Below are 115343 nucleotides of genomic sequence, written 5' to 3'. Positions count from 1 at the left end.
TCAGCTGAACAGCAAAAAGAGGACATCTTGTCTAAAGAGATAGAAGAGCTGGAAGAAATGTTCTCGGAATTATCAGACCGGTATCAATTATTTTTGCAAAAGGAAGAAAATATCAGTCTCCCCCTTGAAATAGAGCATCCGTCAGGTGACATCATGAAAACCGCAGCGGCCGATATGATCCTCCATGTTGTGAACCACGGAACGTATCATCGCGGGAATATAACAGCCATGCTCAGACAGATGGGGTATGCTTCTGTGCCGACGGATTACGGTATTTATTTATATATAAACAAAAAGTAAACAAGACAGCCAACGCGGCTGTCTTGTGATATCAGTAAAAAAGCCAAATCATATGAGTGATTTGGCTTTTTCGTTTGCTATGCCATGTTCTGCAGCCGTTCTAAACTGTTTTTCCAATTCGCTTCAAGCGCTGTAAAAGCAGCGGCGGCATCTTGCTGTTCTAATGCGTGAATGATATCAGAATGTTCATTATATGATCTGTTTAAAGCGCCGTTTTCACTGAAATAGCGGATTTCCATTCTCTGAATTTTGACTTTCAGGCTTACTAGCAATTTGTGAAGTTCGGCGTTGTCCGCAAGCAGAATGATGCGATGGTGAAATGCATTGTCCGCTTCCAGGATGGCCAGTTTATCGCCGTCTTTCATCATTTGAAGAAGATTTTCATTCAGCTGTTTCAATTCCTGAATCACGGCATCGTCCACATGCGGGAGAGCTTGCTGCAATGCGAGTTTTTCAAGCGTCCAGACGATGGAATACAAGTTTTCCGCTTCTTTTAACTCAATCGGAGCGACAAGCGTCCATCTGTTCGCTTTTGTTATCACCAAGCCGTCATCTTCCAGCCGCAATAAGGCTTCCCGTATCGGGGTGCGGCTGATTCCCAATGTTTCCGACAAATCCTTGTCCTTTAACTTTGTTTCCGGTTTGAGCTTGCCCGTTATGATCCAGTTTCTGAGTGTGCGATACACTTCGTCCCGCATGATGGTTCTTTTCAGCACAGGTTCTTTGTTTTGATTATCCAATGGAACACCTCATGAATCGTAGTATACATATTTGCATTTTACCACAGTCCGGGCGCTGGTTAGAAATGAAGAGGGACGTCTAAGAATGAATCGAACCGAGATGCTTCATCTCAATATGCTGAAAGTCAGCGGAGCCGCCTTCAGAAAAGAGCGTGATTCCCTGATCTTCGTGTTTTGGGAACACTTCATTTGTCAAAACGGTTTTTCCGTCGTCTGCAAATACTTCAATACTTGTTTTGTCTACGAGAATTTTCAGATGGACGCGCCCTTTGTTTCCGTCAAATGGGGCTTTGCTTTCGGCGTATGCGCCGGTTTTATCAGGCTGGCCTGTAAACGATCTGTTCACATAGGCGTAGCCGCCTTCTGCTGAAATACCGACATCAATATGCCGACTTTGGTCTGCCGATTCTCTGAGTCTGACGCCTGCATTTTTGATATCTGACCAAGCGATATCCATATCAAGCTGATATGTATCACCTTTGATCGGCAGTGTCTCTGAACCGTTCACCTGTTTGTGTTCTATGCTGTCAGTTGAAGAGGTTAATTGGTTCAATGCTTCAACCGGCTCTGACACAAGGCTGTATGTTCCGCCGTCTTGCTGCTGAAGGCGGATTTCACGGACGATAGAATCCGTGCCGTTAAAGCCGTTTTTTAGTGTCGGTGTTTCATTCGGATAATCCCAATTGTTCATCCATGCCAGTGCATAGCGTTTTGTCAGCGGATCTTCGCTATTACCGTCCTCAAATGTGACGCCGCCGTACCAGTCAAAGCCGTAATCGAGCCATTGCGGTTCTTCTTGATCGGCGGTAAATTCCTTCCCGTCAAAGTTTCCGGTCCAATACGCGTACGTATTCGGTTTGCCTGCGGGTTTGCCGTTTGCGCTTACGCCTAGAACCCACTTGGCTGTTCCGTCATCTCCACGCATCATATAAAGGTCGGGGCATTCGACGAGACCGATCTGCTGAGTGATAAAACCGCCCGTGTATGTCCAATTTTTCAAATCGGGTGATTCATAAAAACCGATTTTTTCGCCTTCGGCCATGGCCATCACCCATTTGTCATCCTGTTCATCCCAGATCACTTTCGGGTCCCGGAAATCCTTAGTTCCCGGGTTTTTCATCACGGGCTGATCACTATAGGAAGTAAACGTTTTTCCTTTATCCGTGCTGTACCATAAATATTGTTCCTGGGCTTTTGTTTTGGCTGTCGGCTGCGTTGTGACGGCGACCAGCGCGTTTTTGCCGAAGCCCGCCGTGTTGTGCTTGTCAATGACGACAGAACCGGACCATATATCGCCGTTTTCGTTGGTGTATTTCGGAATAGCCGTGCCTTCGTCCGTCCAGTGCACCAAGTCCTCTGATACGGCGTGCCGCCATTCTGTGCCGTTGCCGTTCGGGTAATCCCGATTATAAAGATAGTAGTAATGATATTTCCCCTCGAAAAAAATGGGCTTTTGAGGGTCGTTTTTCCATTTGTCCGGGGTCGTAAAATGATACGCCGCCCGGTAATTCTTCTTATGCTCCGTGTTTGTGTCAGAGGAATTGTGGGTTTTGTTCGGCAGTAAGCCGACAAACAGGAACGCACCCAAAAAGATCAATATTACAATGGGCCATTTTCGTACCATGATTGAATTCACCATCTTGTTGAGAAATAAAAGAAAATGCCAATGAAGTATCGGCATTTTCTTTTTGTTGTTATTAGTTGTTAACCGTAAGCTGTCCTTGTTCAAGGATGCTGTTTTTGACAACGGATGTTTTCTTGTTTTTGATGTTCAATAAGAAGCTTGGCGCAAATGTTGCCTTTTTATCCTCAAAGAAGCCTCTGTTTGTCATGTAGCTTGTGATCACGACATTGTTGCCTTTGGCTTGCGGCACTGCGAAGTGAGAGTAAGTGAACGTCACATCGTTAGGATCAAGACCCATTTGCAGTACAAGACCAGTTTTGTTCAGCGGCTTGTAAGGACCTGTTAAAGAGTTTGATACATAACCAAGCATGTAAATATCGTTTGAGTTAATACCGTCGATCGTCATTTTTGAACCGCGTGAATCAGTGAACAGGTACCATTTGCCGTTCATTTTGAAAACATTCGCGCGCTCGATTTCGTCAGTTACCGTGTTTGAAGTGATCAGCGGCTTCATGACTTTTTTCAATGTGTAGTCATCGTTTAATTCTACGATACCGAGGGCGCCGTTCGCTAATTCAGCATCGCGTTTTTTAGCACTTTGCTGAAGCTTCTGACTTTCTTTACGGAAGAAGTTTGTGCTGCCGCCGTAGTACGCTTTGTTAAATAAAGATTCTTCGCCTTGGTATCCGTTATCTGTTCCCGTGTTGGCTTCGAATACAAGGTATTTATGGCCTTTATCTTCAACGTAGTGAGGGTCTCTCAGCGTGTGGTTGTCGCCGGATGTATAGTTCCCTTCATCGATAAACTGCTGAACGTTCTGGTATGTTTTTCCGTCGCCGTCAAAAATCGTTTTATGATCTTCCACTCCGTTGATCTTGAGCGTGTCATCAGATTTTGACACATTTACCTGCGCCGTTGTCAGGCTTTGTTTACCGTAATGTGTACCGGAAAAGTCAGTGTAGAATAAACGGATTTTTCCGTCAGATGTAAAGGTTGCAGAACCGGACCATTCTTGTGTCTGTTCTTTCAGGATTTCATCGTTGGCGTCGAACTTATCGCTGTCTTTAAAGACACGGCCCGCGTTTTTCCAGCTGTCGATCGAGTTGTCGCCGACTTTTTGATAAAACATGTAGATGGATGTGTCATCAGCGTCTTTCGGGCTTCCCGCTAAAGCAAACACGACGTGATAGCCGTTGTATTCAGCTACTGTTCCGTCAGCGTTTTGGAGCGGCCAGCTGTCCCACACATCCAGTCCTTTCGCGGACTCGATATTTTTAATTGTTGATTGGTCGAATTGAGGCACTTGGTATTTTTCACTTTGCTGCTGTTTAGGGATCTGCAGCATATCATGGCGTGTGATATGAGAGACGCCGTACGTTTCTTTGTAAGGTTTTTGGGTATTTTCTTTCGCGAAGGCTTGAGTCGCTCCCCCTGCCAGAAGTGCAGTCGTAAAAGTTAGAACTGTGGCTTGTTTTGCAAATTTTTTGATGTTCATGTTCATGTCTCCTTTTGTATGTACCTTTTTTTGCGATCTGCCGATTCGATCCTCCTGCATCCATGGATGGCAGGTTTGTTACAGAAAAAAGACCTAAAATATGTAAGGGGTGACGCCAAAGAATACACTTTGCCCTTAACACATTTTAGGTCTTGCCTGCTTTATCAGTAACAATCCTGCATGATTTACTTGTCGACATCATTCTATTAGAGTCTGATTCTATTGACAACTGGTCTATTTTCCTCTTTTGGATGATAGTAAAATGAAAAAAGACCTTTTAATTTATGGGTAATTGAGACTAAGGTGTGCTCCGAGCCTAGGAAAAAACCTCTCTAAAAAAGAGAGGCTATTTTTTCTTGATAGATAATAAAGCGATGGTGGCTAAAATCAGCAAAGTACCCAGCCATTCTGATATTCCGAAGGGAACATGCAGCCAGATAACAGCTAAAAAAGCTGCCGACAGCGGCTCCGCACAGGCGAGCAGGCTGGTTTCAGAGGCACTCAGATATTTCAGGCTTTCCAAGTAGCAATAAAAAGCGATGAGCGTTCCGAAAATGATGATAAACACAATCGCGGCATATGCCGGCAAGGACCACTCGCCTTCAAATTTCCAGGGCGGGCGGATCAAGCTGAGGGCGGCTCCGCCGATCAGCATGCCCCATCCGACAATAATGGCCGATCCCCATTTCTTCAGCAGACGATGCGGCTGAAGGGTGTAAAACGCCAGTGCAAACGCCGAACTGATGCCCCAAAAGACAGCCAGACCGGATATGGACAGGCTTCCGACATTCCCGTGCGTGACCAAAATGAATGTGCCGGCAACCGCCAATAAGACGGCGAGAAGCTCTTTTGCTGAAGGCATTCTCTTTGCGCGAATCGCTAAAAAGCATGTAATGATCGCTGGCCCTAAATACTGAAGAACGGTAGCAGCGGCCGCGTTTCCGTACTCAATTGCCGCGAAGTAGGTGTATTGAACGCCTAACATTCCAAAAACCCCGAATAAAAGAAGGGGAATTCTGTCCCGTCTGTCTTTCCAAACAGCCCATATCCGTCCTTTTTCTTTGCGGTACGCGATGCCGAGCAGAAGCGCCCCTGACACCAGAAGGCGCACTGAAGTCAGCCATTCTGTATTAAAATGGCGGTGCTGGAACAGATACTGGGCAACCGTTCCCGAGCCCCCCCATAAGATAGCTCCTGTCAGCACAAGCCAAATGCCTGTTGTTCGTGAATAAGAAAGAGCAGCGTGTTTTTCCAGGATAGACCCCCCCGATTCTGATGTTGTGATATTGACTTACAATAATTAGGAAAACGAACGCCTTTCATGTGATATATTATATATTGTATATCAAATCCCGTCAAAATGATTTTCGGAGAAAGCGCTTACGAAACGGCCGTCTGATGAATGAGCAATAAAAAAACACCCCGGCGGGTTTCCGGGGTGTTTTGGTTATTCTGCAATCGCGTCTGTTAAAACAGGGACGACTTGTTTCTTTCTGGATACGACGCCTTTTAAAAGAGCCGTGTTGTTTTCTAAAGTCACGTTGAATGCTTTTTCCACTTTTGACGCTTGATCACCGATGGCAAGCGCAAGGGAATCGTTTTCCAGAATATCCGTAATCACGAGAAGGAACAGGTCAAGGTTCTTCTCAGCAATTACTTTTGAAAGGGCCGCTTCTAATTCCGGCTGCCGCTTTTTCACATCTTCAATATCAACTGTGTTGACTTGGGCGATTTCGACTTTTTTGCTGCCGAGCGTGAACTCTTTCGCATCAAGAGAAATCAGTTCTTCCACCGTTTTTTTGCTTAAGTCGGCGCCCGCTTTCAGCATGTTTAAGCCGTACTCTTCCGCATCTACGCCGGCAATTTCAGCAAGCTCTTTTGCCGCTGCGATATCTTGCTCCGTGCAAGTCGGAGATTTAAATAACAGAGAGTCGGAAATGATTGCTGACAGCATGAGGCCCGCAATTTCTTTCTCGATTTTCACGTTATTTTCTTTGTACATTTTGTTTAAAATTGTAGCCGTACAGCCGACCGGCTCAGCACGGTAGTAAAGGGGTTCCGCTGTTTCGAAGTTGGCGATACGGTGGTGGTCGATAACTTCAAGAACCTGAACGTCTTCGATATCCTTGATGCTTTGCTGGCGTTCATTGTGGTCAACAAGGATGACGCCGTTTACTTCGTTTGCGGCTGTTTCCACCAAACGCGGGCTTTCCTGCTTGAAATAATCAAGCGCGTATTGTGTTTCGCCGTTGACTTGTCCGAGGCGGACGGGCTCAGCATTGAAGCCGAGTTTATTTTTTAGATCAGCGTAGGCAATGGCAGAGCAAATGGTATCTGTGTCTGGGTTTTGATGTCCGAAAATAAGAATTTTTTCCATAATAACTCCTTGTCCTTTTTTGTAGTGTAAACAATCTTTTTATAGTTTAACACGTCTTGAGGAGGGTGTAATCTTCAAAACCTTAAAAATTGATGTGAAAAAGAAGCATTTTTGTTGAGAGTTGGGGAGGGTTGCGAGTAAAATACTGGGTAAGTCAGATGCTAATCAGCATATAGTATCAAAAAAGGTACTATGGAGGATGAAAAATGAACATATATCCGAATAAAGAAGGTTGTCCGGTTGAACTGACGCTTTCCGTTATCGGCGGAAAGTGGAAGGGTATTTTGTTTTATCATATGATCGGCGGAAAAAAGCGGTTTAATGAGTTTCGGCGCATTTGTCCCAGCATTACGCAGCGTATGCTGACGCTTCAGCTTCGCGAGCTCGAGGCGGACGGCATCGTGCATCGCGAGGTATATCAGCAGGTGCCTCCAAAGGTGGAGTATTCACTCACCGAATTCGGCAGGTCGCTGGAACCGATCGTTTTGCAAATGAAGAAATGGGGAGATGCCAACCGGGAGTTTCTCGAGGCATACCGCGAAAAAACGTCTCCTCAAGATCAATCCGCTCAAAAATAAGAAGCAGCAAAGGATTAAATTCCTTGCTGCTTTTTTTTTATTTCATCGCGATGGCCTTTCTGGCGTTGCGCACGTCATTCTTCAGCAATTCGCTCAGGTTGTAAGCCGGATATTGACCGCGTTCTTCCATATACTCAAAGACCATTTGGTGCCACTTGATGGCTGCGTTTAAGTGCTTGACGAAGACATGTCTTAATTGAGGTGTGGCCGTCTCTGTAATGGCTCCGGCGTAATTGCGGACAGACGTTTTGGCCATGATCAGCAGGCCGCCGCTGTAAAAGGAAGAATCAGCGCGCTCTTCTGTTTCATCCTCACGAAAAGCGGGAGCTTCAGGGAAGAAAGGAAGCAGTTCACGCAGATTTTGTTCGAGCGAATGGATGGAAAATCTGTAAAGCTGTTTTAATCTGGCATCGCTTACGTCCCGCTCTGTTCTTTTTAATTTCACAAGTCCGTTTGCCTGGAAAGCTACTAACTCATGCAGTTCTAACGTTTCATGCCATGCTAATGTTCTCCGCTCAGTCATGGTGTAAGAATCTCCTTTATCCTTCATTTTCACTTTCAGCATATGCCCCGGTCCCGATGTTGTTCCTGATGTTTTGAAGTTTCCAGAAAGGGAAACTCAATGTAAAGGAAATACGAAATAGAGGTGAAACTATATGTGGGACATGATAAAGAACTTCTTCCTTTTCAGCAGCGGGGTTTTGCAGGCGACCACTCTCTTACTTATCGTTATCGTCTTGTTATATGTACGAAAAACCAAAAAGAAAAACAGAGATACTTCTGGTTTCATGGATGATCAGGATCACTGATACAACGGGCATTCTTTCACTGGGATGTCCGTTTGTCTGTTTTCATGTTTCACATGGAACATTGCGGCTGTCCGCGCTCATTTTACTTGCGATTTCGACTTATGTTAAAATATATACGTGTATTTTGGAGAGTTTATGGAAAATTCAGGTCTTGAAAGAGACATTGCGGCGTCAAAAGAGCAGTCGTCTAAGCTGCTCTTTTCTATTCGTATGTTCGAATGATACAAGGTTTGAGGTGAGTAAGTGAAAAATACAAGGGCTCTATTAGAAGGCGCCATTTTGATCAGTATTTTTGCAATCATTTCCCTTTTGGTCGTGTACCTCCCTTTACTGGGGGCAATTCTTCTCTTTGCTTTGCCGTTGCCGATCATTCTTTACACCATTCGGCACGGTCTGAAGCCCGGGGTATGGATGGGGCTTGCCAGCCTTCCTGTCAGCTTTATTGTAGGTTCGTTTACCGGGCTTACAGGCGCTTTTACGGCAGCCTGTACGGGAATCGCCATGGGATATTATTTTAAAAAGAAACAGCCCGGCTATGCGGTTGCTGCCGGCGCTATGGCGTATGTGCTGTGCGGCGTCGTTTTTTTTGTGATCAGTATCGTGTTTCTTAATATGAATGTGGTTGATACCGCCATGTCCCAGCTTCGGGAGTCGCTGTCTTTAGCAGAAACCATGTCAAAACAGCTCGGTTACGGAGACCAGTTCGGGAAGCAGATCAAGCTGATGGAAAGTCAGCTGAGCACGGTTCAATATCTTTTTCCGACAGTGCTCGTATTGACCGGCATCGTTTTTTCTTTCCTCAGTTATGCTATGGCAAGGCCGCTTTTACGGCGATTTTCCCCTGATCTTCCGAAGATGAAGCCTTTTAGAGAGCTCAAACTCCCGCAAAGCGTTGTCATTCTGTATTTTATTGTGACAGTATTAGGGTTTCTGCCTTTAGAAAAAGGGCATATGCTGTATTCGGTTTCATTGAATGGAGGATTTATTCTCAGCTTGCTGATTTGTATTCAAGGATTAGCGTTTATTTTTTTCTATTGCCATGAGATGGAGATGCCGAAAGCCGTGCCTGTATCAGCGATTGTGCTGGGTGTGCTTTTTCCGCTCATCATGTCCGTGTATCTCCTCTTAGGCATCATTGACATAGGCTTTAACATAAGAAATAAGGTGACGCGAAATTGAGTGTGACTTACAGGTGGGGAGTTGATAGAAATGCCTAGTTTTTATGAAAAACCGTTGTTTCGGTATCCCATCTATGCATTGATTGCATTGTCAATCATCATAATCCTCATCAGCATTTACTTTAACTGGCTGATAGGAGCCATCGGCGTTGTGCTGCTCGCCGTGATCTTGTTTTTCATTAAGCGTGCGGATTCTCTGATCAGAAAAGAAATTGACGATTATATTTCCACGTTATCGTATAGATTGAAAAAAGTAGGCGAAGAGGCATTAATGGAAATGCCTATCGGGATTATGCTGTTTAATGATCAATATTACATTGAGTGGGCGAATCCGTTTTTGTCTTCCTGTTTTAATGAAAGCACGCTCGTCGGACGCTCGCTGTATGACACATGCGAGGCCGTCGTGCCGCTGATCAAGCAGGAGGTCGATTCGGAAACGATCACCTTGAATGAGCGGAAGTTTAAAGTAGTGATTAAAAGAGATGAGCGCCTGCTTTATTTCTTTGATGTGACAGAACAGATTCAGATTGAAAAGCAGTACGAAAATGAGAGAACCGTGCTGGCATATATCTTCTTAGATAACTATGATGACGTCACACAGGGGCTGGACGACCAAACGAGAAGCACGATGAACAGCCAGGTTACCTCATTATTAAATGCGTGGGCGCAGGAGTACGGCATTTTCCTGAAACGGACGTCCTCGGAGCGGTTTATCGCGGTGTTAAATGAACACATTTTAACGGAGCTTGAAAACGCGAAATTTTCGATTTTGGATGAAATCCGAGAAAAAACATCCGTTCACACTGTATCTTTGACCCTCAGCATCGGGATCGGCGCATCGGTTTCTTCCTTGAAGGAGCTTGGAGATCTGGCGCAGTCCAGCCTCGATTTGGCTCTCGGCCGCGGAGGCGACCAAGTGGCGATCAAAATGCCGAACGGCAAGGTGAAATTTTACGGCGGCAAAACAAATCCGATGGAGAAGCGCACAAGGGTGCGCGCCCGGGTGATTTCTCACGCGCTCAAGGAGATTGTCTCAGAAAGCAGCAATGTCATTATCATGGGGCACAAATTTCCTGATATGGACGCGGTCGGAGCCGCAATCGGAATATTGAAGGTGGCGCAGGCCAACGGCAAAGAAGGCTACATCGTCATTGATCCGAACCAGATCGGATCAAGCGTTCAGCGCCTGATTGAAGAAATTAAAAAATATGAAGAGCTGTGGTCGCGGTTCATCACGCCGGAAGAGGCGATGGAAATTTCAAATGATGACACGCTGCTTGTCGTCGTTGATACACATAAACCGTCCCTTGTGATGGAAGAGCGTCTCGTGAACAAAATCGAGCACATCGTTGTGATTGACCACCACCGCAGAGGCGAGGAATTTATTAAAGACCCGCTGCTCGTTTATATGGAGCCATACGCTTCATCCACCGCAGAACTCGTGACGGAGCTGCTTGAATATCAGCCGAAGCGGCTCAAAATCAATATGATTGAAGCGACGGCCCTGTTAGCTGGTATAATAGTGGATACGAAGAGCTTTTCCCTTCGCACGGGCTCGCGGACGTTCGACGCCGCTTCTTATTTGAGAGCGAAAGGCGCAGATACGGTTCTGGTGCAGAAAGTTCTCAAAGAATCCGTCGGTTCTTATATCAAGCGGGCGAAACTGATCCAGCATACGTCTCTTTATAAAGAACATATCGCGATTGCTTCTCTTCCTGAGAACGAAGAGGAGTACTTTGACCAGGTGCTGATTGCGCAGGCGGCTGATTCCCTCTTATCGATGAGTGAAGTGGAAGCTTCATTTGCGGTAGCCAGACGGGATGAGCATACGGTGTGCATCAGTGCGAGATCGCTGGGCGAGGTCAATGTGCAGATTATTATGGAGGCGCTGGATGGCGGAGGGCATTTAACCAATGCGGCAACCCAGTTATCGGGCATTTCTGTCTCAGAAGCGCTCGTCCGGCTGAAGGAAGCCATTGATGAATATTTTGAGGGAGGCGTTCAGAGATGAAGGTTATTTTCTTACAAGATGTAAAAGGTAAAGGAAAAAAAGGCGAAATGAAAAACGTAGCAGACGGTTATGCACATAACTTTCTCATTAAAAAAGGCCTCGCTGTCGAAGCAAATGCGACAAACATCAGCGCATTGAAAGGACAGAAAGAAAAAGAGAAAAAAGAAGCGATTGCCGAGCTTGAAAGAGCGAAAGATTTGAAAGAAACGCTTGAACAGCTGACTGTTGAGCTGAGTGCCAAATCCGGTGAAGGCGGCCGTCTATTCGGATCTGTCACAAGTAAACAGATTGCAGAAGCGCTGCAAAAAACGCATAAGATTAAAGTGGATAAACGGAAACTGGAGCTCCAAGACGGTATCCGCACACTGGGATATACAAACGTTCCTGTAAAGCTGCACCCTGAAGTTCAGGCTGTGCTAAAGGTTCACGTAAAAGAAGAAGCGTAATACACAATGAAAAACCCGCCGATCCGGCGGGTTTTTTTCATGTCAGCAGACGTCGCAGCGCAAGAAAATGATGAGATTGTTTCATTTCCGATCGTTACGGATTGAATATTATATTACATCATGACGAAGGATGTGTCGGTATGAAACGATTTTTTTCTGAAACATATTTTAATTATCCGGAGAATAAAAAAGCGCTGAAACACTATCCGCTGATCGGAGACGGAAAAGATGGGGAGGTCTATCGCTTAACACACAACAAATGCGTAAAATATTTTTTTAAAAAAGAGACATGTAAGAAGGAATTGGAAGCTTTAGAGCTCGGATATGGTTCACCGGTGATCCCGAAACTGTATGAATACGGAGATCATTATATTGTGATGGAATACGTCAAAGGCACCTCCCTTGCGCGCCATATCAAAAAAGAAAAATCCCTGTCCGTCAAACTGACAGCTGATATTTTAAACATGCTGGATGAATTAAAAGATATCGGTTTTGCCAGATGGGATGCCGAAATCAGGCATATTCTGATCAACGAACAAGGTGAACTTAAAGTGATCGACCATAAAAGAGCCTTTTCGACCGTTACCCGAGTTCCCGTAAAACTATTAAAAGGACTGGACAAATACGGCTTGGCGGATGAGTTTTTGAACACCATAAAAAAATTAAATCCGTCACGCTACCGGGAATGGCGAAGGGAATTGTAAGTTTCTGAAAATCCGCATATGTAAGTTTCCTTTTTTTAGGGTCGTCATATGATATTTGTAACATTTGTTTGGTGGAGTGTGGAAAAAATGGGAGAATATATTATGGTTATCGGCGCTCATCCCGACGATGAACTATTGGGATCAGCGGGCACCATAAAACGGCTGATCAATGAAGGATATAAAGTGATTTCCATTATTACAGCATTAGGAAGAAAAGAAGAAGCTCATCATATTAAACAATTGGGCGAACGCGCGAATCAAGAGCTAGGAATTGAGAAAGTCATCTTTTTGGAGCATACGAATTTAGAGCTGGAATGTATCCCTCTTCATAAGCTTGTCAAAGAATTAGAACAGCTCATTCGCGTCTATCAGCCTGAAAAAATCTTTACACATCATTACGGCGATGTCAATATGGACCACCAGAGAACGTTCCAAGCAGTTTTAACAGCCGCCAGACCGCTTCCGAATCAAAAGCCTATCGAACTGCTTACGTTTGAAACGCTATCTTCAAGCGAGTGGGAGAGGAATACGGCTGATAAACTCTTCAAGCCTAATTACTTCGTTAATATCACAGACACAATGGATGCCAAACTCGCGGCGCTTCACCACTATGACGTAGAAATGAGGGATTACCCTCATCCCCGTTCATATGAAGGCGTTACACATTTAGGAAGAGTCAGAGGGATGACGGCGGGTGTGGAATACGCTGAAGCTTTTGAAGTCGTGCGGAGGATCTGGAAATGATCAAGACATTTTCCGTCCCGTATCCGTATATGATTCAGACGCTTGACCGCTATTACGGGGTCAAAGCGCACCCGCAAAAAAAGACGGCAGTAAAGACTCAGATGAAACATGCACATCATATTCCGCGATTATACGGAAAAAAACAGAAGTTATCCATTTTGATTGCCACGTTTTGGGACTACCCGCACACGGGCGGTTTATCAAACTATATTAAAACGCTTAGTGAAGGACTGAAAAAAAGAGGTCATAAGGTGGATGTCATATCCCCCAATCAGTTTCCTTCCGCACAGGTAAAAGAATTGCGGGCGGATGTTGTTCCGAAATTAAAAGATTTCTTTAGTGACAGATACGGGGATTACAGTGATCATATTTTGAAGAATAATCGGCTGATGTTTATATACGAGCAAATGCTTCAAAAGATTCATTTGGAAAAATATGATGTGTTTCATGCTCAAGATTTATTTACAGCCAACATATTAGGCAGGTTCAATCAAATCTATAAGAAACCTTTATTTTTCACACCGCATGGCATGTTTACTTTCAACAGACTTAAATTTCACATCTTTAAAAAAGGATCGGTAGAAGAGTTTTATTATAAAAAACTAGAGATGAAAGCCATTGAATACGCAGATCGCCTGATTATTATCAGCGATACGTTCCGCAGCCCGCTCATGAAGCTCGGAGCCGAACAGGAAGACATGGCAACGGTGATCACAGGAATCGATTACGATGCAAAAACAGGCGGGAAAAGAAAAACCCCGATACCGAAAAATAAGATCATCATCGCGTGTATTGCAAGATTAGGCCCGAGAAAAGGTCACAAATATTTACTGGACGCACTTTCAAGAATTCCGTCTGATCTACTTGAACATGTTGAAGTGCTGATCGCGGGCGACGGAGAGATGAGGAGCGCCTTAGAGGAACAGGCTCGAAAACTGAATCTATCTATGGTCTCCTTTTTAGGAAAAAGAGATGATGTTCCCGCTATTTTGAATATGACGGATATATTCGTATTGCCGACCATTAATGATAGTCTGCCTATTTCGATTATTGAAGCGATGTTCAGCGGCTCGGCTATCATCGCGACCGATTGCGGGGGTATTCCGGATCTGATCCGCCATAACAAAACGGGACTTATTGTCGAACCGGGAAATGCAAAGGTTCTTGCCCGGGCTTTAGCGTTTTTTATCTCTAACAAATCTGCGCGGGAGAAGGCTGCTTCAAACGCAAAGGCCTACGCGGAGAAATATTTAAGCAGTGAGACGATGATAAAAAATATCGAATCGATTTATCAAAATACCAACAGCTCGGAGGGAGATCATGAAACATGAACATGCAGCCGTTGTACTTGATTTCAGTGCAAACGGGATTGGGATCATTCGCAGTCTTGCCCGAAGAGGAATCGATGTTTACGCGTTTGACACGGAGGGACCTTATCGTATCGGAAAATCAAGATTGGCAGATTGCGGGATATGTCCCAGCCCTTTAACAGAAGAGGAAGAACTGCTGACATTTCTGACTGATTTCGGGAAGCGATTCCAAGCAAAGCCGGTTCTGTACGCAGGATCTGATGATTATGCGGGATTTATATCTAAATTCCGCGAGACATTAGCCGGTTTTTTTTTATTTTTGCTCCCGAGCCACTCTCTGTTAGAAACGGTCTTAGATAAAAGCAAAGCATATGAATTAGCGGTCAAGCATCACATCCCCTGCCCGAAAACCTTTTTTCCGAACAACCAGGATGAGCTGGAAGAAGCCATCGCCAATATTGACTTCCCGTGTATTTTAAAACCGGTGGCCGGCCATGAATACAGAAAAAAAGTAAACAAAAAAGCAATTGTAATGAAGGATGCCGCACAATTGCGCAAGGAGTTCAGCTCCTACAGAGAAAATGGAGAACTGCTCGTGCAGGAGATCATCCCCGGAGACAACCAGTGTTTTTATAAAGTCGCCACTTTTTATGATGACCAAATGAAATTAATGGGCCTATTCTCTCTGCAAAAGAACCATCAATTCCCTGCTGATTTTGGCGCGGGGGCCCACGTCGTCAGCAAACGGCTTCCTGATTTAATCGAGAAAACCCTGCCGTTTTTTGAAGCGATTCAGCTGAAGGGAGTAGGCATGGCGGAATTTAAAAAGGATCCCCGGGACAATGTTTACAAGTTTATCGAAATTAATCCGCGCTTTTGGCTCAGCCATAGCCTGACAGAACCGGCAGGCGTTCATTTCGTTTACATGTACTATCTGTATTTGACCGGGCAGCATGTGAAGCCCCAGCTCGAACAAAAAGACGGAATCAACTGGATTTATGAGGTGCGTTATTTCTTAACGTTTTTGAAGAAACGAAAAAGAGGAGAAATGACGTTCCGGGATTTTTGGAAAGGGTGTAAAGGAAAAAAAGAGTACGCTCTTTTTGCTTGGAATGACCCGATGCCATTTATCAGAAACACTTGGTCTCATCTCAAAAACAGCTGGAAACGGAAGCGGAAGGAAGATCGGCATGTATGAAAAGGAGATTTTGTATGGCGCATTTCAAAAACTGAGAATTGACGAAAAACTGTCGTATTCGTTCGGTGAAAGGGCTGCGGTGAATCCGGATGACATCACATGCCTGAAATCGACGGACAGAAGCGCCATTTATAAACTGTTTGTAAAGAAAAAATCCGGCACTGTTCCGCTGATATTGAAGGTATATAAATCTTCCCGTGAAAAAAATAAGGTCGAGATTAATATATACGGGAAAGCCCGTTCTGTTTTAGGGGATTTGCTGCCGGATATCTATCTTATAGAAGAAAGTGACCATGAAACGTGGATATTTATGGAGTTTGTCAGCCAGATCAGGGGACAGCTTACATTTCACCCGAAGCATTTCAAGTATATTATTCCGTCTGTCGCAGAACTGCACAGCCGCACCTTTGAAAACAAGAATATTTCTGACGGTAAATGGCGGTCGTGGCTGCCGGTATACAAATCGGAAACCATGAGAAAAGGGCGTAAAAAGCAGATCAAAAAGACAGCGGAATTATTGGATAGAGCGCTTAAAGATGAGCGCACAAAAGATATCGTGAAGCCTCATTATCGGCAAATCACAAACTTGCTTGAGCAGGAGGAGCCGGATTTTTTCCCTGAATTGATACAAAACGGCTCAGCCATCACACACGGTGATCTTCATATGCAGAATATCTGCACCCACGATGCGTCCGGACATGAACCGTGGGATATTCAATTCATCGATTGGGAATCCGCAAAATACGCGCCGGTTTGGTTTGATATGACGGTGCTGGTTGAAATTCTGCTTGGTTTCAGAAAAGATTGGAGCCGGCACGCAGAAGATATTCGAACGTATTGCGTAAAAGTGTATACGAAAGAAATGAAAAAGCGGGGTATTCATTTTCAGACCCCTCCTATGACGCTTTATAAAATGGCTTATTTGCAGAGAACACTTGAGAAAGGGCTTCATACCCAATTGCGGAGAATCTTCGACAATCGGGGAGGAGAACTGCTGCCGTATCATGTTGACAAAGTGTCAAAATGGGGACGGGAATTAGGATTATAAGTTTGAGAGAGGGGGAGCGGATGTGAAAGAAGAGATCGGCAAGCCGAACGGTCTGGTGCCTCTTGCCTTATTGCGCGTCATGGATCAATTTTACGGGATCGAACATCAAAGTGAGCCAGAGATGCTGTATTCGTTCTGTGCGGAAGGAAAAAGCTCCCCCAAACGAAAAAAGCCATTGCGTATTCTGTACGCAACCTTTCTCCGTTACCCGAATGTCGGAGGGTTGGCGAGTTATATCACATCAATTAAGACGGGTTTTGAGCGCATCGGTCATCAGGCGGATGTCATCTCGCCGCTCCAAATGCCGCCATCTTTTTTTCAGGAAGATATCCCGCGGGCCGCTGACGAGATCAGAGCGTTTCTTGTTGGCAGATACGGCGCCGCAAACGAAAAGTTTGTGAAGAATCTCAGCTATTTATATGTCTTTCAAAGATTTTTGAAGGAGAAAGACTTAGAACAATATGACCTGTTTCACGCGCAGGATTTATTTGCGGTATTTTTGCTGGGATACCTTAATCAAACGTATCAGCGTCCTCTTTTTTTCACGCCGCACGGACATTTTACGAAAAGCCGGATGAAGTTTCATAAAATCCAAAAGGGTTCAATAGAAGAGGCATATTTCAGTGAAATAGAAAGGCAGGGTATTCGGGCTTCGGATAAAATCATTACAATCAGCGACTCCTTTCACGAGCCCTTGCTGGAGTACGGAGCGAAGGAGGCTCAGCTGACGACTGTTCATACCGGCATTGACATTCAGGATGCCCCTGAGTCAAAACGTGCTGAAAAGCTCGTGATTGCGTGCGTTTCCCGTCTGACCGAGCGAAAAGGACATGATGTGATGCTGGACGCTCTCGCCCGCATCCGGCACCATTTATCCGGAGTTGATATATGGATCATCGGAGACGGAAACATGAGAGGGTTTCTGGAGGAAAAGAAACGGAAACTGGGCCTCACAAATGTGTTTTTCTTCGGAAAACGACGTGATGTGCCGGCGCTTTTGGCTGAATCATCTATATTTGTCCTGCCGACATTGAATGATAATTTCCCTATAGCGATCATCGAAGCGATGTTCTCAGGTCAAGCCATTGTCGCAACTGACTGCGGAGGAATCCCTGAGATGATCCGGCATGAGGACACAGGGCTTATCTGTCAGCCCGGCAACAGCCGCGAACTTGCTGATGCTCTCGTAATGCTGATTACGGATCAGTCTCTCAGGGAACGGCTTGGAAAAGAAGCGCGCTCCTATGCCGGCCGGCATCTGCGTCAGGAACTGATGGTTTCGAAAATAGAAAGTATTTATCAATCATTTTTCTGAATGATACCGGCGCCGCATGGCAGGTGCTTCAAGAGCAAAATAAAGAGGCCGGTGTTTAACTATCCAGCCTCTTTCCGAACTATTTTTTCATCTCATACAGAGTCTGCTGACTTTGTCCGCCCGGGCCGCCTGTCATTCCTTGCCGGGCTGAGCTTGTTTTTCCGGTGCTGTATTGGTCAGCTGAGATTTTTGTGCCGTTCTTTTTAATCCATGAGACAAGCTTCGTGTTGCCTGAACTGTTTCCGGATAATAAGAAATACTTCACTTTTCCATCATCAACAAGTTTTTTCAGCTGTGAGACGGTTAAAATCGGATCGGTTCCGTTAAAGCCTCCGAGTGCCATGACTGATTCATTCGTATGGATGATATAAGGCGCCGCAGTCACCGTGGTGAGCGTTGCAAACAGATATTCCTCACCTGTCTGATGCTTTTTCAAATAAGACAGCAGGCCTGTATCCACTTCAGAGGTGAACATATTGCCGCCGTTTGAGCTTTTCAGCTGCGGGCCGGATTCGGGTATGACGCTGTTTCCGCCGTAAAGGATCGGCGTGGCTGACCAGTACAGCGGCGTGAGCATCAACACACACATGGTGATCACGGTCAGTTGTCTGCCGAACGGCTTGTATTTCATCACAATGAGGGCAATGACAGTGCCGAGCCCCAACAGTCCGAGGATGTACATCCAAGCGCTGCCGATCTGGTTTGTATACCCGCTTACGATGAAGGCCTGAAAACCGGCGGTGAGAAAGACACCCGCAGGCAGCAGCCAGCCCGTCCAGCCTTTATCATGCTTGTATAAATCATATAAGGCCCGCCAGCCGATTCCGGAAAGGGCTGCGATCGGAGGCGCCAGCATGATTAAGTAGTACGGATGGAAAAAGCTTGCGATGCTGAAGAAACCGGCGGCAGGCACAAGCCATACTGTCCAAAACATCGTTTCTTTCATTTCCTCCGCTTTTTCCCGGCGGTTTCTGTACCAGCTGATGACGGCGCCGAACAAACCGGTGAGCGCAAAAGGCAGCATCCAGCTGATTTGCCCCGATAATTCAGATTGGAAAAGCCTGAGCGCACCCGGGGTTCCGTTGCCGTACATGTTCATACTCATGCTTTTTCCGCCGCCGGGGCCTTGTGAGCCGCCGTTTTGTGCCGGAGGAGTTCCGCTTCCTTGCGGTAAGGCCGCGTTCTGTCCGGATGGCTGCCGGGGCATTTGAACCTGCCCGTTTTTTCCCTGAGGAGCGCTGCCGCCCATTGCCGGGCTGTTCGTTCCCGGAGGCTGCATGCCCATCCCTTCCTGCATCACGCTTTTTCCGCCGGTCATGCTGCCGTGAGAAAGGCCCGTCGTCTGCCCGAGCAGCCGTTCTGTCCCGTTATATCCGAATGCCAGCTCCAGCACGGAGTTTGTCTGGCTGCTGCCGACATAGGGGCGGCTTGATGCGGAAATGGAATCAACGGCTGCCGCCCATGAGACGGAGAGCGCCAGGAGAACGGCTGAAGAAGCGAGAAGTGAGATCAGTTTTTTCTTAATGGATGTGTGTGATGCAATGAGATAAAAAAGCAGAAAAGCCGGAAGCACGATGTAGGCCTGCATCATTTTCATATTAAAGGCAAGACCGACAAGTGCGAATGCGGATAAGAGCCAAATGATTTTGCCGCGTTTCACCGCGCGCATCAAACACCAGGAACCGAGAAGCAGTGTAAAGACGAGCATGCTGTCGAGATTATTCGTCCGGCTGACGGCCGCCGCAATCGGCGTCAGCGCCATGACAAAAGCGGCGATTCTGGCCGCGCCCGTGCCGAACGAAGGCTTTATCATGAAATACAGCAGCAGAACGGAACCGAGCCCCGCCAAAGCCTGAGGAAGAATCACGCTCCATGTATGTACGCCGAAGACCAAAGCGAAAATCGTTTGAATCCATAAAGCGACAGGCGGTTTGTCTACCGTGACAAAGCCGGACGGGTCAAAGGATGCGTAGAAGAAGTTGTGAAAGCTTTGCGTCATGCTTTTGACGGCAGCCAAATAATACTGGTTGGCGGCATCATCCTGCCAAATGCCGTACATATTCAAAGCCGCCGCTGCTGATAAAATACCGATAAGAACGATGTCCAGTCGTTTTGTTTTCAATGGTTTCACCTCTTTTGTGACCCCATTGTAAAAAATAAATATGAAAAAGTTATGAATAAACGATAACGATTCAAAGAATGTTTTACCAAAATTTTCTTCACGAAAAAAAGAGGCGGAAAGCCATCGCTTCCGCCTCCCGCACATATATATGAGAGAGCAGCCTTTATTTGTGATCGTTCTCTTTTTGGATTTCAGCTAATTTGGCAAGCAGAATGTGCTGAGGCATGTGCATGATTCTCTCAAGCGGCATATTCAGTGATTCTGCGAGTTTTTGCGCCGTTTCGGCGGAAATTTGCAGCGGTTTCATGTGATCACTCCTTCCGTTTCTTTATTGTACTAAAATCAGAAATCGATCGTAAGAGGATATGACAAAGGAATGGAGGTTTGAAAAGCGGGGCTTTATAACAGAATGGGGGAGGTTTTTTATGCAATCGCCATTGATGTTATTACAGCTGAAGCTGGCTGATTATCAGAAAAAAGCCGCAGAACTGCGGACAATTGATGAATTTATCATACTGAAACAGACATTGCAGGACATGATGAAAGTATTCGCCGCCTGTGAAGAATGGGAGCTGTATCAAAAAACGGCCGATCTCATGGCGCAGACGGTGCTGCACATCCGTTTCATCGAATAAGAAAAGCCCTCGCTCGGGCGAAGGCTTTTCTTAAAAGGACCGTTCTTCTTCAATGTTTTTTTGCTGATCATAAATGACAAGCTTAGACGGGCTGTTCTCTTTAGCCGTCTGCTCCGCTTTCTCGATCGCCGCGTCCTTCGATGTATAAAGAGCCGTCGGCGCCACATTTTCCACCTTCACAAACCATCCGTCCGCATCAACACTGGGTGTTACTGCATATGTTTTCATCCTTCTTACCTCCTGGTTTCGATTTATTTATCAGTTTCCCGGCATTCAGAATGGCGAAACACGCAGCCGCTGTTTAACAAATACAGGGAAAGCGATATTTTTCTATTCTTTTTCTTGAGAAATGGTAAAATGGAGTTTGGATATTTTTTAAGGAGAGGACGGTGCTTAGCATGACAGACCTTCTGAATGATCGGCTGCCGCCGCAAAACATAGAAGCTGAGCAGGCCGTGTTAGGTGCTGTTTTTTTACAGCCGTCTGCGTTAACACTGGCTTCTGAAGTGTTGATTCCGGATGATTTCTACAGAATGTCACATCAAAAAATTTACAATGCCATGCTCGTGCTCGGAGACCGCGGTGAACCGGTTGATTTGGTCACGGTAACGTCAGAGCTTGCGAATACCGATTTGTTAGAAGAGGTGGGAGGCGTCTCTTACCTGACGGACATCGCGAATTCCGTTCCGACAGCGGCTAATATAGAATATTATGCGAAAATCGTTGAGGAAAAATCCATTCTCCGCCGTTTAATCAGAACGGCGACCTCGATCGCTCAAGACGGGTATACGCGCGAGGATGAAGTTGAAGATTTATTAAGCGATGCGGAAAAAACGATTATGGAGGTCGCGCAGCGAAAAAATTCGGGCGCCTTCCAAAATATTAAAGACGTGCTTGTGCAAACATACGACAACATTGAGCAGCTTCACAACCGGAAAGGCGATATTACCGGGATTCCGACCGGTTTTATCGAGCTTGACCGGATGACAGCGGGGTTTCAGCGGAATGATTTGATTATTGTCGCGGCCCGTCCGTCTGTGGGGAAAACAGCGTTCGCCTTAAATATTGCGCAAAACGTGGCCACCAAAACGGATGAGAGCGTCGCGATATTCAGTCTTGAGATGGGTGCCGAGCAGCTTGTCATGCGTATGCTCTGCGCCGAAGGGAATATTAACGCCCAAAATCTCAGAACGGGAAATCTGACGGAAGAAGATTGGGGCAAGCTGACGATGGCGATGGGAAGCCTGTCAAACAGCGGTATCTTTATAGATGACACCCCCGGCATCCGCGTCAGCGAAATCCGTTCAAAATGCCGCCGGCTGAAGCAGGAAAACGGATTGGGCATGATTTTAATTGACTACTTGCAGCTCATTCAGGGAAGCGGCCGTTCAAGCGACAACCGCCAGCAAGAGGTATCGGAAATTTCACGGGCGCTAAAAGCGCTGGCACGGGAGCTTGAAGTCCCGGTCATCGCCCTGTCTCAGCTCTCCCGGGGTGTTGAGCAGCGGCAGGATAAACGTCCGATGATGTCAGATATCCGTGAGTCGGGAAGTATTGAGCAGGATGCCGACATCGTCGCCTTCCTGTATCGTGATGATTACTATGATAAAGAATCCGAAAACAAAAACATCATCGAAATCATTATCGCCAAACAGCGTAACGGCCCGGTGGGCACCGTCTCACTGGCTTTTGTGAAAGAATACAATAAGTTCGTAAACCTGGAACGGCGCTTTGATGACGGCGGTGTTCCGGCAGGTGCGTAAAGCCTCAAGCAATGTCTTGAGGCTTTTTTTCATCCGAAAGAATGAGAGAATGCCGTCCGTTCGGCAGACGAAATAAAGAAAGCGCTTTTATATAATGACATTAAGGGAGGAATGATGATGACAATGGAATTTCCGCAATTTCAAGCGGCACAAATCCGGATTGCCCGGCCGACCGGACAGCTCAAAGAAATCATCAGGTTTTATGAAGAGGGCCTCGGACTGAAGAGGATCGGCAGCTTTTCCGGACATGAGGGCTACAGCGGTGTCATGTTCGGCCTGCCCCATACGCAATACCACTTAGAATTCACCGAAGAAACCGGTTCGTCTCAGCCGGCACCCGTTCCGCACGGCGACAGCCTGCTTGTCTTTTACATCCCTGATCAGCAGGAGGTCATTCGCATCAGCACGAAATTAAAGCAGATGGGATATGAGGAGAAAGCACCCGAAAATCCGTACTGGGGAGAAAAAGGCGTGACCATCGAAGATCCTGACGGCTGGCGGGTCGTCCTGATGAATACAAGCGGCATATAAATGGCTGTCCGAAGAACCCTGATTACGGGTTCTTTTTCTTGTTAAAGCATGAAAGTTTCGGGAGTAATAGATAGCAAATGAAATAGAAAACGCTTTTAATCATGTTTAAGGCGAACAAATATAGATTGATAAGATTTAAATGTTCGGATTTACGATTGACTTTCTGTTTCGGCACTGATACACTTAATTTGTTTGAATGAGATATCGTTTTGAAAGGTTAACGGAGGTGCACGGATATATGTCTTCAGTAGTCGTAGTAGGTACGCAGTGGGGCGATGAAGGAAAAGGTAAAATTACAGATTTCCTATCAGAAAATGCAGAAGTGATCGCACGTTATCAAGGCGGAAACAATGCAGGACATACCATCAAGTTTGATGGAGTCACGTACAAGCTTCATTTAATCCCATCAGGAATTTTTTATAAAGATAAAGCGTGTGTCATCGGGAACGGAATGGTTGTTGATCCGAAAGCGCTCGTAACGGAGCTTGCGTATCTTCATGAGCGCAATGTGAGCACGGATAACTTGAGAATTAGCAACAGAGCCCACGTCATTCTTCCATACCATCTGAAACTGGATGAAGTAGAGGAAGAACGCAAAGGGGCCAACAAGATCGGCACAACGAAAAAAGGCATCGGACCTGCTTATATGGACAAAGCGGCGCGGATCGGCATCCGGATCGCAGACCTGCTAGATCGTGACGTGTTTGCAGAAAAGCTTGAACGGAACCTTGAAGAGAAAAACCGTCTGCTTGAAAAAATGTATGAAACGGAAGGCTTCAAAATTGAAGATATTCTGGATGAGTATTATGAATACGGCCAGCAGATTAAAAAGTATGTATGCGATACATCCGTCGTCTTAAATGACGCGCTGGATGAAGGCCGCCGCGTTTTATTTGAAGGCGCTCAAGGGGTTATGCTTGATATCGACCAAGGGACATACCCGTTTGTCACTTCATCCAACCCGGTCGCCGGAGGGGTGACGATCGGTTCAGGCGTAGGCCCGACAAAAATCCAGCACGTCGTCGGTGTATCTAAAGCGTACACAACCCGTGTCGGTGACGGTCCTTTCCCGACTGAGCTGAAAGATGAAATCGGAGATCAAATCCGTGAAGTCGGACGCGAATACGGCACAACGACAGGCCGTCCGCGCCGTGTCGGCTGGTTTGACAGCGTTGTTGTCCGCCATGCCCGCCGCGTCAGCGGAATCACAGATCTTTCTCTGAACTCAATCGATGTGCTGACTGGCATTGAAACATTGAAAATCTGTGTCGCTTACCGCTACAAAGGTGAAGTGATTGAAGAATTCCCGGCAAGTCTGAAAGCTCTCGCAGAGTGTGAACCGGTATATGAAGAAATGCCTGGCTGGACGGAAGATATCACAGGCGCAAAAACATTAAGCGATCTTCCTGAAAATGCGCGCCATTATCTGGAACGCGTGTCTCAGCTGACAGGTATTCCGCTTTCTATTTTCTCTGTCGGTCCCGACCGTTCACAAACGAACGTCATCCGCAGTGTATACCGCGCTAACTAAGAATTTGCAGCAAACAAGCCTCCGGTCACGGAGGCTTGTTTTTTTATGTAGGAAAAAAATAATAGATTTTTTTCAAAAAAGTAGTTGCCACTTTCGAATGTTCTATGATATTATAAATCTCGTTGTTACGGAACAGCTTCAATAGAGTACTGCAAGAAAGCTTTTGTCTGAATGCTCTATGATACATAATCCGACACATCAAGAGCCATTAGCTCAGTTGGTAGAGCATCTGACTTTTAATCAGAGGGTCGAAGGTTCGAGTCCTTCATGGCTCACCACTTTTTATGGCCCGTTGGTCAAGCGGTTAAGACACCGCCCTTTCACGGCGGTAACACGGGTTCGAATCCCGTACGGGTCATTGATTTACTTTAGCGTTATTGCTAACTCCTTATTTGTCCTCGGAGGGCCGCCACGATACGGCTCTCCGGACAAATTACTGTAAGGTCCGGTAGTTCAGTTGGTTAGAATGCCTGCCTGTCACGCAGGAGGTCGCGGGTTCGAGTCCCGTCCGGACCGCCATTTTACTTTACTTTATAGTATAGAAAAGAAACATCTGGCTCGGTAGCTCAGTTGGTAGAGCAACGGACTGAAAATCCGTGTGTCGGCGGTTCGATTCCGTCCCGAGCCACTTACCCAAACGCATCTGCAATAGTAGGTGCGTTTTTTCTTTTGTTATAAAAAAAGGGAGAGCCGGCTTTTCAGCCGGCCCAGAAGAAGACGTCAAACACTAGACGGCGTTTTTTTTCGTGAGGTTTCAAAAAAATATTATTTTTTAAAAGAAAATAAAAAACATGACAAAAGGATGGCAGTTCAATACGTTTTTGCGCTGTTCTCTTTAATTTTTTTATCTTTTGACCTGAAACCGTTATAATAGACGGGGAACGTTTTTCATGATCCGAATTGTGATCATCATGAAACATCAATAGATGAAATGAAGTCATTCTGGCAGGAGGAAAATCAAGATGATGGATAAGAAAATCCTTGTAGTCGATGATGAAAAACCGATTGCAGATATATTAGAGTTTAATTTAAGAAAAGAAGGCTATGACGTGCATTGTGCGTACGACGGAAACGAAGCCGTGGAAATGGTGGAGGAGCTTCAGCCTGATTTAATTCTTTTAGATATTATGCTTCCGAATAAAGACGGAGTTGAAGTGTGCCGGGAAGTCCGGAAAAAATATGATATGCCGATTATTATGCTGACGGCAAAAGACTCGGAGATTGACAAGGTCATCGGGCTTGAAATCGGAGCGGATGACTATGTCACGAAGCCTTTCAGCACGCGTGAGCTTCTGGCCCGCGTCAAAGCGAACCTGCGCCGCCAGCTTACGGTTGCGCCGGCTGAGGAAGAATCAGCTTCTAATGACATTCATATCGGTTCTCTCGTGATCTTCCCTGACGCTTATGTCGTATCAAAAAGAGAAGAAACGATCGAGCTGACTCATCGTGAGTTTGAATTGCTTCATTACTTAGCCAAACATATCGGACAGGTTATGACGCGTGAGCATCTGCTGCAGACTGTGTGGGGCTATGACTATTTCGGTGACGTGAGAACGGTGGATGTAACAGTACGCCGCCTTCGCGAGAAAATCGAGGATAATCCGAGCCATCCGAACTGGATCGTCACAAGACGGGGTGTCGGTTATTACTTGAGAAATCCTGAACAGGACTAACCGGCGATGAATAAGGTTGGTTTTTTTCGGTCGATTCAGTTTAAGATCACGCTGATCTATGTGCTTCTCATTATCATCGCCATGCAGATTATCGGCGTGTACTTTGTGAAACAGGTGGAGAATTCTCTTCTCAAGTCCTATGAATTATCGTTAAATCAGCGGATTGACAATCTTTCCTATTATATTGAGCAGGAATATAAAGGAGACAATGACAGCACCGTCATTAAAGATGACGTCAAACGGATTTTAAATGATTTTACGAAAAATAATGAAATACGGGAGATTACATTTGTTGATAAAAGCTATGAGGTCGTCGGTTCTTCGAGGCCTTATGGCGAGGAAATAGCGGGGAAACAGACGACTGACCCGATTTTTAAACGGATTTTCTCAACAAAACAGGCCTATTCAAAAAAATATTATGATCCTAAAAGCAAAAACAGAGTGCTGATTTCAGCGAAACCTGTCGTCACAGAGAATCAGGAAGTTGTCGGCGCGATATATGTCGTGGCCAGTATGGAAGATACCTTTAACCAGATGAAAACCGTCAACTCGATTCTTGCTTCAGGAACAGGCTTAGCCCTTGTTCTGACGGCTCTTCTCGGTATTTTTCTCGCCCGCACCATTACCCATCCGCTGTCAGATATGCGTAAGCAGGCGATGGAACTGGCAAAAGGGAATTTCTCCAGAAAGGTGCGGAAATACGGGCATGATGAAATCGGTCAGCTCGCAACGACGTTCAACCATCTGACGAGAGAACTTGAAGATGCCCAAGCCATGACGGAAGGGGAGAGAAGAAAGCTTTCTTCCGTTATCGCGTATATGACGGACGGTGTCATCGCAACGAATCGCAACGGGGCTATTATTCTTTTAAACAGCCCTGCGCTTGAGCTGCTGAATGTTTCACGTGAAACGGCTTTAGAGATGCCGATTACGTCTTTATTGGGCATAAAAGAGAACTTTACATTTGAGGATTTAGTAGAACAGCAGGATTCAATGCTGCTGGAGATCGAACGTGACGATGAAACGACTGTACTGCGGGTGAATTTTTCCGTTATTCAGAGAGAGCACGGAAAAATCGACGGTTTAATCGCGGTTCTTTATGATGTCACCGAACAGGAAAAACTCGATCGGGAGCGCAGAGAGTTCGTTGCCAACGTGTCTCATGAGCTGCGGACACCGCTGACGACCATGCGAAGCTATTTAGAGGCGCTTGCAGAAGGCGCGTGGGAAAACAAAGATATCGCTCCGCGTTTCTTAATGGTGACCCAAAATGAGACTGAGCGCATGATCAGATTGGTGAACGACCTGCTTCAGCTTTCTAAATTCGACAGCAAAGATTATCAGTTTAATCGGGAGTGGATTCATATGATCCGCTTTATGTCACTGATTATCGATCGTTTTGAAATGACGAAAGAACAGCATGTCGAATTTATCCGCGAGCTTCCGGACAGAAATCTGTACGTGGAGATTGATCAGGATAAAGTGACGCAGGTTCTCGATAATATCATTTCTAACGCACTGAAATACTCACCGGAAGGCGGACATGTCACTTTCTCAGTCGATGTGAATGAGAAAGAAGAGCTGCTTTATATCAGCGTAAAAGATGAAGGTATCGGCATTCCGAAAAAAGATGTGGAAAAAGTCTTTGACCGTTTCTACAGAGTGGATAAAGCGCGCACAAGAAAACTCGGCGGCACCGGACTCGGCCTTGCGATTGCAAAAGAGATGGTTCAGGCGCACGGCGGAGACATTTGGGCCGACAGTGTAGAAGGCAAAGGAACGAAGATTACATTTACTCTTCCATATAAAGAAGAGCAAGAGGATGATTGGGATGAGGCGTGAAAATATAAAAACAGTCATACTGTCAGTGCTGGTCGTCATTAGTCTTGTTTTAACATGGGGAATTTGGACATTCCAGCCCAATTTTTCAGAAGGCACGGCCTCAACCAAATCGACTGTCCGGGAAAAGCATAAAATTGACAAAACGAGCCAAAAAGTGTCGCAAACGGTAAAACCCCGGGATATGTTTATTCATACAAACGGCTCTCATTACAAAGTGAATGATGAGACGCTCTTTAATGACCTGTGGGCGGATTTGCCGCAATGGGAAGTAAAAGGGATGAAGGATATTTCCGATCAATACGACAAGCTCGGTTTTAAAAATTGGCTTTACGGCAGAAACGGCAATTCGGCAAAGCTCGATCTGCAATTCAATGACACCATTCCGATTGATTTCTTCCAAACGATGTTTAAATGGTCGAATCCGTCAATGGAATACAGCTCATTTGACCATATTGTCATTCCGTTTAATGAGAATAAGACGAATAAGAAGATTTACATGGTCTCATACAGCAAGCAGCTGATTTTGGAAGTGACTGTGGAATCGGCGAATTACCGCAATCTGATGAATGAGCTGTACAGCAAAAAGTCGAGTATGCCGTTATACCACCTCTATTCGGTCGGAAAAAGCAAAGAATTTCTCATGCCGAATGCGCGATTTAATATGAAGGAAAAAGAATTTATCACTGAAACCATTAAGACGAACCTGTTTAAGCAGACGCTTTTTAATGATCCGAGCACGGTCAGAGAAGACCCGAATTACAATCGGAATGTGCTGACTGACGGAATCAGCCGTCTGGAAATCAATTCGACACAGCGGCAGATTCAATTCCAGCATCGGAACCTGGCACAAAGCGCTTCTTATCAAACAGGCGAGCTGATTAAGAAAAGTTATAAATATTTAGAGGATACGGGAAGCTGGACGGATCATTATCAATTTTTCAATGTGAGTGATAACCAGCAGCTGAGTTTCTACATGTTTAAAGATCAAATGCCCGTGATCAACAGCACGTCTAAGCCTTTCGGCTCCGGACCTGTTTTGACCCTGCAATGGGCCAATGACGAGGTTCTCAGCTACAAGCGGCCGAACTATGTTCTCGGACCGAATCCGATTAAAACAAAAGACGTAAAAATGATGAACGGCAATGAGGTTGTGTCTCTGCTGGAGCAGCAGGATAAATACGACGTGAATAAAATCGACCAGATCTTCCTGTCCTATCAAATGGTTTCTTCATCAACGAATGATCTCGTTGAACTGGAACCCGTCTGGAGTATGAAAATCAACGGGAAGATCGTCCCGATTACGAAAGATCTGCTGGGGAAGGAGGAGGACGATAATGGAGTGGAATAAGACAAAAACGATCTTCATCATTGCCTTCCTCATCCTCGATATTTTTCTCGGCTATCAGTTTTTTGAAAAACGCTCGAGCAGTGAATACGAAGTGATTAAAAATTCAAACGTGGAAAAAGACATGGAAATGGATCATATCACATTCGGCAACCTGTCTTCTGATTCCGCGACGGGCTACCGGCTGACGGCGGGCCAAAAGGTATTTACCGCCGAAGATATTGATGCTTTGAAAGATCAAAAGCCTTTAATGGAGATGCCGGCGGATGATCACAAGGTTACGACGCTGAAAATGAAATTTACCGATCCGGTCGGTTTATCGAAGCAAAAAACGCAGGAGGATGCGGAATCGCTCGTCAGCTCTAAAGTAACCGGCGGTGAAAAATATAAACTGTGGAAAGTCGACAAGGATAAAAAACAAATCATTTTTTACCAGATGTATGACGGCCAGTTTATTTATCAGGATTTTGACTCGTCCACGGATGCGATCGGACAGGTGATTCTGCATCTGAACGATAAAAACGAGGTCGTATCTTACGAGCAGACCATGCTGGAGTCATTCAAGCGAATCCAGACGGAGAGCCTGATTCCTGAGCTGGATGCGGTCGAATTATTGTATTCTCAAAATTACTTAAAAGCGAATTGCGCCGTTAAAAGCGTTAAGTTCGGCTATATTGCCCAATATCCGCTGACAAGTACGCAGGTGCTGGCGCCGGTATGGAGAATTACAATTGAAGATAAGTCAAAAGGGACGAAGAAAAAGACACTGCAAACGTACACTGTGAACGCATTGGAAAGCACAGTCATTGATAACAATCAAAATAAATAATGGAGTGAGACACAATGGGCTTGCAATTTAGCGTGCTTGCGAGCGGGAGTACCGGAAACGCGTTTTATCTGGAGACAGAGGAGCACTCTTTTCTGGTGGATGCCGGCCTGAGCGGTAAAGCGATGGACGGGCTGATGGAGAGAATCGGCCGCAAGATAGACGACGTCGACGGCATCTTTGTCACTCACGAGCACAGCGACCATATTAAAGGGCTCGGCGTCATTGCGAGAAAGTACGGTCTTCCCGTCTACGCGAATGAAAAGACGTGGAAAGCGATGGAGAATCAGATCGGCAAGCTGGATACCGGACAAAAGTTTTTGTTCCCGATGGAAAGCGTGAAATCCTTCGGCGGGCTTGATGTTGAGTCATTCGGCGTCTCTCATGACGCGGCTGAGCCGATGTTTTATGTTTTCCACTACCAAGGCAGAAAGCTCGCGCTGATGACGGACACCGGGTATGTGAGCGACAGAATGAAAGGCATTATCCGTTCGGCCAATGTGTTTGTGTTTGAAAGCAACCATGATGTCGGCATGCTGCAAATGGGCAGATACCCTTGGAGCATTAAGCGGCGGATTTTAAGCGATGTCGGCCACGTCTCGAATGAAGACGCGGCCCTCGCCATGACTGATGTCATCGGCGACGGCACATCGCGCATCTATTTGGCGCATCTGAGCCAGGACAATAATATGAAGGAACTGGCGAGAATGTCCGTGCAGCAGACATTGGCTGCGAAAGGATTTGTCGCCGGGGAAACGTTTCAGTTATTTGATACCGATCCGAAAATCCCGACGCCGCTGTGCGCCGTGTAATTTTTCCAAATGAATCATGATTATTAATCCGCGATCTGACCCACACTATAAGCAAATCGAGTACTCTTGAAAGGATTTGAGATAGGGTGGATTATAATCGCGATGATGAACAGTACGCCTCCGAACAGCCCCGCCGCAGCAAGAGAGGGTACTTTCTATCAAGTCTGATCGGCGTCATCGTCGGGGCCGCGCTCATGGCTTTCCTGCTGCCGTACTGGACAGGCGGAGACCATGGAGAAAGCAGCAAAAGCACCAGCCAGCGTCTCGGCAGCGAACAGGTGAAAACAGTCAACGTAAATGTCAACGATGCTGTCACGAATATGGTCAGCCGTGTATCAGATTCGGTAGTCGGTGTTCTCAATATCCAAAAGACCGATATTTGGGGAGAGGGCGGCGAAGCGGGAAGCGGGTCGGGCGTCATTTACAAAAAGAACGGAAACACTTCTTATATCGTAACCAATCACCATGTCATTGCAGGTGCGACTGAAATTGAGATCAGCCTGAAGGATGGCTCACGCGTGCCTGCTGAGCTGATCGGGAGCGACCGTCTGATGGATCTTGCCGTGCTGAAGGTGAAGTCTGATAAAATCAAATCGGCCGCCCAGTTCGGCAATTCTGATCAGGTCAAAGTCGGAGAACCGGTCATTGCGATCGGAAATCCGCTCGGGCTTGAATTTGCGGGATCAGTGACACAGGGGATCATTTCAGGCACGGAAAGGGCAGTGCCCGTTGACTCAAACGGCGACGGACAGCCGGATTGGAATGCGGAAGTGCTGCAGACCGACGCCGCGATTAATCCCGGCAACAGCGGAGGCGCTTTGATGAATATATCGGGCAAGGTGGTCGGCATCAATTCAATGAAGATCGCTGAATCCGCCGTTGAAGGCATCGGCCTGTCCATCCCGTCAAAGCTTGTCATTCCCGTTATTCAGGATTTAGAAAAATACGGAGAAGTCAGACGGCCTTTCCTCGGTATTGAGATGAAATCCTTAACGGATATTGCGAGCTACCATTGGAGCCAGACGCTGAAACTTCCGAAAGGCATTAAAACCGGGGCGGTCATTATGGGTGTCGACGCGTTTTCACCGGCCGGAAAAGCGGGTTTGAAAAAGCTCGACGTGATCACCGGGTTCGACGGACATAAGGTCAATGACGTTGTGGATCTCCGTGAGCGCCTGTATCGCAAAAAGATCGGCGACCGTGTGAACATCACGTTCTACCGTTCGGGAAAGAAAAAAACAGCGGAAGTCAAACTGACAGAAGCGGATCGATTACAGAAATAAAAAAACAGCCCGGACATCCGGGCTGTTTTTTATTGATTTATTTGTTAATATTATACTATTATGAAAACGGGGAGGTGAAACACATGAAAACGGCTGATGTGATCATCGTATTGAATGAAATTGAAGGTGAATGTGAAGGAAGAATTATTTTAGAATGCAGAATTTAAGAACATGAAACATGTCATATCAAACGTCCTTTTTCAGGGCGCTTTTTTTATGCCTTTTTTCAGAAGCCATAAAAAAGAACTGAACGTGGGTCACAACACGTTCAGTTAAAAATGGGTATATTTAGAAAAAGGTAGACATGAACTTAGAACTTTGTGATTGAAACAGACTGGTGCTGCTGAATTGAAGCGGCAGATGAAACTGCCGGCAGCTTATTTTTTGTTATTTACAGATGGCTCCGTTTTGAGCGTTTACTTTCACCGTTTGTTCCGTATGGTTTTGGGCAGTGATTTTCACGATGTACTTGTAGACGCCGTTTTCTTTCTTCATTTCAGACGATTTAACAGCGCCTTTGCAATGGCTGAGCGCGATGGAATGCGCTTTTTTAGAAGCGATCATCACTTGTTTTTTCTGCACTTCTTCTTTCAGGACTTTTCCGCTTTTGCCGTCCATGTGGAGCGTATGAAGCTTGCCGTCCTGGCCGAATATGCTGACAACATAGACTGATACGCCGTTTTCTTTTTTCATTTGAGCGGATTTCACAGCGCCTTTGCAATGGCTGAGTGCGAACGATTCCGCTTTTGCACGGGTCATGTGTTGCTGGTTATTCTTTATATCATGTTTGACGATTTTGCTGTTTTTACAATTGATATGGAATGTGTGAAGCTTCCCGTCTTGTCCTGACACCTGAACCACGTAAACCATAGCGTTATGTTCGGTCTTCAGCTCAGAAGACTTCACTGTTCCTTTGCAATTCTTCACGGCGATTTTTTCAGCGCCGGATTTTGAGATGAATTGCTGTTTCTTTTCAATTTGGTGTTTCACGACTTTTCCGCTGGAGCTGTTGACATTGACGGTGTGCTGCTTTCCTTTTACGTCAAGGACGTTGACAACATATACGTAAGCGCCGTTGACTTTTTTCATTTGCGCTGATTGAACGGCGCCTTTGCAGCTGCAGTTTTTCAATGCGGTCTCTTTCGCTTTAGAGATAGAAACGGAAGCCTGCTGTTTCGTTTCCACTTTCGTCTGCGCTGCGTCATCCTTATGAATGACAGCCGCATGCGCTGAAGTTAAAGAACTGATTGAAAGTATGGTCCCCAGTGCAGCTCCTGATAAAACTTTTGTAATTCCCATCATATATTCCTCCTTAAACATTTCATTGTTGGCTTCCCAACTAAGGCTTATTGTAAAGACCCAAACTGAAAACAACATGAATCTAAGCTGAAAACTTCCTGAATTCAGCGGATTTTCAGCTTAGATTCAGTTTTGTTTCAGATAAAAGCGAATAATAGAAGGGGAAGCGAAAAAAATAAACACAGGCTGATACATCTAAGGAGAGACTGCATCATGGATAAGTTGAAAGGCATCAAGGTGCTGATTGTAGACGACGAGCCCGCCATCATTGATTTTTTAACGATGGGGCTTGTCAATGAAGGGTTTGAAGTGATGTCCGCGGCAGACGGGATGTCGGCGATGAATCTTGTGAAAACATTTCAGCCTCATATTGCCGTTTTGGACGTGATGATGCCGGGAATGGATGGGCTTGAGCTGTCAAGGATGCTTAAGAAAACAAGCAATACCGCCATCATCATGCTGACCGCGAAGGATGAAGTAGAGTTTCGCGTAAAGGCGCTGATTGAAGGCGCTGATGATTACATGATCAAACCGTTCAGCTTTGAGGAGCTGCTTGCCAGAATTTACGCAAGAATCCGCAACCAGTTTCCGCATCTTTTCGATGAGGTGGTGCTCGGCCCCTTCCGAATCGATGACCGGAGCAGAGAGATTTTTTACAATGAACAGCCTTTGAAGCTGTCCGCCACCGAATATGAACTGCTGAAATGTTTAGTGCTCCGCCACGGAACGGTTCTCAGCAAAACGAGGATTCTCGATCAGGTATGGGGCTATGATTTTTACGGGGAAGACAATATCGTCGAGGTGTACATCCGTTCTTTGCGCGAAAAGCTGAAGGACAAAGAACACAAGGTGATTCGCACGGTTCGGGGCGCCGGGTACAGGGTGGATCTGGCATGAAACGGCTGTACAGAACCCTGCGATTCCAGCTCCTGTTCAGGTCACTGGCGATTTTGGCCTTGCTGTTATGTTTCATCGGCGGCACTCAGTACATGTTTATGACACGGACGATGTATGAAAATCAGGCGATCAGCATTCAGAGTTATATCAATTCAATGGATCAAAGCGTATGGAGGTCAATCAAAACCCTTGCCCGTTCCGAAACATCGGCTCATCCGAATTTGATTTACCCAGGGGTGACGGTTGCTTTTATCAATCAATCATACAAGATGTCTGTTTTATCAGAAGACCCGCACGCGGGGGCCGCTCCTTCTTTCCCGAAAAAAGTGTATCAGGATGCGCTGACAGATACAATGGCGCTTCACTATCAGGTGGCTCACAATAAGGCGGGTGAGGAAATCATCGTCGTGTTTCAGGCGATTTCCGTTGACGGCAGGCAGGCGGGAGTTGTGCAGATGAGCACGCTGACCCAGCCTCTGAATGATTCGCTTTTCCGCCAGATCAGCATTTTCGCGGTGCTTTCCTTTGCGGCTTTGGTCATCGGACTGTTTGTTTTCTTGCCGGTGATCCGGCTCACACTCAAGCCGCTGTCCCGCATTGTGCGTATGATGGGTGACATTAATGCCGGCAGTCTCGATAAACGGCTGCCGATCGATAGGAAGCAGGCCGAAATTGAGTCATTGGGCATCTCCATCAATCAGATGCTGGAACGGATTGAAACCTCTTTTCAGGCGGAAAAAGAAGCGAAAGAACGAATCCGGCAGTTTGTATCAGATGCATCACATGAGCTGAGAACGCCGCTTACCTCCATTCACGGCTTTATCGAAATTTTAATGCGCGGAGCGGCGGAGAAGCCGGAGCAGAAAGAAAAAGCGCTTCAAAGCATGTACGCGGAATCCGCCAGGGCAAATAAGCTGATAGAGGATCTTCTGTTTCTCGCGAAGATTGACCGGGTGCCGAGCTTTGAAATGAAAAAAGGCGCATTGGGAGACGTCATTTTGGAAATGGAGGCTCAGCTGAAGCTGCTCGCGAGAAACCGGAAGCTCGAGTTCTTTGTCGATCAAAAGATAGAATCCGTTTTTGACAAAGACAAAATGAAGCAGGTCATTCTCAATCTATTTTACAATGCGGTGCAGCATACGGATGAAGACACGGGTGTCATCACCGTCTCCCTGCAGAAAGACGGAGGAATCATGCTTATGATTGCGGATAACGGAACGGGAATCGCTCCGGAGCATGTGCCTCATTTGTTTGACCGGTTTTACAGGGCGGAAACCTCCCGATCCCGTCAATCCGGCGGCGCGGGGCTGGGTCTTGCCATTACAAAAACCATTATCGACAGCCATAACGGAACAATTGAAGTGAAAAGTGAGCAGGGAAAAGGCTCCGTGTTCATCATCCGGCTGCCGGGATAAACCGGGAAGCAGGAAGAAATATCACAATTTATATATAAATTCTAAATTTTCAAAAAATAACTTGTCCTTTTCCAATATTGATGATAATATCTAGTTATTGGTAAAGGGGGTGTGTACTGATGAAGATTGAAGAACTTGATCTTGATACAGAAACAGCAAGCTTGGTGCATCGCTGCTAGTAAAGCCGTGACTCCCCTCATTGGGGAGTTATTATCTTTCAGGGGGTATGTCATGATGTCAACTGACTGTAAGCGCTGGAAGTTTAAAGACAGCGTGCAGGTGCTGACCTACACGGCGCATATTATCATTCAATATCGAAAGGCGATTAAGCTTGCGCATACGAGTGAGATCAAAGAGGCGGTTGAACGGCTGATCACCGGCTGTGAAAAACAAGAGCTTTCTGATCTTCTGGGAGAGGAAGCGGGAAACCAGTTTTTCGATGCGTTAATGAAATTGGATGCTTTAATAGAGCCATGGCAAAACGGCCGTGAAGGCCGCATCACTGAAAAGCAGCTGTACCATTTTGAGAAATACAACCAAAACCCCAATCTGATCCAAAACAGATTAGACGGCAGCAGGGCAGCGATCGTGGGTCTGGGGGGCGTCGGAACGATCATTCTTCAAAACCTTCTGGCGGCGGGCATGCAGCATTTTATTCTCATTGATTTCGATGCCGTATCAGTACATAACCTGAACAGACAATTCGTCTATAATAAATCTTCTGTAGGCAAATTAAAGATCTCAGAATGCAGAGATTATATTGCGGGTATCAATCCCCATGCGGACGCAGCACTTTACCATCAGGAAATTACACAGCCGCAGGACCTGCGTGTGTTAGATCCGTATGAAATTGATATCGTCATAAATGCCGCTGACAAACCCCATAACATTTCTGAATGGGTTTACCGGTATTGTAAGGAGCGGAATATCGCGTTTATGACCGGGGGTGTCGGCAGCTTCAGCGGCCAATGGGGGCCTCTGCTCACGCCTGAATCCTATCAATCCGGCGTCACTTATGAAAAAAACATGCCGGCCGGACTTCTGAACTGTTACCCCGATGAACCGATCAAAGGTTCCTTAGGAGCGACAAACGGTATTATATCCTCGTTTATGTCTCATGACATTATCACATACCTTGCAGGCGGAAGCCCGAAATCCCTGAATACCCGCATCGGCCTGGACTTTGACGGCCTTCATATTACAGAAACGAAGCTTTCTCAAAAGGAAAGCGCTTTATGAAGACGATGCATCGTACGGCGAGAAAACCGGGCGACCCTCTGAAAATAGAAATCGACACAAGCCCGATACGCTTGAACCCATTAGATACGCAGGATTACACAAGCAAGATGATTTGCAGCATTATGTATGAAAGCCTGCAGGACGGCTATAACTGCCGGATCATCCGCAAAGATCCCCGCACCTGTCAGGTGGACATTCACCCGGACTATTTAGGTGACGCCGAGGGTGTGGTTCAAACGATCATCTATCATCTGACAAAAGAAAACCAAAGTCCCCATCTCGGCAGTTTCCTGAACATAAAACAGGCCGTTCCGTATGTAAAAGGCCTCGTCTCATCCGATCAGCTCGGGGTGAACGTAACGGGCGAAAAACGCTTTGAAGTCACCTTGGACGAGCCGTCTGATGAAATAGAATCCGTTTTGCAGAGCAGCTTTCTGATTCCGGGGACCGCCGGGGGCGATGTGCCGGAAAACGGCCCGTACCGATTCAAGCGAACGTTTGAAAAGGGGCTGGAATTTGAGCGGAATCCGCAATATAAAATGACGCCCGCGGATCACCGCACGGTTCAGACCATCCAATTTATTTTGAATGATGATCTGGAAAAAAGCATCGGGCTGTACGAAGCGAATCAAACGGACGTGACCTGCCACACCCAGTTTCATCATTCAAACATGAGGTATCGGCAATATGCTGATTTTAAAGAAAATCATTTGCCGATGTTATTTACCTTCAAGGTAAAGGACGACATGCTGAGAACTTTCATTCAGCATTATTTTGATAAACAAAAGCTGGCCGGGGATTTGGGGCATATCATCACACCGACTGATTCACTAATCGGTATATGGGAAAGCGGGAGGACACCGCAGAAAGATCCGCCCCTTTTGACAAAAGAAGAACCGATCCGAATCGTTTATGCCGATTATTATCCCAACGGAGAGATCATTGAAAGGCTGGCTGATCTGTTTCGGCGGGCCGGAGCGGACGTATCCGTCTCCCGCGTCAGTCATTTCAATGATTATTACCATATGGATAAAAGCGGGTTTGATATTGAGCTCCATTTGTTCCTGCCGGCTTACATGCATGAGCTGAGCTATATCAAATATTTCATCCGCGACATCAGCGATCCGGAGAAGAAAAAAACGATCATTGATGCCATAGGATCTGAAAAAAAGAAGGAACTTTTTGGGTTATTCGAGAATACAACTCATTATTGCCCAATTTGTTTTGGGAAAAGTCTGTATCTGCAAGATCCATGTATAGAGGGTTTTAGTGTAAAGACTGACGGGCTCCTTTCTGTTCATGATGTTAAATGCAGATAGCTGGAAAGGGGTATTCATTTGCGGAATCGAAATTTGCTTTACTTCTCCGGTTTTTTCGGAAACTTCTTTTTTGAACGGGGAATTTGGATTTTATATTTAACAAGCATGAATTATTCATTGTTTCTTGTGGGCATCCTGCAATCGGTCCTGAATTTGGCGATGTTTCTGGCGGAAGTGCCGAGCGGCGTCATCTCGGACAGAATCGGGAGAAAAAAATCGCTCTTGCTCGGCCATTTTATGGTCATTATCTATTTGGTGATGTTCCTGAGCTTCCATAACTTCATCGCCCTCTTCATCGCCCATATTATATACGGTATCGGGCTGACGTTTATATCAGGAACGGATCACGCCTTTTTGTTTGATTCACTGAAAGAACAAGGGAAAGAAAAGTGGTACGGCAAATCCATCGGAAATTATAACGGACTTGTCATACTCGGTCTTGCGATTGCCATGGGCATCGGCGGCTACTTGCAGGAAATATCATGGTCGTATGTGTTTATCGCCGGGATTGTCACTCAGCTGATTGCGATGGCGGTCATTACACAGCTGACGGAAATCAAATTTGAAAACAGTGAACACGAAACGCAGACGGTCGGTGACATCTTAAAAGAAGTCAAAGATTTCTTCAGGCTGAACAAAGCCTTTAAATATCTGGTGCTGTCACTCTCCGTTTTCTTTGCGATTACATCGGTTTTTTATATGTACGGACAAGATTTGTTAAGTCAGGAAGGGCTGTCCGTGCGCAATATATCCATTATTTTTGCGGGACTGTCCATCTTGCAGGCGCTGTGCTCCATCTTTTCTTCCAAGCCGGCGGAAAAATTCACGCCGAGGCGCGTGCTTCTGCTGACATTCTGCATCATCGGGGCGGCCTATCTGTTTATACCTTCGGGCAGTCTGTACGTGACGATTGCAGCTTTTGTCGTCATTAACGCGCTCTATGATGTGATAGAACCCGTATCCAGTCAGGTGGTGAATAATGAGATTCCGTCCAGAACGAGAGCAACGCTGCTGTCCATTATCAGTTTGATGACCTCGCTCTTCATGTTCATTGCCTTTCCGTTTATCGGATTCTTAACGGACTATTTTGATTCAGCTTTGCTGCTGACCGCAATCGGGGTATTATCCATCTTATTGTCGCTGTTTATGATGCTCAGCTTTTACAAACTGAAAGCGAGCGTCGCCATCCAGAATAAAGTCGAGCTTTGAACCAGAATGACAAAGGGATGATGTGAGTTGCTGAATATTCATAATCTTACGGTAAACCTAGCGGGAGATACGATTTTCAAACAAGTTTCTTTCTTCATCAATGAAGGAGAGAAAGTGCTTGTGGCCGGGCCGAACGGTTCCGGCAAAAGCACGCTGTTCAGGGTGCTTTCCGGAGAGCTTGAGGCAGATGAAGGAACGATTGCGATCAACAAAGGGGCGAAGGTCGGTTTGCTGAAGCAGATCGCTGATCCCCATGAGGATCTGACGTTGTATCAATATCTGGAAAAATCGTTTGAAGCTCTCGCGGCGATCCAGAAGGAAATGAAGGCCATTGAGCTGAAGCTTTCGGAACCGATGAGTGATGACGAGCTGACTGCTTTATTGGAAAAGTACAGTCAATACACGGAAACATTTGAGCGGAACAACGGCTACCAGATGCATGCGATGATTGATGAAGTATGCAATGGGCTCAGCCTCAGCGAATTAAAGGATCAGCCGTTTTCAAAGCTGAGCGGCGGCGAAAAGACAAAAGCCGGCCTTGCTGAAATTTTAATCCGCAACGACGACGTTATACTGCTGGACGAGCCGACCAACCATTTGGACGTCCATGCGATTGAGTGGCTTGAAGGGTTTATTAAAAAATCGAACAAAACCATTCTGTTTACGACCCACGATAAAACGTTTGCCGATCAAACGGCGATGAAGGTGCTCGAGATTGACGATACCGAGGTGAAGATTTGGCCTTACGGATTCAGCGAATACTTGAAAAAGCGGGAAGAATTCATCATCGCCCAGTTTGAGAAATATGAAGAACAGCAGAGAAAAATACAGAAGATGAAGGAATCCATCGCCCAGCTGAGAGATTGGGCCAACCGCTCGAATCCGCCGTCTGTCGGCCTGCACAGACGCGCGAATAATATGGAAAAGGCGCTGAAAAGGATTGAGCTGATCAATAAGCCGGTCCGGACGGAGCAAAAATTAAAAAACGCATTTCAGGAAGCGGGCGCCGGTTCAAAAGATATTGTGTTCATTGAAAACGGAAAGGTGACCAACGGATCTTCCCTTTTATATCAAAATGTGAACCTGCGCATAAAGCATAAAGACAGAATCGGCATCGTCGGCAGAAACGGCGTCGGCAAAACAACGCTGATCCGCTGCATCATCGGGGAAAGAGAACTGTCGGACGGCACCATTAAAGTGGGGGAAAATCTTAAGATAGGCTACATTGATCAAAAGAGCCACGTCGGAGATTCGAGTCAGACGATTCTGCAATTCTTTAAAGAAAATCTGCTGACTGAAGAGGGCATGGCCCGGAATATGCTGGCCAAGTACGGATTTTACGGGTCGTCGGTCTTTAAAAAACTTTCCGTCCTGTCGGGCGGTGAAAGAATCAGGCTGAAGCTGTCCATCTTAATGGAAAAAAAGCTGAATGTCCTGATCCTGGATGAGCCGACCAACCACTTGGATATTGAATCTCAGGAAATTCTCGAAAACAGCCTGATGCAGTTTCAAGGCACCATCATCTGCGTTTCTCACGACAGAAACCTGCTGGAGAAGTTCAACAAGATTTTCTGGCTTGAGAATCAAAACGTCACCATCTTTTCAGGTCCATACAGTTACGCCAAACAAAAAAAACGGCAGATTGCCGAATAAAAGGGGAATGGATATGACCATTGACAGACTGACAATCAATGAGTTATCGTACGATCTTTTTGTAAGCGAGTATGCTGATAAGAAACCTTTTATTTTGACGGGGGCAATGGATCACTGGGAATGCAGGCCGTGGACGCTTGAATACATTGATGAACACTATGGAGACAGAATGGTCACCATCCGGAAATCAGATATCGAAGGGGTCAAAACGTTTAAACAAGTAAAGCTTTCCAACTATATCGAGTACATTGATCAGAATGATGACAAATGGTACTGTGACTGGAATTTTACGCAGCTGAACCAAAATGACTTAGACCTTGTCTATTCCGCACCCGAGTATTTTACAAAAGACACATTGAGAGCGGATGAAGAAACGGGACGGGACTGGAAATGGTTCTTTCTCGGTTCTAAGCAGACAGGCACGCCGCTGCATCAGGATTTTAACAACACGCACGCGTGGAACGGCGTCATCTTCGGGGAGAAGGAATGGATCTTCTATCATCCGGACGACTCTCCGTATTTGTACGAAGGAAATATCAATGTCTTTGATGAAAAAGACATTGAGCAAAAACCGCTGGTGCAAAAGGCGTCTCCGATCCGCTTCAGACAAAAGGCGGGAGAAATCATTTACGCGCCGCGCCATTGGTGGCATCAAGTCGAGAATACGGAACATACATTGGCAGTGAGTGAGAACTTTTGGTTTACCGGAGAGCGGCTTGCCAATCAGATATAAACGAAAGGCTGAGGAGCATCTCAGCCTTTTTTTGTATGGATTCATTTCATCCGGTCCAGACCGAATTTTTTCAGGCGGTATTGCAGGCTCTGTCTGCTGATTCCGAGCTCGTTTGCCGTTTTGGATATGTTATTGCCGTGTTTTCTCAGGGTTTTTTCGATCATGTATTTTTCGAAGTTTTCCATTTTGTCTTTTAAATCGGTGCCGGGCTGGGTGCTTGCGGCGGCTTTGCTTTCCGTGTCAGCGGGTTTGATTTTCATCCGGTATTGGTAAGGCAGGTGGGCTGCCGTAATCGTCGTTTCATCCGTCATAAAGTTCATGGCGCCTTCAATCATATGTTCAAGCTCGCGAATGTTGCCCGGCCAGTCATATTCCAGGAAGAATCGCTGCACATCGTCACTGATCGAATCGACATGCATTTGAAACAGGTGGTTGTTTTTCTGGATAAACACTTCGGCCAGAGGCAGAATGTCTTCCTTGCGCTCCCGGAGCGGGGGAATGATCAGCGTGACAACGCTTAAGCGGTAGTATAAATCTTTGCGCAGCCGCTCTTCTGAAATGGCGGTGATCGGGTCTTCATTCATCGTGGCGATGATGCGGACGTCAATCGGTTTGTCCTGAGCTGATCCGATGCGCCTGATTTTCTTTTCCTGAAGGGCGCGGAGCAGTTTTGCCTGCAGGCTGAGATTGAGAGAGTTGATCTCATCGAGGAGCAGGGTGCCTCCCTGTGCCTGCTCAAATAAACCGGGCTGGTCGATGGCTCCGGTAAAGGCGCCTTTTTTCGTGCCGAATAAAATACTTTCGACCAGACTGTCCGGCAGGGCGGCGCAGTTTTGTGAGATGAACGGGGCGCCTGAGCGCTGGCTGCCGTTGTGAATGCTTTGGGCGAACAGTTCCTTGCCCGTTCCCGTCTCGCCGGCCAAAAGCACCGATGATGATGTGCGGGTTGCCCGTTTCGCGTTTTCGATGACTTCCCGAATAACCGGGCTGTTGCCGAGAATACTGTCAAACGTGTAGCTGTTCTGTTCTTTCCTGTGCATGTTCTCCCTGATCAGCCGTTCGAGCTTGGTGACGTCCTTGGCGATTTCTACGGCGCCCTTGATTTCGCCGTTTTGCACAATCGGGAAGGTGTGGTTGATCGTCGTGATTTCCTGGCCTTTGTTATTGAAATAGCTTTGCTTCACGTTTTTAATCGTTTTGCCTTCTTGAAGGGCCTGAACGAGCGTGCTGTCCTGCTGATTGGAAAACATAAATACATCAGTCAGGTTTTTATGCAGGACGTCCCGTTCATCCATATCTTCAATCTGCATCATTTTCTTATTGTAAATGACGGTGCTGCCCTTCTCGTCCACCACATGCAGCCCGACATCAATCTCTTCCAGAATGCTTTGTAACACGAGTGTGTAAAATTCGCTGGTTGTGTGCAGTTCAATTCCCCCTCTCAATCGTCTTAACATTCATTATTTTAAAATAAATCGAACGGAAAACGCAAAAAAATGTTGCGCTTGAACGATATTTAAAAATAAATGGAAATTTAGTTAATAAAACCATTGACTTTTTTAGGAAAATGGTTGATATTTAGATATATACTTAAATATCTAAATCATGTACGTATGAGAGGGGGAAAGTTTTTGAATAAAGCTTTTAAAGCACTGGCCGATCCTACAAGGAGAAGAATTTTGGACTTATTAAAGAAACAAGACATGACAGCTGGTGAAATTGCGGAACACTTCGACATGTCAAAACCCAGTATTTCTCATCACCTTACCATATTGAAAAATACTGATTTGGTTCACGATGAGAGGAAAGGCCAATTTATTATGTATTCATTAAATGCCACTGTATTACAGGATCTTATAGGCTGGTTCTTTTCTCTGACTGATTCAGAACATGATAATAAGAAAGGCGGGGAATCATGAAAAAATATTTCTTTTCAGCAGGAATCATAGTTTTAACTGTTTTCACATGGGCTTTCACATATTCATCTTTACCGGACAATTTGGCGACACACTGGGGATTAAACGGAAGCGCAAATGATTACACTTCTAAATTTAATGCAATGGTGATGCTTATTGGCATCATGATTATTCAATATATTTTAATGGTTATCATCCCTAAGATTGATCCTAAAAATAACTACAAAACATTTATCCGGCCATATATGGCTATATTTAATACATTGTTTGCGGTTCTGTTTGTCATTAATCTGATGACCATCTTGACCGGCCTGGGATATGATCTCCCTATATCTTATTTAGGAAACTTTATAGTGGGAGTCATTTTCATGGTGTTTGGAAACTTTATTCAGAAAGTTAAGCCTAATTACTTTTTAGGGATAAGAACGCCTTGGACGCTGAGCAGTGAAAGAGTTTGGAAGGATACACACAGGGTTAGTTCGAAAATTTTTGTCTTAGCGGGCATACTCATGATGCTTGCAGCTTTTTTGCCGCCGGTGTATAGAGTGTCAGTCATTTTCATTGCGGCAATCGGCTGTATTATATTATCTTTACTATATTCTTACATTGTATATCAGAGACAATTGAATAAATAACTGTTGAGTAGGAGCAATCTAATTGGATTGCTCCTATTTTGTCAGCGGAAAACGCAAAAAAATTTTGCGCTTGGCTGAAGTTTGCACGCAAACTGCCGGAAAATTTTGCGGGAAAAGAAAGAATGCTGGCGAAACATCCCGTTTTTTCGGATTGGCACGGAACTTGCTTTATAAAAAGGGAAAGCAAGATCTAATGTTGAATGATTACAAAACAAGGGGGAATCAGATTATGTCAGCTTTCACAAAATCTCAAGAAATTATCAGCCAAACTTCACATTACGGCGCGAACAACTATCATCCTCTGCCGATTGTTATTTCCGAGGCGCAGGGTGTTTGGGTAAAAGACCCTGAAGGTAATCAATATATGGATATGCTGAGTGCTTATTCTGCGGTGAACCAGGGGCACAGACATCCGAAGATCATTCAGGCGCTGAAGGATCAGGCGGATAAAATCACTCTGACGTCACGCGCGTTCCATAATGATCAGCTCGGTCCGTTTTATGAGAAAACAGCCAAGCTGACCGGAAAAGATATGATTCTGCCGATGAATACGGGGGCGGAAGCCGTTGAATCCGCTGTCAAAGCGGCGAGACGCTGGGCATATGAGGTCAAAGGAGTAGCGGATAACCAGGCGGAAATCATTGCGTGTATCGGCAACTTCCACGGCAGAACGATGCTTGCGGTATCCCTTTCTTCAGAAGATGAGTATAAACGCGGTTTCGGACCTATGCTTCCGGGTATAAAATTAATTCCATACGGAGACGCAGAAGCGCTGCGCCGGGCGATCACCCCGAACACAGCCGCTTTCTTATTCGAACCGATTCAGGGAGAAGCGGGCATCGTCATTCCGCCGGAAGGATTTTTACAAGAAGCGGCAGCCATTTGTAAGGAAGAAAATGTACTTCTGATCGCTGATGAAATTCAGACGGGACTCGGCCGCACAGGGAAAACATTCGCGGTTGACTGGGAAAATATCGTACCGGATATGTTCATCTTAGGCAAAGCGCTCGGCGGGGGCGTCTTCCCGATTTCGTGCATTGCGGCGAACCGTGACATTCTCGGCGTGTTTAACCCGGGTTCCCACGGCTCGACATTCGGCGGAAACCCGCTCGCTTGCGCAGTATCGCTCGCATCTCTTGAAGTCCTTGAGGAAGAAGGGCTGGCAGAGCGTTCCCTTCAGCTTGGCCGTTATTTTAAAGAAGAGCTTGAGAAAATTGATAACCCGATCATAAAAGACGTGCGCGGTCGCGGCCTGTTTATCGGCGTTGAACTGACAGAAGCGGCCCGCCCTTATTGTGAAAAGCTGAAAGGCGAAGGGCTTTTATGCAAAGAAACACATGATACCGTGATCCGTTTTGCACCGCCGTTAATGATTTCCAAGGAAGACTTGGACTGGGCGATCCAAAAGATCACAAACGTGCTTCAAAACGCGTAAAAGCTTGATGCGGCAATGCTTTCCCTCGGCTTGTATGGAATTTACAAATAAAAAATTCAGCACACTCTATTTGCGCGGCGACAGTATTTTAGTATAATGTATCTTTATGTACGAAAATGAATTTCATATAACATTCATATACAAATAGAGGCTCTTTGGACAGCAAATCGGTTTCAAAGCACCGGCTTGGTTCCAATACAAGTTGCTGAAGGGGTGCAGAATAGTGAATACAAATCAAAAAGAGAATCAGCTTCAGCGCACAATGAAATCACGCCATTTGTTTATGATTTCATTAGGCGGAGTGATCGGCACCGGGTTTTTCCTGAGTACCGGATTTACAATTAACCAGGCGGGACCGCTGGGCGCGGTTCTGTCTTATCTGGTCGGCGGTTTTATTATGTTTTTGACAATGCTCTGCTTAGGCGAGCTAGCGGTTGCCCTTCCCGTATCAGGGTCGTTTCAGACGTACGCAACCAAATTCATCAGCCCCGCTTTCGGTTTCGCATTCGGCTGGCTGTACTGGCTCGGCTGGGCGGTGACATGCGCCATTGAGTTTTTATCTGCGGGACAATTGATGCTCCGCTGGTTTCCGCATGTTCCCGTATGGGTGTGGTGCCTCGTGTTTGTCGGACTGATGTTTCTTTTGAACGCCATTACCACAAAAGCGTTCGCTGAGTCGGAATTTTGGTTTTCCGGCATTAAAATTGTAGTCATTCTGCTGTTTATTATTTTGGGCGGCGCCGCCATGTTCGGCCTGATTGACATGAAACACGGCGAGCAGGCTCCTTTCTTCTCCCATTTTTATGAGGATGGATTGTTTCCGAACGGCATTAAGGCTATGCTTATTACGATGATTACCGTAAACTTCGCGTTCCAGGGAACGGAGCTGATCGGGGTTGCCGCGGGAGAAAGTGAAAATCCCGAGAAAACGATTCCGCGCTCTATCCGGCAGACGGTATGGAGAACGCTTGTCTTTTTCGTTCTCTCCATCATCGTCATTGCCGGCATGATTCCGTGGAAGCAGGCGGGAGTGGTCGAAAGCCCGTTTGTCGTGGTATTTGAACAAATCGGTATTCCATATGCCGCCGATATTATGAACTTTGTTATCTTAATTGCGCTGCTCTCAGTGGCCAACTCAGGCCTGTTTGCATCGACGCGTATCTTATATGCCATGGCGAACGAAGGACAAGCCTTTAAATCGCTCGGCAAAACAAATAAACGCGGGGTGCCGATGAACGCTCTGATCGTGACGCTGGCCGTCGCCTGCCTGTCACTGCTGTCTAAAGTAGCAGCGCCGGAAACCGTTTATATGTTTCTCTTATCATTAGCCGGACTAAGCGCGCAGGTCGGCTGGATTACGATTTCCCTGTCACAGCTGATGTTCAGACGGAAATACATCCGCGAAGGCGGCAAAGTGGAAGACCTGAAGTTTAAAACACCGCTGTACCCGGTGCTGCCTATTATCGGGCTGACGTTAAACACGGTTGTTCTGATCAGCCTCGCATTTGATTCAGAACAGCGGCTCGCCCTTTATTGCGGCATTCCGTTCATGGCGGTGTGCGTTATCGTCTATCATCTGTATGTAAAAAAGCATAAGCAGTCAGAAAAACAGATAGAGCTTTAAATCTTTTCGTGTCCAAGTCATCTTTGAGAAACCCGCACAGGACAACATACAACATGTTGAGGTGGAAAAACGGATGAACAAGAATATCTCAGTTATTGGAATGCCGATGGATTTAGGACAAGCACGACGCGGAGTGGACATGGGCCCGAGCGCCATCCGCTACGCGCATCTCATTGAACGGTTATCTGACATGGGGTATGCGGTGGAAGACTTAGGCGACATCCCCGTCAATCGTGAAAAACTCAAAAATGATGAAGAGCTGAAAAATCTGAACTCTGTGCTCTCGGGGAACGAGCAGCTCGCCCAAAAGGTGGACAGCGTCATTGAGAATGAGCGGTTCCCTCTCGTCTTGGGCGGCGATCACAGCATCGCGATCGGAACGCTGACAGGAACGGCAAAGCACTATAAACAGCTCGGCGTCATCTGGTACGACGCGCACGGCGACTTAAACACCCTGGAAACGTCGCCGTCAGGCAATATTCACGGAATGCCGCTGGCCGTCAGCCTCGGCGTCGGGCACGACACATTGGTGAACCTGGGCGGGTATGCCCCGAAAATCAAGCCGGAGAACGTCGTCATCATCGGCGCGAGATCGCTTGATGAAGGCGAGCGTGAATACATTAAGGAAACAGGCATGAAGGTCTATACGATGCATGAGATTGACCGCCTCGGCATGACAAAGGTCATTGAAGAAACCATTGACTACTTGTCAGACTGTGACGGCGTTCACCTCAGCCTTGACCTCGACGGCCTTGATCCGAGCGACGCACCCGGCGTAGGCACGCCTGTCGTCGGCGGCATCAGCTACCGTGAAAGCCACTTGGCAATGGAAATGCTGTATGATGCCGACATCATCACTTCAGCTGAATTTGTCGAAGTCAACCCGATCCTCGATCACAAAAACAAAACCGGCAAAACAGCGGTCGAGCTGGTAGAATCTTTGTTGGGAAAAAAACTATTATAAAATATGCGCCTCCGCACTTGCGGGGGTTTTTTTGTTGCCACGAGGAAACTAGCGGGCTGTCACCCTCTTTTTAGACCTGTAAATATGATATATTTATTACACAAAATGGGAAAGGGAGGTGTCCTGACAGATGGCTGAAGTGATGGCCCACGAAACAGTTGCGAAAAAAATCAGTGACTGGTATGAGGAAATCAAAAAGCACAACACCGAATCGGCTGAGGCGTTAAGAGAACAACTGCTTACGGATCTGCAAAATATGACACAAAATCAAACGGTGCTCCTTTATTTTAATTTAATTGATTCCCGCTATAAGCTTTTAATGGAAGAGTATGAGAAAACAGACGGCATTTTAAAAACGATCCAGCTGAACGCCGATAAAGAAAAAACAGACCAGATGATTCAATACTATTATTATTTCTTTTCCGGAATGCACGAGTTTTACCGTAAACGGTTTATGAACGCCATTAATTTTTACCGGATTGCTGAAAGCAGGCTCCGGCACATACCGAATGAGATTGAAAGAGCCGAGTTTAATTATCAAGTGGCGATTGCCTACTATGAAATCCGCCAAAACTACTTTGCGATGAACCACGCGGAAAAAGCGTTGGAGATCTACAAAGCCAATGAAATGTACGCGGTCAGAGAAGCACAGTGTTTAATGGTGATCGGCTGTAACAGAATGGACTTGTTTCACTACCAGAAAGCCGAAGAGCTCCTGCAGACGGCGGTTCATCAAGCCGCCAAAGCGGGCGATCCGCATATTGAGGCGCTCGCCCACTTTAACGCAGGCATTTGCTATGAAAGACAGGAAAAGCTTGAGGAGGCGCGGGTCGAGTTTGAAACGGCTCTCGATCAAAAGGAGCATTTGCAATCAGCATATTCGGTGCGGAGTCTGTACATGCTGGCCAGAGTGTTATTGAAACAGGAACAGATGGATGAGGGCCGGTTTTGGCTGCATAAAGCGCTGAATGCCGCTGAAGAAAAAAACGAGCCCGTATACACCCAAAAGCTGCGCATCTTACAGCATGTCTTTATTGACCAGAGTGAAGAATCGCTTGAATCAGCTTTCGCCGAGTTAAGAAGGAAAGAGCTGTGGAGTGACGTTTCCGATTTGTCGTATCAAGCCGCGGCGCATTTTAAAAAACAGGAGAATTACAAACTGGCGGCGAAGTATTTTCAGGAATCAATTGATGCCAATGACCAAATTTTGAGATTAACGGAGGGGATTCGTAATGAAAACATGTAAATTCATTGTACTCTCAGCAGCCTTGGCAAGTCTCATTTCGATTGGATTATTTGCGCAAACTGGTTCAACGGCACAAGCCGACCAAATCATAAAACCGGCGGAAAACGGAGCCTTCGGATAATACTGCATGATACCGCTTTCAGTCCGTGTTTTGTAAGGAGTGATTCAATGGCTATCACGCTGCAGCCGATGACAGGACAAGAATTTCAGTCCTATCTCGCCCATTCAACCAAGCATTACGCTGAAGAAAAGGTAAAAGCGGGAACATGGCTGCCTGACGAAGCGCCGGAATTAGCGGAGCTGGCGTTTGAAGACCTGCTTCCTGACGGCTTGGAGACGGCCGATCACTATTTATGGACGCTGACATTGGACGGAAAGGAAAATGCCGGCTGGCTGTGGCTTCACGCCGATCCGGACCACCCGCAGCAGGACGCATTTATTTATGATTTCGGCCTTCATCCGCCTTTCCGCGGCAAAGGCTATGCAAAAGAGGCACTCGCAAGGCTGGAGGACAAAGCCAAAGACCTGGGTGTCCGCAAGATTTCTCTCCATGTGTTCGCTCATAACGAAACGGCGCGGAAGCTGTATGAGAAGACGGGATTTCTGGAGACGGATGTCATCATGAGCAAAAAGCTGTCGTGAAAAGGGGCCCGCACGCTGGGCCTCTTTTGTTATTCATCTAACAATGTCATCATGTGTTCCGGATAACGCTCGCCGGCCGCGGTGCCGATCGGAAACATCTCATCCAAACGCGCCTTCACATCCTCGGGAAGCACAATGTCGAGAGCGGCGAGGTTCTCTTCCAAGTAGTGTTTCTTTTTTGTGCCCGGAATCGGAATGAGGTCATCGCCGTTTGCGAGAACCCATGCGAGCGCAAGCTGAGGCGCGGTGATATTCATTTCCCGGGCAATGGCGGTAAGTTTTTGGACTAGCCCTATATTCACCGCCAAATTGTCTCCCTGGAATCTCGGCGTTCTTCTTCTGTAATCATCGGCATCCAGCTGATCGGTCGACGTCATCTTTCCGGAAAGAAAACCTCTGCCGAGCGGACTGTAAGGCACAAAAGAGATGCCGAGCTCACGGCAGGCGGGCAGCACATGCTCCTCCGCTTCCCTGCTCCATAAAGAATATTCCGATTGAAGCGCGGCAATCGGATGAATGCGGACGGCGCGCCTGATCGTTTCTGCGGAAGCCTCTGACAATCCGATATACCTCACCTTTCCTTCGTCTATCAGCTCCTTCATGGCGCCGACAGTTTCTTCAATCGGCACCCGCGGATCAACCCGGTGCAGATAGTAAAGGTCGATATAATCCGTCCCGAGACGTTTCAGACTGGCGTCACACGCTTTTTTCACATAATCGGGCCGGCCGTTGATTTCGATAAACTCACCCTTTTCGCTTCGGACATAACCGAATTTCGTCGCGAGGCACAGCTCCTTTCTGAATGGGGCGAGCGCTCTGCCGACAAGTTCTTCATTCGCACCCAATCCATATTGATCAGCCGTATCAAACAAATTCACACCGAGATGAACGGCATGATGCAGTGTGGAAATCGAATCTTCCTCACTCTGGCTGCCATAGTATTCCGACATGCCCATGCACCCTAACCCCATTGCGGAAACCCGCATCGAACCGATCGTTCTGTCCTTCATATGTCCTCCCCCTTTCTTGTATGATAACCGGATTTCCTTATATTTGAAAATGTTTTATGCATAAGATTTACATATTGTTATAAAATTTTTAAAAATCCGTAAATTGTATATTTTTTTATCGCAATTCCGTCATATAATACAAATGTGGAAAAATTATACTCAAAGAAAAGAGGCGAAGTCATGATGTGTAAAAAGCTGTTCAAAGCCGTCCTCCCGTTTGCCCTGTCATTCACCATGGTTCTGTCGTTCTCCGGTATGAATGTAAAAGCGAAAGAAACAGAAACAGCCCGCTACGCAAAAGAAATCGCAGAGCTTCAGCAGGGCACGACTCCCCAAGACGTTCTCCAATCCGCCAAAGAGCTTGCCAAACAGAAGCACGTTTCAACAGAAGCAATTCTCAAGCAGTTTCATCAAGAAATCACGGCAGACAAGGTGCAAGGAAATGTAATCGCTTCCAAAGAAGGGATCTCTGCGATGGGCGGATCGTCAGGAACCAAAAAACTTCCGAAAAGCACAAAAGGCAATATTTATTACACGAACTCATACACGGCTTATTACAACCACGGGCATGTCGGCATGTATTCATCCGCTGATAAAATTGTCGAATCCGTGCCGGGAGACGGCGTCCGCCAGATTGCTTATAACGGCAGAGAAGTCGAAGACAATTCAATCGTCCAGACCGTAAAAGTCACCGACGCCCAAAAACAAGCCGCCGCTGACTGGGCTGTATCAAGAGTCGGTGATGAGTACTCCTTCAACTTCGTCAATAACAGAAATACGGGCCATGAAGGCGCCAAAAACTGCTCAAAACTGCTGTGGTCGGCATTCCTCTTAAAAGCCGGGATTGATATCGACTCTAACGGCGGCTTAGGCGTATACCCGCGCGACATCACAAGCTCGTCCTACACAACCACGATTCTGACCATTCACTAAGGAGAACAACGTGAAAAAAATCATCTGGATACCCTTAGTAATCATCGCCGCCGCAGCGGTCTTATGCTTCTTCTATTTCCGCACGGAAGATCCTGCGGAGGTTGCGAGAGACACATTAAATGACCCTGATTTTCTGAAAGATAAAGAGACGCTGCTGTATTTCTCCACTGCGGCTGACCAAGACACGTTCGGCGGCGGAAAAAGCTACGCCCTCTTCGCCGATGAAAAAGGACGGCTTTCTTCTTATCACATGAAGGGGCTTGAGCTCGGATCGGCCAAAGTGCATGACGGCAGCGTGCTGCTGGAGGACAAAAAAGGAATCTACACCGTTCAGGGCGGCCTTCACACGTATAAAAGAGCGTACCAGCATACGGGAGACAGCGCGGGATATATCGAACGGGCGAAAGGCTTTTACACGCTGTATAATTCGGGCTACGACAAGAGCGGCGGCAGCTATCGCTCAGAGCTGTACCGCCAGATTGACGGCAAGTGGAAGCAAGACGTCATCCCGCACTATATCCGCGCTTCAGGCTTTTTTAAAGATCATCTTTTCGCACTCACGCCGACAGATGACGAAAAAGGCTATCACATCCAAGACATTCAGGCTGATAAAGAAAAGCTCCATACAACATCAATCGCGACGTGGACGTATAAAGAAGGCACGTCTGTCGAATCCCAGCTCGCCGCGGACGACAGCGCCGTCTGCTTTGTCACCAGAGGGGAAAAAGCAGATCACATCTATCAAATGGTGAAAGTCATGAAAAACAGCGGCGCCATCAAAACGTATGACATCGCCGCTTATAAAAATGACGAACAGACGATCTATGACTCCATGCCGTTCAGCTTCAAAAAAAGCTTTTTCATGGAGCGGCGCAGCTTCTATTTCGTTGACGGCTTCGGAAACGTGTACCGTATCAACTCTGAGACCGGAAAAAGCAAAAAAGCCTTCACCCTCCCCGCATCACGAATGAAAGCCGACTTCAAAGAGCTGACGCATCAAAACGGAAAGCTGTATCTGTTTACGTACAGCTACAAAAAGCCCGCCAAAATCGAATCCTTCGACCTGAAAACGGGCAAAAAACTGAACGGCCTGACCATCCCGGGTCTGAAAGACATCGTGACACCGAAAAGCCATCTCAAGCTGTATGATGTGCAGGTGATGGGCGGGTTTTGAGAAGGAAAAGCAGTCATCATAATGAAAACACAAACTTTGGATTATATAAACAAAAAAACCTTTTATTGGTTTACTTGTACTCGTTTGAGGATATAGAGTAGTAGACTGAATAAAAGGAGGATATATAGTGAAAAAACGTTTCAAATGGTTTGTGGGAGTAGTTATTTTTGTTTTTATGTTCAGTTTTTCAGGTGTGACAGAAGCTATTAGTACAAAGAAAATAAAAGATGAAATCACATGCCCTGTCTGTGATAAAACGATTAAGTCTGAAGGAAGTAAAAAAGACAGACAAAAAGCTTTGGATATCGTCAAAGACAGAGATGATTTGGATATGGATAAAACAGAAGTCTTTGTGACTGTTTTAAATAATAAAGATCATAAGATTGCATTGGTTCATTATGAAGATCAGCAAAATCATTCATTTGCGCAGAGGTATATTAATTTAAACACTGAGCAAATCGTTTTATCAGTAGAGGGTATAGGAAAATGGGACAAAGAAAAAAAGGAAGGAAACTTCAAATTAAGAGTTGGAGATAAGGAAATTATTAATGAAGATTTTAATCAAGATGGTTTAAAAGGCAAGGGGAATAATGCTTTATTGAACTCTGTCAAAAAAGCATCTCCGGCAAAATCAAAATTGGAGTCCTGTAACGATTTAGTCACAAAAATGCTGGGGCTGGGATCCAGTATTGCTTGTGCAGGTGCTTGTATGGCTGTCGGAGGTGCTGTCGGCGCAGTAGTGTGCTCGCCCTTATGTTTAGCAATTGAAAATGGAGTTGGCGAAGCAGGTGCTAAAGAAATTTGTGAACAATTCTTTGGTTGAAATATGCAGATTTGAAAAGAGCTTGCCGCTTTTGGTAAGCTTTTTATAATGAAACGTTACTGCAAGAAAGAAGGTGTTCATTTGAAATCATTCAGTATCTTCTTATTGTTGTCCGTCATTTGTATAACCATTGTTTTTGTCATAATGAATATGTTGATTGGATACCCTGATATGAGCAACGGGGCATTGATTATGATTGTATATATCGTTGTGACCCTCATGATAAGGCTATATAACAAGAGAAAAGCCCACCGAACATAGAGATAGAGGAATTTAGGAGGGAGCCGATGAAGAAAAAGCTTGCCGCGTTTTTAAATGACGGAAAGATGGACTGGATAGATGTATGCCGTACGCTGCTGGCGTGTCTATTAGGAATTCTGTTCGTCCTTCGCTTAGAAAAAAGAGAAAACACGTAAAGAGCCGGATGCTGAAAACACCGGCTCTTTTTGCGCGTGATTTGCCGAATTGTGGATAAAACTCAGCCCGAAGCACTACTAACATGTGTATAAATAGGTTATATTGAAAAGAGAACAATTGCCGCGCGCAAAAGAAAATCGGAGGATGTAACAATGAAAACCGCTTATTATTCTTGTGAAGAACATATCGAAACCGTGCTGGACATGTACATAGATGATCATGAGCTTCCGCCCGAAATCAGAAAAATCGAACATACTAACAGTTTATCCACAGCCTGTGAATTATGTGGGGACACTGCAACATATCTAGTAGGGAACGAATGATCCTACACAAAATACAGAAAAGATATCCACAATTGTGGACAATATATATGAATAACTTGTTTCTAAAGTGGGGATGACCTGTGAATATCAATATTGTGACCATCGGAAAACTAAAAGAAAAATACCTCAAGCAAGGCATTGAAGAATACAAAAAACGACTCTCAGCCTACGCAAAAATCGACATCATTGAACTCCCGGACGAAAAAGCGCCGGAAAACCTGAGCGACCAAGACATGAAAATCGTCAAAGACAAAGAAGGCGATCGCATCCTGGCCAAAATCAGCCCGGACACCCACGTCATCGCCCTCGCCATCGAAGGAAAAATGAAAACATCCGAAGAACTGGCCGATACAATAGATAAGCTGGCGACTTATGGAAAAAGCAAAATCACCTTCGTCATCGGCGGCTCACTCGGCCTAAGCGACGCCGTCATGAAACGCGCAGACGACAAGCTGTCATTCTCGAAGATGACATTTCCTCATCAGCTCATGCGGCTGATTTTAGTGGAGCAGATTTACCGGGCTTTTCGGATTAATCGTGGGGAGCCTTATCATAAGTAGACAATTTAAGTTGAAAATATAATGTGAAGGTACATTAACTAGCTTAGTGTTTAGATTTTTTTAATATGAAGTTATTTGCAAATAATTGCATTTAATGTATCGACCCCGTAATAAATGTTATTAAAAAAGAATTGGTTTAATATGGACTCTAAACGAAATTAGAAAACAAAAGTTTAAGTTGTAAAGAGCTTAAATAAAATTTTTTGCAGAGATTACCAAAAAATATTTTTTGTAAGGAGAAAAATTATGGAATTAAGCTTAGGATCAACTGATTTTCTAAAAGTTTTTAAGCTCCTAGATACCCATGATTTTAGTAATACCGGAAGTAAAGTGAACTTATTTTTATGTCCCATAAATGCCAATAAATTCGATTATAATAGGATCATTAATGAATTAATAGAACCTGTAGCAGATTTTGCTATATCAAGAAAAGTGAAAAAATCATATTCTAATAGACCTATGACTCTTTCCAAAGTAGCTCGTGAGAAGTTTGTTGAGTATAAAAAAAATACAGGCGAACTAGGAGAGTTTTTATTATATTGCTTTTTAGAAGGTCATTTAAAAGCTCCAAAAATTTTTTCAAAGCTGGAAATGAAAACTTCAACAAGTATGTATGTAAATGGTTCAGATGGTGTGCATTTTTTAAAAACTCCTGATAACAACTATCAATTAGTATTTGGTGAATCAAAGACTATAAAAGAACTAAATACAGCTATGTCGGAAGCTTTTAAATCAATATATCAATTTATTAATGAGATTAATGATAAGGGTAATAAAAAAAGTGGGATTAACTTCGAAAAAAGGCTTATAAGTGATAATTTAGATCACGAAAGCTGGACAAAAGAGGAGAAAGAATTTTTAACAAAGTTAATTTATCCAACTAATGATGGGGAATTTTATGTAGATGATGCCTTTGGTATTTTCGTTGGTTTTCAAATAACTCTTACAGATGAACTGAAAAAAATGAGTAGTCCTGATTATAGAAAAACTATTGAAGAAGAAGTTAAATCACAAGTCAAAAAAGAATTAAAGCATATAGATACTTTAATAAAAAAATATGAATTATATGGATACTCTTTATATATATATGCCATACCATTTACTGAACTAGATAGAAGTCGAAAAGAAATAATGAAAGGAATAACAATATGAGTTTTCTTAAGGAACTTGCTAGCAAAGCTCTTAAAGATCCCTATTTAGAATCATTAATATACAAAATAGAAAAAATGTATGGCTATAAGCTTGTTGGGTACTCAGAAAAAGAAAATTTGAATAAAAAAGAGTACAATGACTTACTAAGATTTGCTGATATACTTTGTAGATCAGACGAGACAGAAGCCCGTAACCTTTCTTATAAGATTATCAGTTTATTGTACAATTTTTATAATGAAGATCAATTTTTTAAAATGCAAGCTGCAACTGTAATGGTTAAACTAGGTAATTTTCCTTCACTTCAACTTGCAGTTAATAATGAAAAAATACTCCTAGATGAAGTGAAAATAGAATCCATAATTAAAGAAACTTATCAAAAGGCCCCAAATTCAAAATATGTATTCTCAGATGCTCAATATAAGGTTTTTGAAGAATTGAAAGATAGTAATCACTTTAGTTTTTCTGGACCTACCTCTTTCGGAAAATCATTTATAATTGAATCGTTTATAAAATATCTTATAAGAGAAAGAAATGCATCAGATAATATTGTTATTCTTGTACCTACAAGAGCATTAATAAATCAAGTTAAATTTAAGCTTATAAAAGAGATATCTGAGCAAAAATATAAAATATTGTCTCAGCCTACTGTACCTACACTCTATAAAAATAAAGGAAATAAGTATATTTTTGTATTTACTCCTGAAAGGTTAATTTCATATTTATCAAATGATAATCCCGCAATCAATCATATATTTGTAGATGAGGCACAAAAACTAATATCTGAAAATGATTCAAGAGCTCCTCTATTTTATCATGCTTTAATGTTGGCTAAAAGAAAAAGTGTAAATCTTTATTTCGCTTCACCTAACATCATAAATAGCGAAATATTTTTACGATTATTTGGTAACAGCACAGATGAAACTCTAAGTATTACAGAAAATTCAGTATCACAAAATAGATTCTTTATAGATTGTATAGAAAAAAAAGCATTAATGTTTTCTGAAAATGGTAAGGAAATTGAAATTACATATAACGGCTATTCTAGTGAAGAACATACTAATTTGAGAAATGCCATTAAAATTATAGGAAGAGATGTTCAAAATATAATATATTGTAATACCATTGATGACACTATTAATTATGCTTTACAATTTGCAAAGAGTTCGAACTTTAAAAATGATCCCCATTTAGAATCATTGATAGAATTGGTGCAAAAAACTATGCATGAAGAATATTATTTAGTCGATTGTCTAAAAAAAGGAATAGCTTTTCATTTTGGAGGGCTACCACAAAGAATCAGAGAAAAGATTGAATTATTATTCCGTGATAAAGTTATAGATAATATTTTTTGCACATCCACTCTATTAGAAGGTGTTAATTTACCAGCAAAGAATATTTTTATTTTAAGCAATGCTATTGGTCTCAAACCATTTTCTGATATAGATTTTTGGAATTTAGCAGGTCGTGCTGGAAGACTAACTAAAGATTTAAGTGGTAATATTATTTGTCTAAGGTTAATTAAGAAAAAAAACAGATGGGATAAACCTAAGAAGAACTTAATGGTAGTAAAAAATAAAAAAGTAAGTAAGGTTGAATCTATTGTAATGACAGATAAAGGAAGGTTCTATACAAACATAGGAAGGTCAATGGAGGGAAAACCATTTACTAGAAAAAGTGTATCAGATAGTGAGAAAAAGATGCTTGATTCTTATGGAAATATATTAGCTTATCACAGTTTGTCTCAAACGGATTCAATTTTAAGGAGTAAATTTATTAAAAATAATAAAGAAGGGACATTAATTCTGAATAAAATTGATGCTAACAACACTGTTCCAAAGGAAATTTTAGCACAAAGTATGAATATTAAACTAAAATATCAAAATGATATTTTAGCCATCGGAAATTTTCTGTCAGAAATTCCCGAGGAAGTAAACTACCGTAACTGCTTAGAAATTCTAAATCAACTTTATAACTATTATAATTGGGAATATGAGGAGTCTGGAGGAAGGAAGCCTTTAGCTAAAAATAAAAATATCCTAACATATTATGCTGTTTTAATGAACTCTTGGATAAATTCAAAACCTTTAAATTTAATCATTAGAGACGCAATAAATTATCTAATTTCCAATGAAAAAGAAATATTTTTAACAAATAACTTGTCTGTACCTTTCAATCCAAAAAATAGATTTCATATTAACAAAATTGTAAATGATGTTACTTCTGATATAGAGAATATATTGCGCTTTAAAGTGAAAAATTATATGTCGAATTATATTTTGCTAGTCGATTTTTTAAATAAGAATGAAGGGGTGAAAAAAAGTGTTAACTGGTCAGATTTTTTAGAGTATGGAACAGATGATTATATAATAATAGAATTACAAAACATAGGCTTTCCTAGGCACCTAGCAACATTCCTCAAAAAAAATTATATTGAGTTCTTTGATATAGAAGATAGTACTATAACTGATTTTTCTGAAGAAGATCTGAAAAACAATTTTGATAAAGAAAGATATTATGAAGAATATATGGAATTAAAAGAGATTCTTGACTGGTAATTTTCTAACAACATCACTTTTATAGAAAAAATTAAGGCGTTTCTTAAGCGTCATATTTCCAATCCTTGTTTTGCTATTGGCCTTAGAAATCTTAACTATTCCTTTAAATACTATAAGATCAAGAATACGTTTCTTGGTCTTGCTTTTTTCATGTGTCAGCTCTACGTCTATTTTTGTACTTCTTGTTTGTTCTTTGCCATTGATCCATCTGATAATATGGGATTTGATGAATGTCCCTCGATCTCGTGGAATCCTTTCTATGAGTCAGGCAATTCTTCATAATCTCATTCCGTTCTCCCATTTGGTTAACGATTCCTTCTGCTCCTGAAATCTTTAAACGCTTTATGATCATTATTAATCTCGTCCATCTAATCCATAGTAGATTAATTGGAAATTTATATTTTATCATAATTTCTCTTGGGGAGTAGTTACGGATAAGAAGTCATTGCAAGGAGTTGTTTCAGTTGTGGAGAGTATTACTAATAGTGTTTAAAAAGTTCCTGGCTCTCATCGCAGGCTCCGGCTAAGTCGTGCAATGGCTTCCATTCACGAATTGTTTCGGTATGAGTGCCATATGTTTTCTCAACTCTTTCATTCAAGCGCCACAGTTCACTTTCTGAATGTGTTTAGTTTTGTCTTCTTTTGAGTCCCATTTTCCAGCCATGAAAAAACCAAGCCAAACAGTTATTTTTATTTCATCTGTCTATCTTGAGGGGAGCATATCATCTTCTCTGAACCCCAAATATTCCTCACTTCATATACCGGTGTTCCCGCAAATTCTCCAAAACCGCAACTTCCTGCAGCAATTCCTCTCCCACATTCGTTTCCTTTCCTTCACTTTCTTCCGCTCAAGCTCTTTGTCCACTAATCGTTTCACCATTAAGACGTGGGAGCCTGGTGCTCAGCACTTCGGCCTTGGAGTCAAAGTGTTTATAGGAGACGAACTGCATGCCGTAGGAGTTGTATATCAGCCTGAAGCGGGCGATGCTTGTTGTGGATTGACAGGCTTTGGAGAAGCCGCCGTCAATGACGATCATTTTTCCGTTTGCCTTGATCGGATTTTCTCCTTTGCTTTCTTTTAATTGACTACATTTCTCCGCTAGCCAAAACTTCACCTCACGTTTCTTAAAGCGCCTTTACTGCAACGAGTCCTCAATAATGTATCACTTTACAATTTTACCTAACCCCAAAAAGAAGCTGTCATTCAAGAATCCCCCTCTGAACAACAGCTTCTTTCGCTTTTTCCCTACGACAGTATAAATCCCTTTGCGTCACGGAAACCTAGTGGAAAAGGTTTCTGAAAGGAGGGGGCGTATGATGAAAAGTGAAAAAATTCAAAACAAAACATCTTTGGTTTGGAAGATGGCGATTGCCTCTGCTGTTTCGTGGGAAGCGGCAAAACTAGTTGGCTCTGATCACCCCTATTTAGCGCCTCTTTCTGTTATCTTATGTTTGCAGCCAACGATAGATCAGTCAATTCGCTTTTCTTTTCATCGTATTGCGGGAACTGCGATTGGGATCATGCTAACGTCCTATCTTGTCAGTCACTTGCCAATGAATGGCTGGATGCTGGGGCTGTTCCTATTAGGCGGTACTTACATTGCGAAGTGGTTACGAATAGATGTAACGGTTCTACATCAGGTAGCGCTCACCATTTTGTTGGTCTTTACGTTTGAACGAAACGCTAAAGATTATGCATTCGACCGAATCATCGATACGGTGATCGGCGTCATCATTGCCATACTGGTTCACATGTTCCTTTTTCCGCCGGACTACACAAAAAAGGCAGCGGACTCTTTTCAAACATTGGCTCGTCAGCTTTCCGGCACACTTTCAGACCTTTCCAAATGGGTGCAATCAGAGTGGGGACAAGGAAAAGGAAACCTCATGGCGTATAGAATGAACCATCTTCTGCAGGAGCTGCATACGGCAAAAGAGATGCTGCAAACAGCCTCTGACAGCTTAAAATTCAACCCCGTCAGAAAAAAACATAAAAACATCATTTCAAGCTATCAAATAGAGATGCAAAAGTTGAACGCCGGATTTGAGTATCTATCAAATATAGTGAAAACGTTAAAAGATTGGGAAAAAGAAGGAGCTTTATCTTCAAGTGACAAAAGGGAGCTGGGGAATGATTTACAAGTGTTAAGTGAATACTTTGCGGGTTTTAAAGGCATACAGCAGGGTGAAACAGACAATTGGAAACAGAAGGAACAGATCATGTTGTTGGAATCTCTCCGCTCCGACATGCTGTCGCACCCGCCGCCCGGTCATAAGGTCTATAAAGACTCTTTTTTTTTAGAAACGAAAAAATTGCTGAAGCGTTTGTAATGTTTTCTGGAAAAAAAGAATATGGATTTACAGATGCAGATATGATCAGGTAAAACGGGGGACATGAAATGGATGATATACACCGGATTTTGGATGTCATCGCCACTTCTAAAAAAGCTAAGGTACTGGCTACCATTATTAAAACAGAGGGGTCCGCTTATAAGAAAGAAGGGGCCTCCATGCTGATTTTAGGGGATAAAACAAGAGTTGGAATGTTATCCGCCGGCTGTCTGGAAGAAGACCTCGTTGAACGGTCAGAACAGGTCTGGGCTGCAGGAGAGCCGTTGATTGTCCGCTTTGATATGAGCGCGGAAGACGATTTATCCTGGGGACAGGGCGTTGGCTGTAATGGTGTTTTGACGGTTTTACTTGAGCCTGTAAAAGGGGAATTGGAACGAAATCTGATGACAGTCAAGACATGCTTAGATGAAAAAAAGTCTGTGACCCGAATGAAACGATTCACTAAAACGTTAGAGCCAAAGGAAGATCTGTACATAGTGGAAGATGGCGAAGTGTTTGGAACCGGGGATGTTATGGAACAAGGCCGTATTCAAAAACTGAGACAGACGGAAAAGGGAATCAAGAGGGATGAACATACCTCTGATTTATTTTTTATCCATCAGATGGTGCCAAAACCTTGTTTATATGTATTCGGAGCAGGGGAAGATGCGAAGCCGTTAGTTTCGTTGGCAGCTGGCACTGGCTTTCATGTGACGGTGATTGACTGGCGTCCCGCTTTATGTCATCACGGCCATTTTCCTGAAGCCGGCCATTTGATAACGGGAGCGCCGGAAGAAGTCATGGAAGGCCTGAGCATGACAAAAAGGGATTTTGTTGTCATTATGACGCACAGCTTTCAAAAAGATCAGATCATTTTACATACATTAAAAAATGAGAATGTGTTTTATAAAGGTGTATTAGGCCCTAGAAGGCGCACCGAGCGGCTATTAGGCGGAGCTGAGATTCCGGAGGATATTCATTCCCCTATCGGACTTCCCATCGGGGCACAGGGCCCTGAAGAGATTGCTGTAAGTATTGTTGGCGAGATGATTAAAGAAATGCGAAAGCAAAGGTCTCGCTTATGAAAACAGCAGCCATTTACCTGGCAGCCGGTACAAGCAGACGCATGGGGACGGATAAGCGAAGTTTGTTTCTCAATGGAGTTTCCCTTGGAAGTATGGCTCTTAAAAATGCCTTGTTATCTGAATTAGATCATATTTTCGTTATAACGGGAAAGGGAGATCCACTGCATTGGCTTTCGGATGTTTTCTTTTTAAATCCTTTATCAAATAAGTGGAGTCAGGCAGAATGTGAGCAAGCGGATAAGGGCCAAGGCCATTCTATACAATGCGGTTTACAAAAAGCGGCAGAGTATGAGGCTGACGCCGTTATCATTCTCCTTGCAGATCAGCCGTTTGTCACCTCAGATATTATCAATACGTTAATTGATTCCTATCAAAAGGAGCGCCGCTATTTATTTATCGCCGCTGAAAATCATCATCTTCCTATGCCCCCCATTTTATTCTCAAATCAATGTTTTCCGGTATTGCATCAGTTAAAGGGAGATCAGGGCGCCCGGCATGTGATCCGTGAAAGTATGATCAATACGGGAAAAATGATCAGCTTTCAAGACCCTTTGCTTTTTTATGACGTCGATACAGTTGAAGATTATACGCTGCTGCTGAATAAATTCGGGGAGTGAATGAGTTGGAGTATATCGGGAAGAGTGTCATTCGAAAAGAGGCCCTTGAAAAAGTGACGGGTAAAGCGAAATATACGGATGATTTTCAAGAAACAGGCACATTACACGCAAAAATGCTGGTCAGTCCATATGCTCATGCCGATATTGTGTCTATGGACTTTTCAGAGGCTTGGAAGATTCCCGGCGTGAGAGCGATATTGGGTGATGAACCTTTTCCGCTTGCAGGTGAAGAAATTAAAGACAGATCGCCGATTGCTTATAAAAGGGTCAGATACCATGGTGAGCCGGTTGCTGTTGTTGTAGCGGAAAATCCGATTACAGCTAAAAAGGCAGCGGATGCCATCAAAGTATCCTATAAACCTCTTCCCGTCGTCAATTCCCCCCGTGAGGCCTTTCAAAAGGATGCGCCGCTCGTCCATGAACATGCGGACCGCTATGAGAAGACAAAAGGTGTATTCCCGGTTCCGAAGACCAATATCGCAAACGTGGATAAGGTTAGAAAAGGAAATATTGAAGACGGGTTTAGGGAAAGTGATGTGACAGCAGAATTCCAGATTTCCTTTAACCCTTCTGATCACGCTGCGATGGAAACAAGATGCTCGATTGTTGAAATTCGGGCGGATGAGGAGATTATCATTACCACATCCTCTCAAGCTCCTTTTGCCATTAAAAAATTAATGCAGTGGTATTTTGGAATCGAACCCGGAAAGGTGATCGTCAAAACGCCTTTAGTAGGAGGAGCGTACGGGGGAAAAGCAGCCGTTCAGTTAGAGGTGATTGCCTATTTGGCATCAAAAGCGGTTGGAGGCCGGCCCGTCAAATTGTTTAATACGAGAGAAGAGGATCTGATCACATCTCCCGTTCATATCGGGTTGGATGCCATTGTCAAATTAGGGGCCACAAAGGATGGAATCTTAAAGGCGGCGGATATTCAGCTTTTATTTGATGGCGGAGCGTATTCTGATAAAGGAGTGGACATCAGCCGGGCTGCGGTGGTTGATTGTACGGGTCCGTACGCGATCGATCATATACGGTGTGATTCATATTGTATGTATACGAATCATCCATATCCAAGTGCATTCAGGGGCTACAGCCATGCTGAAGTGTTATTTGCCTTTGAGCGGACGATGGATGTATTGGCGGAAAAGCTGAACATGGACCCGTTAGAACTCCGCTATAAAAATGCCATTCGTCCCGGTGACACTACACCTACTCAAGTTCTTCTCAATTCAAGCACGGTCGGAAATGTGCCGAAATGCATTGAAAGATTGAAGGAATTAATGAATTGGGACGAGGGACAGCGAATTGAAATCGATGGCCGGAAGATACGGGCGAAGGGAATCAGCTGCATTTGGAAAACCTCAACATTTGATACAAATGCAACGTCCGGGGTTCTTTTAACCTTTAATCCCGATGGAAGCATTAATTTGATGTCAGGGGTAGTGGAAATTGGAACAGGGACAAAAACAGTGCTAGCCCAAATCCTGGCGGAACGAATGAAAATGGATATAAGCAAAATTCATGTAAAAATGCTTATAGATACACAAACAACACCCGAGCATTGGAAAACCGTGGGGAGCAGAGGGACGTTAATGGCCGGAAGAGCCGTACTGAATGCAGCGGAGGAAGCCATTCGAAAGCTTAAGGACGTGGCATCATGTGTGTTGCGGGTTCCTGTCGAGGAATTGGAAGTTGCCGACGGAAAGGTTTATTTTATAGATCATCCTTCTGTACATGTTGAAATAAAAGACATTGCTTACGGATATACGTTTCCAAATGGAAATACCATTGGCGGCCAAATCATTGCGAGCGGCAATTACACATTAACCCGGATGACGAATTTAGACCGGGAAACGGGAAGAGGAAAGCCGGGACCCGAATGGGCTGTCGGTGCTCAGGGAATTGAAGTTGAGTTGGATAAACGGGATTATACGTACAGAATTACTAAAGCCTATTCTGTTGTGGATATGGGAACTGTACTGAATGAAAAAGCGGCAAGGGGCCAAGTGATGGGGGCGATGAGTATGGGAATTGCATTTGGAGGAAGAGAGACCTTTGTATTTGATTCATATGGAAGAGTATTAAATCCTCAGCTTAGAACATACCGCCCCCTTCACTATGGAGAGCAGCCTGAATATATCATTGAATTTGTTGAAACCCCGCATGTGATTGCGCCTTATGGGGCGCGCGGCGGCGGGGAACACGGACTGTTGGGGATGCCGGCAGCATTGGGAAATTGCCTGTCCGCCGCTTTAGGTGTCCAATTGAATCAACTTCCTCTCATTCCCGAACAATTATGGAGGACGCAAGAGGGGTGGAAAGATGATACCGTTTGATTTTGACTATTTTAAACCGAAGACCATTCAAGAAACAACCCGCCTGTTTCACTCGCTTGCGGCCGAAAAGAAAACACCAATGTATTATTCCGGCGGCACGGAAATTATCACGTTAGGAAGGCTGAATATCATCTATACGGATGCGGTGATAGATATGAACGCGCTTCCGGGATTTCAAACCATCCGCTTTTATGAAAATGATCTGGTGATCGGAGCAGGCGTGTCATTAACGAAACTGGAGGAAGAAAATCCATTTCCGCTATTAAGTAAAACAGTCAGTGAAATAGCTGATCGGACGACTCGAAATAAGATCAGCCTGGGCGGAAACATTTGCGGGGGCATCTATTACCGTGAGGCCGTGCTGCCGTTGCTGATTTCTGATAGTTTGATAGGGATTGCAGGGAGAGCGGGGATTCATTACCGTCCCATAAATAAAGTATTTAACAAGGAAATACAATTGCAAAAAGGTGATTTTTTATTTCATGTCGTTGTCGATCGAGCGTACGTTAACCTGCCATTTGTCAGTATCAAAAGAAGACAGCAGTGGAATGTCGGGTATCCATTGGTGACAGTCTGTGCGCTGAAAAAAGATGATGAGATCAGAATGGCCTTCAGCGGCGTATGTCCATTTCCGTTTCGTTCTGCTGAAATGGAGGCTGTGCTTAACGATAAAAGCCGATCAGCAGAAGAAAGAGTACGCAGGTCTTTACAATATGTACCCAAACCTGTTCTTGATGATGCAGAAGGCTCAAGTGAATACCGAATATTTGTCTTGCAACATACAATTTTAGATGCCTTACGGGAATTAGAAGGAGGTCCAAATGTCTGATCCTATTACGTTGAAAGTAAATGGCGAGGAAAGACAGATTACGGTCAGACCGGCTGATACTTTGTTATTTGCTCTTCGCCTTCGTCTCGGATTAACTGGTGCAAAGCCGGGCTGCTTAAATGGGGATTGCGGCGCCTGTACGGTATTAACGGACGGGGTGCCGATGAAATCTTGCTTAATGCTTGCGGCAGAAGGGGAAGGAAAGGACATTACGACAATTGAAGGACTGATCAATACGCCGATTCAAAAGGCCTTTATTGAAAAATTCGCGTTTCAATGCGGTTATTGCACACCGGGTTTTCTCATGAATTGTCATGCTTTAGTGAATACTGAGCCGAATGCAAGTGATGACACGATTAAAAATTGGCTGGAGTCCAATATTTGCAGATGTACGGGTTATAGGGAGATTGATGAAGCGGTTAAATCCGTTTTACATACAGGGAAAGGGACTCATTAGTCCGTCGTAAAAAAAAGAGCCCAGAGAATCATCTCTGAACTCCATATTCTTCACTTCATATACCGATACTCCCGCAGCTTCTCCAAAATCGCCACTTCTTTCATCAATTCTTCACCGACGTTTGTTTCTTTTACTTTCTTCCGCTCCAGCTCTTTGTCGACTAATCGTTTCACTGTTAAGACGTCGGTTCCGGTGCTCAGCACTTCGGCCTTGGAGTTAAAGTGTTTATGGGCGACGAGCTGCATGCCGTAAGAGTTGTATAAGAGTGTGTAGCCGGCGATGCCTGTTGTGGATTGGTAGGCTTTGGAGAAGCCGCCGTCGATGACGATCATTTTTCCGTTTGCCTTGATCGGATCTTCGCCTTCGATTTCTTTTACCGGTGTATGGCCGTTGATGATATGGCCGTGATCCGGGTTGAGGCCGAATTCCTTCAGGATGTTTCGGCAGGCTGCTTCGTCTTCACGCAAATAGTAATACGGATTTTTCTTTTCTTTATGCGTTTCCTTCTCTTTAATGAAGTATCGCTCAAAGGTTGTCATGGCGCGTTTTCCGAAGAGGGAAGAGTATTCGCCTGTCCATAAGTACCACGTCATATCTGTCGCCAGATCATCGGTTTCTTCCGGATGGGCGAAGGCTTCCCGTAAGAACCGTTCAAATACATCGAGCAGCTCACGGCCCGCATAAGCTTTATCCTCTATCATCATCGTTTCCATGCTGCCGTTTTCATCGACGGGAATACAGCCGTGAATCAGCAGGTTGCCGTTATATTTTAAATAAAGGCTGCCTTTTTTCATCATAAAATTCATATGGCGGCCCAGCTTTTCGGAGTTCTGAACAGAGAACAGCAGCTTGTCCATGACTTCCGCTTCTTCTTCTAACAGCTCGTCAGGCTGTTTAGGATTCACCGTCGCAAAGCAGGTGTTTTCCAGTTGATATGTTTTTCCGTTCAGCGTGATTTCATTGCGGTCATAATCGATCTTTTCCAGTAACAGCCGTTCCTCCATATTAAAGTTCGGCCGTCTCTTAATAATCGGGCTCTCAAGCTTGAATTGGATCATCGCGATCGCCTGATGAATTTTTGTGATTTGTTTAATCTCATCTTCCGGTCTGTTTTCGTCCGCTTTCGGGCTGAAAGACGGGTTATCATCGTAATATTTTTCGGCAAGGTTCAATAGCGGTCTCAGATTGATGCCGTAAACGTCTTCAATAATATCCAGATTGTCATAGCGGGCACAGATGCGGATAATGTTTGCCAGGCATACTTTTGAGCCGGAATAAGCGCCTATCCAGAGAACATCATGATTCCCCCATTGAATATCCACTGAATGATAGTTGATCAGTTCTTCCATGATTTTATCCGGCTGCGGTCCGCGGTCATAAATATCGCCGACAACATGCAGATGGTCGACCACCAATCGCTGCGTGCTGTAGGCAAGGCCGGTGATCAGCTTATCGGCCTGGCCGAGCGCAATGATCTGTTCTATGATTTCGGAATAGTATTGTTCCTTGTTGGCGGCTTGTTCTGTTTTGTACAGCAGCTCTTCGGAAATATAAGCAAATTGGGCGGGCAGTGCTTTGCGCAATTTGGAGCGGGTGTACTTGGAAGAACAATAAGAAACGAGCTTAATCATCCGATGAATCGTTTCTTTATACCACTCGTTTAATGCCTCTTTCGTATCAAAGTCATGTTTGATCAGTTTCAGTTTGTCCTCAGGATAATAGACCAAAGCCGCCAGCTCATCAATTTCTCTATCGTAAATGACACCGCTGAAAATATCGCGGATCTTCTCTTTTACCCTTCCTGAACCGTTCCGCAGCACGTGCTGGAATGCCTGATACTCCCCGTGCAGATCACTGACGAAATGCTCGGTTCCTTTCGGCAGGTTCAGTATCGCTTTCAGATTAATGATTTCCGTGACCACTTTTTCTTCACAATCGTATTTTTGTGCGAGCAGATCTAAATATTTCGTTTCCAATCTCGTCCATCCCCTTTTTATTTACGAGCAATTGTATGATAAGGTGAATTTAAAGTATGACATAATGTTTACATTATTAGACCTTATATGATAGTACCGCATAACACCTTTTTGAGACAATGAAAACGGAAAATACGGCGCTTCAGGCATCGAAAATTGGACCGGGATAACGCCGTGAGCTCATCCCCCTATTGACAATGAATTCAACTTCCATTAGAATAAAAAGTTAGCTGATAGGTATTTCTATCAGAAACTCAATACGTAGCAGGCTATGATTGCTGTGGGTCGCACTACAGCAGGAGCGGCTTCTGGAGAGACCGCGGGTTTTCCGCGGCGCCGAAGGGTTCACAATCTCAGGCAAAAGGACAGAAGAGTACCGAATATGTATTTGTCATGCTGTTGATTGTCAGCGGCGCAAATATAATTTGATATTCTTATGACCATGAGATTGGAGGGCATCCAATCTCTTTTTTTATTGGCTTTTTTTGCTCGTCGTTCACTAGAGAGGTAAGGAGGAGTCAGATGTGGAGCAGCGAGAGCTAAAGAGGGACTTATCGAATCGGCACGTGCAGCTGATCGCCATTGGCGGCACGATCGGCACCGGATTGTTTTTAGGGTCCGGTAAGGCGATTCAGCTGGCGGGTCCTTCTATCATCTTTGCGTATTTTATTGTAGGTATTGCGCTTTTTTTCGTCATGCGGGCGCTGGGAGAACTGCTGTTATCTAAAGCGGGCTACCAATCATTAACGGATATTGCCGAAGCGTATTTAGGGCCGCGTGCAGCGTTTGTCACCGGCTGGACCTATTGGTTTTGCTGGATTATGACGGCTATGGCGGATGTGATCGCCGTCGGTGTGTATGTGAAATATTGGTTTGATATTCCGCAGTGGGTTCCTGCACTTATCTGTTTGCTCATTTTATTAGGGCTTAATTTGTTAACGGTTAAGATTTTTGGAGAATTGGAGTTTTGGTTCGCCTTAATTAAGGTAGTCACGATTCTCGCGTTAATTGTCATCGGTGTAGTTCTGCTGGTGATTGGGTTCAAAACGCATACCGGAACGGTTTCAGCGGCGAATCTGTGGGAGCACGGCGGCTTGTTTCCGAACGGATTTTCAGGCTTTTTGCTTTCGTTCCAGATGGTGATCTTCGCCTATGTCGGTGTGGAATTAGTGGGTGTGTCGGCGGCGGAAACGTCAAATCCGAAAAAAAATATTCCGTCCGCTATCAATAAAATTCCATTGCGGATTTTATTTTTCTACGTCGGGGCATTGCTCATTCTTTTATGTATTAACCCGTGGATGCAGTTGAATGCGGCGGAAAGTCCTTTTGTGAAGACCTTCAGTCTGGTCGGTATCCCGTTAGCCGCGGGAATCATTAATTTTGTCGTATTAACGTCTGCCGCTTCTGCTTGTAACAGCGGGATGTTTTCAACAAGCCGGATTTTGTATAACTTAAGCAAAACGAAACAGGCGCCTGCAAGTTTTGCGAAGCTGAATAAAAATCATGTGCCGAGCCGCGCATTATGGATATCGGTTATTGTGCTGTCAGCCGGCGCTCTTTTAAGCAAATTGATACCGGAAGCGGCCTTTGGCATCGTGACAACCATCAGCGCGATTTGTTTCATTTGGGTGTGGGGCGTGATTCTTGTCTGTCATATCAGATACAGGAAAACCCGTCCGGACTTACATGCAAGCTCGTCTTTCAAGGCGCCGTTTGCGCCGTTTATCAATTACGCCGTGCTGGCGCTGTTTGCCGTTATTCTGGTGATTATGCTGTTTGCGGATGCAACGCGCCCGGCTTTGCTGCTGACGCCGCTGTGGTTTATTGGATTATTTCTTATCTATCGGGCGAGAGGGAGAAAGACAGATTGAATTGCTTCAGACGGTGTACTGCCATGCAGTACGCCGTTTTTTGTTTTGATTGGAAAGCGGGAATATTTGTTAGAAATCAGGCTATAATGATTGTATAATTTTAAAAAAGTGTATAATTTTAAATTAAGCGAGGTGGTAATATGAAGTATGAGAAGTTATCTAAGCTTTTTTATAAAATGGATGCTGATTCATATGAGAAAGAATGTAAAAAGAGAACAAGCAGCTATGGCAGTTATTCAACATCATTAAACATACGGGGGTTCCGAAAAGGCCGACCCACGGGCGATTCATTTGAGTTATTCTATGTGAATACACATAAACTCATGAAGCTGAATAATGAAGTGTTGTTAAACAGTTCCAAAATTTCATCCCTTATCAGTCAGCTCCCCGAATTTGCCGTCAAACCTTATTTTGATAAATTAATTATTAATGAAGCACAGAGTAATAATGAAATTGAAGGAATCCGCAGTACAAAAAAAGAATTGAAAGAGGCTCTTAAAGCGTTAGAACAATCCGAGCCCTCACATAAGCGGTTTGTCGGATTGATGAAAACATATCAATTTATAGACCGAATTCCGTCGTTTACAAGCATTCATGACTTTAGGGAATTATATGACGAGCTGGTCGCAGATGAAATCGGAGCAGAAGATGCGCCGGATGGTGAGCTATTCAGAAAAGGCTATGTTGAAGTGAACGATGGGAACATGACCACCCATATCGGCGTTAATTCTGAACAGAAGATAACAGAAGCGCTTGAGGCTTTAATTGCTTATCTTCATGATGAAACACATCCCCAGCTGTATCGTTACATGACAGCTCATTACTACTATGAATACATTCACCCTTTTTATGACGGCAATGGAAGAACAGGACGCCTTATCGTTGGGAGTTATTTGTCCCGATACTTAGAAAAATATTCAGCCATCACTTTTTCTTACGCAGTTAATAAGAACAAAGATAAGTATTATAAGGCATTAGAGGAAATTCCCGCACCTTTAAACCGGGGAGAGCTGACTTTTTATTTAATGGATATGCTGGAATTGCTTCTGTCAGGACAAAAAGGGATTATTGAGGATCTTGAATTTAATTTAATGAAACTGAAACGAATTAGGAACTATATTGATAGCGATCAATGGGCTGATTATAAAGATGAACGTGATATTTTTAATATCATTATCACGATTAATGTATTTGTAAATGATCAGGTTACGCTGTCGGTGCAAGACTTAATGGAGCTCTCAAATAAATCGAGACATAAAATTAACAGAGTAATGGATTATTTAGAACAGCAAGGATTTGTTGAGCTGGTAAGCAGAAGGCCAAAATCTTATAAAATCAGGGAGGATTGTTTAGAGGAGATACTGCCTTCTTAATTCATATTTAAAAAAGCCGCCATATGAATGGCGGCTTTCACATTAATTTCGGATCAAATAATCAAATGCGCCTAAAGCGGCAGTTGCACCTGATCCCATGGAGATAATGATTTGGTTGTACGGGCCGTCTGTGCAGTCCCCTGCGGCAAATAGGCCGGGAACGCTTGTCGCGCCGCTCTTATCGACGATGATTTCGCCGATGCGGTTGCGTTCGACAGTTTCGTCTAACCATTCTGTATTAGGCACGAGACCGATTTGGACGAATACACCTTGAAGTTCAACGTGTTTTTCTTCGCCTGTTTCACGGTCAACGAACGTAATGCCGTTTACGTTTTGATCGCCAGTGATTTCTTTCGTTTGTGCATTTTTGTGCACAGTGACGTTTGGCAGGCTGTAAAGACGTTTTTGCAGGACTTCGTCTGCTTTCAGTTCAGGCGCGAATTCCAGCACAGTCACGTGATTGACGATACCTGCAAGGTCAATCGCCGCTTCGATTCCGGAGTTTCCGCCGCCGATAACCGCTACGTCTTTGCCTTCAAACAATGGTCCGTCACAGTGCGGGCAGTATGCAACACCTTTGTTTTTGAACTCTTGCTCACCAGGTACGTTGACATTGCGCCAGCGGGCACCTGTTGAAAGGATCACTGTTTTACTTTTCAGTACAGCGCCGTTTTCAAGTTCAAGTTCGAAGAGGTCTTTTTTCTCAAGGCGTTTCGCGCGCTGAAGGTTCATGACGTCAATATCATAATCTTTCACGTGCTCTTCAAGGCTTGCAGCGAGCTTCGGTCCTTCAGTCGCTTTGACGCTGATGAAGTTTTCGATGCTCATGGTGTCGAGTACCTGGCCGCCGAAGCGTTCAGCGACGACACCGGTGCGGATGCCTTTACGCGCCGTGTAGATCGCCGCGCTTGCGCCGGCAGGTCCGCCGCCGACAACAAGAACGTCAAACGGCTCTTTGTCGGCAAACTCAGACGCATCTGCGCCGCTGCCCATTTTCGCGAGAATCTCTTCGATGGTCATACGGCCGCTTCCGAAAGATTCACCGTTTAAGAAAACAGTCGGAACAGCCATAATGTTTTTGCTTTCTACTTCTTCTTTGAATGCCGCGCCGTCAATCATTGTATGTGTGATATTCGGGTTGAGCACGCTCATCATGTTTAATGCTTGGACGACATCAGGGCAGTTGTGGCACGTCAGGCTGATATAAGACTCGAAGCGGTATTCTCCGCTGATGTTCTTAATCTGGTCAATGACCTTTTGATCAGCCTTAGGCGCTCTGCCGCTGACTTGAAGCAATGCCAGCACTAAAGATGTAAATTCGTGGCCGAGAGGAACACCGGCGAATGTAACGCCTGTGTCTTCTCCGGTACGATTAACGCTGAAGCTCGGTGTTCTGTTTAATTCAGTTTTTTCAACTGAAATTTTAGATGACATGGAAGCCAGCTCGTCAACAAGAGCCAGCATGTCCTTAGAAGTGTCATCGTCACCGGCGCTTACTTTGAGAACAATGTCGTTCTCAATTAGCTGCATGTATTGATTTAATTGTGCTTTGATATTTGCATCAAGTACCAATGGAATGCACTCCTTAGATTTTACCTACCAAATCAAGGCTAGGTGTAAGTGTTTCGCCGCCTTCTTCCCATTTAGCCGGGCAGACTTCACCTGGGTTTTGACGAACGTATTGAGCTGCTTTTACTTTGTTTACAAGGTTGCTTGCGTCACGGCCGATACCGCCTGCATTGATTTCAACTGTTTGGATCACGCCATCAGGATCGATGATGAATGTTCCGCGGTCAGCAAGACCAGTTTCTTCGTCAAGAACGTCGAAGTTGCGGGAGATCGTTTGAGATGGGTCACCGATCATTGCGTAAGTGATTTTGCCGATTTTTTCAGAGCTGTCATGCCAGCCTTTGTGTACGAAGTGAGTATCTGTAGAAACAGAGTATACTTCAACACCTAATTCTTTCAGTGCAGCGTATTGTCCTTGAAGATCTTCAAGTTCAGTCGGGCAAACGAAAGAGAAATCCGCTGGGTAGAAGCAGAAAACGCTCCATTGACCTTTCAAATCTTCGTTTGTTACATCGATGAATTCACCGTTTTTGAAAGCTTTTGCTTCGAATGGCAGTACTTCTTTTCCGATTAAAGACATAATATCTTCCTCCTGAAATGTGATTTGAAATATATTAAAAAGACAAAGCATTCACTTTATCTTTCAATAATAATTCTAATTATATATAGATTATTAAATAACATTTATTTTTTGTCAAGCTATATGGGGTATTATTTTCTGCTTTTTTTTGCTTCAGACGTTAAAAAACGCCTGGTATAAGCGGTTTGGCGCTGTTTGTCATGTGTAGCGCCGGGCGAGAGGGGGATTCTCAATTGGTGAATCGAAACAGTGGGAATTAACCCCTCTATATGGCAGTATAAACCAAAGGGGGTATGATCATGCAAATAAATAACATTACTTTGTACAGTTGTGCGTTGGAGGAGACGAAACACTTCTATGGACGGGTGTTAGGTTTTCCTTTAATTGATGAGTCCGGTGATTCGTTTACCATCAAGGCGGGAGAAAGTGAGTTGGAATTCAGGCGCGCCGATTCTCACTCTCAACCGACGTATCATTTTGCGTTTAACATTCCGAATAATCGTTTTGATGAGGCGAAGGCGTGGATAAAGGATAAAGTCGTTTTTCAAACGGAAGATGGGGAGGATGAGGTGTATTTCTCCCATATTCAGGCGCGTTCCTTTTATTTTAAAGATCCGTCCAACAATCTGGCGGAATTCATCGCGAGAGACACATCGCCGGCAAGCGCGGAACGTTTTTCGATTGAGTCCGTCCTGAATATCGGCGAGGTGAATCTGACGGCTGCCGAGGTGGTATCGACCGGGAAGGAGCTGCAGCGTTTCGGCATTCCGGTGAGAAAGCATGCGCCTCTTAGTGAAAACGGGTTTCATTTTATGGGTGATTACAATGATGGGGCGTTTTTGCTTTTAGGGCCGAACGGGCGCCGCTGGATTTTTTCTGATCAGCATGCGGAGTTTCATCCGCTGTCTGTCGTTGTGAACGGGACGATCCGCATTGAGGCTGACGGAAAGGGCGGCATTGACATCAGGCGGGCACAGCCGTCATAAAAAAGCCCGGGCTCAAAAGGCCCGGACTTGAGGTCATTATTTATAGACAACACGGGTGCTGCACATGATGTCGTGCAGCGTTTTTTTCTCTCCGAAGGCACCCATGATGAATCCGATATAAAGAATGAGCTTAGATATGATATATGCGAAAGCGCGTCCGAAGGCCTGGCCGATGGAAATGCGTCCGCCATCTTCATTGACGACCTTAAGGCCTAGCAATGCTTTTCCCAGTGTCCCCTGCATCTTTGAGGCCGTGAGCAGGCTGAAATATAAGATACTGATCACAAAAGAGCTCACAAGAATCGGGATGACGCCGAACACCAGAAAAGAGATGTTAAACTGATTTTCGGTCATGAAGGGGTCAGCCGCCGCAACGCCTGCCGCAAATAAAAAAGAGACCATAAATTGAATGATAAAAATCGGAATTCCTATGATGATTTGATCAATGACGTAAGCCAGAAACCGAATCCAAAATCCTGCCGGTCTTTCCATGTATCTTTTTCTCTCCCTTTCTTTAATCTGGAATATTATACGTAATCATTCCGGATTTTGCAACGGAGCTTAAGCTTCTGCGAGCAGCCTCTTTCCCCATGCCAAGCGTCCCATGATCAGCCCGAAAGCCAGAAGGGCAAACATGATGCCGCACCACATCAGCTGATGGATTCCCAAATGGGAAATAAACCAGCCGCCCGCCGCCGTTCCGATGGTGATGCCGAGGTTGGAAAAAGAGACAAACAGGCTGTTGCCGAATTCGGGGGCCTCCTTTGCTTCCGCAGTAAGCCATGTCTGGCTGACAATGAGCCCGCCGGAATGAACGGCGCCCCATACGAAGACGAGGACGGCCATCGGCGCGAAAGACGTCCCAAACCCGTATATGAGCAAGTAGGCGGCTGTATAAAGAAGCGGAAACAGGATGACGGTCTTTTTCATATTTTTATATAACAAAGCGCCGAAGACGAAATTCCCGGCTATCATAATCACTCCGAAGCTCATCAGCATGAAGCTGACCCATGTGCCGTTCATATGGGACACCCGTCCGAGGTACTCCGCAAAATAGCTGTAGACAGAAAACATGGCCGCAAAGAGACAGGTGACGGCAGCGATATTAAGCCACAAGACCGGCTTGCGAAGGATGCCGAGCTGGCTTCTGAAAGACATGTTTTCTGTGACCGGCATGGATGGCAAAAAGAGAAGAATGCCCGTGAATGCGATGAGACTGATGATAGCGCCGAATAGGAATGCTGATTCAAGGGAGAGACGATCCGCCAGATAAGACGTGAAAGGCACGCCGAACGCAAAGCCGGCGGTGATGCCTGAAAAGACTTTCGTTACGGCTTTTCCGGATTGGCCGGCGGGGACAAGCCGGGCCGCGGCCGCAAGCGCTACAGAAAAGAACACCGGGTGGCATAAAGCCGGAATGATCCGAAACGCCAGCATGACACTGAAATGCGCCGTATACGCGTAGACCGCATTTGAAACGGCAAACATCAGCACCGCCAAAAGCAGAATGTATTTCCGGTTTATACCTGAAGCAAGCAAGGTTAAAAACGGTCCCGACACAGCGACGATGAACGCGAAAATACTGACAAGCCACCCCGCTTTTGAAGCAGAAATATGAAATCTGTCCGCCACTTGCGGAAGAACGCCGATAATGCCCATTTCAGTCGTGATAATTCCGAAAACCCCTAATGCCAAAAACAGAATGAAGATGGAGCTGCTTTTTTTCATTGTTATGTATGCCTCCTTTTATAACTACATATACAGAAAAATAGATATGTTAGAACAAAAAAAACCTCCTTTCATGGTTATAGCTGGTGCTGAACATAGTCAGCAAAGGCTTTAATTTGTTTTTCATTCCTTCTGTAATAGGTCCATTTTCCGATTCGTTCGGATTCCAGCAGGCCGGCTTTTTGCATGGTCAGCAGGTAGCTGGAGATGACGGACTGCGCAAGCCCCGACTTTGCCTGAATATCACCGACGCAAATTCCGGTGCGGAAACTGAGTCCCTGCTCAAGGTAAGGTTTTTCATCAAAATGGTCCTCCGGGTGTTTAAGCCACGTCATAATATCACTTCGTGTTTTGTTAGATAACGCTTTATGAATCAATATCGGTTCCATAACGTTTATTATATCTATTTTTCTGGATTTGTAAATTCGTTTTTGACAAAACATTCTCAAATTAAGTAAAAATCGTGCTAAAATATAACATATTATCAGATTACCGGTAAAAAAGCCGGGTTATTGTCAGGAGGATATTCACATGAATCAAAAGAAAAAAGGTACGGTTGCGGTGACCTTGCTTTCCGCTCTGCTGTTTTGTTTATTGCCGGTCCTCGTCTCGCTTTCTCCGCTTGCGGAAACGGGGCCGAACGCGAATCGTTTTAATTCCGCGGGCATGTGGGCCGCCGTCGGCCAGATCCTTGTTATATATGCGGTCCCGCTCATTATGTATATTCTCGGTATTCGTGTCATGAAAATCATCATGGCCGTTTTTTGCGGAATCGGGCTTATCATTTGCGCGGCTGTCTTGTTGGTGACGTTATTGACCGCAATTTCCTTAGGGCAGGAGCTGTCTCTTTATTACGGCCTTCTCGTTTGGTCAGGCGCGGCTTTTATCGTCAATGTGGTGTGGTATATTGCCGCGTTTCGATCATCCCCGAAGCATCAGCAGGCTATGTGACATTTGTTCTATAAATCTGCCGAAAATACAAATATTTCATAGGTTAATTATGGTATGATCAAAGTGATATAGCAGCTTTTAATAGAAACGGGAGGAACTGACATTGAAAAAAAAGACAGCTTCATTGCGAATGAAAACATTGGCGGCCGGCGCTGCGGTTGCTGCGGCTTTATCTGTGGGAGCGGTTTCTGATCTGCCGGGGGCAAAATGGCTGCATCCGGCGGCTGCTCAAGCTGCGGAAACGGTATTTAAACAAAATCATGCGGCATCCGGTTTCTTGGCGGGACGGTATGACGCGCAGGCGATGTCTCCGACGATGTTCAACTGGTCAAGAGAAAGCCGGTTTACAAGCACTGCCGATGGCGCATTAAAATGGGAAAAGAATGTTCCGGCCAATCCTCAAAACGGTGCGGGAGCCGCGGTTGACGGGGACGGCACCGTATTTATTCAATCAAAAGACGGGAAGCTGACGGCGTATCATCCGGACGGTACTGTGAAATGGGTGACGGAAAACCTCGGGACGACCTATACGCTGACTCCGGTGCTCGGAACAAACGGTGTCATTTATCTTCCTTCTCACGATAAAAAACTATATTTCATCGACAAAGAAACCGGAAACATTTTAACATCGGTTCCGCTGAGCGGAGCGCCTAGTTCCGATGCGGCTATCGGCTCTGACGGCACGCTGTATGTGTCGACGCTGGATAACTATATCTATGCGATTAAACCGACGTCGCCTTCGACATGGACGCAAAAGTGGAAGTTTAAAACAAACGGCGTGGTCGGCTCCGCTCCCGTGTTAGCGTCAAACGGCACGCTGTATACGGCAACGTACAATAATATCTTTTACGCGATCAATTCCGGAACGGGCCAAGTGAAATGGTCAAAAACGACGTCCAACGGGTTTAAAGGCTATCCGGTTATTGATAGAGACGGCACCGTTTACGCCGGAAACCAGGACGGCAACTTATACGCCTATACATCAACAGGTGCTGTAAAGTGGACGTTCCCGTTAAACGGTTTCTCCAGCTCTTCATTAGCGATCGACCATAACGGCAATGTGTATATCGGTTCCGGAAGCGGCGAGCTGTTTTCCATCAGCAAAACCGGCAATATGAACTGGTCTTTCTATACGGACGGGCCTGTAAGAACGGCGCCGCTGATTGATGCGGACGGCAATGTGTACTTCGGCTCTGACGATAAAAACGTCTATGCGGTTGACGCTGACGGTAATGAAAAATGGCGCTATCAAACAGACAGCAATGTCATTTCCTCCCCGGTTCTGGCTGAAGACGGCACGCTCTATGTCGGCACTTATACGAAACTGCTCGCATTCGGAGCAAAAAAATAATAAAAAAGAATCCGCGTCGTCTGCGCGGATTCTTTTTTTATTTAGAGGCTTGAATAAATACGCCTTTTTCATGAGAGAATTCTTTAAAGCCGTACACACCGTGATATGAACCGATCCCGCTCGTATTGACACCGCCGAACGGAAGGTTGACGTCAGTGAAATGAACGACGACATCATTGACAGAAGCATTGCCGGACGTCGTATGCTGCAGAACATAATCGATCAGCTCCTGATTATGGCTGAATACATACAAGGCAAGCGGCTTGTCCCGTTCAGTGATGTAATCAACGGCTTCACTGATATCTTCGTAATTCATAATCGGCAGAATCGGTGCGAAGATTTCTTCCTGCATGATCTTCATATCAGGCGTGACGTTTGTCAGCACGGTCGGAGAAATCGTGCGGTCATGCGCATCGAATACGCCGCCGAACGCCGTTTTCGCCCCTTTTTCAATGGCATCATCATACAGGGCTTTGACACGGTTAAAGTTGCGGTCGTTGACAATTTGCGTGAACTTGTTGCGGTCAACCGTATGATCATCCTCCATAAAACCTGCATTGACAATGGTTTGCAGGAGATCTGTAAAGGTGCTCTGCACTTCTTTCTTCATAAGGAGATAGTCAGGTGCGATACATGTTTGCCCCGCATTGACAAATTTGCCGACGGCGATTTTTTTCGCCGCGTCCATCAAATCATAGCCGCTGTCGATGATCGTCGGACTCTTTCCGCCAAGCTCAAGCGTGACGGACGACAAGTGCTTCGCCGCTGCCGTCATGACGATTTTACCGACATTCGTGCTTCCGGTGAAGAAAATGTGGTCAAACGGCTGGTCGAGCAGTTCTGTGGCGACATCGACCTCACCTTCAAAAATGGCGACTTCTTCTTCTTGAAATGCCTCGCGAATAACTGTCGCGGCGATATGGCTCGTCTCCATCGTAAAATCGGACAGCTTCACAATCGCGCTGTTGCCGGCCGCAATGGCAGCCGCAAGCGGAGCCATCGTCAGCATAAACGGATAATTCCATGGGCCGAGAATTAAGGTGACGCCTTTTGGCTCGTACATTAATACGCCGTCAGCGTCGGGGCTGACGGATGAGCCGACGCGTTTCGGCGCCATCCAGGTGTCGAGATTGTTCATATTATCTTTAATCGCCTTGATCGTTCCCTGCGTTTCCGCTCTTTTCACCTCATGATAAGGCTTGCGGACGTCCCGTCTGATCGCCTCGATGATTTCTTCTTCATGTGCGGTGACGGCATCTAAAAAGCGCTGAAGCTTTTCTCTGCGCTGCCCGGCTGTTGAAGCACGCAGCGTTTTTTGATTTTTTTTCTGAAGCTCAAAGACGCGTTTGATGTCTGCTTTTATATGCTGATCCATCGGTCTTCCTCCTCTGGTTGCTTTTTTGTTTCTTCAGGGCCTATTATAATGTGATGTGTTTTTGGGGCAAAGACAGCGTAAACACATCTATACGTTACCGTACAAATTGCGGTGATCTGTCTAATGAAAGGAGTGTCTCTTATGCCGGATTCTGTGACAACTGACATCAAACAAGCGCTTTTGGCCATGCTTGGAGAGCGGGATATCCGCCGTGTGACCATGAAGGACATCGCCGAACGGGCGCATGTGAGCCGGGGGACACTGTACCTTTATTACGAAGATAAATATGCGATTTTAGAGGATATAGAGGAAGAAATGAAAGACGGGCTGAGCGAAGCGCTTTATGATTCGCTGAAGAATAAAGATGTGCTTCATTTACATGGCGGATGGCAAAAAGTGCATCCGACCCTGTCTTTTGTTGACCGGCATCGGGAGTTTTTTCAAACGATGATGGACCGTCATAAAATGCCGTATTTTCACTTTCATGCTTTTTTAAAAGATGTGTTCCGGCATGATGTGCTGCTGTCACCGGTCAATGCGGATTTCTCACCGACTGAACAGGATATGTACATTCATTACCGCGCGTTATACACATATGCCATTGTGTTGTACTGGCTGAATGAGGAGCCCGGAGCATCCCCGGAAGCGATCAGCGGACAGGTGTGGGATTTAATTTCTCAAAAACGGTTTTACTGGCTGTTCGGCCGCCGGGTGCCGGAACAAGAAGAAAAAAAGCCCGCCGACCGCAGGGTGACCCGGACGAGGCAGGCCTTGCAAGAAGCCATGATCGGCTTAATGGCGGAAAAAAAAGAGTACGCGGCAATCACGATTTCCGATATTGCCCGTCAAAGCAACCTCCGCCGTGCCACTTTTTATGACCATTACGCCAACAAAGAAGCATTGCTGAAAACGATCATCCATCAATCATGCCGGGATCTGATCGGATTATTGACGGTAAAAGGAGAGCCTGCCGATTGCTCCATGGAAGAAGCGGAAGCCGCGCTCGTCCGTCTCTTTTCGGCACTGTCGGACGGCCTGCCGCTCGTCCATTTTCTGAGAGAGGGTTCGGGAGTGCCTGACGTCATCCCGGAAATGTTCAGAGCGCTGCAATCGTTTTATCTTCATCAGCTTCTGCACATTCAGGCGGGGAAAAAGCTCTATGCATACTATGTCGCGTCCATGCTCGTCGGCTTGATTCAATATCGTCTTCATGAAGGAAAAGACCACGCGCCGGACATGCTGGCCCGGGAGTTTCTGCAGTTTTTGGATGTGAAGAAGTATCGGGTGATTTTGCTGTGAGGATGATGAAAAAGAACTCAGCCGAAAACAGGCCGGGTTCTTTTTTGCTGTTTTCTTTGAGAAGTGCCGCTATGAAGTGTCCGGCGTTATCCCTTATAAAAAAGAAACCTTCATATGACGCCTGATCAGCATTTTGCCGCCAAACATGACAAATGTCATATTCGGGGCATGATGGCTGCTACTACAAAAGCGTCTGGCGCCCCGTTATACTTGGGATCATAATGAAAAAGAAGGGACATGACATTCATGATCAATCACGCCGCAACTCAAAAACAAGCGTCTTTAAAAAAGCAGGTTGCCGCATTTTCCGGCGCCGATACAAAGCATAGTGTCATTCAGCTTTTCAACACGTTTGTGCCGTTTTTTGCCCTTTGGTTTCTTGCTTACTTCAGCCTCGATGTCTCCTATCTTCTGACCCTCGCCTTTACTGTTATAGCAGCGGGATTTTTGACAAGAATCTTTATTATTTTCCACGACTGCTGCCATCAATCCTTTTTCAAACAAAAGAAGCTGAACCGGCTGTTCGGGTTTATTTCAGGTGTGCTGACACTGTTTCCGTTCCTTCAATGGCAGCGCAGCCACTCCATTCATCATGCGACGAGCAGCAACTTAGATAAACGGGGCACCGGCGATATTTGGATGATGACCGTCAAGGAATACAACGAAGCGTCAGCTTGGACAAAAATACGCTACAGACTTTATCGCAATCCGTTTATTATGTTTATTCTCGGCCCGATTTACGTATTTCTGATTAAAAACCGTTTCAATGTAAAAGGCGCCCGCCGCAAGGAACGCTGGAACACCTATTTCACGAACGCGGCGATTGTTTTATTGGCTGCTGCGACGTGCCTGCTTGTCGGCTGGGAAAACTTTTTGCTTGTTCAGGGTCCGATTTTCCTTATTTCGGGGTCAATCGGCGTCTGGCTCTTTTATGTTCAGCACACGTTTGAGGATTCTTATTTTGAAGCCGATGAGCATTGGGATTATGTGCAGGCCGCGGTAGAAGGAAGCTCCTTTTACAAGCTTCCGAAGCTTTTGCAATGGCTGACGGGCAATATCGGCTACCATCATGTCCACCACTTAAGCCCGAAAGTGCCGAACTACAAGCTGGAAGCCGCTCATGAGGGGCACGAGCCTTTAAAAAACGTACCGACCATTACGCTTAAAACAAGTCTTGAATCCATGAAATTCCGTCTGTGGGATGAGGACGAAAAGCAATTTGTCACCTTTCGGGAGGCGCGGAAAACACCGCTGCCCCAACCGGTACCGAAAGAACCTTTAAAGAAAAATGCCTGATATGGCGCGCGGCTCTTTCTCTTATCAGAAAGGGCCTTCTCTTCATACGTGAGGATGCAATGAAGGCGGTGTTTTGATAAAGTGATGGTAGACACAAGCAGCAGAAGGTGGAACAAAGATGAAGAAGTATTTTAAATTTCAAAAACTGAATGGGATTTCTCCTTATATATGGACGATTTTTTTCATCTTGCCTTTTTATTTTATTTTTAAAAGCTCTTCTACCTTTGTCATCGTGGCCGGCATCATTTTCACACTTGTTTTCTTTGGCGCATACCGCTTTGCATTTGTTGCAAAAGGCTGGCCGCTTTACTTATGGGCACTTCTTCTGATCGGCATTTCGACCGGCTCAGTTATGCTGTTCAGCTATATTTATTTCGCCTTCTTTATCGCCTACTTCATCGGCCATATCCGAGACAAAGTTCCTTTTTACATCTTATATTACATTCATATCATCAGTGCGGCGGTTGCCGTCAACTTCAGCCTTGTTCTGAAAAAAGGGTGGTTTTTGACACAAATTCCGTTTATCGTCATTACACTGATCAGTGCCATCCTGCTCCCGCTCACCATTCGAAGCAGAAAGGCAAGAGAGCGCCTTGAGGAGAAATTAGAATATGCAAATGAACGAATCGCCGATCTTGTGAAGCTGGAAGAAAGGCAGCGCATCGCCCGGGACCTTCACGATACACTTGGACAAAAGCTCTCCTTAATCGGACTGAAAAGCGACCTCGCCCGAAAGCTGATATACAAGGACCCTGAACAGGCCCGCACTGAGCTGAAAAGCGTTCAGCAGACGGCCCGCACCTCCTTAAATGAGGTCAGACAAATCGTCTCGTCGATGAAAGGCATCCGATTGAAGGATGAGCTCGGCAATGTTCGGCAAATTCTTGAAGCGGCAGGAATTGAATTTGTGTATGAAGAAAAAGAAGCGCCAAAACATATCTCTTTGCTGAACGAAAACATCGTCAGCATGTGCATTAAAGAAGCCGTCACCAATGTCGTGAAACACAGCGGCGCCAAAGTATGCCGCATCACCATTCAGCAGCTTTGGAAAGAGGTTGTCATTACGGTGGAAGATGACGGCAGCTTTCAATGCAAAGAAGACCGCTTTTTTTCAAAGGGGCACGGCCTGCTTGGAATGAGGGAACGTCTTGAATTCGCAAACGGCAGTTTAGCCATCGATACAGCCGCCGGAACAAAGCTGACCATGAGAATCCCGAATGATTCAAAATCAAAAGAAAAGGATGGTAGCAGATGATCAACATCTTCATTGCCGAGGATCAGCAAATGCTGCTCGGCGCACTCGGTTCACTGTTGAATTTAGAAGAGGATATGACGGTTGTCGGCAAAGGCACAAGCGGCCAGGATGCCATCGATTTCGTGGAAAAACATGCGCCCGACATCTGTCTGATGGATATCGAAATGCCCGGGAAATCAGGTCTTGAAGCGGCAGAAGAACTCAAGGACAGCGGTGTGAAAATCATCATTTTGACGACCTTTGCCCGCTCCGGCTATTTTCAGCGGGCGCTAAAAGCAGGCGTCAGCGGGTACATGCTCAAGGACAGCCCGAGCGATGAGCTCGTCAGCGCCATCCGCAGCGTCATGAAAGGAAGACGCGTCTACGCACCTGAATTAATGGAGGACATCTATAGTGAAGAAAACCCGCTGACCGAACGGGAAAAAGAGGTGCTCGAGCTTGTCGCAGACGGAAAAAACACGAAAGAAATCGCAAACGCCCTCAGCATTAAAAGCGGCACAGTCCGCAATTACGTTTCGATGATCCTTGATAAATTAGAAGTGAAAAATCGGATTGAAGCCATTACCCGATCAAAGGAAAAGGGCTGGTTTAAGTAACCCGCCCTCAGCTTGTTCAGCCAGTGTTTTTGCACTGGCTTGTTTCTTTTTTACCGTCACTCCGTCTCTTCCTTCCACTTCTTATCAATCAGCATTTTTCCCGGCCAAGTGTATGCCATGATGCCGCCGTCTGCGGTGATGTCTTCTCCCGTGACATAAGAGCTGTCGTCTGAAGCGAGGAAGAGCGCGACGGCTGCCATTTCTTCCGGTTTTCCGAGCCGGCCGAGCGGCGTGATCCATTTGTTGGCTTCACGGAACGCTTCGCCCATTTCGTCTTCTGTCGTGCCTGCCAATTTATCAATGAGCGGCGTTTCAATCGTCCCCGGCGATAAGGAATTGACGCGGATTCCGCTTCTGGCGTAATCAATGGCCATCGCTCTCGTCAGGTTCGTGATTCCGCCTTTTGCGGCGTTATAGCCTGAGCGGTCAAGGTCTGCGGCCCGGCCGGACATGGAGGAGGTGTTGATGATGGAGCCTCCTTTTTCGAGCATGAGCGGAATCAGGTATTTGCTGCACAAAAATGTGCCGCGCAGATCGACGGCGATGATCCGGTCAAACAGGTCGACCGGGTATTCATGGACTTTTCCGCCCTCTTGGTCAACACCGGCATTGTTAAACAGAATATCAATTGTTCCGTACTTTCGTTGAATGCCGTCTGCAAAAGACTTTACGTTTTCTTCGTCTGATACATCAAGGTGAAAGGCTTCTGCTTCTCCGCCGTTTTTTCTGATGGCGCTGACGGTTTCATTCAGTTCGCTTTCATTGATGTCACCGCAGATCACGCGGGCGCCTTCATCGGCGAAAATCCGTGCCGTCGCTTGTCCGATGCCTGTCGCGGCCCCTGTGATGATTGCGGTTTTGTCTGTTAATCTTCCCATATTACGATTCCTCCTTTTTTTATATCTGTTCCCGCTGAATAGGGGGATAAACATATGGAGGTCTGTTTCTAAATACCTATTAAATATGTTAATATTATGTATATACATCATTGGAGGTTTGCATATTTTGAAGATACAGCATAAGAAGGAGATAGCGTTTTATTGTTATGCCATTGTTCCTATGGGATTTGTGATTTACACCGTTATCTCTATTCTATTTCAGGACATCACATTTCCTCTCACTGTAAGAAATGTTCTGCATGAGTCTTTGCGAAACTTGGGATCTCTTATCTTATTTAGTTTGTTTTTCTACCCGTCATACATATGGATGAAGAAGGAATTCGGCCGCCGGAAAGAAGCAGAGAGGAGAGGATGATCAACATTCTCTCTTTTTTATTGATAAAATGGGTGAAATGAATCCATTAACATGTTAAATTTACAATATATGCATCTGCTAATGCTAGTTGACAATTGTCACTGTATATGATAAATAGATGCTGAAAAGATTTTACATAACATCAAAGCATAATTAAAGGAGAGATCTGAAGTGCGGAAAAAAAAGTTTAAAGCAGAATCCAAGCGATTGCTGGACATGATGATTAACTCCATTTACACGCAGAAGGAAATTTTTCTCCGCGAGTTAATTTCCAACGCGAGCGATGCGATTGACAAAATCTATTACAAGGCGTTAACCGATGATTCATTAACGTTTGATCAAGACAATTACTACATAAAAGTGACGGCGGACAAAGAAGCGAGAACGCTCACCATCACAGATACCGGTATCGGGATGACAAAAGACGAGCTTGAACAGCATCTCGGCACGATTGCGAAAAGCGGTTCACTCGCTTTCAAGCAAGAAAATGACTCGAAAGACGGCCATGACATTATCGGCCAGTTCGGCGTCGGATTTTATGCGGCGTTTATGGTGGCTGATAAAGTCACGGTGAAAAGTAAAGCGCTCGGCAGTGACGAGGCGTATGTGTGGGAGTCTGAAGGGGCTGCCGGCTACACGATCGCGCCGTGTGACAAGGAAACCGTCGGTACGGAAATCACCTTGAAAATAAAAGAAAACACAGAAGATGAAAGCTATGATGAGTTTTTAGAAAACTACCGCATCAAAGCGATCGTGAAAAAGTACTCTGATTTTATCCGCTACCCGATCAAAATGGAAGAGACGGTCAACAAGCCGAAAGAGGGCAGCGAGAACGAATTTGAAGAAGTTCAGGAAGAACAGACGGTCAACAGCATGGTGCCGATCTGGAGAAAAAACAAAAGCGAGCTGACGGATGAGGACTACGAGGCTTTTTACGCCGAGAAGCATTACGGTTTTGATAAACCGCTGACCCATGTGCATATCAGCGTCGATGGAGCGGTGCGCTACAATTCGATTTTGTTTATTCCGGAAAACATGCCGTTTGACTATTATACGAAGGAATTCGAAAAAGGATTGGAGCTGTATTCCAACGGCGTGCTGATCATGAACAAATGCGCCGACCTGCTGCCGGACCATTTCAGCTTTGTAAAAGGCATGGTGGATTCTGAGGATCTGTCGCTGAACATTTCCAGAGAGATGCTGCAGCACGACCGCCAGCTGAAGCTGATTGCGAAAAACATCAATAAAAAAATCAAAGCAGAGCTGAAGAGCCTGCTGAAGAACAAAAGGGAAAAATACGAATCTTTCTATGAATCTTTCGGCAGACAGCTGAAATTCGGCGTCTATAATGATTTCGGCGCGAATAAAGACGTATTAAAAGATCTGCTTCTCTTCTATTCATCTAAGGAGAAAAAGCTCGTCACTCTGGACGAATATGTGTCCAGAATGCCTGAGGATCAAAAATATATCTATTACGCGTCCGGTGATTCATATGAGCGGATTGAAAAGCTGCCGCAAACTGAAATGGTGGCGGACAAAGGCTACGAGATTTTATATTTCACGGAAGATATTGATGAATTCGCGATCAAAATGCTGACAAGCTATGAGGAAAAAGAGTTCAAATCCGTATCCAGCGCCGATTTAGGCATCGACAGTGACGAAGATGAAAAGCAGACTGAAGCCGAAGAAAACGAATATAAAGACCTGTTCGAAAGCATGAAAGAGATTCTTGCAGATAAAGTAAAGAACGTCAGAGCATCGAAACGTTTAAAATCCCATCCGGTCTGCTTTGCGACAGACGGCGAAGTGACGATCGAAATGGAAAAAGTGTTGAATGCCATGCCTGACAGCCAGCAGGTCAAAGCGGAAAAAGTGCTGGAAATCAACCCGAACCACGAAGTGTTTGAGACGTTAAAGAACGCGCACGGACAAGATCGGGAAAAGCTGGCATTATACACAAACCTGCTGTACAATCAGGCGCTTCTGATTGAAGGGCTGCCGATCCATGATCCGGTCGAGTTTACGAATGACATCTGCAAAGTTATGGTATGACGCTAAAAAGGAATCGCCCGGCGGGGGCGATTCCTTTTTTTATTACAGTGTGCGCTGTTTAAGAATTTGATTTTGTTTGCTGCGCTTCTTTAAGGAGAACCGTTTTTTCAAGTGCGTTTCGATTTCTTCTAAACTTCTGCCCTTCGTTTCAGGAACGATGTAAGCGGCGAAGAAGAAGGATGAGAGGCAAATGACTGAGAATATTCCGAATACCCAGCCGATGCCCATGGCGCTCAGCATAAGCGGGAATACCAGTGAAACGATCAGGTTGGTTGCCGACAGAATCAATGTCGTAAATCCGGTTGCGGCTCCGCGTGCGTTTGACGGGAACAGCTCCGGCATCAGGACCCACACAACGGGACCCCATGTCGCCTGGTAGAAAACGATATAGATGCCGAGAAACAGCACGGTCAGCCAAGCCGTTGAAGCTGACAGGCCGGCCAGAAGGAGAATGGCTGATAGTGACGCCAGGCTCAAGGTAATGCCGACACTTCCCCACATCAGCAGTTTTTTCCGGCCGATCCGGTCAATTAAGATCATGGCGGTGATACACATGATGACGTTTAAGACACCGATGCCCATCGTGCCGAGAACGGACGCCGAAGTGCCGAGTCCGGCCTTTGTAAAGATGGTCGGCGCATAGTAAATCACCGTGTTGATACCGACCGCCTGCTGGAAGATGGCGAGGCCGATCCCGATCAGCAGCATAGGGCGGATCCATTTGGCTTTCAGCAAGCCGAGTGTAGATTCTTTTTTCTCAGCTTCACCTTGTTTCATTTCCGCCAATTCAACGGCGATATCCTCTTTGTCGTGGGTCATTTCCATGACTTGTCTGGCTTCCTGCTCACGGCCGCGTTTGACGAGCCATCTCGGAGATTCCGGCATAAACGCGATTCCGATTAATAAAAGCGCCGCCGGTACTGCCGCGAGACCGACCATCCAGCGCCAAGCTTCAAACGGGGTGAATATGTAATTCACGATATATGCGAGTAAAATTCCGGTTACAATCATTAAGTTATTCAATGTGCCGAGCGTTCCGCGTATTTTTGTCGGCGCCATCTCAGATAGATAAACGGGAACCAGCGCCGTTGAGCCGCCGACGGCTAACCCGAGTATGACACGGGAGATAATCAGCATAGTGACGGTTTGCGAAGCCGCACACGCAAGCGCGCCGATAATAAAAATGAGTGAAAGGACGAAAACCACTTTTCTCCGGCCCCATCGGTCAGAGCATGTCCCGCTTAAGGCGGACCCGAAAATCGCACCGAGCAGCAGCATGCTGACGACCAATCCCTCGGTCAGCGTGTTTAAAGGAATATCATTGTTAATAAATAACAAAGCCCCTGAAATCACACCGGTGTCATAGCCGTAAAGCAGCCCGCCTAATGCTCCGAAAAAGTAAATCAGGTATTTTTTGGTGTTTTTCTTCACAGATGATCCTCCTCATCTTTTGGAACGCATAATAGTTTATTTAGATAACTATTTCATTCCCCGAAGAGAAAAATATAAACATAAAAAAACACGCCCCTTTTAAAAGGCGTGTTTTTTTTCTTAGGAAAACAGCTTGTCGATAAACGCGATTTCTTCAGCAGATAGCGTAATGGAGGCTGCTTTCATGTTGTCTTTTAATTGATCCGCGCGTTTGGCGCCCGGAATCAGGATATCGATTTCAGGTCTCGCCAAGTACCAGGCAAGCACGATATACGCCGTATCGGCATTGTGCTTTTCGGCAATCGGTTTGAGCTGGTTGACTTTTTTGATGTTTTCTTTAAACTGCTCCCCTTGGAAATGCGCCTGGTCATTGCGCAGGTCGCCTTCAGGGAAGGTTGTGTTCTCGTCGTATTTGCCGGCAAGCAGTCCGGATACGAGCGGGAAGTACGGAATGAATGAGATGCCGTGTTCTGTCGTATAAGGGAAGAAAGTCTTTTCCGCCTCACGGTTCAGCAGGTTGTATTCTCCTTGAATCACGTCGACTAAGCCGTCTTTATTGGCTTCTTTCAGCTGTTCCAAAGAGAAATTGGATACGCCGATGGAACGGATTTTTCCTTCTTTTTTCAGCTCATTCAATGCTTGAACGGCTTCGTCCTTCGGCGTGTGCTCATCCGGGAAATGGATGTAGAATAAATCGATGTAATCAGTCTGCAGGCGTTTCAAGCTGTCTTCGACCGATTGTTTCAAAAAGGCCGGTGAATTGTCGAAAACAAAGTCATCGCCTTCTTTTCTGTGAGCGGCTTTTGTGGCGATGAAGACATCCTCGCGGTTGCATTCTTTCAGCACCTCGCCGATTAATTCTTCAGAACGGCCCACACCGTAAATATAGGCGGTATCTAACATGGTAACGCCGCTTTTAATCGCTTCCCGGACCAATTCTTTTCCCGTTTCTTCATTCAGATTCGGATAGAGATTGTGTCCGCCGACCGCATTTGTTCCCAAACCGATCGGAAATACCTTTAGGTCAGTTTTGCCGATTGTTACTTTGCTCATGTTTTCGCCCCCTGAAAAAATTGGATATCATAGCGACTGCCGGAAAAATACGGCAGCGTTCTCTATTAACTATAACGCTATGCCAAGTGAATGTCGATTTGATGCTCTTGGCAATACTTCGTATATTCCTCATCGAGCTGCTGAGAAGTGACAATGCTGTGAAGCCGGTCGAAAGGCGCGTATGTCAAAAGCGTGGATTTGCCGAATTTGGAATGATCCGCGAGCAGATACACTTCGTTCGCCTTTTCGGAAATTCTCTTTTTCACCTCGTATTCCAGTAAGTCGGAATTCGTCAGGCCGTGGGTGATCGTTGTCCCGGTAGCGGACATGAACGCCTTGTTAATGTTGTATTTATTGAGTGTGCTCGGATCATCAATGCCGACAAACGACCTTGTCTTCCGTTTGTAGTTATTGCCGATGATGATCAGGTCGATATTTTTCATGGATGAAGCCGCGTTAATAATATCAAGGCTGTTCGTCAAAACCGTTACATTCTTATCGGGATCAAGCGTCTCCAGCATCGATTTGGTCGTCGTGCCGGAATCAATAAATACAAGATCGTGATCCTCGATAAACCGTGACGCATAGCGGGCGATTTTGATTTTTTCATCCTGATGTTGAATGGTGCGGTTCTCAAAAGGGACGAGCACAGATTTTTCGGCTGATGTCACGCCGCCGTACACCTTTTTGATAACCCCTTTTTCCGCAAGCTTATTAATATCGCGTCTGACCGTGTTTTTAGAGACATTGAATACCTCGCACAGCTCATCCAGAGAAGTGGCTCCGTGTTTGAGAATGTATTCTTCCATCTCCTGAATCCGCATCAGTTTCATAAAAAAACTCCTTCTAGAATTCTTAAAGTAATTAAAATATATAATAAACACCAGAAGTTAATCAATAGTTACTTAACAAATGATAAAAAAGAGGGTTCACACCGTACGATTCGACACGGTTCTCCAAGTTCCTGTTTTCCCGATCAAAAAAAGTATGATAAAAATAATGAAAAAATTTTGATTTTTTAGATTGACTTGAAGATGTGTTGGGCTTACAATGTAACCAAGAAATGACCAAAATATAACCTGTAAAATCAAAAGTGAAAGATGTAACCGTTTGCTTTTTCCGGTACATGACCAACTTTTACATGGGAAGATTGGGAGTCACCATCATTTTAGCATTTGTAAGCGTTTAATTCATGTCTTTTATATGTAAAAGATGAATATATTCATCCGTTATTATCCAGCTGAACAGGATGTTTACTATTTAAGGAGGCAATGAGAATGGCAGAGATCAGAAAACTGAAAAACTACATCAACGGTGAATGGGTTGAAAGTAAGACAGATCAATATGAAGACGTTGTCAATCCGGCTACAAAAGAAGTGATGTGCCAGGTTCCGATTTCTACGCGGGAGGATGTGGAATACGCCGTCCGCTCAGCGTCAGAGGCGTTTCAAACATGGTCAAAGACGGCAGTGCCGCGCCGTGCGAGAATTCTATTTAACTATCAGCAGCTTCTCCAGCAGAACAAAGAAGAGCTTGCCCGTCTGATCACTTTGGAAAACGGTAAAAACACGACAGAAGCACTCGGTGAAGTGGGACGCGGAATTGAAAACGTCGAATTCGCAGCGGGCGCGCCGTCACTCATGATGGGCGATTCACTTGCCTCTATTGCGACGGATGTAGAGGCGGCGAATTACCGCTATCCGATCGGGGTGGTCGGCGGTATCGCACCGTTCAACTTCCCGATGATGGTTCCGTGCTGGATGTTCCCGATGGCGATTTCATTAGGAAACACGTTCATTCTGAAGCCGTCTGAGCGCACGCCGCTGTTAACGGAAAAACTGGCAGAGCTGTTTGAACAGGCCGGTCTGCCGAAGGGCGTCTTCAATGTCGTGCACGGCGCGCATGACGTCGTAAACGGCGTTCTTGAACATCCGGATATTAAAGCCATCTCATTCGTCGGTTCAAAACCTGTCGGCGAGTATGTTTTCAAAAAAGGCAGCGAACATTTGAAACGCGTGCAGGCGTTAACGGGCGCGAAAAACCATACGATCGTGTTAAATGACGCCCACCTTGAAGATACGGTGACAAATATTATCGGCGCGGCATTCGGTTCGGCAGGAGAGCGCTGTATGGCATGCGCGGTTGTGACGGTTGAAGAGGGAATCGCCGATGAGTTTATGGCGAAATTACAGGAAAAAGCAGCGGACATCAAGATCGGAAACGGACTGGATGACGGCGTATTCTTGGGCCCGGTCATCCGCGAGGACAACAAAAAACGCACGCACAGCTATATTGAAAAAGGCATCGAAGAAGGAGCGAGACTTCTTTGTGACGGGCGTGAAAACGCAACGGAAGACGGCTATTTCGTCGGACCGACGATTTTTGACAACGTGACGACGGATATGACGATCTGGAAAGATGAAATCTTTGCGCCCGTTCTGTCGGTCATCCGCGTGAAAAACTTAAAAGAAGCGGTGGACATCGCCAACCAGTCTGAATTTGCGAACGGCGCGTGTCTGTTCACTTCAAATGCGAACGCGATCCGCTACTTCCGTGAAAATATTGACGCGGGGATGCTCGGCATCAACCTTGGCGTGCCGGCTCCGATGGCATTCTTCCCGTTCTCAGGCTGGAAGTCTTCTTTCTTCGGCACATTGCACGCAAACGGAAAAGACAGCGTCGACTTCTATACACGTAAAAAAGTCGTGACGGCACGATACCCGTCTCCTGACTTCAATTGATCTGACAGCCGGCCCGGACGGCTTCGAGATTCCGTCCGGGTTTTCTTTTACCATCAATTAAGGAGGAATAAACATGAGTCATTTGCTGCGCAAACCGCAGGCCGATGAGATGTCTCAAGGCGTGAACATCATACATGACGTCACTTCAGCCAATTCAGACCTCAAATACGTCGGATTCAAAGTCGTTGACCTCACTCCCGGTTCCGCATATACAGAAGATTTGAAAAAGACGGAGTGCTGCATCGTTGCGGTAACGGGAAAAATCACCGTCACTGATTATGATCAGACATTTGAAAGCATCGGCACCCGTGAAAGCGTATTTGAAAGAAAACCGACGGACAGCGTTTATGTGTCCAATGACCGCTCTTTTGGAATCACAGCCGTCAGCGGGGCGAGGGTCGCGCTGTGCTATTCTCCGTCCGAACACCAGCTTCCGACAAAGCTGATTAAAGCGGAAGACAACGGTGTGGAACATCGCGGCAAGCTGGCAAACAAACGAACCGTTCATAATATTCTCCCCGATTCAGATCCATCGGCAAACAGCCTTCTCGTTGTTGAAGTTTACACGGACAGCGGCAACTGGTCGAGCTACCCGCCTCATAAACATGACCAAGACAATCTGCCGGCTGAATCCTTTTTAGAAGAAACCTATTACCATGAAACGGACCCGCCGCAGGGGTTTGTCTTCCAGCGTGTGTACACGGACGACCGCTCGATTGACGAGACGATGACCGCAGAAAATGAAAACGTTGTCATCGTGCCGGCGGGCTATCACCCGGTTGGTGTTCCGGACGGGTATACCTCTTACTACCTGAATGTAATGGCGGGACCGACACGAAAATGGAAGTTTCATAATGATCCGGCCCATGAATGGATCCTGGAACGCTAACAAGTGAGGAGTGGCAGATAACGATGAAATATACATTTAATGAAGAAAAAGAGTTTGATATTGTCGCGATCGGGCGCGCGTGTATTGATTTGAACGCTGCGGAATACAACCGGCCGATGGAAGAAACGATGACGTTTTCTAAATATGTCGGCGGCTCCCCGGCAAATATTGCGATCGGCAGCGCCAAGCTCGGATTAAAAGCCGGTTTTATCGGCAAAATCCCGGATGATCAGCACGGCAGATTCATCGTTTCTTATATGCAGGGAAAGGGCGTTGATACGTCACAAATGACCGTTGACAGAGAAGGGCGCAAAGCCGGGCTCGCTTTTACGGAAATTCTCAGTCCCGAAGAGTGCAGCATTCTGATGTACCGGGATGACGTGGCGGATTTGTATCTTGAGCCGTCCGAAGTCAATGAAGGCTACATTGCAAACGCGAAAATGCTGCTCGTGTCAGGCACGGCGCTTGCGAAAAGCCCGTCGCGCGAAGCCGTCTTAAAAGCGGTGCATATCGCAAAAAAACATGACGTAAAAGTCGTGTTTGAGCTCGACTACCGTCCGTATACATGGCAATCGGCAGAAGAAACAGCCGTGTACTACACGCTGGTGGCGGAACAATCCGATATCGTCATCGGTACGCGTGACGAATTTGACGTAATGGAAAACCGCAGCGGCGGAAATAACGATGAAACCGTCCGCCATTTGTTTGCGCACTCCGCTGACCTTGTCGTCATTAAGCACGGCGTTGACGGATCATACGCATACAGCAGATCGGGAGAAGTTTTCCGGGCGCACGCCTATAAAACAAAGGTGCTGAAGACCTTCGGTGCGGGTGATTCCTATGCGTCAGCCTTCATCTACGGACTTGTCAGCGGCCGGGATATTGAAACGGCTTTAAAATACGGGAGCGCTTCCGCTTCCATCGTCGTCAGCAAACACAGCTCCTCAGAAGCAATGCCGGCTGCCGGTGAAATCATCGAACTGATTGAAGCGCAGCACAGTCTTAACGGTAAATAGAACGTATAAAAGGTGGGATCGTTTGTGGGTAAGACAATTCGCTTAACGACAGCACAAGCGCTGATTAAATTCTTGAACCGGCAGTACATTCATGTTGACGGAAAAGAAGAGCCGTTCGTTGAGGGCATCTTCACGATTTTCGGCCACGGAAATGTGTTGGGGATCGGGCAGGCGCTTGAGCAGGACGCCGGGCACCTGAAAGTCTATCAAGGCAAAAACGAACAAGGCATGGCGCATGCCGCGATGGCATACAGCAAGCAGATGCTGAGAAGAAAAATTTACGCGGTATCGACATCGGTCGGTCCGGGTGCCGCTAACTTGACGGCTGCCGCGGGTACGGCGCTGGCCAATAATATCCCGGTGCTGCTGCTTCCGGCCGATACCTTTGCGACGAGGCAGCCTGACCCGGTGCTTCAGCAGGTGGAGCAGGAATACAGTGCCGCCGTCACGACAAACGATGCGTTAAAGCCTGTGTCCCGCTATTGGGACCGCATTACCCGCCCCGAGCAGCTGATGAGCAGCTTAATCCGGGCGTTTGAAGTGATGACAGATCCGGCAAAAGCGGGCCCGGCGACCATCTGCATATCTCAGGATGTAGAGGGAGAAGCATTTGATTTTGATGAAAGCTTCTTTGAAAAACGCGTTCATTACATTGACCGGATGCAGCCAAGCGAGCGTGAGCTGAAAGGCGCCGCGGAAAAAATTAAGGAGAGCAGCCGTCCCGTCATTTTAGTGGGCGGAGGCGCGAAGTACTCCGGCGCGCGTGAGGAATTAATCGCGCTTTCTGAAACATACGGCATTCCGCTTGTCGAAACGCAGGCCGGCAAGTCAACGGTTGAAGCCGATTTCGCCAACAATCTGGGCGGCATGGGCATCACGGGCACACTCGCCGCAAACAAAGCCGCCCGCCAGGCTGATCTGATCATCGGTGTCGGCACACGGTACACGGACTTTGCGACATCCTCGAAAACGGCGTTTGATTTTGACAAAGCAAAATTTTTGAATATCAACGTCAGCCGCATGCAGGCTTACAAGCTTGACGCGTTTCAGGTCGTAGCCGATGCGAAAGTGACGCTCGGCAGACTGCATGGCTTATTAGACGGATATAAAAGTGCATTCGGCACGGCGATTAAAGATTGGAAAGATGAATGGCTGGCTGAACGGGACCGGCTCGGCAAGGTCACTTTTACACGTGATGCGTTCGAACCGGAAATTAAAAACCATTTCTCACAGGATGTGTTAAACGAGTATGCCGATGCGCTCGAGACTGAGCTGCCGCAAACAACGGCGCTGTTGACCATCAATGACACGATTCCTGAAGACAGCGTCGTCATCAGTTCGGCGGGATCTCTTCCGGGAGATTTGCAGCGGCTGTGGCATTCCAACGTCCCGAATACGTACCACCTCGAGTACGGCTATTCCTGCATGGGGTATGAGGTATCGGGCACGCTCGGCCTCAAGCTGGCCCATCCCGACAAAGAAGTCTATTCACTCGTCGGCGACGGAAGCTTTCTGATGCTGCACTCAGAGCTGATTACCGCGCTTCAATATAACAAAAAAATCAATGTCCTGCTTTTTGACAACTCGGGATTCGGCTGTATCAACAACCTGCAGATGGATCACGGGAGCGGCAGTTATTTCTGCGAGTTCCGCACAGAGGACAATCAGATTTTAAACGTTGATTACGCGAAGGTGGCAGAGGGCTACGGCGCTAAAACATACAGAGCCAATACGGTTGAAGAACTGAAAGCGGCGCTTGAAGATGCGAAAACGCAAGACGTATCCACTTTAATTGAAATGAAGGTTCTGCCGAAAACGATGACGGACGGCTATGACAGCTGGTGGCATGTCGGCGTGGCGGAAGTGTCTGAGCAGGAAAGCGTTCAGCGGGCATACGAAGCGAAAGAGATGAAGCTGAAGTCTGCGAAGCAGTACTAGAGGGGAGGCATCACGATGGGCAAACAAGATATTCTGTGGGGCATCGCTCCCATTGGGTGGCGCAATGACGATATGCCGGAAATCGGAGCCGGGAATACGCTGCAGCATTTGTTAAGCGATATTGTTGTCGCCGGCTTTCAAGGTACGGAAGTGGGAGGGTTTTTCCCTGAACCCTCCGTCCTGAATAAGGAGCTGGCTCTCCGGAACTTACGGATTGCGGGGAAATGGTTCAGCAGCTTTATCATTCAAGACGGTATTGAAAAAACGGCTGAACAATTTACAGAACACTGTGATTATTTGCAGAAAGTCGGAGCGGATGTCGCCACCGTTTCTGAACAGACGTACAGTGTTCAAGGCTTGGACATTGATGTATTTAAGAAAAAACCGCACTTCACAGATGAAGAATGGGATACGCTGTGCCAGGGCTTGAACCGTCTCGGGAAAATCGCTGACGAATACGGGCTGGACATGGTTTTTCATCATCATCTCGGCACAGGCGTCCAGACGGCGGAAGAAGTTGACCGGCTGATGGATGGAACGGACCCGCAGTATGTCCATTTACTTTATGATACCGGGCATGCCTATATCTCGGACGGAGACTATATGACAATTCTCAACAAGCATATGGATCGGATCAGACACGTTCATTTCAAGGACGCGCGGTTTGACATTATGGAGCGGTGCAGACAGGAAGGCAAGTCATTTAGGCAGTCGTTTTTACAGGGCATTTTTACGGTTCCCGGAGACGGATGCATCGATTTTACCGAAGTGTACCGAACGCTCGTCCGTCATGATTATTCAGGCTGGATCGTCATCGAAGCCGAACAAGACCCGGCAGTCGCCAATCCGCTTGAGTACGCGCTGATTGCGAGAAAGTACATCGACAGTGAACTGCTTGATCCTGCAAATTAGAGGGGGACTTATATGAATAGTGCCAAGGCGGAATCAGCTTTCAGCAAAAGGACCATCGCCGCAGCATTAGCAAATTACATTGATGCAGGTTCCATCGTGGCAGGATCAGCGGGTTTATCTATGTGGGTCAGCTATTTAAAGCTGTCCGACAGTCAGATCGGATTGCTCGGCGCCTTCAGTGCAAACGCGATATCAGCGGCCGTCGGAGCGCTGCTCGGCGGGTATTTGGCTGATAAAGTCGGCCGAAAAGCTGTATACACAAACAGTATGCTCGTCTACGCCTTAGGAATTTGTTTGGTTTTGTTTGGATTCAACTTTCCCATGCTGTTATGCGGATACATGATTATCGGGATTTCTGTAGGCGCGGATATTACGGCTTCATGGACCATTATCGCGGAAAACGCCCCCGAGAAAAACCGGGCGAGGCATTGCGGAGTGGCGCAGGTGGCGTGGGCCGCAGGAGCCGTTGTGGTTCTGCTGTTATCCGTTTTGGTCGGTGACCTCGGGCTTTTAGGAAATAAAATTGTCTTTGCGCATCTATTGGTGATCGCCCTGATCACATATGTGATAAGAAAGCGTTTACCTGAGTCGGATGCCTGGAAAAACAGTGAAGAGCGGCCTGCCGCCGTGAAAAAAACATCTTATTTTGACCTGCTTCAGCCGAAATTTTTCAAGAACATTTTGTTTTTAATGGGTGTGTTTCTCGTATGGAATCTCGCAGCTGGCGTCATGGGATTCTTCATGCCGTACATCTACCAGCAGGTCGGCGGCGTATCCGCAAATACGGCCAACATTCTGCAGATGGCCCTGTTTATCTTCACCGGGCTCGGCGTCGCCTGTATCTTCATGCCTTTTGCAGATCAATATCGGAAAACGGTGTTCGGAATTTGCGCATTTATGGCCGTTGTCGGCTGGTCGCTGTTTTTACTGCCGTTTCAGGGGCTCCCGATGCTGCTTTTGTTTGTTTTAGCGATCGGCATCAATAACGGAGCCGGCCAGCAGGCGAACTACCAGCTGTGGGCAAGCGAGCTGTTCCCGACAGAATACAGAGCGTCAGCACAAGGGCTCATGTTCTTTCTCGTCCGTATTTCAATCGGCATTTGGAGTTTATTTGTGCCGGTCATCATGTCACAATTCGGCATCGGTTTTATGGCCGGTATTCTGCTCATATGTGTGACGGCCAGTATGATCATCGGGCTTGTCTTCGCGCCGAATACGTCCGGCAAGTCGCTTGAACAGATACAGGAGGAACTGTACGGCGCTCCTCAGGACGGCAGCGAGAAAAGAAAGACGAGAACCATTATTTGATTATCAGAAGGAGTGGCGATCAATGAATTTACGTATAGGTGTTATCGGAACCGGTGCTATCGGAAAAGAGCACATCAACCGCATCACAAATAAGCTGTCGGGTGCGGAAATTACCGCTGTCACAGATGTGAATCAGGAGGCCGCGCAGCAGACCGTTCAGGATTTCAATTTGAACGCCTCCGTTTATCCTGATGACGACAGCCTCCTCGCTGCTGAAAATGTGGATGCCGTCTTAGTGACAAGCTGGGGCCCGGCTCACGAGTCCAGCGTTTTGAAAGCGATTCAGCACGGCAAGCACGTGTTTTGTGAAAAGCCGCTTGCGACAACGGCAGAAGGCTGTATGCGCATTGTCGAGGAAGAAATGAAGACGGGAAAACGATTGGTGCAGGTAGGTTTTATGCGCAGATATGACAGCGGTTACGTTCAGCTGAAAGAAGCGATCGATAACCGCGTGGTCGGCGAGCCGCTGATGATTCACTGTGCGCACCGTAACCCGACAGTCGCATCGAATTATTCAACGGACATGGCCGTCGTCGATACGCTCGTTCATGAAATTGATGTCCTCCACTGGCTCGTCAATGACGACTATGAATCCGTACAGGTCATCTATCCGAAGAAATCAAAAAATGCGCTGCCGCATCTGAAAGATCCGCAGATGGTCATCATCGAAACAAAAGGCGGCATCGTCATCAATGCCGAAATCTACGTGAACTGTAAATACGGCTATGACATTCAATGTGAGATCGTCGGGGAAGACGGCGTCATCAAGCTTCCGGAACCGTCAAGCATCAGTTTGAGAAAAGAAGGGACATTCAGCACCGATATCCTGATGGATTGGCAGCGCCGATTTGTGGCTGCGTATGATGTGGAAATTCAAGACTTCATTGATTCGATCCGGAAAAAAGGCGAAGTCAGCGGTCCGACGGCATGGGACGGTTATATTGCCGCAGTGACAACTGACGCGTGCGTAAAAGCTCAGGAATCCGGGCAGAAAGAGCCTGTGGCGCTGCAAGAGAAACCGGCATTCTACCAATCATTTACGACTGTGAACAAATAATAGATCGGGAGTGAAAGAAATGAAACTGGCCTTAGATCCATCCATGTACCGCGATGATTTAACGTTAGAAGAAATGGTCTATAAAACGGCGGAACTCGGATACGAATATATCGAACTGTCCCCGCGCGAGGATTTTTGTCCTTTCTACAAATATCCGAAAGTCGATTCAGCAAAAATCAAACAATTGAAGCGCCTTTTAAAGGATACAGGTGTGAAGCTGTCCTCTCTTCTTCCGCTTTACCACTGGGCGGGTCCTGAAGAAGACCGTCGTCAGGCCGCCGTGCGCAACTGGAAACGGGCGATCGAAATTGCGGTTGAACTTGAAGTGGATTTGATGAACAGTGAATTCAGCGGTTCAAAATATGATCCTTTGACAAGTGAAGAAAAATTTATCAAATCCATGGATGAACTGCTGCCCGTTTTTGAAAAAGAAGGCGTTAAACTCAATCTTCAGGCTCACCCATACGATTTTATCGAAACGCACAAAGGCGCGATGGATATGATCCGCGCGCTTGACAAGGATTGGATCAATCTTGTCTACTCGACTGCGCATACGTTCTTCTATGATGACGGAAAAGGCGATATTGCGACCATGTTTGATGAAGCCGGCGACCGCCTTACACATGTTTTATTTGCAGATACTTTTAATCATAAAGCGGCGCACGGCCTGCGTTACATCGTCAACCCGCCTGATGCGAAAGTAACGGTTCACCAGCATTTGGACATCGGGCAAGGCGAGGTTGATTTTGAGACGATTTTCAGAAAGATGAGAGAGATGAAATTCGACGGAATTGCGACGAACGCCGTTTTTGCTTGGGTCGGCGAAAGAGCGGATGAATCAAGCCGGACCACGCTTAAGAAATTAAAGGAAGAACTGGGTATGGCATAAGCTGAGTACGGAGTTCGGCGGAGCGGGGCAAAAAAGCCCTCCAGCCGGACTCCCTTCATATCGAAAACGCGGATGGGAGAGGCTGACATGAAACTTTGCTTTAATGAAGCGACTACGCTGGAGAATTCAAACCTGAAACAGGATTTAGAACTGTGCGAAAAGCACGGCTATGATTATATTGAAATCCGCACAATGGATAAGCTGCCGGAATACTTAAAAGACCATTCACTGGCCGATCTGGCGGAATATTTTCGAACCCATCACATTAAACCGCTTGCCCTGAACGCACTGGTTTTCTTCAACAACCGTGATGAGAAGGGCTATAGGGAGATCATTTCGGAATTCAAAAGCATGATGGAAACCTGCAGAACGCTCGGCGTGAAATATGTGGTGGCCGTGCCGCTTGTGACAGAGCGGAAAATCTTGAAAGAAGAGATCAAAAAGAGCAGCATAGAGGTGCTGACTGAGCTTTCGGACATCGCGGAGCCGTACGGCGTAAACATTGCCCTTGAATTTGTCGGCCACCCGCAATGTACGGTCAATACATTTGAACAGGCGTATGACATCGTGAACGCTGTCGGCCGCGATAATGTCGGACTGGTGTTTGACAGCTTCCATTTCCACGCGATGGGCTCCAATATTGAGAGTTTGAAGCAGGCGGACGGAAAGAAAATTTTCATCTATCATATCGACGATACAGAGGACTTCCCGATCGGCTTTTTAACGGATGAAGACCGCGTCTGGCCTGGACAGGGTGCGATTGACTTAGACGCCCATCTGTCAGCGTTAAAAGAAATCGGATTCAATGATGTTGTCTCCGTAGAGCTGTTCAGACCTGAATATTATAAGCTGACTGCGGAGGAAACGATCAAAACGGCAAAGGAAACAACGGAAGCCGTCGTATCAAAATACTTCATGAAGGAGGCGTGAACATGGCTTTTGTCACCATGAAACATCTTCTTGCAGAAGCGAAACGGGAGCATTATGCAGTCGGCCAATTTAATATCAACGGCCTCCAATGGACGAAGGCGATTCTGCAAGCCGCGCAAAAGGAGCAATCGCCGGTCATCGCCGCGGCTTCCGATCGTCTGGTCGACTATTTAGGCGGATTTAAAACGATTTCCGCCATGGTCGGCGCGTTAATGGAAGAAATGGCGATTACCGTTCCCGTCGTGCTCCATCTTGATCACGGAAGCAGTGCGGAACGCTGCAGACAGGCCATTGACGCCGGATTCAGCTCAGTGATGATTGACGGCTCCCATCATCCGATTGATGAGAACATCGCGATGACAAAAGAAGTCGCCGATTATGCCGCTAAGCACGGCGTGTCAGTAGAAGCAGAAGTCGGCACGGTCGGCGGCATGGAAGACGGGCTGGTCGGCGGAGTCCGCTATGCCGATGTCGCCGAATGTGAGCGGATCGTCAAAGAAACCAATATCGACGCGCTAGCCGCCGCCCTCGGCTCCGTCCACGGCAAATATCAGGGCGAGCCGAATCTCGGATTTAAGGAAATGGAGGAAATCTCCCGCATGACTGATATTCCTCTCGTTCTTCACGGAGCATCCGGGATTCCGCAGGATCAGGTCAAAAAAGCCATCACGCTCGGCCACGCGAAAATCAATATCAACACGGAATGTATGGTAGCCTGGACAGACGAAACACGCCGCATGTTTCAGGAAAACGGCGATCTGTACGAACCGCGCGGCTACATGACACCCGGCATTGAAGCCGTGGAAGAGACAGTGCGAAGCAAAATGAGAGAGTTCGGATCAGCCGGTAAAGCCGTAAAACAGCAGGTCGGCTGATGAAAAAGCACTCACAACATCGTGAGTGCTTTCGTATTTCCGTTTATTTCCTTCTTGCGTTTCACCAAAGTATCACAATCAAATCAACCTGTTCAACCTTTACAGGCCCTTTCAATCCAAGCGAATTGTATACAGCTTGCCCCCTCGTTTACTATAGTTATGAAAACTAGAATTCGTTATTATCCTTTTCTTTATCGATGATGTCGGTAACTTTCTTTTTTGTTGAAATAATCTATAAGTCATAAGTTTATACCGCATATACCCTACGTAAGGTCTCGTTTAGTAAAACTTCTTATTCCGTAAACCAGGAGACCGAGACACGTTATTACCATAATTGAGTAAAACAGGAAATTTGATTGAATCGGTGATTCATCTTCGGGTGACATTGCTAACATAGGCTGTGTCCATGGATATACTTGACCTAATGGTGTACTGGCAATAATAATGGCCGGTAATGTAAAAACAATGCTAACAGCGAGTGGTATGCCAAATGTTTTAGACCTGATTGAAACAATAAGCTGCAATAAAATTAATGGTAAACAAGCTAAGATCCCTCTAATTCCATAACCTAGAATTGTAAGTAAAGGAAGACTCCCGCTTATGCCTAACATATAACCGAATCCAATAAATAAGAGGATTAAAATGGACATACTAATGAATATCATGCGGACCACTGTCAGAAACTTTCCCAGAAAGATATCTGAGTGTTTGACTGGTAAGGCTAGAAGCTGTTTCCAACCGCCTCCTGCATGTTCCCCCCTGCAAACAAGGGCGGCGAAAATTCCCACTACGATAGGCAATACAAAAGGGCCCATAAATAAGGCAACTTGTGTCCAAGCCTCTACCCAGGGATTGTCTCCGGGATTCATAAAAAGGTTATAGTTTTTAATAAAGTTAGTGTATGCCAGGGATACACCTAACAAAGGCCCTAATAAGTAGATGATCCATAACTTTGATCGCTTAAGCTTTAAACGTTCTACAAATAAAATGTTTTTCAAGTATTTCGCCTCCTTTTTACAAAGCATCCCGTTTAGCAAAATGAATAGAGCCTAGAAATAATATAATTATCCCTAAGAAAAGGCTAATGCAAAGGTAAGATGAAAGATCTGGGTTATATCCTATACCTTCATACTGCAGAATGACTGTCGAAGATTGACTAGGATAAGCCAGCGGAAACCATCTCGTTGATTGAGCAGCTGCCAAAAACAAACCCATTATAGATGATACTGATCCTACAAGAATTGAGAATGCTTGGTTGCTAAACACCATAGATAACCATATCTGGAATGCCATTATAGGCAGTACTGTAACTAACATGCTGTAACTATCTCCAAACAAAAGTCCCCAAGGTACACTACCTTCGAATCCTACCAGTTTGCCCAGCAGTACCATGCCGAGCAAGAAGATTGTTGACGAAATAAATAAACTGACTACTAAGCAAATAAATTTACTTACATAAATTCGCATTCTAGATACAGGAAAAGAAAGGGTTTGCTTCCATCCGTTTGCTTGATGCTCTATATTTGCTATTATTGACGCAGAAAGTGTGGCGGCTAATGGAAAACCCAGACCAAATAACAAACTGTTATCATACAGTAAATACATCCACATTGATCCAGCATGGAACATTTCAGCTTGTTTTTCCACGTATTCAGATCGATAAGTAAGATTTACCAACTCATATGCTATAATGAGTAAGGGAACCAATAAGACTACAATCAATAACGACGAACGTTTCAGTTTTAATTGATCTGCCCATAATAACTTTTTCATAGACTTCCCTCTGTACCGGTTAATTCTAAAAAAATATCCTCAAGTGATCGTGTCTTTTCTTCAAGTCGAAATACAGACAGCCCTGAATGAAGAAGTATGGAATTGATTTCTGAAACGAATTCCGGTTCTGTTTGAGACAGCCACAAATCATTTTTTTGTAAATCAACCTTTAATCCTTTCCTGTTTAATATTGTTTTTGCTTCGATTACGTCACTAACACCGACTTTTAATAGTGGTTTTCGTTTTTGATGTAAACTTGCAATCGAGTCCTGAAAAATCATTTTTCCATTGTTGATAATTCCCACTTGAGTAGCCATTTGATCTATTTCACTCAATAAGTGGCTGGATACAATAACACTCATTCCCGATTTAGGCAATTCTTTAATTAGCTCTCTTATTTCTTGGATACCGGATGGATCTAAACCATTTGTCGGTTCATCCAGAATTAATAAATCAGGACTGCTTAACAGGGCAACTGCAATTCCCAAACGTTGTTTCATTCCAAGGGAATACTCCTTAGTCAGTCGATTTGCTACTTTAGATAACCTTACAGTTTCCAATACTTCATTGACCCGTTGTTCCGGAAGTCCTCGTAACCTCCTAACAGCTTCTAAGTTTTCGTAACCTGTTAAATTACCATAATAAGTTGGAGATTCTACCAGTGACCCGATTCTTTGCAATATCTGCAAACGATTCTTGTTTAGGTTTTGGCCAAAGATTTCGATGTTTCCTTTTGTTGGTTTGATTAAACCTAATAACATTCGGATGGTTGTTGTTTTACCAGCACCATTCGGTCCAAGAAAACCATAAATTTCGCCGCGCCTAATCCTTAAGTTTAATCCATCAACAGAAGTATGCTTTTTATACTTTTTAGTCAGATCGTGTGTTACCACTATTTGATCATTCATTTGTCTCTCACCTCACTTTTATCATAAGCGATGTTCTTTAAACACAAACGAAACTCTTCCTAAACATTCACTTAACGACATCCCTGGTTTATTGACTGCATATAGTAAAATTGATTATTTGATAAGAATATTCTGAAATCTAAACAAAAGCTAAATTCTTTCCTTTTCCAACTCTTATGTATTCGATTTCATTTAAAATGAGAAAAAAAGGAGGGTAACTTATGACGTTAGAAGAGAACAAAATCCTCATGGTGGATGATGACGAACATATCTTAAACTTATTAATAACTTGCTTTGAAAAGGAAGGTTTCAGCAATATTTCCACAGCTATGACAGGGAGCGAAACCCTTCTGAAAATCGATCAGGAACTTCCAAATATTATTTTATTAGATGTCATGCTTCCGGACACTGATGGCTTCACCTTATGCAGCAAAATACGCTCGCATACAAATGTGCCGATACTCTTCTTAACGGCAAAAACAACAGATTTAGATAAATTGCAAGGGTTTAGTTTTGGGGGAGATGACTATATTACTAAACCATTTAATCCACTAGAAATTGTAGCTCGTGTAAAAGCCCAATTAAAGAGAACGACTCAACTCTCTTCTTCTTACCCTCTAAAACAGGTATACGATTATGAATATTTTAAAATAGATCCCAATACCGGAAGACTTGTTGTTAACGGGACAAGAATAGATTGCCCTGCTCAGGAAATGAAACTTCTGATTTATTTCTGTGAACATCCCAATCAAATTTTAAGTAAACACCAAATTTATAAAGATGTGTGGGGGGAGTTTTATGGCGGAGATAGTACTGTAATGGTACATGTAAGACGATTACGTGAAAAATTAGAGGAAGACCCGAGCAGACCTAGATGGATTAAAACGGTTCGAGGACAGGGCTATATATTTGAAGCAGAGCCTATAGATGAGGATTTATTTTGAAGCTGAGAAATAGGATAGCATTTTACTTCGTATCGAGACTTTTTTTACTCATGTTTATTTGGGGTCTGCTCATTGTGGGCAGTATCATATTTTTCAGCCTCGTCTTAGGTCAGAATAAAATGGAAACGCCGCACTTATCCTTAAAAAAAATTGTTGACCAAACAGTTGTTGCAGATAAACAATTTTCAATAAATACGAAAGCAAAAGAAGATTTATTAGAGAACCGGATGTGGATTCAAATTTTAGATGAACAAGGAGATGAGGTTTTTTCTTTTAATAAACCTAAAAATATACCTAAGCATTATATTCTTGGAGAGTTAATATCAGATTACATGTATCCTGCCAAAAAAGGTTATCAATTATCTACGTGGTATGAAACGAAAAACAATCAGGATTTAACATGGGTATTGGGAAAGCCGATGGAAAAAAATAACCCTTTTTTCTATTGGGTGAATAACTTGTGGATAGTTTCTATTATTATGGCAGGGATTGTCATTGCAATATTTTACGGAAAAAAACTAGGTGCTCCCCTGCTGTTTATTGTATCTTGGATTGAGAATTTGTCTAAAGAAAAATATGAAGAACCTTATGATTGGAAGTTTCATTCAAGCAAATATAGACATAATAAATCTGGATATAAGACCTATCAAGAATTAATGCAGGCTCTGTCTGAACTTACCTCAACGCTTCAAAGGAATAAGGCTGAGCGAGAATTATTGGAAAAGACACGAGAAGAGTGGATGGCCGGTGTCTCACATGATTTAAAAACCCCTCTTTCGGTTATTAAGGGATATACGGTTCTTTTATCTTCAAATGAATATGAGTGGGAAAATCAGCAAGTGCGTGATTTTTCCTTAATAATGGAAGAACGTGTCGAATATATGGAAAAGCTGATTGAAGATTTCAACTTAACTTTTCAATTGAAAAATGAGTCGCTTCCAATCCATCTTGAAGAAAAAAACGTAGTGAAAGTAATTCATGACACTTTAGAAAAAATGAAGCTGCTACCGGAGTCAGAAAATAAGAGATTCGCTTTAGAATCCAGTCACAATAAGATACTTTTTAATATGGATGAAAGGTACCTAAAGCGCGCAGTTGAAAACTTGATTGCTAATTGTATTAAACATAATCCTCCGGGCACTAAAATAAAGGTCATATTATATCATGACGTGTTACATGACAATGAAATACAAATTATAATAGAAGACGATGGGATAGGAATGGACGAAGAGACGGTTGAATGTTTATTTGATCGGTATTTCAGAGGGATAAGCGCTTCGTCAAATAACTCAGGGACTGGATTAGGAATGGCTATTGCTCAACAAATTATCAAGGCACATGGGGGAAATATTGATATATATAGTCAGCCGGGAGTTGGCACAAGATTTAAAATTACCTTTCCGAGTCCGCCATCTAAGTATAACAATGTCAATTAGAAATAATCGATCTTACATTGAGAAAGGGAGAAGCGGGTCTTTTATAAAGGCCCGCTTTCTCATGTTGCAGAGAACCGATGAAAGCATTATGATGGGGGCATCAAATAATGAGGGCTCCGAAAAGCCGTATCCTTTTGGAGGATGGTTGCATGAATAAAATCATGATTGTGGAAGATAGTGAAGACATTCGCGGACTATTGCAGAATTACCTTGAAAAATACGGATATCAAACAGTGGCCGCCGTGGATTTCACGGCTGTTCTTGATGTTTTTTTGCGGGAAAAGCCTGATGTGGTGCTGCTTGATATCAATCTGCCGTCTTATGACGGCTATTATTGGTGCCGCCAGATCCGCCAGCATTCTACAAGCCCGATCATTTTCATCTCTGCCAGAAGCGGCGAAATGGATCAGGTGATGGCGATTGAAAACGGCGGAGATGATTATATCGAAAAACCGTTTTCTTATGATATTGTGCTGGCGAAAATCAAAAGCCAGATCCGCAGGGCATACGGAGAGTACGCCGCCAAGCAGGGAGAGAAAGTGGTTGAATATGCCGGTGTGCAGCTCTTTGTGGAACGGTTTGAACTGCGCTTTCAGGACGAAAAAAGCGAGCTTTCTAAAAAAGAAAGCAAGCTTTTGGAAGTGCTGCTGGAGCGGGGAGAAAAGGTGACGGGAAGAGACCGGCTCATGGAAAAAACGTGGGACACCGACATTTTCGTCGATGATAATACACTTAACGTGTATATCACGCGGCTCAGAAAAAAACTGCGGGAACTGAATGCGCCTGTTTCCATTGAATCGGTGCGGGGCGAAGGCTACCAGCTGAGGGCGCTGTCATGAAGCTGTTTCTCCGGTCTCATGCCGTGCTGATTCTGCTTTTTCTCCTTCAAGGGCTGTTTGTCTTCTTTTATTACTGGTTTGCGGGTCTTCATTCTTTTTCCCACCTGTTTTACATATTGGGCGTGCAGCTTCTTATTTTGGCGGGTTATCTTGCCTATCGCTGGTACAAAGACCGCGGCGTGTATCATTGGCTCAGCTCGGAGCAGGAAGGGACGGACATCCCGTATCTCGGTTCTTCGGTGTTTTGTTCAGAGCTGTATGAAAAGCAGATGGAGCTGATCCGGCTGCAGCACCAGAAGCTTCATGAGACCGAAGCCAAGCTTGACGCGCGGGTGACGTATATGAATCAATGGGTGCACCAAGTAAAGACGCCGCTGTCGGTCATTAATTTAATCATTCAGGAAGAGGATGAGCCCGTCTTTGAACAAATCAAAAAAGAGGTTCGGCAGATTGAATTCGGGCTGGAGACGCTTCTTTATTCATCAAGGCTTGACCTGTTTGAGCGGGATTTTAAAGTCGAAGCGGTTTCCTTATCAGAGCTTCTCCAATCAGTCATTCAAAGCTATAAACGATTTTTTATTCAATACCGCGTTTATCCGAAAATGGACATTCGCGATGACCATCAGATTTACACTGATGCAAAATGGCTCAAATTTGCGATCGGCCAAGTGGTTACAAATGCGGTCAAGTATTCGGCAGGCAAGAGTGACAGACTTGAGCTGAATGTCTTCCGCGATGAAGACAGGATGGTGCTTGAAGTCAAAGATTACGGTGTCGGCATTCCCTCGCAAGATATCAAGCGGGTGTTTGCCCCTTATTACACCGGTGAAAACGGGCGGCGTTTCCAAGAATCTACGGGGATCGGCCTCCATCTCGTCAAAGAAATTACGGGCAAGCTCAATCATACGGTGGACATCAGCTCGTCCCCCGGTGAAGGGACATCGGTCCGATTTTCATTTCTTACAAAAATGTAAGGCTGCGTTAAGAAAACAACATAGCTCGTTTTGTTTCCCCTTGATAACATGGATTTATGTCAAGGGGATTTTTATGTTAAATGCCCCGGCACTACATGAAAGCAGCCCAGAACAACAAGAATAAAACCATAAGGAGGATTTTCATGGCGAATATGCTTGAAGTCAAACATATAAATAAAACCTATAAAGGACAAGTGTCCTATCAAGCTTTAAAACAAATTTCGTTTTCAATAGAAGAAGGCGGGTTCACGGCGGTGATGGGACCGTCCGGCTCCGGAAAAACAACGCTTTTGAATATCATTTCAACGATCGACCGGCCGGATTCAGGCGATATCCTGATTCACGGAGAAAACCCGCACCGCCTGAAGCGGACAAAGCTTGCTCATTTCCGCCGCAAGCAGCTCGGATTTGTGTTTCAGGATTTCAACCTTCTGGACACACTGACAATCGGTGAAAATATCATGCTTCCGTTAACGCTTGAAAAAGAAGCGCCGTCTGTCATGGAAGAAAAACTGCACGGCATCGCGGCAAAGCTCGGAATCGAAGACCTGCTCAACAAACGGACGTTTGAAGTATCCGGCGGACAGCGCCAGCGGGCCGCCATCGCAAGAGCGGTCATTCATAAGCCGTCACTCATTCTGGCCGATGAACCGACGGGAAACCTTGATTCCAAAGCGTCAAAAGACGTCATGGAAACGATGCAGAGCCTGAATCAGGATGATCATATCACGGCTTTGATGGTGACCCATGATCCGGTTGCGGCAAGCTACTGCCGCCGCGTCATCTTTATAAAAGACGGCGAACTGTTTAATGAGATTTACCGCGGGGAAAACCGCCAAGTCTTTTATGAGCAGATTCTTGATGTGCTGTCTATGCTGGGGGGAAACGCAAATGACCTTTCTTCAGTTCGCTTATAAAAACGTCACGAGAAACAAAAGGGCCTATCTTGCTTTCTTTTTAAGCAGAGCTTTTTCCGTTTTGATTTTCTTTACCTTTGCGATGTTCCTGTTTCATCCGGCACTAAAGGAAGGCTACCTGAATAACATCGCCAGAAAAGGCTTAACCGCCGCGGAATGGATGATCTTTGTTTTTTCTTTCTTATTTGTTCTGTATTCGGTTAACGCATTTTTGAAATCGAGAAATAAAGAATTCGGCATCCTGCTCATGCAGGGCATCACGCCGGGGCAGCTGAGAAAGCTCATTACGGCGGAAAACATGATCATCGGCGTCATGTCGATCGCAGCCGGGATTATCGGAGGATTCATTTTTTCGAAAACGTTCTTTACGGTCGGCGCTTATATTTTAGAAATGGACGCGCTGCCTCTGTACATGCCTTGGAAAGCGCTCGGCATTACGGCCGGCGGATTTCTGCTCTTATTTTTCCTTTTATCGCAGTTCACGATCCTTTTTGTCAGATCAAATACGGTGATCAAATTAATAAAGGGCACTGACAAGATCAAGCCGGAGCCGAAGCCGTCCGTGCTTCTGTCCTTATTCGGCATCGCCTGTCTTTGCGGCGGGTACGGCATGGTTCTGAAAGGCAATGTCCACGGGACTCAACCGTTCATCATTTTACTGCTTACCGTCATCGGCACGTATTTCTTTTTCAGCCAAAGCAGCATCTGGATTCTGCGCGCGCTGAAGAAGTGGAAAACCTTTTATCTGCGCGGGAAAAATGTCATTTGGGTTTCTGACCTTGTTTATCGTTTAAAAGACAACGCCCGCCTGTTCTTTATTGTCAGCATTATTTCCGCGGTTGCGTTTACTGCGACAGGCGTGCTCGCAATGTACAAATCGACCGTCGGGGCGGAAGAGTCCGCCTATGAGATGGAGTATGTATCTTTCAGCAATAATTCAAAAGAAAAGACTCATTTGAAAGATATTGACCATGAACTGAAAACACACGGCTTTACGTATAAGAAAGACAAAATAAATGTTTCCTATGTCCGCTATCAGGAAGGAGATACTGTTCCGCCTGTTTACATGATCAGCAAATCGGATGTATCAAAATACTTCCATGTCAAGCTGAGCGGCCTGAAACATGATGAGGCTGTCTATTTCCCGGGCACGTATGACCGCAATTTCAAAAACGAAGCGCCGGATCAGCTGAAGCTGCTGAACCAAAAAGGCAAGCCATCTGACCAAAAACTGACGGTAAAAGAAGTCAAAAAACCGCTGATCTCATTGAATGCCATCATCGCGGTGAACGATCAAACCTTTGATCAGCTCAAATCACTCGGTGATAAAGCGTCATTATACGGCTACAGCTACGATCATTGGAAAGACAGTCTTGGGTTCAGCCAATCTCTGAAAGATGAGATCTACGGCAACTATATCGACGTGCATTCTGATTTTATGTCAAAAGCCGGCACCTACTATGATACGGTGCAGCTGCCGAGCCTGAGTTTATTCATCGGCCTGTTTATCGCCATTGTATTCTTTGTCGCGGCAGCAAGTTTCTTATATTTCAGGCTGTTCACCGATTTAGATGAGGACCGGGAGCGCTACCGTTCACTGGCCAAAATCGGCCTGAGTGAGCGTGAAATGGCACAAAGCGTGACAATACAATTGGCCATTCTTTTCTTCTTTCCATTTGTCATTGCCGTCATGCATACACTGTTTGCCTTGAGAACATTGGCCGTGGAAGGCTATTCCGATGTAGCGGGGCCGCTCAGTCTGACCATCGGAGGGTTTTTCATCTTTCAGCTTCTGTTCTTCCTCGCGGTGCGGACAAGCTATTTGAAAAAAATGAACAAGTAAGGGGAGTGCAAAGATGAAAAAAGCATTGGCAATCCTGGCCGTCTTGGCGGCCGCTGCCGTCATATACGGACTTCTCTTTTTTCATAATGATGTTACAGACAGATTTAATCCGTTTATTCACCAGCAAGATGTTTATGTACAGATTGATCGAGATGGCAAACATCTTAGCCCGGGCGGTACTGAGTATACATTAGACGGATATAACGCATCCGGGAAAAAAGAAGAAGTGACCTTTTTCGCCGGGAAAGACCTTCGGAAGAACGCGTATTTGAAGGTGAAGGCGAAAGGAAAGTATGTCGAGACCTGGGAAGAAGTCAGATTTGAAGATATGCCGGGCTCCGTACAGTCAAAATTAAAGTGAACATGAAAAGCGGCACAGTGTCATGACTGTGCCGTTTTTTTATTTTTTATTTTCTTCGGCCCGTTTGATCAGCATGTCGGTGATGATATCCATCTGTTTGCTGACGGCAATCGGGTCATACGGATAGAAGGTGTTGAAATCGTTGATAAAGACACGATTGTTTTTTACGGCATCGAGATTTTTCCAAACGGATGAATCTTTCAGACGCTCAAATGTTTTGCTTTCTCCATTCGGATTGTAATCGGTAATGAACATATAATCAGCCGCATATTGAGGGATGACCTCTTGGGAAACCTGTTTCATGGCGCCCGTTTTCATGATGTCTTTTTCAATTTTGGCCGGCGCATTCAATCCGAGCGCATTATAAACGGCTTGGCCGCCGCGGCCGGAATTGTCATTGAAAATCCAGATTTCGCCTTTATCCGTCGTTTCATAAAGGCCGACTGTCTCGTCTTTGCCGATCACGTTTTTGAGGCGCTTTTGATTCGCTTCGGCTTTTTTGTTGAAGTCTGCCATAAAGCTTTTGGCTTTATCCTTCGCCCCGGCAATGTCGCCGAATAGGCTGACCGTATCTTTCGTATTCTTTGCGGTGTTAAAAGGAATGACAATCGTCGGTGCGATTTTCGATAGTTTTTCGTATTGGTCATCCTTCATCAGCACGATTAAATCAGGCTTCAGCTGCATCACTTTCTCCACATTGACGGGATTGCCGATGTCCGTGATATTTTTCAGCTGTTTTTTGATAAACGGATTTTTGAAAGCCCATGAGCCCGCCCCGACGACATTTGCGTCAACGGACAGCAGCTCACCTGCATAAAAATCAGTGACGATCCGTTTCGGATGTGCGGGTATGTCAATATTTCCTTTTGTTGATTCATATGTACGCATGTCTGTCTTTCCTTTGCCTGATGCCGATCCGTTGTTTTCCTTCGCGCCGCTGCAAGCGCTTAATGCGAAAACAAGCAGAAGTGCCAGGCCGATCAGCCATGATTGTTTCTTCATAATGATCCCCCTATTTCGGTGATAATGATTATCATTATTAATATAGCAGGAAGATGTCATTCCGTCTATGTTTTTTATAGAAATCCTTCCTTGATTATCCATGTTATAGTAGTAAAGGAGGAGGAATGAATGTTGATTACGAAAAGAGGGACTTGGTGGGAAGTGCTGCACAGCTGGTGGCTGCTGCTGACTTTTGCGCCGTTTGCGCTGACCGCTTTCTTGGCCTTTTTCTATATCGGCTACCGGGCCAAGAACAAAAAATGGCTGAAATACGGACTTATCTATTTTATTATTTTAGCAATTGCTTTTGTGCTGCCGAGCACGCCGGGCGTGTATATCGTGCTGCCTTTATGGGTCATCTCCATCATCCACGGGCTGAAAGTGCGGGCGGCTTATTTGATACAGCTTGATGTGTTTAAACAAAACGTCGAAGCAAGAGCGTTTGAAGCGGTAAGGCATGAGGCGGAAGCAAAATTCGGCGGAAAACCCGCTCATCGCATTGATCTGACAAAACAGAGATAAAAACAAATGACAAAGCCGGTATCTCGCGCTTTGTCATTTGCATGACCGGCCTATTGCTGGTATGAGTGCTGCTGAAACGGTGTGTGATGCTGTGTTTGCGGGAATGAAGAAACATTAGCGTTTGCCATCGGTGCAGGCATGTGTCCGCTTACTTCCTGCTGAAGCTGATTGCACACATTCACGATTTGCTGGCATTTCTGAATGG

At 45.3% G+C, this 115343-nt stretch carries 108 protein-coding genes, 4 tRNA genes, 1 pseudogene and 1 riboswitch (2 of these 114 running past the window's edge); of the genes and pseudogenes, 84 read left to right on the top strand and 29 right to left on the bottom strand.

The window, feature by feature from the left end; translation table 11 throughout:
* Positions 1-300, top strand: the 3' portion of a protein-coding gene (locus U2H13_RS19940; protein ID WP_029973034.1) for a DinB family protein. Its footprint begins 210 nt before the window's first position; only the last 300 of its 510 coding nucleotides appear in the window; its start codon lies beyond the left edge, outside the window; the stop codon is at positions 298-300.
* Positions 301-377: 77 nt separating this feature from the next.
* On the opposite strand, the gene U2H13_RS19935 is transcribed toward U2H13_RS19940, so the two are convergent.
* The 5 genes from U2H13_RS19935 to U2H13_RS19915 all read right to left on the bottom strand — a co-directional run bounded on the left by U2H13_RS19935 (position 378) and on the right by U2H13_RS19915 (position 6536).
* The gene (locus U2H13_RS19935) at positions 378-1040 is read right to left on the bottom strand and encodes a GntR family transcriptional regulator (protein ID WP_072176773.1); all 663 of its coding nucleotides are present in this window, start codon (positions 1038-1040) and stop codon (positions 378-380) included.
* Between the two features lie 79 nt (positions 1041-1119).
* Positions 1120-2664 (bottom strand): glycoside hydrolase family 32 protein, encoded by a 1545-nt coding sequence (locus tag U2H13_RS19930; protein ID WP_022554045.1) that lies wholly within the window; start codon positions 2662-2664, stop codon positions 1120-1122.
* A 73-nt stretch (positions 2665-2737) separates the two neighbouring features.
* A complete protein-coding gene (locus U2H13_RS19925) occupies positions 2738-4159 on the bottom strand; it encodes a glycoside hydrolase family 68 protein (RefSeq protein ID WP_014419358.1) in 1422 nt (473 codons plus the stop codon).
* Between the two features lie 346 nt (positions 4160-4505).
* Positions 4506-5417, bottom strand: coding sequence for an EamA family transporter (locus tag U2H13_RS19920; protein ID WP_317452392.1), 912 nt, complete (start codon positions 5415-5417; stop codon positions 4506-4508).
* 189 nt (positions 5418-5606) lie between these two features.
* The gene (locus U2H13_RS19915) at positions 5607-6536 is read right to left on the bottom strand and encodes a manganese-dependent inorganic pyrophosphatase (protein WP_004393053.1); all 930 of its coding nucleotides are present in this window, start codon (positions 6534-6536) and stop codon (positions 5607-5609) included.
* A gap of 206 nt (positions 6537-6742) precedes the next feature.
* Here U2H13_RS19915 and U2H13_RS19910 point away from each other — a divergent pair, with 206 nt between their 5' ends.
* Positions 6743-7114 (top strand): helix-turn-helix domain-containing protein, encoded by a 372-nt coding sequence (locus tag U2H13_RS19910; RefSeq protein ID WP_007615010.1) that lies wholly within the window; start codon positions 6743-6745, stop codon positions 7112-7114.
* Between the two features lie 37 nt (positions 7115-7151).
* Here U2H13_RS19910 and U2H13_RS19905 read toward each other — a convergent pair whose 3' ends face one another.
* Positions 7152-7637 (bottom strand): spore coat protein, encoded by a 486-nt coding sequence (locus U2H13_RS19905; protein WP_017418488.1) that lies wholly within the window; start codon positions 7635-7637, stop codon positions 7152-7154.
* A gap of 133 nt (positions 7638-7770) precedes the next feature.
* On the opposite strand from U2H13_RS19905, the gene U2H13_RS19900 reads away from it, so the two are divergent.
* From U2H13_RS19900 to U2H13_RS19855, 10 genes are all read left to right on the top strand, one after another.
* Positions 7771-7923, top strand: coding sequence for a hypothetical protein (locus U2H13_RS19900; protein WP_004393059.1), 153 nt, complete (start codon positions 7771-7773; stop codon positions 7921-7923).
* Between the two features lie 243 nt (positions 7924-8166).
* On the top strand, positions 8167-9102 hold the full coding sequence (locus tag U2H13_RS19895) for a YybS family protein (protein WP_100262109.1): 936 nt from the start codon (positions 8167-8169) through the stop codon (positions 9100-9102).
* Positions 9103-9132: 30 nt separating this feature from the next.
* On the top strand, positions 9133-11112 hold the full coding sequence (locus tag U2H13_RS19890; protein ID WP_007407911.1) for a DHH family phosphoesterase: 1980 nt from the start codon (positions 9133-9135) through the stop codon (positions 11110-11112).
* Positions 11109-11558: a 50S ribosomal protein L9 gene (gene rplI, locus U2H13_RS19885; RefSeq protein ID WP_004393063.1), complete on the top strand. Its 450-nt coding sequence runs from the start codon at positions 11109-11111 to the stop codon at positions 11556-11558. Before U2H13_RS19890 ends, rplI begins: the two co-directional genes overlap by 4 nt.
* 140 nt (positions 11559-11698) lie before the next feature.
* Positions 11699-12262 (top strand): kinase, encoded by a 564-nt coding sequence (locus U2H13_RS19880; RefSeq protein WP_094296160.1) that lies wholly within the window; start codon positions 11699-11701, stop codon positions 12260-12262.
* 87 nt (positions 12263-12349) lie between these two features.
* Positions 12350-13006, top strand: coding sequence for a PIG-L deacetylase family protein (locus U2H13_RS19875; RefSeq protein ID WP_017418490.1), 657 nt, complete (start codon positions 12350-12352; stop codon positions 13004-13006).
* Positions 13003-14337, top strand: a complete 1335-nt coding sequence (locus U2H13_RS19870; RefSeq protein WP_121984304.1) for a glycosyltransferase family 4 protein — start codon at positions 13003-13005, stop codon at positions 14335-14337. The genes U2H13_RS19875 and U2H13_RS19870 overlap by 4 nt, the downstream gene beginning before the upstream one ends.
* A complete protein-coding gene (locus U2H13_RS19865) occupies positions 14327-15514 on the top strand; it encodes a carbamoyl-phosphate synthase (RefSeq protein ID WP_021494623.1) in 1188 nt (395 codons plus the stop codon). The genes U2H13_RS19870 and U2H13_RS19865 overlap by 11 nt, the downstream gene beginning before the upstream one ends.
* On the top strand, positions 15507-16562 hold the full coding sequence (locus tag U2H13_RS19860) for a phosphotransferase (RefSeq protein ID WP_103526414.1): 1056 nt from the start codon (positions 15507-15509) through the stop codon (positions 16560-16562). The genes U2H13_RS19865 and U2H13_RS19860 overlap by 8 nt, the downstream gene beginning before the upstream one ends.
* Before the next feature lie 22 nt (positions 16563-16584).
* Positions 16585-17877 carry a glycosyltransferase family 4 protein gene (locus tag U2H13_RS19855; protein ID WP_021494625.1) on the top strand — a complete coding sequence of 431 codons (1293 nt, stop codon included), beginning with the start codon at positions 16585-16587 and terminating at the stop codon, positions 17875-17877.
* A gap of 79 nt (positions 17878-17956) precedes the next feature.
* On the opposite strand, the gene U2H13_RS19850 is transcribed toward U2H13_RS19855, so the two are convergent.
* Positions 17957-19999: a glycosyltransferase family 39 protein gene (locus U2H13_RS19850; RefSeq protein WP_103526416.1), complete on the bottom strand. Its 2043-nt coding sequence runs from the start codon at positions 19997-19999 to the stop codon at positions 17957-17959.
* 163 nt (positions 20000-20162) lie between these two features.
* Entirely contained in the window at positions 20163-20306 is a 144-nt protein-coding gene (locus U2H13_RS19845) for a YycC family protein (RefSeq protein WP_014306172.1), read from the bottom strand.
* A 118-nt stretch (positions 20307-20424) separates the two neighbouring features.
* Between U2H13_RS19845 and U2H13_RS19840 the strand changes: the two genes are divergently transcribed.
* On the top strand, positions 20425-20634 hold the full coding sequence (locus tag U2H13_RS19840; protein WP_015418617.1) for a hypothetical protein: 210 nt from the start codon (positions 20425-20427) through the stop codon (positions 20632-20634).
* 30 nt (positions 20635-20664) lie between these two features.
* Here U2H13_RS19840 and U2H13_RS19835 read toward each other — a convergent pair whose 3' ends face one another.
* Positions 20665-20862 carry a DUF2188 domain-containing protein gene (locus U2H13_RS19835; protein ID WP_029973023.1) on the bottom strand — a complete coding sequence of 66 codons (198 nt, stop codon included), beginning with the start codon at positions 20860-20862 and terminating at the stop codon, positions 20665-20667.
* Between the two features lie 170 nt (positions 20863-21032).
* On the opposite strand from U2H13_RS19835, the gene dnaB reads away from it, so the two are divergent.
* From dnaB to U2H13_RS19770, 13 genes are all read left to right on the top strand, one after another.
* A complete protein-coding gene (dnaB, locus tag U2H13_RS19830; RefSeq protein ID WP_004393100.1) occupies positions 21033-22397 on the top strand; it encodes a replicative DNA helicase in 1365 nt (454 codons plus the stop codon).
* A 117-nt stretch (positions 22398-22514) separates the two neighbouring features.
* A complete protein-coding gene (locus tag U2H13_RS19825) occupies positions 22515-22928 on the top strand; it encodes a VOC family protein (RefSeq protein WP_021494628.1) in 414 nt (137 codons plus the stop codon).
* A gap of 238 nt (positions 22929-23166) precedes the next feature.
* Positions 23167-24459 carry an adenylosuccinate synthase gene (gene purA, locus U2H13_RS19820; RefSeq protein WP_022554035.1) on the top strand — a complete coding sequence of 431 codons (1293 nt, stop codon included), beginning with the start codon at positions 23167-23169 and terminating at the stop codon, positions 24457-24459.
* Between the two features lie 202 nt (positions 24460-24661).
* Positions 24662-24737: transfer RNA gene (locus tag U2H13_RS19815), tRNA-Lys, on the top strand.
* Positions 24738-24745: 8 nt separating this feature from the next.
* Positions 24746-24817 (top strand) — tRNA-Glu (locus U2H13_RS19810).
* An 84-nt stretch (positions 24818-24901) separates the two neighbouring features.
* Positions 24902-24978 (top strand) — tRNA-Asp (locus tag U2H13_RS19805).
* Positions 24979-25014: 36 nt separating this feature from the next.
* Positions 25015-25087 (top strand) — tRNA-Phe (locus U2H13_RS19800).
* Between the two features lie 337 nt (positions 25088-25424).
* Positions 25425-26132 carry a cell wall metabolism DNA-binding response regulator WalR gene (gene walR, locus U2H13_RS19795; protein WP_004393104.1) on the top strand — a complete coding sequence of 236 codons (708 nt, stop codon included), beginning with the start codon at positions 25425-25427 and terminating at the stop codon, positions 26130-26132.
* Positions 26133-26138: 6 nt separating this feature from the next.
* Entirely contained in the window at positions 26139-27974 is a 1836-nt protein-coding gene (gene walK, locus U2H13_RS19790; protein ID WP_004393106.1) for a cell wall metabolism sensor histidine kinase WalK, read from the top strand.
* Positions 27964-29322 carry a two-component system activity regulator YycH gene (gene yycH / locus U2H13_RS19785; RefSeq protein WP_014419341.1) on the top strand — a complete coding sequence of 453 codons (1359 nt, stop codon included), beginning with the start codon at positions 27964-27966 and terminating at the stop codon, positions 29320-29322. Before walK ends, yycH begins: the two co-directional genes overlap by 11 nt.
* Entirely contained in the window at positions 29309-30148 is an 840-nt protein-coding gene (locus U2H13_RS19780; protein ID WP_014419340.1) for a two-component system regulatory protein YycI, read from the top strand. The genes yycH and U2H13_RS19780 overlap by 14 nt, the downstream gene beginning before the upstream one ends.
* A 14-nt stretch (positions 30149-30162) precedes the next feature.
* Positions 30163-30957 carry an MBL fold metallo-hydrolase gene (locus U2H13_RS19775; RefSeq protein ID WP_004393110.1) on the top strand — a complete coding sequence of 265 codons (795 nt, stop codon included), beginning with the start codon at positions 30163-30165 and terminating at the stop codon, positions 30955-30957.
* Positions 30958-31043: 86 nt separating this feature from the next.
* Positions 31044-32240 carry a S1C family serine protease gene (locus U2H13_RS19770; RefSeq protein WP_103526422.1) on the top strand — a complete coding sequence of 399 codons (1197 nt, stop codon included), beginning with the start codon at positions 31044-31046 and terminating at the stop codon, positions 32238-32240.
* A 387-nt stretch (positions 32241-32627) separates the two neighbouring features.
* Here U2H13_RS19770 and U2H13_RS19765 read toward each other — a convergent pair whose 3' ends face one another.
* Positions 32628-33539 carry a PepSY domain-containing protein gene (locus U2H13_RS19765; protein WP_021494633.1) on the bottom strand — a complete coding sequence of 304 codons (912 nt, stop codon included), beginning with the start codon at positions 33537-33539 and terminating at the stop codon, positions 32628-32630.
* Between the two features lie 213 nt (positions 33540-33752).
* Here U2H13_RS19765 and U2H13_RS19760 point away from each other — a divergent pair, with 213 nt between their 5' ends.
* The 7 genes from U2H13_RS19760 to U2H13_RS19730 all read left to right on the top strand — a co-directional run bounded on the left by U2H13_RS19760 (position 33753) and on the right by U2H13_RS19730 (position 42004).
* Positions 33753-34436 carry a response regulator transcription factor gene (locus U2H13_RS19760; RefSeq protein WP_095060437.1) on the top strand — a complete coding sequence of 228 codons (684 nt, stop codon included), beginning with the start codon at positions 33753-33755 and terminating at the stop codon, positions 34434-34436.
* On the top strand, positions 34433-35851 hold the full coding sequence (locus U2H13_RS19755; RefSeq protein ID WP_021494634.1) for a cell wall metabolism sensor histidine kinase WalK: 1419 nt from the start codon (positions 34433-34435) through the stop codon (positions 35849-35851). Before U2H13_RS19760 ends, U2H13_RS19755 begins: the two co-directional genes overlap by 4 nt.
* A 231-nt stretch (positions 35852-36082) precedes the next feature.
* Positions 36083-37090 (top strand): ThiF family adenylyltransferase, encoded by a 1008-nt coding sequence (locus U2H13_RS19750; RefSeq protein ID WP_021494635.1) that lies wholly within the window; start codon positions 36083-36085, stop codon positions 37088-37090.
* Positions 37087-38409 carry an ABC transporter substrate-binding protein gene (locus U2H13_RS19745; protein ID WP_376700606.1) on the top strand — a complete coding sequence of 441 codons (1323 nt, stop codon included), beginning with the start codon at positions 37087-37089 and terminating at the stop codon, positions 38407-38409. Before U2H13_RS19750 ends, U2H13_RS19745 begins: the two co-directional genes overlap by 4 nt.
* Before the next feature lie 18 nt (positions 38410-38427).
* Positions 38428-39618 (top strand): MFS transporter, encoded by a 1191-nt coding sequence (locus tag U2H13_RS19740; RefSeq protein ID WP_012118887.1) that lies wholly within the window; start codon positions 38428-38430, stop codon positions 39616-39618.
* Between the two features lie 27 nt (positions 39619-39645).
* Positions 39646-41271: an ABC-F family ATP-binding cassette domain-containing protein gene (locus U2H13_RS19735; RefSeq protein WP_007614956.1), complete on the top strand. Its 1626-nt coding sequence runs from the start codon at positions 39646-39648 to the stop codon at positions 41269-41271.
* 13 nt (positions 41272-41284) lie between these two features.
* Positions 41285-42004, top strand: coding sequence for a cupin-like domain-containing protein (locus U2H13_RS19730; protein ID WP_007407887.1), 720 nt, complete (start codon positions 41285-41287; stop codon positions 42002-42004).
* Positions 42005-42045: 41 nt separating this feature from the next.
* Here U2H13_RS19730 and U2H13_RS19725 read toward each other — a convergent pair whose 3' ends face one another.
* Complete coding sequence (locus U2H13_RS19725) at positions 42046-43461, bottom strand: sigma-54 interaction domain-containing protein (protein ID WP_374978595.1); 1416 nt, start codon at positions 43459-43461, stop codon at positions 42046-42048.
* Between the two features lie 174 nt (positions 43462-43635).
* Here U2H13_RS19725 and U2H13_RS19720 point away from each other — a divergent pair, with 174 nt between their 5' ends.
* From U2H13_RS19720 to U2H13_RS19685, 8 genes are all read left to right on the top strand, one after another.
* Entirely contained in the window at positions 43636-43923 is a 288-nt protein-coding gene (locus U2H13_RS19720) for an autorepressor SdpR family transcription factor (RefSeq protein WP_167408863.1), read from the top strand.
* On the top strand, positions 43920-44555 hold the full coding sequence (locus U2H13_RS19715) for an SdpI family protein (protein WP_053285282.1): 636 nt from the start codon (positions 43920-43922) through the stop codon (positions 44553-44555). The genes U2H13_RS19720 and U2H13_RS19715 overlap by 4 nt, the downstream gene beginning before the upstream one ends.
* Positions 44556-44784: 229 nt before the next feature.
* A complete protein-coding gene (locus tag U2H13_RS19710) occupies positions 44785-45990 on the top strand; it encodes an ornithine--oxo-acid transaminase (RefSeq protein WP_004393130.1) in 1206 nt (401 codons plus the stop codon).
* 223 nt (positions 45991-46213) lie between these two features.
* Positions 46214-47614, top strand: coding sequence for an amino acid permease (locus U2H13_RS19705; protein WP_021494640.1), 1401 nt, complete (start codon positions 46214-46216; stop codon positions 47612-47614).
* A 73-nt stretch (positions 47615-47687) separates the two neighbouring features.
* Positions 47688-48578, top strand: coding sequence for an arginase (gene rocF, locus U2H13_RS19700; protein WP_007407883.1), 891 nt, complete (start codon positions 47688-47690; stop codon positions 48576-48578).
* Between the two features lie 130 nt (positions 48579-48708).
* Positions 48709-49824, top strand: a complete 1116-nt coding sequence (locus U2H13_RS19695; RefSeq protein WP_014419331.1) for an aspartate phosphatase — start codon at positions 48709-48711, stop codon at positions 49822-49824.
* On the top strand, positions 49811-49945 hold the full coding sequence (locus U2H13_RS19690) for a hypothetical protein (RefSeq protein WP_004393139.1): 135 nt from the start codon (positions 49811-49813) through the stop codon (positions 49943-49945). The genes U2H13_RS19695 and U2H13_RS19690 overlap by 14 nt, the downstream gene beginning before the upstream one ends.
* Positions 49946-49992: 47 nt before the next feature.
* Positions 49993-50466, top strand: coding sequence for a GNAT family N-acetyltransferase (locus U2H13_RS19685; protein ID WP_022554029.1), 474 nt, complete (start codon positions 49993-49995; stop codon positions 50464-50466).
* A 29-nt stretch (positions 50467-50495) separates the two neighbouring features.
* Here the strand turns inward: U2H13_RS19685 and U2H13_RS19680 are convergent, their stop codons facing one another.
* Positions 50496-51476 carry an aldo/keto reductase gene (locus U2H13_RS19680; protein WP_014419329.1) on the bottom strand — a complete coding sequence of 327 codons (981 nt, stop codon included), beginning with the start codon at positions 51474-51476 and terminating at the stop codon, positions 50496-50498.
* A gap of 183 nt (positions 51477-51659) precedes the next feature.
* Between U2H13_RS19680 and U2H13_RS19675 the strand changes: the two genes are divergently transcribed.
* From U2H13_RS19675 to U2H13_RS19640, 8 genes are all read left to right on the top strand, one after another.
* Complete coding sequence (locus U2H13_RS19675) at positions 51660-52409, top strand: YiiX/YebB-like N1pC/P60 family cysteine hydrolase (RefSeq protein ID WP_032863861.1); 750 nt, start codon at positions 51660-51662, stop codon at positions 52407-52409.
* Positions 52410-52419: 10 nt separating this feature from the next.
* On the top strand, positions 52420-53583 hold the full coding sequence (locus U2H13_RS19670) for a hypothetical protein (protein ID WP_376700604.1): 1164 nt from the start codon (positions 52420-52422) through the stop codon (positions 53581-53583).
* A 127-nt stretch (positions 53584-53710) separates the two neighbouring features.
* Positions 53711-54406 carry an ABC transporter substrate-binding protein gene (locus tag U2H13_RS19665; protein WP_376700603.1) on the top strand — a complete coding sequence of 232 codons (696 nt, stop codon included), beginning with the start codon at positions 53711-53713 and terminating at the stop codon, positions 54404-54406.
* Positions 54407-54693: 287 nt separating this feature from the next.
* Complete coding sequence (locus U2H13_RS19660) at positions 54694-54822, top strand: hypothetical protein (RefSeq protein ID WP_260564669.1); 129 nt, start codon at positions 54694-54696, stop codon at positions 54820-54822.
* 153 nt (positions 54823-54975) lie between these two features.
* The gene (locus U2H13_RS19655) at positions 54976-55146 is read left to right on the top strand and encodes a CxxH/CxxC protein (RefSeq protein WP_004393147.1); all 171 of its coding nucleotides are present in this window, start codon (positions 54976-54978) and stop codon (positions 55144-55146) included.
* Between the two features lie 80 nt (positions 55147-55226).
* Positions 55227-55706, top strand: a complete 480-nt coding sequence (gene rlmH, locus U2H13_RS19650) for a 23S rRNA (pseudouridine(1915)-N(3))-methyltransferase RlmH (RefSeq protein WP_033574293.1) — start codon at positions 55227-55229, stop codon at positions 55704-55706.
* Positions 55707-55952: 246 nt separating this feature from the next.
* Positions 55953-56858 carry a DUF1837 domain-containing protein gene (locus tag U2H13_RS19645; protein WP_254003496.1) on the top strand — a complete coding sequence of 302 codons (906 nt, stop codon included), beginning with the start codon at positions 55953-55955 and terminating at the stop codon, positions 56856-56858.
* Entirely contained in the window at positions 56855-59413 is a 2559-nt protein-coding gene (locus U2H13_RS19640) for a DEAD/DEAH box helicase (protein ID WP_254003495.1), read from the top strand. Before U2H13_RS19645 ends, U2H13_RS19640 begins: the two co-directional genes overlap by 4 nt.
* 749 nt (positions 59414-60162) lie before the next feature.
* Here the strand turns inward: U2H13_RS19640 and U2H13_RS19635 are convergent.
* A pseudogene (locus U2H13_RS19635) lies at positions 60163-60495 on the bottom strand (fructose-bisphosphatase class III); the annotation flags it as partial.
* Positions 60496-60727: 232 nt separating this feature from the next.
* On the opposite strand from U2H13_RS19635, the gene U2H13_RS19630 reads away from it, so the two are divergent.
* From U2H13_RS19630 to U2H13_RS19605, 6 genes are all read left to right on the top strand, one after another.
* Entirely contained in the window at positions 60728-61744 is a 1017-nt protein-coding gene (locus tag U2H13_RS19630; protein ID WP_376700602.1) for an aromatic acid exporter family protein, read from the top strand.
* A gap of 68 nt (positions 61745-61812) precedes the next feature.
* On the top strand, positions 61813-62829 hold the full coding sequence (locus U2H13_RS19625) for an XdhC family protein (protein WP_121984299.1): 1017 nt from the start codon (positions 61813-61815) through the stop codon (positions 62827-62829).
* Complete coding sequence (locus U2H13_RS19620; protein ID WP_121984298.1) at positions 62826-63446, top strand: NTP transferase domain-containing protein; 621 nt, start codon at positions 62826-62828, stop codon at positions 63444-63446. The genes U2H13_RS19625 and U2H13_RS19620 overlap by 4 nt, the downstream gene beginning before the upstream one ends.
* A 5-nt stretch (positions 63447-63451) precedes the next feature.
* A complete protein-coding gene (locus U2H13_RS19615; RefSeq protein ID WP_121984297.1) occupies positions 63452-65782 on the top strand; it encodes a xanthine dehydrogenase family protein molybdopterin-binding subunit in 2331 nt (776 codons plus the stop codon).
* Positions 65769-66611, top strand: a complete 843-nt coding sequence (locus U2H13_RS19610; protein ID WP_014419316.1) for a xanthine dehydrogenase family protein subunit M — start codon at positions 65769-65771, stop codon at positions 66609-66611. The genes U2H13_RS19615 and U2H13_RS19610 overlap by 14 nt, the downstream gene beginning before the upstream one ends.
* Entirely contained in the window at positions 66604-67068 is a 465-nt protein-coding gene (locus U2H13_RS19605) for a (2Fe-2S)-binding protein (protein WP_376700601.1), read from the top strand. The genes U2H13_RS19610 and U2H13_RS19605 overlap by 8 nt, the downstream gene beginning before the upstream one ends.
* Before the next feature lie 50 nt (positions 67069-67118).
* On the opposite strand, the gene fbp is transcribed toward U2H13_RS19605, so the two are convergent.
* Entirely contained in the window at positions 67119-69044 is a 1926-nt protein-coding gene (fbp, locus tag U2H13_RS19600; protein ID WP_285001736.1) for a fructose-1,6-bisphosphatase, read from the bottom strand.
* Positions 69045-69342: 298 nt separating this feature from the next.
* Positions 69343-69423, top strand: a riboswitch (glycine riboswitch).
* A gap of 145 nt (positions 69424-69568) precedes the next feature.
* On the opposite strand from fbp, the gene U2H13_RS19595 reads away from it, so the two are divergent.
* Together U2H13_RS19595 and U2H13_RS19590 are read left to right on the top strand one after the other, a co-directional pair.
* Positions 69569-70915 (top strand): amino acid permease, encoded by a 1347-nt coding sequence (locus U2H13_RS19595; RefSeq protein WP_063636563.1) that lies wholly within the window; start codon positions 69569-69571, stop codon positions 70913-70915.
* Positions 70916-71055: 140 nt separating this feature from the next.
* Positions 71056-72288 (top strand): Fic family protein, encoded by a 1233-nt coding sequence (locus U2H13_RS19590; RefSeq protein WP_065180360.1) that lies wholly within the window; start codon positions 71056-71058, stop codon positions 72286-72288.
* Between the two features lie 42 nt (positions 72289-72330).
* Here U2H13_RS19590 and ahpF read toward each other — a convergent pair whose 3' ends face one another.
* Positions 72331-73860 (bottom strand): alkyl hydroperoxide reductase subunit F, encoded by a 1530-nt coding sequence (ahpF, locus tag U2H13_RS19585; protein ID WP_007614902.1) that lies wholly within the window; start codon positions 73858-73860, stop codon positions 72331-72333.
* A gap of 13 nt (positions 73861-73873) precedes the next feature.
* Positions 73874-74437 (bottom strand): alkyl hydroperoxide reductase subunit C, encoded by a 564-nt coding sequence (ahpC, locus tag U2H13_RS19580; RefSeq protein WP_004393188.1) that lies wholly within the window; start codon positions 74435-74437, stop codon positions 73874-73876.
* A 299-nt stretch (positions 74438-74736) separates the two neighbouring features.
* Between ahpC and U2H13_RS19575 the strand changes: the two genes are divergently transcribed.
* Positions 74737-75423 carry a VOC family protein gene (locus tag U2H13_RS19575; RefSeq protein WP_191389375.1) on the top strand — a complete coding sequence of 229 codons (687 nt, stop codon included), beginning with the start codon at positions 74737-74739 and terminating at the stop codon, positions 75421-75423.
* Positions 75424-75459: 36 nt separating this feature from the next.
* On the opposite strand, the gene U2H13_RS19570 is transcribed toward U2H13_RS19575, so the two are convergent.
* The 3 genes from U2H13_RS19570 to U2H13_RS19560 form a co-directional block, all read right to left on the bottom strand.
* Entirely contained in the window at positions 75460-75915 is a 456-nt protein-coding gene (locus U2H13_RS19570) for an RDD family protein (protein ID WP_004393190.1), read from the bottom strand.
* A gap of 69 nt (positions 75916-75984) precedes the next feature.
* Positions 75985-77151: an MFS transporter gene (locus U2H13_RS19565; RefSeq protein ID WP_029972996.1), complete on the bottom strand. Its 1167-nt coding sequence runs from the start codon at positions 77149-77151 to the stop codon at positions 75985-75987.
* A gap of 77 nt (positions 77152-77228) precedes the next feature.
* Entirely contained in the window at positions 77229-77540 is a 312-nt protein-coding gene (locus U2H13_RS19560) for a helix-turn-helix transcriptional regulator (RefSeq protein WP_014471266.1), read from the bottom strand.
* 142 nt (positions 77541-77682) lie between these two features.
* Here U2H13_RS19560 and U2H13_RS19555 point away from each other — a divergent pair, with 142 nt between their 5' ends.
* Positions 77683-78102 carry a DUF5391 family protein gene (locus tag U2H13_RS19555; RefSeq protein ID WP_088056360.1) on the top strand — a complete coding sequence of 140 codons (420 nt, stop codon included), beginning with the start codon at positions 77683-77685 and terminating at the stop codon, positions 78100-78102.
* A 130-nt stretch (positions 78103-78232) separates the two neighbouring features.
* A complete protein-coding gene (locus U2H13_RS19550) occupies positions 78233-79453 on the top strand; it encodes a PQQ-binding-like beta-propeller repeat protein (protein ID WP_089072494.1) in 1221 nt (406 codons plus the stop codon).
* 37 nt (positions 79454-79490) lie between these two features.
* On the opposite strand, the gene U2H13_RS19545 is transcribed toward U2H13_RS19550, so the two are convergent.
* Positions 79491-80828, bottom strand: a complete 1338-nt coding sequence (locus U2H13_RS19545) for an aldehyde dehydrogenase family protein (protein WP_014419305.1) — start codon at positions 80826-80828, stop codon at positions 79491-79493.
* A gap of 141 nt (positions 80829-80969) precedes the next feature.
* Between U2H13_RS19545 and U2H13_RS19540 the strand changes: the two genes are divergently transcribed.
* The 4 genes from U2H13_RS19540 (at position 80970) to U2H13_RS19525 (ending at position 85274) form a co-directional block, all read left to right on the top strand.
* Positions 80970-82127 (top strand): TetR/AcrR family transcriptional regulator, encoded by a 1158-nt coding sequence (locus tag U2H13_RS19540; RefSeq protein ID WP_071182090.1) that lies wholly within the window; start codon positions 80970-80972, stop codon positions 82125-82127.
* Positions 82128-82373: 246 nt separating this feature from the next.
* Positions 82374-83423, top strand: coding sequence for a fatty acid desaturase (locus tag U2H13_RS19535; protein WP_061862603.1), 1050 nt, complete (start codon positions 82374-82376; stop codon positions 83421-83423).
* Between the two features lie 118 nt (positions 83424-83541).
* The gene (locus tag U2H13_RS19530; RefSeq protein WP_014419302.1) at positions 83542-84678 is read left to right on the top strand and encodes a sensor histidine kinase; all 1137 of its coding nucleotides are present in this window, start codon (positions 83542-83544) and stop codon (positions 84676-84678) included.
* On the top strand, positions 84675-85274 hold the full coding sequence (locus tag U2H13_RS19525) for a response regulator transcription factor (RefSeq protein ID WP_007407848.1): 600 nt from the start codon (positions 84675-84677) through the stop codon (positions 85272-85274). The genes U2H13_RS19530 and U2H13_RS19525 overlap by 4 nt, the downstream gene beginning before the upstream one ends.
* Positions 85275-85330: 56 nt before the next feature.
* Here U2H13_RS19525 and U2H13_RS19520 read toward each other — a convergent pair whose 3' ends face one another.
* Entirely contained in the window at positions 85331-86152 is an 822-nt protein-coding gene (locus U2H13_RS19520) for an SDR family oxidoreductase (RefSeq protein ID WP_021494664.1), read from the bottom strand.
* 127 nt (positions 86153-86279) lie between these two features.
* Here U2H13_RS19520 and U2H13_RS19515 point away from each other — a divergent pair, with 127 nt between their 5' ends.
* Together U2H13_RS19515 and htpG are read left to right on the top strand one after the other, a co-directional pair.
* Positions 86280-86528, top strand: coding sequence for a hypothetical protein (locus U2H13_RS19515; protein WP_014306134.1), 249 nt, complete (start codon positions 86280-86282; stop codon positions 86526-86528).
* Between the two features lie 171 nt (positions 86529-86699).
* The gene (htpG, locus tag U2H13_RS19510; protein WP_233662375.1) at positions 86700-88580 is read left to right on the top strand and encodes a molecular chaperone HtpG; all 1881 of its coding nucleotides are present in this window, start codon (positions 86700-86702) and stop codon (positions 88578-88580) included.
* Positions 88581-88622: 42 nt separating this feature from the next.
* On the opposite strand, the gene U2H13_RS19505 is transcribed toward htpG, so the two are convergent.
* From U2H13_RS19505 to U2H13_RS19495, 3 genes are all read right to left on the bottom strand, one after another.
* Positions 88623-90011, bottom strand: coding sequence for a sugar porter family MFS transporter (locus tag U2H13_RS19505; protein WP_007407844.1), 1389 nt, complete (start codon positions 90009-90011; stop codon positions 88623-88625).
* Between the two features lie 120 nt (positions 90012-90131).
* A complete protein-coding gene (locus U2H13_RS19500) occupies positions 90132-91064 on the bottom strand; it encodes an aldo/keto reductase (protein WP_233662376.1) in 933 nt (310 codons plus the stop codon).
* A gap of 77 nt (positions 91065-91141) precedes the next feature.
* Entirely contained in the window at positions 91142-91897 is a 756-nt protein-coding gene (locus U2H13_RS19495; RefSeq protein WP_007614879.1) for a DeoR/GlpR family DNA-binding transcription regulator, read from the bottom strand.
* Between the two features lie 444 nt (positions 91898-92341).
* Here U2H13_RS19495 and iolA point away from each other — a divergent pair, with 444 nt between their 5' ends.
* The 10 genes from iolA (at position 92342) to fba (ending at position 103619) form a co-directional block, all read left to right on the top strand.
* Entirely contained in the window at positions 92342-93805 is a 1464-nt protein-coding gene (iolA, locus tag U2H13_RS19490) for a methylmalonate-semialdehyde dehydrogenase (RefSeq protein ID WP_014419295.1), read from the top strand.
* 73 nt (positions 93806-93878) lie between these two features.
* Positions 93879-94694, top strand: coding sequence for a 5-deoxy-glucuronate isomerase (iolB, locus tag U2H13_RS19485; protein WP_022554009.1), 816 nt, complete (start codon positions 93879-93881; stop codon positions 94692-94694).
* 23 nt (positions 94695-94717) lie between these two features.
* On the top strand, positions 94718-95710 hold the full coding sequence (iolC, locus tag U2H13_RS19480) for a 5-dehydro-2-deoxygluconokinase (RefSeq protein ID WP_007407838.1): 993 nt from the start codon (positions 94718-94720) through the stop codon (positions 95708-95710).
* 24 nt (positions 95711-95734) lie between these two features.
* The gene (gene iolD, locus U2H13_RS19475) at positions 95735-97648 is read left to right on the top strand and encodes a 3D-(3,5/4)-trihydroxycyclohexane-1,2-dione acylhydrolase (decyclizing) (protein ID WP_022554007.1); all 1914 of its coding nucleotides are present in this window, start codon (positions 95735-95737) and stop codon (positions 97646-97648) included.
* A gap of 15 nt (positions 97649-97663) precedes the next feature.
* The gene (gene iolE / locus U2H13_RS19470) at positions 97664-98560 is read left to right on the top strand and encodes a myo-inosose-2 dehydratase (RefSeq protein ID WP_022554006.1); all 897 of its coding nucleotides are present in this window, start codon (positions 97664-97666) and stop codon (positions 98558-98560) included.
* A gap of 12 nt (positions 98561-98572) precedes the next feature.
* Positions 98573-99868: an MFS transporter gene (locus tag U2H13_RS19465; RefSeq protein ID WP_159353625.1), complete on the top strand. Its 1296-nt coding sequence runs from the start codon at positions 98573-98575 to the stop codon at positions 99866-99868.
* Positions 99869-99890: 22 nt separating this feature from the next.
* Positions 99891-100925: a Gfo/Idh/MocA family protein gene (locus U2H13_RS19460; protein ID WP_014419289.1), complete on the top strand. Its 1035-nt coding sequence runs from the start codon at positions 99891-99893 to the stop codon at positions 100923-100925.
* A gap of 19 nt (positions 100926-100944) precedes the next feature.
* Entirely contained in the window at positions 100945-101814 is an 870-nt protein-coding gene (locus U2H13_RS19455) for a sugar phosphate isomerase/epimerase family protein (RefSeq protein WP_017418544.1), read from the top strand.
* A gap of 87 nt (positions 101815-101901) precedes the next feature.
* A complete protein-coding gene (iolI, locus tag U2H13_RS19450; RefSeq protein ID WP_007407832.1) occupies positions 101902-102744 on the top strand; it encodes a 2-keto-myo-inositol isomerase in 843 nt (280 codons plus the stop codon).
* Between the two features lie 2 nt (positions 102745-102746).
* A complete protein-coding gene (gene fba / locus U2H13_RS19445) occupies positions 102747-103619 on the top strand; it encodes a class II fructose-1,6-bisphosphate aldolase (RefSeq protein ID WP_029972982.1) in 873 nt (290 codons plus the stop codon).
* Between the two features lie 263 nt (positions 103620-103882).
* Here the strand turns inward: fba and U2H13_RS19440 are convergent, their stop codons facing one another.
* From U2H13_RS19440 to U2H13_RS19430, 3 genes are read right to left on the bottom strand one after another with little or no spacing between them, the layout of a single operon-like run.
* On the bottom strand, positions 103883-104617 hold the full coding sequence (locus U2H13_RS19440) for an ABC transporter permease (RefSeq protein ID WP_021494674.1): 735 nt from the start codon (positions 104615-104617) through the stop codon (positions 103883-103885).
* A 16-nt stretch (positions 104618-104633) separates the two neighbouring features.
* Positions 104634-105392 carry an ABC transporter permease gene (locus U2H13_RS19435; RefSeq protein WP_007614844.1) on the bottom strand — a complete coding sequence of 253 codons (759 nt, stop codon included), beginning with the start codon at positions 105390-105392 and terminating at the stop codon, positions 104634-104636.
* On the bottom strand, positions 105389-106300 hold the full coding sequence (locus tag U2H13_RS19430) for an ABC transporter ATP-binding protein (protein ID WP_061861027.1): 912 nt from the start codon (positions 106298-106300) through the stop codon (positions 105389-105391). The genes U2H13_RS19435 and U2H13_RS19430 overlap by 4 nt, the downstream gene beginning before the upstream one ends.
* A 221-nt stretch (positions 106301-106521) precedes the next feature.
* Between U2H13_RS19430 and U2H13_RS19425 the strand changes: the two genes are divergently transcribed.
* The 7 genes from U2H13_RS19425 to U2H13_RS19395 all read left to right on the top strand — a co-directional run bounded on the left by U2H13_RS19425 (position 106522) and on the right by U2H13_RS19395 (position 113614).
* Positions 106522-107244 carry a response regulator transcription factor gene (locus tag U2H13_RS19425; protein ID WP_014419282.1) on the top strand — a complete coding sequence of 241 codons (723 nt, stop codon included), beginning with the start codon at positions 106522-106524 and terminating at the stop codon, positions 107242-107244.
* The gene (locus U2H13_RS19420; protein ID WP_154817789.1) at positions 107241-108680 is read left to right on the top strand and encodes a sensor histidine kinase KdpD; all 1440 of its coding nucleotides are present in this window, start codon (positions 107241-107243) and stop codon (positions 108678-108680) included. Before U2H13_RS19425 ends, U2H13_RS19420 begins: the two co-directional genes overlap by 4 nt.
* Before the next feature lie 149 nt (positions 108681-108829).
* Positions 108830-109519 carry a two-component system response regulator YxdJ gene (yxdJ, locus tag U2H13_RS19415; protein WP_376700599.1) on the top strand — a complete coding sequence of 230 codons (690 nt, stop codon included), beginning with the start codon at positions 108830-108832 and terminating at the stop codon, positions 109517-109519.
* On the top strand, positions 109516-110493 hold the full coding sequence (yxdK, locus tag U2H13_RS19410) for a two-component system sensor histidine kinase YxdK (protein WP_179155816.1): 978 nt from the start codon (positions 109516-109518) through the stop codon (positions 110491-110493). Before yxdJ ends, yxdK begins: the two co-directional genes overlap by 4 nt.
* 143 nt (positions 110494-110636) lie before the next feature.
* On the top strand, positions 110637-111410 hold the full coding sequence (yxdL, locus tag U2H13_RS19405; protein WP_007614823.1) for an ABC transporter ATP-binding protein YxdL: 774 nt from the start codon (positions 110637-110639) through the stop codon (positions 111408-111410).
* Positions 111385-113253, top strand: a complete 1869-nt coding sequence (gene yxdM / locus U2H13_RS19400; protein WP_376700598.1) for an ABC transporter permease YxdM — start codon at positions 111385-111387, stop codon at positions 113251-113253. The genes yxdL and yxdM overlap by 26 nt, the downstream gene beginning before the upstream one ends.
* A 13-nt stretch (positions 113254-113266) precedes the next feature.
* Positions 113267-113614, top strand: coding sequence for a YxeA family protein (locus U2H13_RS19395; RefSeq protein ID WP_004393256.1), 348 nt, complete (start codon positions 113267-113269; stop codon positions 113612-113614).
* A gap of 39 nt (positions 113615-113653) precedes the next feature.
* On the opposite strand, the gene U2H13_RS19390 is transcribed toward U2H13_RS19395, so the two are convergent.
* Positions 113654-114616 carry an iron-hydroxamate ABC transporter substrate-binding protein gene (locus U2H13_RS19390; protein ID WP_061861023.1) on the bottom strand — a complete coding sequence of 321 codons (963 nt, stop codon included), beginning with the start codon at positions 114614-114616 and terminating at the stop codon, positions 113654-113656.
* A gap of 129 nt (positions 114617-114745) precedes the next feature.
* Here U2H13_RS19390 and U2H13_RS19385 point away from each other — a divergent pair, with 129 nt between their 5' ends.
* Positions 114746-115138: a hypothetical protein gene (locus tag U2H13_RS19385; RefSeq protein WP_007407824.1), complete on the top strand. Its 393-nt coding sequence runs from the start codon at positions 114746-114748 to the stop codon at positions 115136-115138.
* Positions 115139-115188: 50 nt separating this feature from the next.
* On the opposite strand, the gene U2H13_RS19380 is transcribed toward U2H13_RS19385, so the two are convergent.
* On the bottom strand, positions 115189-115343 hold the final stretch of the coding sequence (locus U2H13_RS19380) for a hypothetical protein (protein ID WP_007407823.1). 208 nt of this gene lie beyond the right edge of the window; 155 of the gene's 363 nt are visible here — the last part of the coding sequence; its start codon lies beyond the right edge, outside the window — the gene reads right to left on this strand; the stop codon is at positions 115189-115191.

Origin of the sequence: Bacillus sp. A1, from assembly GCF_042296235.1 — a bacterium.
Classification (GTDB): domain Bacteria; phylum Bacillota; class Bacilli; order Bacillales; family Bacillaceae; genus Bacillus; species Bacillus velezensis.
The sequence above is the reverse complement of the archived record's forward strand: the minus strand, read 5'-3'. Positions and strand labels throughout refer to the sequence as shown.

Excerpts from the sequence above, each read along its gene's own strand:
- U2H13_RS19930 (WP_022554045.1), bottom strand. The coding sequence starts at position 2,664 with ATGGTACGAAAATGGCCCATTGTAATATTGATCTTTTTGGGTGCGTTC.
- U2H13_RS19925 (WP_014419358.1), bottom strand. The coding sequence starts at position 4,159 with ATGAACATCAAAAAATTTGCAAAACAAGCCACAGTTCTAACTTTTACG.
- U2H13_RS19915 (WP_004393053.1), bottom strand. The coding sequence starts at position 6,536 with ATGGAAAAAATTCTTATTTTCGGACATCAAAACCCAGACACAGATACC.
- U2H13_RS19910 (WP_007615010.1), top strand. The coding sequence starts at position 6,743 with ATGAACATATATCCGAATAAAGAAGGTTGTCCGGTTGAACTGACGCTT.
- U2H13_RS19905 (WP_017418488.1), bottom strand. The coding sequence starts at position 7,637 with ATGACTGAGCGGAGAACATTAGCATGGCATGAAACGTTAGAACTGCAT.
- U2H13_RS19900 (WP_004393059.1), top strand. The coding sequence starts at position 7,771 with ATGTGGGACATGATAAAGAACTTCTTCCTTTTCAGCAGCGGGGTTTTG.
- U2H13_RS19890 (WP_007407911.1), top strand. The coding sequence starts at position 9,133 with ATGCCTAGTTTTTATGAAAAACCGTTGTTTCGGTATCCCATCTATGCA.
- rplI (WP_004393063.1), top strand. The coding sequence starts at position 11,109 with ATGAAGGTTATTTTCTTACAAGATGTAAAAGGTAAAGGAAAAAAAGGC.
- U2H13_RS19880 (WP_094296160.1), top strand. The coding sequence starts at position 11,699 with ATGAAACGATTTTTTTCTGAAACATATTTTAATTATCCGGAGAATAAA.
- U2H13_RS19875 (WP_017418490.1), top strand. The coding sequence starts at position 12,350 with ATGGGAGAATATATTATGGTTATCGGCGCTCATCCCGACGATGAACTA.
- U2H13_RS19870 (WP_121984304.1), top strand. The coding sequence starts at position 13,003 with ATGATCAAGACATTTTCCGTCCCGTATCCGTATATGATTCAGACGCTT.
- U2H13_RS19865 (WP_021494623.1), top strand. The coding sequence starts at position 14,327 with ATGAAACATGAACATGCAGCCGTTGTACTTGATTTCAGTGCAAACGGG.
- U2H13_RS19860 (WP_103526414.1), top strand. The coding sequence starts at position 15,507 with ATGTATGAAAAGGAGATTTTGTATGGCGCATTTCAAAAACTGAGAATT.
- U2H13_RS19845 (WP_014306172.1), bottom strand. The coding sequence starts at position 20,306 with ATGAAACCGCTGCAAATTTCCGCCGAAACGGCGCAAAAACTCGCAGAA.
- U2H13_RS19840 (WP_015418617.1), top strand. The coding sequence starts at position 20,425 with ATGCAATCGCCATTGATGTTATTACAGCTGAAGCTGGCTGATTATCAG.
- U2H13_RS19835 (WP_029973023.1), bottom strand. The coding sequence starts at position 20,862 with ATGAAAACATATGCAGTAACACCCAGTGTTGATGCGGACGGATGGTTT.
- dnaB (WP_004393100.1), top strand. The coding sequence starts at position 21,033 with ATGACAGACCTTCTGAATGATCGGCTGCCGCCGCAAAACATAGAAGCT.
- U2H13_RS19825 (WP_021494628.1), top strand. The coding sequence starts at position 22,515 with ATGACAATGGAATTTCCGCAATTTCAAGCGGCACAAATCCGGATTGCC.
- purA (WP_022554035.1), top strand. The coding sequence starts at position 23,167 with ATGTCTTCAGTAGTCGTAGTAGGTACGCAGTGGGGCGATGAAGGAAAA.
- walR (WP_004393104.1), top strand. The coding sequence starts at position 25,425 with ATGGATAAGAAAATCCTTGTAGTCGATGATGAAAAACCGATTGCAGAT.
- walK (WP_004393106.1), top strand. The coding sequence starts at position 26,139 with ATGAATAAGGTTGGTTTTTTTCGGTCGATTCAGTTTAAGATCACGCTG.
- yycH (WP_014419341.1), top strand. The coding sequence starts at position 27,964 with ATGAGGCGTGAAAATATAAAAACAGTCATACTGTCAGTGCTGGTCGTC.
- U2H13_RS19780 (WP_014419340.1), top strand. The coding sequence starts at position 29,309 with ATGGAGTGGAATAAGACAAAAACGATCTTCATCATTGCCTTCCTCATC.
- U2H13_RS19775 (WP_004393110.1), top strand. The coding sequence starts at position 30,163 with ATGGGCTTGCAATTTAGCGTGCTTGCGAGCGGGAGTACCGGAAACGCG.
- U2H13_RS19765 (WP_021494633.1), bottom strand. The coding sequence starts at position 33,539 with ATGGGAATTACAAAAGTTTTATCAGGAGCTGCACTGGGGACCATACTT.
- U2H13_RS19760 (WP_095060437.1), top strand. The coding sequence starts at position 33,753 with ATGGATAAGTTGAAAGGCATCAAGGTGCTGATTGTAGACGACGAGCCC.
- U2H13_RS19755 (WP_021494634.1), top strand. The coding sequence starts at position 34,433 with ATGAAACGGCTGTACAGAACCCTGCGATTCCAGCTCCTGTTCAGGTCA.
- U2H13_RS19750 (WP_021494635.1), top strand. The coding sequence starts at position 36,083 with ATGATGTCAACTGACTGTAAGCGCTGGAAGTTTAAAGACAGCGTGCAG.
- U2H13_RS19745 (WP_376700606.1), top strand. The coding sequence starts at position 37,087 with ATGAAGACGATGCATCGTACGGCGAGAAAACCGGGCGACCCTCTGAAA.
- U2H13_RS19730 (WP_007407887.1), top strand. The coding sequence starts at position 41,285 with ATGACCATTGACAGACTGACAATCAATGAGTTATCGTACGATCTTTTT.
- U2H13_RS19725 (WP_374978595.1), bottom strand. The coding sequence starts at position 43,461 with ATGTTAAGACGATTGAGAGGGGGAATTGAACTGCACACAACCAGCGAA.
- U2H13_RS19715 (WP_053285282.1), top strand. The coding sequence starts at position 43,920 with ATGAAAAAATATTTCTTTTCAGCAGGAATCATAGTTTTAACTGTTTTC.
- U2H13_RS19710 (WP_004393130.1), top strand. The coding sequence starts at position 44,785 with ATGTCAGCTTTCACAAAATCTCAAGAAATTATCAGCCAAACTTCACAT.
- rocF (WP_007407883.1), top strand. The coding sequence starts at position 47,688 with ATGAACAAGAATATCTCAGTTATTGGAATGCCGATGGATTTAGGACAA.
- U2H13_RS19695 (WP_014419331.1), top strand. The coding sequence starts at position 48,709 with ATGGCTGAAGTGATGGCCCACGAAACAGTTGCGAAAAAAATCAGTGAC.
- U2H13_RS19690 (WP_004393139.1), top strand. The coding sequence starts at position 49,811 with ATGAAAACATGTAAATTCATTGTACTCTCAGCAGCCTTGGCAAGTCTC.
- U2H13_RS19685 (WP_022554029.1), top strand. The coding sequence starts at position 49,993 with ATGGCTATCACGCTGCAGCCGATGACAGGACAAGAATTTCAGTCCTAT.
- U2H13_RS19680 (WP_014419329.1), bottom strand. The coding sequence starts at position 51,476 with ATGAAGGACAGAACGATCGGTTCGATGCGGGTTTCCGCAATGGGGTTA.
- U2H13_RS19675 (WP_032863861.1), top strand. The coding sequence starts at position 51,660 with ATGTGTAAAAAGCTGTTCAAAGCCGTCCTCCCGTTTGCCCTGTCATTC.
- U2H13_RS19660 (WP_260564669.1), top strand. The coding sequence starts at position 54,694 with ATGAAGAAAAAGCTTGCCGCGTTTTTAAATGACGGAAAGATGGACTGG.
- U2H13_RS19655 (WP_004393147.1), top strand. The coding sequence starts at position 54,976 with ATGAAAACCGCTTATTATTCTTGTGAAGAACATATCGAAACCGTGCTG.
- U2H13_RS19645 (WP_254003496.1), top strand. The coding sequence starts at position 55,953 with ATGGAATTAAGCTTAGGATCAACTGATTTTCTAAAAGTTTTTAAGCTC.
- U2H13_RS19640 (WP_254003495.1), top strand. The coding sequence starts at position 56,855 with ATGAGTTTTCTTAAGGAACTTGCTAGCAAAGCTCTTAAAGATCCCTAT.
- U2H13_RS19630 (WP_376700602.1), top strand. The coding sequence starts at position 60,728 with ATGATGAAAAGTGAAAAAATTCAAAACAAAACATCTTTGGTTTGGAAG.
- U2H13_RS19625 (WP_121984299.1), top strand. The coding sequence starts at position 61,813 with ATGGATGATATACACCGGATTTTGGATGTCATCGCCACTTCTAAAAAA.
- U2H13_RS19620 (WP_121984298.1), top strand. The coding sequence starts at position 62,826 with ATGAAAACAGCAGCCATTTACCTGGCAGCCGGTACAAGCAGACGCATG.
- U2H13_RS19610 (WP_014419316.1), top strand. The coding sequence starts at position 65,769 with ATGATACCGTTTGATTTTGACTATTTTAAACCGAAGACCATTCAAGAA.
- U2H13_RS19605 (WP_376700601.1), top strand. The coding sequence starts at position 66,604 with ATGTCTGATCCTATTACGTTGAAAGTAAATGGCGAGGAAAGACAGATT.
- U2H13_RS19590 (WP_065180360.1), top strand. The coding sequence starts at position 71,056 with ATGAAGTATGAGAAGTTATCTAAGCTTTTTTATAAAATGGATGCTGAT.
- ahpC (WP_004393188.1), bottom strand. The coding sequence starts at position 74,437 with ATGTCTTTAATCGGAAAAGAAGTACTGCCATTCGAAGCAAAAGCTTTC.
- U2H13_RS19575 (WP_191389375.1), top strand. The coding sequence starts at position 74,737 with ATGCAAATAAATAACATTACTTTGTACAGTTGTGCGTTGGAGGAGACG.
- U2H13_RS19570 (WP_004393190.1), bottom strand. The coding sequence starts at position 75,915 with ATGGAAAGACCGGCAGGATTTTGGATTCGGTTTCTGGCTTACGTCATT.
- U2H13_RS19565 (WP_029972996.1), bottom strand. The coding sequence starts at position 77,151 with ATGAAAAAAAGCAGCTCCATCTTCATTCTGTTTTTGGCATTAGGGGTT.
- U2H13_RS19560 (WP_014471266.1), bottom strand. The coding sequence starts at position 77,540 with ATGGAACCGATATTGATTCATAAAGCGTTATCTAACAAAACACGAAGT.
- U2H13_RS19555 (WP_088056360.1), top strand. The coding sequence starts at position 77,683 with ATGAATCAAAAGAAAAAAGGTACGGTTGCGGTGACCTTGCTTTCCGCT.
- U2H13_RS19550 (WP_089072494.1), top strand. The coding sequence starts at position 78,233 with ATGAAAACATTGGCGGCCGGCGCTGCGGTTGCTGCGGCTTTATCTGTG.
- U2H13_RS19545 (WP_014419305.1), bottom strand. The coding sequence starts at position 80,828 with ATGGATCAGCATATAAAAGCAGACATCAAACGCGTCTTTGAGCTTCAG.
- U2H13_RS19540 (WP_071182090.1), top strand. The coding sequence starts at position 80,970 with ATGCCGGATTCTGTGACAACTGACATCAAACAAGCGCTTTTGGCCATG.
- U2H13_RS19535 (WP_061862603.1), top strand. The coding sequence starts at position 82,374 with ATGATCAATCACGCCGCAACTCAAAAACAAGCGTCTTTAAAAAAGCAG.
- U2H13_RS19530 (WP_014419302.1), top strand. The coding sequence starts at position 83,542 with ATGAAGAAGTATTTTAAATTTCAAAAACTGAATGGGATTTCTCCTTAT.
- U2H13_RS19525 (WP_007407848.1), top strand. The coding sequence starts at position 84,675 with ATGATCAACATCTTCATTGCCGAGGATCAGCAAATGCTGCTCGGCGCA.
- U2H13_RS19520 (WP_021494664.1), bottom strand. The coding sequence starts at position 86,152 with ATGGGAAGATTAACAGACAAAACCGCAATCATCACAGGGGCCGCGACA.
- U2H13_RS19500 (WP_233662376.1), bottom strand. The coding sequence starts at position 91,064 with ATGAGCAAAGTAACAATCGGCAAAACTGACCTAAAGGTATTTCCGATC.
- U2H13_RS19495 (WP_007614879.1), bottom strand. The coding sequence starts at position 91,897 with ATGAAACTGATGCGGATTCAGGAGATGGAAGAATACATTCTCAAACAC.
- iolA (WP_014419295.1), top strand. The coding sequence starts at position 92,342 with ATGGCAGAGATCAGAAAACTGAAAAACTACATCAACGGTGAATGGGTT.
- iolB (WP_022554009.1), top strand. The coding sequence starts at position 93,879 with ATGAGTCATTTGCTGCGCAAACCGCAGGCCGATGAGATGTCTCAAGGC.
- iolC (WP_007407838.1), top strand. The coding sequence starts at position 94,718 with ATGAAATATACATTTAATGAAGAAAAAGAGTTTGATATTGTCGCGATC.
- iolE (WP_022554006.1), top strand. The coding sequence starts at position 97,664 with ATGGGCAAACAAGATATTCTGTGGGGCATCGCTCCCATTGGGTGGCGC.
- U2H13_RS19465 (WP_159353625.1), top strand. The coding sequence starts at position 98,573 with ATGAATAGTGCCAAGGCGGAATCAGCTTTCAGCAAAAGGACCATCGCC.
- U2H13_RS19460 (WP_014419289.1), top strand. The coding sequence starts at position 99,891 with ATGAATTTACGTATAGGTGTTATCGGAACCGGTGCTATCGGAAAAGAG.
- U2H13_RS19455 (WP_017418544.1), top strand. The coding sequence starts at position 100,945 with ATGAAACTGGCCTTAGATCCATCCATGTACCGCGATGATTTAACGTTA.
- iolI (WP_007407832.1), top strand. The coding sequence starts at position 101,902 with ATGAAACTTTGCTTTAATGAAGCGACTACGCTGGAGAATTCAAACCTG.
- fba (WP_029972982.1), top strand. The coding sequence starts at position 102,747 with ATGGCTTTTGTCACCATGAAACATCTTCTTGCAGAAGCGAAACGGGAG.
- U2H13_RS19435 (WP_007614844.1), bottom strand. The coding sequence starts at position 105,392 with ATGAAAAAGTTATTATGGGCAGATCAATTAAAACTGAAACGTTCGTCG.
- U2H13_RS19430 (WP_061861027.1), bottom strand. The coding sequence starts at position 106,300 with ATGAATGATCAAATAGTGGTAACACACGATCTGACTAAAAAGTATAAA.
- U2H13_RS19425 (WP_014419282.1), top strand. The coding sequence starts at position 106,522 with ATGACGTTAGAAGAGAACAAAATCCTCATGGTGGATGATGACGAACAT.
- yxdJ (WP_376700599.1), top strand. The coding sequence starts at position 108,830 with ATGAATAAAATCATGATTGTGGAAGATAGTGAAGACATTCGCGGACTA.
- yxdK (WP_179155816.1), top strand. The coding sequence starts at position 109,516 with ATGAAGCTGTTTCTCCGGTCTCATGCCGTGCTGATTCTGCTTTTTCTC.
- yxdL (WP_007614823.1), top strand. The coding sequence starts at position 110,637 with ATGGCGAATATGCTTGAAGTCAAACATATAAATAAAACCTATAAAGGA.
- yxdM (WP_376700598.1), top strand. The coding sequence starts at position 111,385 with ATGACCTTTCTTCAGTTCGCTTATAAAAACGTCACGAGAAACAAAAGG.
- U2H13_RS19395 (WP_004393256.1), top strand. The coding sequence starts at position 113,267 with ATGAAAAAAGCATTGGCAATCCTGGCCGTCTTGGCGGCCGCTGCCGTC.
- U2H13_RS19390 (WP_061861023.1), bottom strand. The coding sequence starts at position 114,616 with ATGAAGAAACAATCATGGCTGATCGGCCTGGCACTTCTGCTTGTTTTC.
- U2H13_RS19385 (WP_007407824.1), top strand. The coding sequence starts at position 114,746 with ATGTTGATTACGAAAAGAGGGACTTGGTGGGAAGTGCTGCACAGCTGG.